The organism is Myxococcales bacterium, from assembly GCA_016720545.1.
Taxonomy (GTDB): domain Bacteria; phylum Myxococcota_A; class Polyangia; order Polyangiales; family Polyangiaceae; genus JAAFHV01.
The window spans coordinates 287,218-402,560 of sequence record JADKKK010000004.1; the positions used below are offsets into that span (position 1 = coordinate 287,218).

Annotated in this window: 91 protein-coding genes and 2 pseudogenes (2 of these 93 only partly in view); 34 read left to right on the forward strand and 59 right to left on the reverse strand. The window is 71.9% G+C overall.

Translation table 11 applies throughout. From position 1 onward, the window contains the following. The 4 genes and pseudogenes from IPQ09_10945 to IPQ09_10960 all read left to right on the forward strand — a co-directional run. A protein-coding gene (locus IPQ09_10945) for a hypothetical protein (GenBank protein ID MBL0194720.1) crosses the window boundary here: on the forward strand, positions 1–841 show its 3' portion. The gene continues 257 nt to the left of window position 1, outside the view; 841 of the gene's 1,098 nt are visible here — the last part of the coding sequence; the start codon falls outside the window, past its left edge; the stop codon is at positions 839–841. Positions 842–930: 89 nt separating this feature from the next. Further along, complete coding sequence (locus tag IPQ09_10950; protein MBL0194721.1) at positions 931–2,046, forward strand: hypothetical protein; 1,116 nt, start codon at positions 931–933, stop codon at positions 2,044–2,046. A gap of 158 nt (positions 2,047–2,204) precedes the next feature. After that, positions 2,205–5,597, forward strand: a pseudogene (locus IPQ09_10955) (SNF2 helicase associated domain-containing protein). Between the two features lie 75 nt (positions 5,598–5,672). Beyond that, the gene (locus IPQ09_10960; GenBank protein MBL0194722.1) at positions 5,673–8,381 is read left to right on the forward strand and encodes a serine/threonine protein kinase; all 2,709 of its coding nucleotides are present in this window, start codon (positions 5,673–5,675) and stop codon (positions 8,379–8,381) included. A gap of 2 nt (positions 8,382–8,383) precedes the next feature. On the opposite strand, the gene IPQ09_10965 is transcribed toward IPQ09_10960, so the two are convergent. Then, on the reverse strand, positions 8,384–9,208 hold the full coding sequence (locus IPQ09_10965) for an SGNH/GDSL hydrolase family protein (protein ID MBL0194723.1): 825 nt from the start codon (positions 9,206–9,208) through the stop codon (positions 8,384–8,386). A gap of 64 nt (positions 9,209–9,272) precedes the next feature. Next, positions 9,273–10,262: an SUMF1/EgtB/PvdO family nonheme iron enzyme gene (locus IPQ09_10970; protein MBL0194724.1), complete on the reverse strand. Its 990-nt coding sequence runs from the start codon at positions 10,260–10,262 to the stop codon at positions 9,273–9,275. Between the two features lie 330 nt (positions 10,263–10,592). Here IPQ09_10970 and IPQ09_10975 point away from each other — a divergent pair, with 330 nt between their 5' ends. From IPQ09_10975 to IPQ09_10990, 4 genes are all read left to right on the forward strand, one after another. Beyond that, complete coding sequence (locus tag IPQ09_10975) at positions 10,593–11,744, forward strand: hypothetical protein (protein ID MBL0194725.1); 1,152 nt, start codon at positions 10,593–10,595, stop codon at positions 11,742–11,744. A gap of 98 nt (positions 11,745–11,842) precedes the next feature. Next, positions 11,843–12,631 (forward strand): hypothetical protein, encoded by a 789-nt coding sequence (locus IPQ09_10980; GenBank protein ID MBL0194726.1) that lies wholly within the window; start codon positions 11,843–11,845, stop codon positions 12,629–12,631. Positions 12,632–12,728: 97 nt separating this feature from the next. Beyond that, positions 12,729–13,853, forward strand: a complete 1,125-nt coding sequence (locus tag IPQ09_10985) for a hypothetical protein (GenBank protein ID MBL0194727.1) — start codon at positions 12,729–12,731, stop codon at positions 13,851–13,853. 415 nt (positions 13,854–14,268) lie between these two features. Continuing rightward, positions 14,269–16,056, forward strand: a complete 1,788-nt coding sequence (locus IPQ09_10990) for a GAF domain-containing protein (GenBank protein MBL0194728.1) — start codon at positions 14,269–14,271, stop codon at positions 16,054–16,056. Between the two features lie 313 nt (positions 16,057–16,369). Here IPQ09_10990 and IPQ09_10995 read toward each other — a convergent pair whose 3' ends face one another. Next, positions 16,370–18,472 (reverse strand): sulfatase-like hydrolase/transferase, encoded by a 2,103-nt coding sequence (locus IPQ09_10995; protein ID MBL0194729.1) that lies wholly within the window; start codon positions 18,470–18,472, stop codon positions 16,370–16,372. 108 nt (positions 18,473–18,580) lie between these two features. On the opposite strand from IPQ09_10995, the gene IPQ09_11000 reads away from it, so the two are divergent. The 3 genes from IPQ09_11000 (at position 18,581) to IPQ09_11010 (ending at position 21,934) form a co-directional block, all read left to right on the forward strand. Then, positions 18,581–19,696 (forward strand): metalloregulator ArsR/SmtB family transcription factor, encoded by a 1,116-nt coding sequence (locus tag IPQ09_11000; GenBank protein MBL0194730.1) that lies wholly within the window; start codon positions 18,581–18,583, stop codon positions 19,694–19,696. Positions 19,697–19,749: 53 nt separating this feature from the next. Further along, positions 19,750–21,069: an adenosylhomocysteinase gene (locus tag IPQ09_11005; protein ID MBL0194731.1), complete on the forward strand. Its 1,320-nt coding sequence runs from the start codon at positions 19,750–19,752 to the stop codon at positions 21,067–21,069. Positions 21,070–21,256: 187 nt separating this feature from the next. Next, a complete protein-coding gene (locus IPQ09_11010; GenBank protein MBL0194732.1) occupies positions 21,257–21,934 on the forward strand; it encodes a dienelactone hydrolase family protein in 678 nt (225 codons plus the stop codon). A gap of 11 nt (positions 21,935–21,945) precedes the next feature. Here the strand turns inward: IPQ09_11010 and IPQ09_11015 are convergent. The 8 genes and pseudogenes from IPQ09_11015 to IPQ09_11050 all read right to left on the reverse strand — a co-directional run bounded on the left by IPQ09_11015 (position 21,946) and on the right by IPQ09_11050 (position 29,388). Next, positions 21,946–23,372: pseudogene (locus tag IPQ09_11015) on the reverse strand (phosphoglucosamine mutase). A 140-nt stretch (positions 23,373–23,512) separates the two neighbouring features. Beyond that, positions 23,513–23,998, reverse strand: a complete 486-nt coding sequence (locus IPQ09_11020; protein MBL0194733.1) for a YajQ family cyclic di-GMP-binding protein — start codon at positions 23,996–23,998, stop codon at positions 23,513–23,515. 102 nt (positions 23,999–24,100) lie between these two features. Further along, positions 24,101–25,309 (reverse strand): bifunctional folylpolyglutamate synthase/dihydrofolate synthase, encoded by a 1,209-nt coding sequence (locus IPQ09_11025; GenBank protein ID MBL0194734.1) that lies wholly within the window; start codon positions 25,307–25,309, stop codon positions 24,101–24,103. A gap of 68 nt (positions 25,310–25,377) precedes the next feature. Continuing rightward, entirely contained in the window at positions 25,378–26,274 is an 897-nt protein-coding gene (gene accD, locus IPQ09_11030) for an acetyl-CoA carboxylase, carboxyltransferase subunit beta (protein ID MBL0194735.1), read from the reverse strand. Positions 26,275–26,342: 68 nt separating this feature from the next. Beyond that, positions 26,343–26,867 (reverse strand): GNAT family N-acetyltransferase, encoded by a 525-nt coding sequence (locus tag IPQ09_11035; protein ID MBL0194736.1) that lies wholly within the window; start codon positions 26,865–26,867, stop codon positions 26,343–26,345. 22 nt (positions 26,868–26,889) lie between these two features. Then, positions 26,890–27,792: a hypothetical protein gene (locus IPQ09_11040; GenBank protein ID MBL0194737.1), complete on the reverse strand. Its 903-nt coding sequence runs from the start codon at positions 27,790–27,792 to the stop codon at positions 26,890–26,892. A gap of 187 nt (positions 27,793–27,979) precedes the next feature. Further along, a complete protein-coding gene (locus tag IPQ09_11045; protein MBL0194738.1) occupies positions 27,980–28,645 on the reverse strand; it encodes a CoA transferase subunit B in 666 nt (221 codons plus the stop codon). Further along, positions 28,642–29,388: a CoA transferase subunit A gene (locus tag IPQ09_11050; GenBank protein MBL0194739.1), complete on the reverse strand. Its 747-nt coding sequence runs from the start codon at positions 29,386–29,388 to the stop codon at positions 28,642–28,644. The genes IPQ09_11045 and IPQ09_11050 overlap by 4 nt, the downstream gene beginning before the upstream one ends. 159 nt (positions 29,389–29,547) lie before the next feature. Here IPQ09_11050 and IPQ09_11055 point away from each other — a divergent pair, with 159 nt between their 5' ends. Continuing rightward, positions 29,548–30,771, forward strand: coding sequence for a penicillin-insensitive murein endopeptidase (locus IPQ09_11055; GenBank protein ID MBL0194740.1), 1,224 nt, complete (start codon positions 29,548–29,550; stop codon positions 30,769–30,771). 104 nt (positions 30,772–30,875) lie between these two features. Here IPQ09_11055 and IPQ09_11060 read toward each other — a convergent pair whose 3' ends face one another. Further along, entirely contained in the window at positions 30,876–31,535 is a 660-nt protein-coding gene (locus tag IPQ09_11060; protein MBL0194741.1) for a hypothetical protein, read from the reverse strand. An 83-nt stretch (positions 31,536–31,618) separates the two neighbouring features. Here IPQ09_11060 and IPQ09_11065 point away from each other — a divergent pair, with 83 nt between their 5' ends. Next, complete coding sequence (locus IPQ09_11065) at positions 31,619–34,276, forward strand: tetratricopeptide repeat protein (protein ID MBL0194742.1); 2,658 nt, start codon at positions 31,619–31,621, stop codon at positions 34,274–34,276. A gap of 284 nt (positions 34,277–34,560) precedes the next feature. Here the strand turns inward: IPQ09_11065 and IPQ09_11070 are convergent, their stop codons facing one another. The 5 genes from IPQ09_11070 to obgE all read right to left on the reverse strand — a co-directional run bounded on the left by IPQ09_11070 (position 34,561) and on the right by obgE (position 41,916). Then, positions 34,561–38,463: a protein kinase gene (locus IPQ09_11070; protein ID MBL0194743.1), complete on the reverse strand. Its 3,903-nt coding sequence runs from the start codon at positions 38,461–38,463 to the stop codon at positions 34,561–34,563. 96 nt (positions 38,464–38,559) lie between these two features. Continuing rightward, positions 38,560–39,258: a DUF2490 domain-containing protein gene (locus tag IPQ09_11075; GenBank protein ID MBL0194744.1), complete on the reverse strand. Its 699-nt coding sequence runs from the start codon at positions 39,256–39,258 to the stop codon at positions 38,560–38,562. 2 nt (positions 39,259–39,260) lie between these two features. After that, a complete protein-coding gene (locus IPQ09_11080; protein ID MBL0194745.1) occupies positions 39,261–39,794 on the reverse strand; it encodes a hypothetical protein in 534 nt (177 codons plus the stop codon). A gap of 47 nt (positions 39,795–39,841) precedes the next feature. Beyond that, on the reverse strand, positions 39,842–40,843 hold the full coding sequence (locus tag IPQ09_11085; protein MBL0194746.1) for an EscU/YscU/HrcU family type III secretion system export apparatus switch protein: 1,002 nt from the start codon (positions 40,841–40,843) through the stop codon (positions 39,842–39,844). Then, positions 40,840–41,916 (reverse strand): GTPase ObgE, encoded by a 1,077-nt coding sequence (obgE, locus tag IPQ09_11090; GenBank protein MBL0194747.1) that lies wholly within the window; start codon positions 41,914–41,916, stop codon positions 40,840–40,842. The genes IPQ09_11085 and obgE overlap by 4 nt, the downstream gene beginning before the upstream one ends. 66 nt (positions 41,917–41,982) lie before the next feature. On the opposite strand from obgE, the gene nikR reads away from it, so the two are divergent. Continuing rightward, positions 41,983–42,510: a nickel-responsive transcriptional regulator NikR gene (gene nikR, locus IPQ09_11095; protein MBL0194748.1), complete on the forward strand. Its 528-nt coding sequence runs from the start codon at positions 41,983–41,985 to the stop codon at positions 42,508–42,510. 18 nt (positions 42,511–42,528) lie between these two features. On the opposite strand, the gene IPQ09_11100 is transcribed toward nikR, so the two are convergent. The 6 genes from IPQ09_11100 to IPQ09_11125 all read right to left on the reverse strand — a co-directional run bounded on the left by IPQ09_11100 (position 42,529) and on the right by IPQ09_11125 (position 51,684). Then, positions 42,529–42,891 carry a hypothetical protein gene (locus IPQ09_11100; protein MBL0194749.1) on the reverse strand — a complete coding sequence of 121 codons (363 nt, stop codon included), beginning with the start codon at positions 42,889–42,891 and terminating at the stop codon, positions 42,529–42,531. Positions 42,892–42,937: 46 nt separating this feature from the next. Beyond that, positions 42,938–43,816 carry a ribose-phosphate diphosphokinase gene (gene prs / locus IPQ09_11105; GenBank protein ID MBL0194750.1) on the reverse strand — a complete coding sequence of 293 codons (879 nt, stop codon included), beginning with the start codon at positions 43,814–43,816 and terminating at the stop codon, positions 42,938–42,940. A gap of 38 nt (positions 43,817–43,854) precedes the next feature. Then, positions 43,855–45,408 (reverse strand): protoporphyrinogen oxidase, encoded by a 1,554-nt coding sequence (gene hemG, locus IPQ09_11110; protein ID MBL0194751.1) that lies wholly within the window; start codon positions 45,406–45,408, stop codon positions 43,855–43,857. Further along, positions 45,405–46,355: a ferrochelatase gene (hemH, locus tag IPQ09_11115; protein ID MBL0194752.1), complete on the reverse strand. Its 951-nt coding sequence runs from the start codon at positions 46,353–46,355 to the stop codon at positions 45,405–45,407. The genes hemG and hemH overlap by 4 nt, the downstream gene beginning before the upstream one ends. Before the next feature lie 86 nt (positions 46,356–46,441). Next, positions 46,442–47,470, reverse strand: coding sequence for a uroporphyrinogen decarboxylase (gene hemE / locus IPQ09_11120; GenBank protein ID MBL0194753.1), 1,029 nt, complete (start codon positions 47,468–47,470; stop codon positions 46,442–46,444). A gap of 302 nt (positions 47,471–47,772) precedes the next feature. Then, positions 47,773–51,684 carry a M36 family metallopeptidase gene (locus IPQ09_11125; protein ID MBL0194754.1) on the reverse strand — a complete coding sequence of 1,304 codons (3,912 nt, stop codon included), beginning with the start codon at positions 51,682–51,684 and terminating at the stop codon, positions 47,773–47,775. Positions 51,685–51,770: 86 nt separating this feature from the next. Between IPQ09_11125 and IPQ09_11130 the strand changes: the two genes are divergently transcribed. The 4 genes from IPQ09_11130 (at position 51,771) to IPQ09_11145 (ending at position 55,435) form a co-directional block, all read left to right on the forward strand. Further along, positions 51,771–52,277 carry a thrombospondin type 3 repeat-containing protein gene (locus tag IPQ09_11130; GenBank protein MBL0194755.1) on the forward strand — a complete coding sequence of 169 codons (507 nt, stop codon included), beginning with the start codon at positions 51,771–51,773 and terminating at the stop codon, positions 52,275–52,277. Between the two features lie 91 nt (positions 52,278–52,368). After that, complete coding sequence (locus IPQ09_11135) at positions 52,369–53,637, forward strand: CapA family protein (protein ID MBL0194756.1); 1,269 nt, start codon at positions 52,369–52,371, stop codon at positions 53,635–53,637. A gap of 86 nt (positions 53,638–53,723) precedes the next feature. Further along, positions 53,724–54,740 carry an aminopeptidase gene (locus IPQ09_11140; protein ID MBL0194757.1) on the forward strand — a complete coding sequence of 339 codons (1,017 nt, stop codon included), beginning with the start codon at positions 53,724–53,726 and terminating at the stop codon, positions 54,738–54,740. A gap of 47 nt (positions 54,741–54,787) precedes the next feature. After that, entirely contained in the window at positions 54,788–55,435 is a 648-nt protein-coding gene (locus tag IPQ09_11145) for a hypothetical protein (protein ID MBL0194758.1), read from the forward strand. A 39-nt stretch (positions 55,436–55,474) separates the two neighbouring features. Here IPQ09_11145 and IPQ09_11150 read toward each other — a convergent pair whose 3' ends face one another. The 4 genes from IPQ09_11150 to IPQ09_11165 all read right to left on the reverse strand — a co-directional run bounded on the left by IPQ09_11150 (position 55,475) and on the right by IPQ09_11165 (position 60,027). Next, on the reverse strand, positions 55,475–55,816 hold the full coding sequence (locus IPQ09_11150; protein ID MBL0194759.1) for a hypothetical protein: 342 nt from the start codon (positions 55,814–55,816) through the stop codon (positions 55,475–55,477). A gap of 299 nt (positions 55,817–56,115) precedes the next feature. Next, positions 56,116–57,609 carry an MFS transporter gene (locus tag IPQ09_11155; protein MBL0194760.1) on the reverse strand — a complete coding sequence of 498 codons (1,494 nt, stop codon included), beginning with the start codon at positions 57,607–57,609 and terminating at the stop codon, positions 56,116–56,118. Then, positions 57,576–58,535, reverse strand: a complete 960-nt coding sequence (locus IPQ09_11160) for a prolyl oligopeptidase family serine peptidase (protein ID MBL0194761.1) — start codon at positions 58,533–58,535, stop codon at positions 57,576–57,578. Before IPQ09_11160 ends, IPQ09_11155 begins: the two co-directional genes overlap by 34 nt. Positions 58,536–58,548: 13 nt before the next feature. Beyond that, positions 58,549–60,027 carry a peptide MFS transporter gene (locus tag IPQ09_11165; protein MBL0194762.1) on the reverse strand — a complete coding sequence of 493 codons (1,479 nt, stop codon included), beginning with the start codon at positions 60,025–60,027 and terminating at the stop codon, positions 58,549–58,551. Between the two features lie 110 nt (positions 60,028–60,137). Between IPQ09_11165 and IPQ09_11170 the strand changes: the two genes are divergently transcribed. Continuing rightward, positions 60,138–61,238, forward strand: coding sequence for a radical SAM protein (locus IPQ09_11170; protein ID MBL0194763.1), 1,101 nt, complete (start codon positions 60,138–60,140; stop codon positions 61,236–61,238). Further along, positions 61,235–63,466 carry a radical SAM protein gene (locus tag IPQ09_11175; GenBank protein ID MBL0194764.1) on the forward strand — a complete coding sequence of 744 codons (2,232 nt, stop codon included), beginning with the start codon at positions 61,235–61,237 and terminating at the stop codon, positions 63,464–63,466. The genes IPQ09_11170 and IPQ09_11175 overlap by 4 nt, the downstream gene beginning before the upstream one ends. Positions 63,467–63,544: 78 nt before the next feature. On the opposite strand, the gene IPQ09_11180 is transcribed toward IPQ09_11175, so the two are convergent. The 4 genes from IPQ09_11180 to IPQ09_11195 all read right to left on the reverse strand — a co-directional run bounded on the left by IPQ09_11180 (position 63,545) and on the right by IPQ09_11195 (position 66,309). Next, entirely contained in the window at positions 63,545–63,724 is a 180-nt protein-coding gene (locus IPQ09_11180) for a hypothetical protein (protein ID MBL0194765.1), read from the reverse strand. Between the two features lie 180 nt (positions 63,725–63,904). Next, positions 63,905–64,726 carry a hypothetical protein gene (locus IPQ09_11185; GenBank protein MBL0194766.1) on the reverse strand — a complete coding sequence of 274 codons (822 nt, stop codon included), beginning with the start codon at positions 64,724–64,726 and terminating at the stop codon, positions 63,905–63,907. A 70-nt stretch (positions 64,727–64,796) separates the two neighbouring features. Further along, entirely contained in the window at positions 64,797–65,189 is a 393-nt protein-coding gene (locus tag IPQ09_11190; GenBank protein MBL0194767.1) for a hypothetical protein, read from the reverse strand. Positions 65,190–65,313: 124 nt separating this feature from the next. Beyond that, entirely contained in the window at positions 65,314–66,309 is a 996-nt protein-coding gene (locus IPQ09_11195; protein MBL0194768.1) for an extensin family protein, read from the reverse strand. Positions 66,310–66,402: 93 nt separating this feature from the next. Between IPQ09_11195 and hrcA the strand changes: the two genes are divergently transcribed. The 3 genes from hrcA to IPQ09_11210 all read left to right on the forward strand — a co-directional run bounded on the left by hrcA (position 66,403) and on the right by IPQ09_11210 (position 70,613). Beyond that, a complete protein-coding gene (hrcA, locus tag IPQ09_11200; GenBank protein MBL0194769.1) occupies positions 66,403–67,461 on the forward strand; it encodes a heat-inducible transcription repressor HrcA in 1,059 nt (352 codons plus the stop codon). A gap of 562 nt (positions 67,462–68,023) precedes the next feature. After that, positions 68,024–69,391: a cyclic nucleotide-binding domain-containing protein gene (locus IPQ09_11205; GenBank protein ID MBL0194770.1), complete on the forward strand. Its 1,368-nt coding sequence runs from the start codon at positions 68,024–68,026 to the stop codon at positions 69,389–69,391. A gap of 76 nt (positions 69,392–69,467) precedes the next feature. Beyond that, on the forward strand, positions 69,468–70,613 hold the full coding sequence (locus tag IPQ09_11210) for a cation transporter (GenBank protein MBL0194771.1): 1,146 nt from the start codon (positions 69,468–69,470) through the stop codon (positions 70,611–70,613). 75 nt (positions 70,614–70,688) lie between these two features. On the opposite strand, the gene IPQ09_11215 is transcribed toward IPQ09_11210, so the two are convergent. Then, positions 70,689–71,690 (reverse strand): hypothetical protein, encoded by a 1,002-nt coding sequence (locus tag IPQ09_11215; GenBank protein MBL0194772.1) that lies wholly within the window; start codon positions 71,688–71,690, stop codon positions 70,689–70,691. A 353-nt stretch (positions 71,691–72,043) separates the two neighbouring features. Between IPQ09_11215 and IPQ09_11220 the strand changes: the two genes are divergently transcribed. Genes IPQ09_11220 through lpxA form a run of 4 tightly spaced genes read left to right on the forward strand, consistent with a single transcriptional unit; the run spans position 72,044 to position 74,854 of the window. Next, positions 72,044–72,619: an OmpH family outer membrane protein gene (locus IPQ09_11220; GenBank protein MBL0194773.1), complete on the forward strand. Its 576-nt coding sequence runs from the start codon at positions 72,044–72,046 to the stop codon at positions 72,617–72,619. An 11-nt stretch (positions 72,620–72,630) separates the two neighbouring features. Beyond that, positions 72,631–73,548, forward strand: coding sequence for a hypothetical protein (locus tag IPQ09_11225; protein MBL0194774.1), 918 nt, complete (start codon positions 72,631–72,633; stop codon positions 73,546–73,548). A 20-nt stretch (positions 73,549–73,568) separates the two neighbouring features. Then, entirely contained in the window at positions 73,569–74,006 is a 438-nt protein-coding gene (gene fabZ, locus IPQ09_11230; protein ID MBL0194775.1) for a 3-hydroxyacyl-ACP dehydratase FabZ, read from the forward strand. Next, positions 74,003–74,854 carry an acyl-ACP--UDP-N-acetylglucosamine O-acyltransferase gene (gene lpxA, locus IPQ09_11235; GenBank protein ID MBL0194776.1) on the forward strand — a complete coding sequence of 284 codons (852 nt, stop codon included), beginning with the start codon at positions 74,003–74,005 and terminating at the stop codon, positions 74,852–74,854. Before fabZ ends, lpxA begins: the two co-directional genes overlap by 4 nt. Before the next feature lie 13 nt (positions 74,855–74,867). Here the strand turns inward: lpxA and murE are convergent, their stop codons facing one another. The 4 genes from murE to IPQ09_11255 form a co-directional block, all read right to left on the reverse strand. Next, positions 74,868–76,118 carry a UDP-N-acetylmuramyl-tripeptide synthetase gene (murE, locus tag IPQ09_11240; protein ID MBL0194777.1) on the reverse strand — a complete coding sequence of 417 codons (1,251 nt, stop codon included), beginning with the start codon at positions 76,116–76,118 and terminating at the stop codon, positions 74,868–74,870. A 3-nt stretch (positions 76,119–76,121) separates the two neighbouring features. After that, on the reverse strand, positions 76,122–76,796 hold the full coding sequence (locus IPQ09_11245) for a hypothetical protein (protein MBL0194778.1): 675 nt from the start codon (positions 76,794–76,796) through the stop codon (positions 76,122–76,124). A gap of 96 nt (positions 76,797–76,892) precedes the next feature. Further along, on the reverse strand, positions 76,893–77,762 hold the full coding sequence (locus tag IPQ09_11250; protein ID MBL0194779.1) for an SUMF1/EgtB/PvdO family nonheme iron enzyme: 870 nt from the start codon (positions 77,760–77,762) through the stop codon (positions 76,893–76,895). 41 nt (positions 77,763–77,803) lie between these two features. After that, positions 77,804–78,385: a hypothetical protein gene (locus IPQ09_11255; GenBank protein ID MBL0194780.1), complete on the reverse strand. Its 582-nt coding sequence runs from the start codon at positions 78,383–78,385 to the stop codon at positions 77,804–77,806. A gap of 136 nt (positions 78,386–78,521) precedes the next feature. On the opposite strand from IPQ09_11255, the gene IPQ09_11260 reads away from it, so the two are divergent. Next, the gene (locus IPQ09_11260) at positions 78,522–79,208 is read left to right on the forward strand and encodes a hypothetical protein (protein ID MBL0194781.1); all 687 of its coding nucleotides are present in this window, start codon (positions 78,522–78,524) and stop codon (positions 79,206–79,208) included. 1 nt (position 79,209) lies between these two features. On the opposite strand, the gene IPQ09_11265 is transcribed toward IPQ09_11260, so the two are convergent. The 3 genes from IPQ09_11265 to IPQ09_11275 all read right to left on the reverse strand — a co-directional run bounded on the left by IPQ09_11265 (position 79,210) and on the right by IPQ09_11275 (position 82,665). Beyond that, a complete protein-coding gene (locus tag IPQ09_11265; GenBank protein ID MBL0194782.1) occupies positions 79,210–81,243 on the reverse strand; it encodes a hypothetical protein in 2,034 nt (677 codons plus the stop codon). Positions 81,244–81,313: 70 nt separating this feature from the next. Next, positions 81,314–82,072, reverse strand: a complete 759-nt coding sequence (locus IPQ09_11270; GenBank protein MBL0194783.1) for a murein L,D-transpeptidase catalytic domain family protein — start codon at positions 82,070–82,072, stop codon at positions 81,314–81,316. Between the two features lie 203 nt (positions 82,073–82,275). Next, entirely contained in the window at positions 82,276–82,665 is a 390-nt protein-coding gene (locus IPQ09_11275) for a hypothetical protein (GenBank protein ID MBL0194784.1), read from the reverse strand. Between the two features lie 172 nt (positions 82,666–82,837). On the opposite strand from IPQ09_11275, the gene IPQ09_11280 reads away from it, so the two are divergent. From IPQ09_11280 to IPQ09_11290, 3 genes are read left to right on the forward strand one after another with little or no spacing between them, the layout of a single operon-like run. Next, the gene (locus IPQ09_11280) at positions 82,838–84,154 is read left to right on the forward strand and encodes a hypothetical protein (protein ID MBL0194785.1); all 1,317 of its coding nucleotides are present in this window, start codon (positions 82,838–82,840) and stop codon (positions 84,152–84,154) included. Between the two features lie 48 nt (positions 84,155–84,202). Then, positions 84,203–86,014, forward strand: coding sequence for a hypothetical protein (locus tag IPQ09_11285; protein ID MBL0194786.1), 1,812 nt, complete (start codon positions 84,203–84,205; stop codon positions 86,012–86,014). 55 nt (positions 86,015–86,069) lie between these two features. Next, positions 86,070–87,017 carry a hypothetical protein gene (locus tag IPQ09_11290; GenBank protein ID MBL0194787.1) on the forward strand — a complete coding sequence of 316 codons (948 nt, stop codon included), beginning with the start codon at positions 86,070–86,072 and terminating at the stop codon, positions 87,015–87,017. 39 nt (positions 87,018–87,056) lie between these two features. Here the strand turns inward: IPQ09_11290 and IPQ09_11295 are convergent, their stop codons facing one another. From IPQ09_11295 to IPQ09_11310, 4 genes are all read right to left on the reverse strand, one after another. Further along, positions 87,057–87,620, reverse strand: a complete 564-nt coding sequence (locus tag IPQ09_11295) for a hypothetical protein (protein MBL0194788.1) — start codon at positions 87,618–87,620, stop codon at positions 87,057–87,059. Positions 87,621–87,964: 344 nt separating this feature from the next. Then, entirely contained in the window at positions 87,965–89,281 is a 1,317-nt protein-coding gene (locus IPQ09_11300) for a DUF1552 domain-containing protein (GenBank protein ID MBL0194789.1), read from the reverse strand. Between the two features lie 17 nt (positions 89,282–89,298). Further along, entirely contained in the window at positions 89,299–90,996 is a 1,698-nt protein-coding gene (locus IPQ09_11305) for a DUF1592 domain-containing protein (protein MBL0194790.1), read from the reverse strand. Continuing rightward, entirely contained in the window at positions 90,993–92,222 is a 1,230-nt protein-coding gene (locus IPQ09_11310) for a hypothetical protein (GenBank protein MBL0194791.1), read from the reverse strand. The genes IPQ09_11305 and IPQ09_11310 overlap by 4 nt, the downstream gene beginning before the upstream one ends. Before the next feature lie 226 nt (positions 92,223–92,448). Here IPQ09_11310 and IPQ09_11315 point away from each other — a divergent pair, with 226 nt between their 5' ends. Next, entirely contained in the window at positions 92,449–93,105 is a 657-nt protein-coding gene (locus IPQ09_11315; GenBank protein ID MBL0194792.1) for a VTT domain-containing protein, read from the forward strand. A 24-nt stretch (positions 93,106–93,129) separates the two neighbouring features. Here IPQ09_11315 and IPQ09_11320 read toward each other — a convergent pair whose 3' ends face one another. After that, complete coding sequence (locus IPQ09_11320; protein ID MBL0194793.1) at positions 93,130–93,378, reverse strand: hypothetical protein; 249 nt, start codon at positions 93,376–93,378, stop codon at positions 93,130–93,132. A gap of 140 nt (positions 93,379–93,518) precedes the next feature. Between IPQ09_11320 and IPQ09_11325 the strand changes: the two genes are divergently transcribed. Then, on the forward strand, positions 93,519–94,292 hold the full coding sequence (locus IPQ09_11325) for a hypothetical protein (GenBank protein ID MBL0194794.1): 774 nt from the start codon (positions 93,519–93,521) through the stop codon (positions 94,290–94,292). A 681-nt stretch (positions 94,293–94,973) separates the two neighbouring features. On the opposite strand, the gene IPQ09_11330 is transcribed toward IPQ09_11325, so the two are convergent. Next, positions 94,974–96,575 carry a hypothetical protein gene (locus tag IPQ09_11330; GenBank protein ID MBL0194795.1) on the reverse strand — a complete coding sequence of 534 codons (1,602 nt, stop codon included), beginning with the start codon at positions 96,573–96,575 and terminating at the stop codon, positions 94,974–94,976. A gap of 165 nt (positions 96,576–96,740) precedes the next feature. Here IPQ09_11330 and IPQ09_11335 point away from each other — a divergent pair, with 165 nt between their 5' ends. Next, positions 96,741–97,535: a hypothetical protein gene (locus tag IPQ09_11335; protein ID MBL0194796.1), complete on the forward strand. Its 795-nt coding sequence runs from the start codon at positions 96,741–96,743 to the stop codon at positions 97,533–97,535. A 235-nt stretch (positions 97,536–97,770) separates the two neighbouring features. Here the strand turns inward: IPQ09_11335 and IPQ09_11340 are convergent, their stop codons facing one another. From IPQ09_11340 to mnmA, 14 genes are all read right to left on the reverse strand, one after another. Further along, positions 97,771–98,208 (reverse strand): hypothetical protein, encoded by a 438-nt coding sequence (locus tag IPQ09_11340; GenBank protein MBL0194797.1) that lies wholly within the window; start codon positions 98,206–98,208, stop codon positions 97,771–97,773. A gap of 109 nt (positions 98,209–98,317) precedes the next feature. After that, positions 98,318–99,667 carry a hypothetical protein gene (locus IPQ09_11345; protein ID MBL0194798.1) on the reverse strand — a complete coding sequence of 450 codons (1,350 nt, stop codon included), beginning with the start codon at positions 99,665–99,667 and terminating at the stop codon, positions 98,318–98,320. 56 nt (positions 99,668–99,723) lie between these two features. Further along, a complete protein-coding gene (gene secG / locus IPQ09_11350; GenBank protein ID MBL0194799.1) occupies positions 99,724–100,092 on the reverse strand; it encodes a preprotein translocase subunit SecG in 369 nt (122 codons plus the stop codon). A 60-nt stretch (positions 100,093–100,152) separates the two neighbouring features. Then, positions 100,153–100,935 carry a triose-phosphate isomerase gene (locus IPQ09_11355; protein MBL0194800.1) on the reverse strand — a complete coding sequence of 261 codons (783 nt, stop codon included), beginning with the start codon at positions 100,933–100,935 and terminating at the stop codon, positions 100,153–100,155. A 155-nt stretch (positions 100,936–101,090) separates the two neighbouring features. Beyond that, the gene (locus IPQ09_11360; protein MBL0194801.1) at positions 101,091–102,302 is read right to left on the reverse strand and encodes a phosphoglycerate kinase; all 1,212 of its coding nucleotides are present in this window, start codon (positions 102,300–102,302) and stop codon (positions 101,091–101,093) included. A gap of 106 nt (positions 102,303–102,408) precedes the next feature. Further along, entirely contained in the window at positions 102,409–103,425 is a 1,017-nt protein-coding gene (gap, locus tag IPQ09_11365; protein MBL0194802.1) for a type I glyceraldehyde-3-phosphate dehydrogenase, read from the reverse strand. Positions 103,426–103,618: 193 nt separating this feature from the next. Continuing rightward, positions 103,619–105,508, reverse strand: a complete 1,890-nt coding sequence (gene ftsH, locus IPQ09_11370; GenBank protein ID MBL0194803.1) for an ATP-dependent zinc metalloprotease FtsH — start codon at positions 105,506–105,508, stop codon at positions 103,619–103,621. 189 nt (positions 105,509–105,697) lie between these two features. Next, complete coding sequence (gene tilS / locus IPQ09_11375) at positions 105,698–106,669, reverse strand: tRNA lysidine(34) synthetase TilS (protein ID MBL0194804.1); 972 nt, start codon at positions 106,667–106,669, stop codon at positions 105,698–105,700. Beyond that, positions 106,666–108,057, reverse strand: a complete 1,392-nt coding sequence (locus IPQ09_11380; protein MBL0194805.1) for a class I SAM-dependent RNA methyltransferase — start codon at positions 108,055–108,057, stop codon at positions 106,666–106,668. The genes tilS and IPQ09_11380 overlap by 4 nt, the downstream gene beginning before the upstream one ends. Beyond that, positions 108,045–109,799, reverse strand: coding sequence for a hypothetical protein (locus IPQ09_11385; protein MBL0194806.1), 1,755 nt, complete (start codon positions 109,797–109,799; stop codon positions 108,045–108,047). The genes IPQ09_11380 and IPQ09_11385 overlap by 13 nt, the downstream gene beginning before the upstream one ends. A gap of 10 nt (positions 109,800–109,809) precedes the next feature. Continuing rightward, positions 109,810–112,764, reverse strand: a complete 2,955-nt coding sequence (locus IPQ09_11390) for a protein kinase (protein ID MBL0194807.1) — start codon at positions 112,762–112,764, stop codon at positions 109,810–109,812. Between the two features lie 96 nt (positions 112,765–112,860). Then, the gene (locus IPQ09_11395; protein ID MBL0194808.1) at positions 112,861–113,751 is read right to left on the reverse strand and encodes a hypothetical protein; all 891 of its coding nucleotides are present in this window, start codon (positions 113,749–113,751) and stop codon (positions 112,861–112,863) included. 136 nt (positions 113,752–113,887) lie between these two features. Next, a complete protein-coding gene (locus IPQ09_11400; GenBank protein MBL0194809.1) occupies positions 113,888–114,664 on the reverse strand; it encodes a hypothetical protein in 777 nt (258 codons plus the stop codon). Further along, a protein-coding gene (gene mnmA / locus IPQ09_11405; protein MBL0194810.1) for a tRNA 2-thiouridine(34) synthase MnmA crosses the window boundary here: on the reverse strand, positions 114,661–115,343 show its 3' portion. The gene runs 397 nt beyond the window's last position; only the last 683 of its 1,080 coding nucleotides appear in the window; its start codon lies off the right edge, out of view; the stop codon is at positions 114,661–114,663. The genes IPQ09_11400 and mnmA overlap by 4 nt, the downstream gene beginning before the upstream one ends.

The window sequence follows — 115,343 nt, forward strand, 5'->3', positions numbered from 1 at the left end:
GGCGCTCCGGAGCGCGTCGGTCGCGGCGGGCCGGGAAGATCGCGTCAAGCTCTGCGACGAGCACATCGTGAAGCTCGAGCTGCGGCTCGCGCGCCTCCGCGTCCGCGTGTCGCCGCAGAACCGCCTGCCGGGGATGAAGGTCCTCGTCGACGGCGAGGAGCCGGACGAGCCCACGCGCACCGCCGGCGTGCTCGTGGATCCAGGCGTCCACGTGGTGCGCATCAGCGCGCCGGGCAGGGCCGCCGTCGAGGTGCAGCGCGTGGTCCCACGCGAAGGCGCCATCGAGAGCGTGGACGTACCCCTCTTGCGCGTCGACGCGGACGCGCCACCCGAAGGTCCGCCGGTCGACCGCAAGGACGATCGCCTCGCGGCCCGCGAGGCGACCCGAACGGTAGGCTTCGCCGTCGGCGGTGCCGGGCTCGCGGTGCTCGTCGCGGGCGGAGTGTTCGGCGTCCTCACGGTGACCACCAACAACGCGGCCAAGCGCGCTTGCCGCGACAACACCGAGGGCCTCACGCTCAGCAACACGACGGGCAGCGATCCTTCGCGGTACTTCGACGCGGCGGGCCGCTGCTACGCGTCCACACCCGAGCGCCCGAACCCGTTCCTGGAGTCGGCGAACGACCTCCACTCGGAGGCGCGTGGCTACGGCACGATCGCGACGCTGCTCATCCCGGTCGGTCTCCTCGCCGCGGGGGCTGGGGCATACCTCGTCCTCACCTCCAGCGACGAGCCGCCGCGGCGCGCCGGGGCGCGCACCTTGCCCCCGAAGCCCTCGCCCGTCACCGCGCGCGTCGTCCCTGGGCTCGGTGGCCTCTTCGTGGCCGGGGAGTTCCAGTGAAGCGCCATCCGTTGATCGGGAGGCTGTCCGGCGATGGTGGGGGTGGAGCCTCGCTGAGTACGACCGCGGGCCGCGTCCGCCTCCTCGCCGTGGGCGCCGCGCTCGGCGCCACGCTCATGGCCTGCCAGCTCCTCGTCGGGGCCGGCGACGAGGAGGGATCTCCGCCCCCTTCGCAAGTGCCCGCTCCGGGCCCTGAGGCCGGCGACGCGGCCCCCGTCGACCTCTGCCAGCACGTGGTACCGCCCCCTCCCTCGCTTGCCCCAGACGGCGCCGACGGTCCGCCCATCTGGTTCGCGGTGTCGTCGCTCGAGGGGCTCCCGCGCGTCGACGCCCGGCCGTTCGGGCTCGACCAAGACGGCCTGTGCACGGGCTTCCTTGGGGCGACCGATCAAGACGGAGGCGCGCCTTGCCTCCGCGCGGTCGTCGACGATCGTGGGGGCATCGACAACGCCGCCGCGCGCATGTTCGTGGCGCTACCGGACGGTGGGGGAATCCAATTGTTTCGAGGGTTTACTCGATCTCTGCGGCTCGGCGAGCGCACCCTCCTCATCGGGCTCTCGAGGTACAACGGCGCCGCCGACGACCCCGCCGTCGAGGTGCGGTTCGCCACGTCGGGCGCGCTCGAGACGAACGCTTGCGACCTCGGTGACGCGGGTGACGCGGGTGACGGCGGCGGGGGCCCCCGCTCCGAGGGGTGCGACACGTGGTCGCGCGCGCGCGCCGCTGCGGGCGGCGATCCGGACGCCGGCGGCCCGGAGACGCTCCTCGAGGGGTACGTCGTCGGCGGGAGGCTCGTGGCGGGGACGCGCCGCCCGAGCACCCTAACGCTCGACGTGCTGGACGTGTCGCTCTCGGTGCTTCACGCGCGCTTCGTCGCGACGCTCACCGAGAGGTCCGTGGCCGGGCGGCGCGTTCGCTCGCTCGACGGCGTCGTCGCTGGTCGCCTCTCGCCCTCCGCGCTGCTCGAGGAGCTCGGCCGCGAGCCCGGGCTCTGCACCACCGCGACCATGCGCAGCCTACGGGCCGCCGTCTGCGACTACCGCGACATCCCCTCCGCGCCGGAGGACGACCGCGCCCCCGGAAAAGCCTGCTCGAGCGTATCGATTGGGCTCGCGCTCGTGGCGTCCGAGGCCCTCCTCGGGGCCGAGGTCGCGGCGAGGCCCGTGGGCGTCGCGTGCGACGCCGGGGAGACCACCTGCGACTGAGGCCGGTCGCGCTTGCCGCTTGCGCAAACCACCCGAATCGGCTATAGCCGCGCTCCAACCCAGGTCTTGAGCCGCTGTGGCCATGCCTGGAGTCCGGTTCGGCCCCCGCAGGGCCGCTTCGAGAAAGGGCGCGCCTTTTCGAGGCGCGCGACCCCCGCGTGTCCACTCCCTTCACGGAAGCGCTTGCGACTCTCAACGACCGCGCGCTGCGGCGCCTCCTCGGCGCGCGCGCCTTCCTCCGCGGCTACGACTACGTGCGTCGCGGCGCCGTCGCCGACACCGGCGTCGACCTCGCGTCCGCGCATGGCACGGTGCGGGGCTCGGAGCCCGAGCCCTACGCTGTGCGCCTGCGGCTCCTGCCCGAGGGCTTCGATTCGGAGTGCTCGTGCCCGGCCTTCTCGAAAATACATGGACATTGCAAACACGTGGCCGCCCTGCTCATCGCCCTCCGTGACGAGGCGCGCCCCCGCCGACACCGCGACGAGCCCGAGAGCTCCCCAGGTTTCACCACGGACGCTCCCTACGTCCCGCACGCCGTCGCTTCCATCGCGGGCGTACAGCCCGGCTCAGCGGTCGCCCCCGTGAGCCACACGAGCCAGGGGGAAGAGCCCGCGCCCGGGCAGGGCCAGAGCCGCCGCGCCAAGCGCCGGGCGGCCCGCGCGATGAAGGCCCAGGCGGTCCGCACGGTCCCTTCACGCCCCGGGTTCTCGGTCTCGGAGCGGCAGACCGGCGTCGACGCTTGGCTCCCGGAGCCGATGCCGCCCGCGCCGAAGCGGATCGAGTACCGCATGCAGGTGCGCCCCACCTCGCTCACCGTCAGCGTCCTGGATCCGGACACGCGCACGCCCCTGCTGCCGAGTCAGCTCCTGGCGTTTCAGGCGCAGACCCCCACGGGTGATCGCGACGCGCTCCGGGCCCTCGCGCGACACGAGGGCGACGGCCCGCGGCGCGTGGCAATCGAGGTGCGCGGCGAAGACGCCGCAGAGCTCTTGCCCTTCCTGAAGGGGCGCCGGGTCATCCTCGAGCCTCAAATGATGGAGCTGCGGTTTGGCGACGAGCCGCTGCGCCCGCGCTTCGACCTCGAGCTGTCGCAAGACGGCTCGCAGGTGGTGGTCAAGTCGAGCTTCCAGCGCCCCGGCGATCCGCGCCGATTCTCGACCGCGCAGGGCGCGTGGCTCGAGGGTAGCCCCGGCTGGCACGTGGACCCCCAGGAGGGGTTCGCGCGCCCCATCGATCGCCGGGTGTCACCTGCGGCGCTCCGCCGGCTCGCGCGAGCGCCGTCGATCCTGGAGCCCATGGACGACCTGCCTCGCCTCATCGCTCAAGGCCTGCCGCGCGTGGCGCTGGAGCTGGGCGCCGAGCTCCCGGAGCTCTCCCAGGTCGCCGACGTGGTCGATCTCGTCCCGACCTTCCGGATGCGCGCTGGCGGCTCGCTCACAGAGGCGCACGTCTCGCTGCGCGCGGCGTACGACGACCTCGAGATCGACGTCCGCGCCGACGGCATGACCGCGCCGGTTCTGGTCAAGGCCAACCCCGGCTCGAAGCGCGCCAAGTGCATCCGCTGCGACATCGCGGCTCAGCAGCAGGCCGCCGGCCAGCTCCGCGAGCTCGGCCTGTCGCCCGACGAGGAGGGCGCGAGCTTCGTCGCCCGTGGCGACGACGCCATCCAGTTCTGGACCGAGGGCATCGGCGCGCTCCCGGAGGACTGGGACCTCTTCGTGCCGGACGACCTCGTGGACGTTCAGGTCCGCTCCCAGACCCTCTCGGCGAGCGCGCGGGTCTCGAGCGGGGTCGACTGGCTCTCGCTCCGCCTCTCCTTCGAGGCAGGCGGCGTGGCCGTCACCCAGGAGGAGCTCGGCCGATGCTTGGCCGAGGGGCGCCGGTACGTGCGGCTCGCCGACGGCTCGTTCGCGCGCCTCGACGCGGAGAAGGTGCGCGCGGTCCTGCTACGGCAGGCCGAGATCTTGGCGACCGGGGGTGGGCAAGGGGGCAAGCTGCCGCTCTCTCAGGCCGGCCGCATCCAAGAGCTCCTCGACCAGGTGGGGCGCGCGCAGGTCGCCGACAGCGCCAAGACGCTGTTCGGAAAGTTGCGTGATATCGAGGAGATAAAGGGCGCGAAGAAACCGCGTAATCTGAAGGCGCAGCTTCGCCCCTACCAGGAGGCCGGCTTCCAGTGGTTGTCGTTCCTCCACGAGATCGGCTCCGGCGGCGTGCTGGCTGACGACATGGGCCTCGGAAAGACCGTGCAGACCATCGCGCTCCTCCTCGCCGTGAAGTCGGCGGACGAGAAGACCGAGGGCAAGGGCAAGTTCAAGGCGCTCATCGTGGCGCCCACCAGCGTGGTCACCAACTGGATGCGCGAGCTCGACAAGTTCGCGCCCTCCCTCAAGCATGTCGTGTGGCACGGTGGCGATCGGCGCGAGCGCGCCGAAGAGCTCGACGACGCCGAGGTGGTCATCACGAGCTACGCCCTCCTCCGCCGTGACGAGGAGCTGCTCTCCAAGCTCACCCTGCGCTACGCGATCCTCGACGAGGCGCAGAACATCAAGAACCCGCTCTCCGCGACGGCGCGCGCCGCCAAGCGCCTGCGGGCCGATCGGCGCCTCGCGCTGTCCGGGACGCCCATCGAGAATCGCCTCTCGGAGATCTGGTCGATCTTCGACTTCGTGAGCCCCGGTCTCCTCGGCCCGCTCGACAAGTTCGAGGAGCGCTACTCGAGGCCCATCGACGCGGGTGACCAGAAGGCCGCCACTCGGCTGCGGGCGACGATCCACCCCTTCATCCTCCGGCGGACGAAGGGCGAGGTCGCGAAAGATCTGCCCGAGAAGATCGAGACGGACCAGGTCTGCGAGCTGACCGGCGAGCAAGGCTCCCTCTACTCGGCGGTGCTCAAGGAGGTCCGCGCGCAGGTCATGGGCGAGGTCGAGCGACAGGGCGTCGCGAAGAGCCAGATCCAGATCCTCGCGGGCCTCACCCGGCTGCGTCAGGCCGCCTGCGATCCACGGCTGCTCGGCCTGCCTCGCGAGTTCACCAACGACGACTCCGGCAAGCTCCAGGCGCTCCGCGATCTCGTCCAGACCTCGGTCGCCGGCGGGCACCGCGTGCTCGTGTTCAGCCAGTTCGTCTCGATGCTCACGCTCATTCGCCGCACGCTCGAGGAGGACGGGGTGGGGTACGCCTACCTCGACGGCTCCACGAAGGACCGACAGGCGTGCGTCGAGTCGTTCCAGCGCGACGACGGTCCGCCGGTGTTCCTCATCTCGCTCAAGGCCGGGGGCTCCGGGCTCAACCTCACCGCGGCGGACACGGTGATCCACTTCGACCCGTGGTGGAACCCCGCGGTCGAGGATCAGGCGACCGACCGCGCGCACCGCATCGGTCAGACCCGGGTCGTCACGATGTACCGCCTCATCGCGAAGGGCACGATCGAGGAGAAGATCCTCGAGCTCGGCGGGAAGAAGCGCGAGCTCGTCGGCGCGGTGCTCTCGGAAGACGCGGGCGGCACGAAGCGGCTCACGAAGGGCGACCTCGAGGACCTCTTCCGCGACTGAGCGCACGAAAGTTTGTGGTCGGGCGCCGCCGTGGCCGGCTAGGCTGAGCGCGCTCGCTCTCCGGCGGGCGCTCCCATGGACGGCACCCAGGCACCCTTCGATCGGCTCGGCAGCTACCGCATCGTCCGGCGAATCGCTACGGGAGGAACGAGCGACGTCCTCCTCGCGAAGGCGGAGGGCCCGTTCGGCTTCGAGCGCCAGGTGGTGCTCAAGATCCTGCTGTCGCAGTACCGGGCCGACGACCAGTTCGCGCGAATGTTCGCCCGCGAGGCGGCCGCCTACGCGCGCCTGTCGCACGCCTCGGTCGTGCGCCTCTTCGACTTCTTCTCGCACGGCGACCAGCTCGTCATGGTGCTCGAGTTCGTGGACGGCCTCCCGCTGAACCGCCTGCGCGCGACCCTGAAGGACATGGGCAAGACCCTGCCCGATACGGCGGCGCTCTACGTCGCCAGCCACGTGTTCGAGGCGCTCGCCTCCGCGCACGACTACATCGACCCCTCCGGGAAGGCCGCGCCGGTCATCCACCGCGACGTCAACCCGTCCAATGTGCTGGTCGGGTGGAATGGCGACGTCAAGCTCGCCGATTTCGGCATCGCGCGCGTCACCGGAGTGCGCGCGGACACCCAGAACGGCCTCATCCAGGGCACCTTCGGCTACATGGCGCCCGAGCAGGTGACTGGCGCCGACATTGGCACCCACACCGACGTGTACGCCGCCGGTCTGCTCCTGTGGGAGATGCTGGCCCACAGGAAGGCGATCCAGAGGGGGGTCCTGCCCGAGATCGAGATCCTGCGCGCCATGGCGGATCCGCACCTCGTGTCGCTCGACGTCCTGCGGCCTGATCTCCACGGGCGCGTGCGCGAGGTCGTGGCGCGCACTCTCGAGCCCGACCCCCGGAAGCGGACGATCACCGCGGAGGAGGCCTGGTCACTTCTGCGAGACGTGATCGGGCCCCGCGGCGGCCGCGCCGAGCTCTTCGAGATGGCGAAGCTCATCCACGAGCGAGCGACCGTGAAGGTGCGCTCGGCGGAGCCCGTCGAGCCGCCGCTCTCGGTAGGGGAGCAGGAGGCCTCTCCGCGGCCGCCCACGATCCGCGCGCCCGCGCTCACGGGCGTGACGACCTCCGGCCCGGTGAGCCCCGTCCGTCCGGTCGTCGGCCCGTCCTCCGTCGGCCGGCTCGAGGCGCGCGAAGGACCGCGCCTCGACGAGCTCGACCCGATCGACATCGATAAGCTCTTCGATGGCATCTCGCTCCCCGACGACGAGCCCGAGCCGCCCAGCGGCGGCGACGACGTCACGATCGCGTCTACCGCCCCCCCCACCTTCGACGTGGAGGCGCTCCTCACCGAGTCCCGCAGGGCGGGGGTGGGCTCGCCGGGTGGCGTCCCCGCGGTGCGGGTGGCGACCCCTACGCAGATGAGCGCCGTGCCCGCGCGCCCGCAGATCCGCCCGTCGCGCAAGATGACCGCCATCTCCACGACGGTCGCGGTCGAGCGCCGCGCGTCGCAGGAGCTGACCGCGGTGGCGCGGGTCGAGGTTGAGGCGGGGGCCCAGCGGCACCCCTCGGGAGACACGACCCTCGTCTCACGGGGGCAGTTCCCGCCGCCGGCCGGGCTTCCCCAGGGTCTCACACCGCGGCCGCCCGAGGTCGGCCCCATCAGCGTCTCCATCCCGTCGGTGAAGAGCACGCTCATCATGCCGGTCGCCGACATGAGGACGAGCGCGCCGCCGCCGGAGCCGTCGCCGTCGCCCCTGCCCCCACCCGTGGGCGCCGCGAAAGGGCTGGGCGCGACACCGGCGGGTCCTGCGGTGGCGCCGCGCCCGCCGGTCGGGGCCGCGCCCCCAACCGCGCGAGGCCTGCCCCCTCCGCTCTCGGCCGAGGCCCCGCCGCCCCCGGCGCCACTCGCGTCCGCGAGCGGGTCGGGGCCCGCTGGCGGTACCCCGCCGCCGCCCGCGGCGACGCCCGCACCGCCCCCGGTGGTCAAGACGGCCCCGCTCGCGGCGCTGCCGATGGCCGACACGGCCCCGCTCGCGGCGCTGCCGGTGGCCAACGTGGCCCCGCTCGCGGCGCTGCCGGTGGCCAACGTGGCCCCGCTCGCGGCGCTGCCGATGGCCGACACGGCCCCGCTCGCGGCGCTCCCGGTCGTCGAGGTGCCCGTCGCGCCCCCGCCCGACGTGGCGCCGCGCCCGGCCGAACCGGCCCCCGTCGGGCCCGCGGACGAGCCGCCCGAGGAGGCGCCCATCGCCCCTCCGCCCCCCTTCTTCACGCCGGCGCGCGTGCTCGCGGTCATCCTCGTGACCGCGCTTTCGGCGGCGGGGGGCGTCGCGTACGTCCGGAGCGGCAGCGCGAGGTCGCGCGCCGTCGCCTCGGCGTCAGCGATCCCGTCCACCACCGCCCCGCCGTCGGCGATCCCTTCCGCGAGCGCCCCAGCCTCCGCAGAGCCGTCCGCGAGCAGCTCCAGCGCTGCCCCGGAGGCCTCCGCCTCTGCGCCGCTCGCCCCGTCCGTCGCTCCCTCGGCCTCGACGGCTCCGTCGAGCGTGGCCTCCGCAGCCGTGCCCGCCGCGTCCGCCGAGGCCCCGAAGGCCGCGGTGCCTGCGAACATGTGCCTGCTCAAGACGACCGGCGCGTCCCCGGGCCACCGCGTGTACGTCGACGGGCGGGTCGTGGTGGAGACCCCCGGCGAGGCCCGGGTACCCTGCGGCTCGCGCACCGTTCAGCTCGGCAGCGCGGGAAAGCCACGCACGCTCGACCTGCCCTGCGGCGCGGAGCACTTGGTAAAGTAGGTTTAGTTCCCAGAGTCGAGCAAGCCCGCGTCGCCCACGAGCCCAGGGGCGGGCGAGCCGGTGCCCTGGAAATAGGCCCAGAAGAGGTCCGCCCAGTCGGCGCCGCCCTTCTCGGTGGGGTGGATGCGATCGCCGCCCCGCTTGAGCGGAAGGTTGCTCGAGTCGAAGAACTTGCAGGGCGCCACGTGCTCGCGGATGACCGCGACGATCCCCGTGTCTCCCTTCCACGTGGGCGGCCCGATCCAGTAACACTCACGCGCGCCGATCTTGCGCGCGATCGTCTCCACGAAGGGCGCGAAGACCTGCGGAGAGGGGAGGAACACGTCATTCGCCCCGAGCGTGAGGATCACGATGTCGGGCTTGTGGCGCGCGAGCAGGTTCGGCAGCTTCACGCTGCGGGCGAAGGTCTGGATCGAGAGGCTGACCTCCGTGTGACGCACGAACTTGGCGCCCTCCGCGCGGAACTTCGCCCCGAGCGCGCGGCTCAGGCCCCCGTCGCCGCCCACCATCGAGTCGCCTGCGTGGAGCACGACCTTGCCCGCGAGCCGCGCGAGGCCCGCCTCCGCGGTGCCGGCGTCGCCGGCGTCGGAGCGCGCCACCGAGGCGTCATCGGGGGAGGGGGCTGCGGTCGCCGCTGCCGCCGCGGAGGGCGGCGGGGCGCTGGCCGCGGCTTCGGGCGTCGCGGAGCGCGGCTCGGTCGGTCGCGCTCCGGGCTCGTGGCTCTTCGAGCACGCGCCGAGCGTGCTCGTGGCGAGCACGATCGCGCACAGGCACGCGGCCCGCGCCAGGCGCGTCTGCGCGTCACCGATGTCACCGACCTCCCGCATGAGTCGGGCTTATCTCAGAATGGGCGCGCGTCGTCGAGCGCGTCGTCAAGCGTTCGCGGGCGCCTCAAGGGGACGGATCGGCGCAGCAGCGGAACCCGGTGGAGTAGTCGTGGTAGACGAAGTTGTGGGCCGTGGTCCGGTACCCGCACCCGTCGCCGTTGATGTGCGTGTCTTGGTAGTAGCCGCCCTGGAAGGTGCCGGCCGGGTCGTCCACCCACTCGTGCAGGTTGCCCACCATGTCGAACACGCCGTAGCCGTTCGTGCACCCAGGGTGGGCGCCGGTCTCGGCGAGCGTGCCTTCCACCTGGTTCAGCTTCTCGTCGTTCAGCTGGTTCCAGCCCCAGTTGGGGCTCCCCGCGTGCGGGAACACCACTCCGATGGGGCTGCGCCCATGATCGTTGCAGCGGTGATCTTCCTTCTGGGCGCCGTAGCCCCAGGTCGACTTGTCGGGGCCCATGCAGGCGGTCCGCCACTCTTGAGGCTTGCAGAGGCGCTTGCCGGAGGCCTTGCACGCGTCGCTGGCCTGGCGCGCGCTGATGTGGCCCTGAGGCTTGACGCCAGGGACGCTGAGCGCGCGGGTCTGGAGGCCCTCGACGCCGAGATAGTAGGGGTGCGGGCGGGTCTCGCCGGTGGCCGTCACCTCGACGATGGAGCCCTCGTACCGGTCGACGCAGAAGCGGCCGTTCACGCTCGCCATCCCAGCCGGGCAGCCGCCGCTCTCTCTCTCCCCGCCTTGCGGAGCACCCGCGCCGAGGAGGCCCGCCGGAAACAGCTCGCGGGTGGGCGCCACCCCCAACTTGATGGCCTCCGTCGGCGAGCCGATGCGCGCGTTCAGTGAGGACTGCGAGCGGCCGACCGAGCGATGGATCGCGGTCTGAGTAAACGCGGACGGGTGCTCACCCGCCGACCCCGGAGCCGACTTCGCGCAACCTGCGACGAGCGCGAGCGCCGCCGCGGCGACGACCACGGGCACCGCGACTCGGGCGGAGCGGCGCTGGCGAGGCTGCCAGCGGGACTCGGAGGGCCCTCGCAGGGCGTTCAGGGTTGGGTTCAACGGCGACCTCCTGGACGGCTGGGGTTGGCGCCCGGTATGACCCGGGAGCCCTGCACCGCGAAACAATTTTCGCGACCGGCTAGGGTGTACAGGGCGAGCGCGCCTCGCGGAACCCAAAAACGACCGCGTTCCCTATATATGTGGGAGAGTACGGCACATGGACTTCCAGTGTGCCTGGAACACTCTTTTCTGTAGGTATTTGAAAAGAATAGAAAATTGGGCTGTCACAGGAAGTGACGCGGTGCGACGCACCCACCGGGGCCAGGGGTCACCTTCTCATGGACGGGCACCCTAGCTCTCGGCCCACGCCGATTTGATACGCTCGAGCCGATGCTTCACCGCTTGTACCTCTCGCCTGGCATGTTCGGCTTCGGCCAGCTCGGCGGCTTCGGGTACTTCGCGCACCTGCGCGAGGCGCTCCGCGCCCGCTTCGTCGAGCTCGGCCACGAGGCGGTCGTGCACGTCGTCGACGTCCCGCCGACCGCGTCCATCCGCCGACGCGCCGCGCGGCTCACGGAGGCGGTCGCCGAGAGCGCTCAGGAAGGCGACGCGGTCCACCTGGTCGGCCACTCCACGGGCGGGCTCGACGCCCGGCTGGCCGCGTCGCCCTCGGCGCGCCTGCTCGTCGACGCGCGCGCGCGCGGCTGGTTGCACTCGCTCCGCTCCGTGACGACGCTGAACACCCCGCACTACGGCACCCCGCTCGCCAGCTTCTTCGCCACCAAGAGCGGCCAGCAGATGCTCTACGCGGTGAGCGCGTTCACTTTCGTGGCGCTCACGCTCTCGGCGCCCCCGCTCACCCTCGCCAGCGCGCTGGTGCTCGCCGTCGGCCGCGTCGATCAGGCCGTCGGGGTCGAGCTGCGAGTGCTCGAGCGCCTCACCGAGCGGCTGCTCGGCGTGCTCGAGCCGGCGAGGAGCCGCGAGGTGCGGGCCTACCTCGACGCCATTCAGGCGGACCAGGGCGCGGTGATCCAGCTCACCCCCGAGGCGATGGACCTCTTCCAGGCGGGCGTCGAGGACCGCCCCGGCGTGCGCTACCAGTGCGCCGTCGCCGCCGCGCCGGCCCCCGAGGCGTTCGGCGTCGCGAGGCACCTCCTGTCGCCCTGGCGCCTCGTCTCCCACGGGCTCTTCACGACGCTCTACGGTCTCACCGCGCGCTTCGACGATCGCTACCCGTGCGCCGCGCCAGCGCTCACCCTCGAGGCGGAGCGGCAGCTCGTGAGCGCGCTCGGTCGGTTGCCCGGCGCGCGCAGCAACGACGGCGTCGTCCCGGTGCTCTCGCAAATCTGGGGCGAGCTGGTCTGGGCGGGCGCCGCCGACCACCTCGACGTCCTCGGGCACTTCCGGGGGCCGACCCGCGGCGAGCGCGGGCAGGGAGGGCACTCCGACTGGCTCGCGTGCGGCGCGGAGTTTGACGAGCGCGCCTTTCGGGGCCTCGTCGCCGCGGTGGTCGCCGGGATGCTCCGTCCTGCCGACGGCTGAGCGCGGCGCCACTTGGTAAGGGATCTTGACTGAGCGGCTCTCGACACGCTGTGGCGCCTGCGTGCGCGTCGAAGCCATGTCGTGTATAGATAAGACCTATGAGTCCAAGGTCTTTGCTCCTCGCCGTGGTGGTCGTGGGCTGTTCGCCGGCAGCGTCGCCTCTCGCGGGGGAGCCCCGCGCCCCGTCTCTGCCCGAGCCCACCGCGGTGCAGATCCCGCCGCCGAGCGCGACGTCCCCGCCTCCGGCCTCTCCCCCGCCTCTCCCCCGCCTCTCCGTCGCTCCCGACGACGCCGGCGTGGCGACTCTCCCCGCCCGCAGGGTCGTCGTCCCCGACGGGAAGTGCTCGGGTCGCGCGCTCGGGCTCGGCGACGTGCTGAAGGAGTGCGCCTGTCGCACCGACGGGGCGCTGGAGGGCGCGGGCTCGCCGGCTTGCCCGGGGACGCCGCAGGGACAGGGCGCTCGGGTCGAGGGGCTCGTCGTGACGCTCGAGCTCGACGAGCCGAAGGTCAAGGCCGGGGGGCTCGTGCGAGGCACGGTCCACTTCCGGAACGCGAGCGCCGACGCGCTGCCGCTCCACTTCATGCGCGACAGCGCCATCGAGTTGGTCGTTCTCAGGGAGACGGGCGCCGAGATCCCCGTCGAAGGAAAGGGCGACTGCGTGGCCACTCTGAGCATGGCCCACCTCGCGGGAGTCACGCTCGCGCCGGGGGGCGAGGTGGTCGTGAAGGCCGTGACCCCGGCCACGCGGAGGAGGTATCGCCCCGGGTCGTGCGACACGGTCGCGGGGAGTCGCCTCACCCCTGGGCGGTACTCCGTGGGTATCTCGAACAGTCCCCTCTACGCCCGGGCGCAGCCCAAGCCGGTGGCCGTGGAGGTCGTGAAGTAGCCAAACTGGGCACGAGCAGACAGATGGAGTCGCCGCGGATGGGTGTGCTACATAGCCTGAAGCGAGCGATGAGACGCGTCGCGGAGGGGTGATCGACATGAAATCATTGGGTGTCGTTGGAACGTTGGGCGTGGGGTTCCTCGGGCTGGCCATGGCCGTGGGCGTCGGAGGGCTCGGGGGTGCGGGGTGCTCCGGGGCGCCGGCCTACGACGACTTCGCCTCGACCCTCGCGTCGACGTACTGCGACGCGCTCGAGGGGTGCTGCGAGGCGGCCAAGTTCGAATACGACGAGCAGTCGTGTGTGCCGCAAGTGACGGCGGAGGTTCAGCGCACCGCGGACGTCGTCAAGCGCGGCAAGGTGATCTACGACAAGACCGCGGCGGACGCCTGCGTGGAGGCCTACAAGGCGCGGGCTCTGCTCTGCGTCGAGGACGCAGGCGCGACCCCCGCGAGCGGCTTCGAGCCTTACGTCGAGGCCTGCGCGAAGGTCTTCAAGGGGACTGTGAGCCCGGGCGGCGAGTGCACCGAGAGCGCCGAGTGTCAGGCCGACTTCCCGCGCGAGATCGGCGCGTGCTCGACCGACAACCGACCCAGCGCCGACCGCACCAAGAAGGTCTGCTACAAGCAGGTCCGCGTCGGGCCCGGTGAGGTCTGCGCGACCTCCCAGACCGCGCCGTCGCCGGACCAATTCGAGATCAAGAGTTGCGATCCTGCCACGGGGTATTGCGACGGCGCTGGCGGCGCCGACACGACGCGGAAGTGTCGCGCGTACGCGAAGGCGGGCGAGGACTGCTTCACCCCGCCGTCCACGATCGTCCAGTGCGACGTCCGCGGCGGGCTGTCGTGCGATCCGACGTCGCGTAAGTGCATCGCGCTTCCGCCGGTTGGCCAGCCGTGCACTGCGGGCCAGCAGTGCGCCAAGGGCGCCTATTGCCTCCGCGCGACGACCCCAGGTGGGGCGAGCACCTGCACCGCGCAGAAGGGGGACGGCTCCGACTGTGACTCCTCGGCGGAGTGCCTCTCTTCTTCGTGCGAGAGCCCGCCGACCACGGGCGGCGACGGCGGGCGCCCCAAGGGCAAGTGTGGTGTCGCGACGGACAACACGGCCAACCCGTTCGAGGTAAGCCCTCGCTCGTGTGGGTTCGGACCCGCTGCCCGAGGTCCGGTCGACGGTGGAGTCCAGCCCATCCAGACGCAGTCGATCCTTCGACCGCTGAGGTAGGCGCGCCTCGGGCCTGAATACGAGGCAGCGAGAGACGCTGGGCCTCGCGCGCTCGCGGGAGCCACACTGCCCTGAACCCCTGAGCCCCGAGAGCGACGCCACCACCGCCAACTGGCGGATTCCCGCAGGGCGCCGCGCCTTCGAGCCGAGACCGGCGGCCCTCCCGAGCTCGAGATGAATCCTCGGATTCGAAACCTCGAATTCGTGCGTTCCTCGCATCCATTGCGAGCGCGCGAGGGAGCGTGTACGCTGCCTCAGCGGAAGGAGGGGAGCCGCCACGGAGCTGCCCGCCCACCGAGCAACGGAGGCGAGTCATGGCGAGTGGGCGTGGACACGTGAGCTCCACGATGGGGTCGTGGGCGCTCCGAGCGCAGAGTCGCGTTATGCCGCTTTCGACCCTCCGAGACTGGCGCGGATGAGCCACGCGCCCGCTTCCACGCGCCTCCCGAGCCGAGGCCTCGGCTACGAGCACCTCTGCGCCTTCGTGTTCCAGTCATTCAAGGGCCTCCTGCCGTATGACCGCGTCGCGCTCGGCCTCTTCGAAGATGGTGGCGAGACCCTCTGGCTCGCGGGCGCCTCCGGGGACGACACCGACCCGCCGTGGCTCCGGTCGCGCCGAGGCAGCATCGCCGGCGGCACCCTGCGGGCCGTGGTCGCCATGGGTCAGCCCCGGATCATCAACGACCTCGCCGACTACTGCCGCAGTCGCCCGAACGGGTCGGCGACTCCCGTGCTGGTCAAGCACGGATACGCCGCCTCGCTCACCGCGCCGCTCCGCCACCACGACCAGGACCTCGGGCTGCTCTTCTTCAACAGCCGAGCTCCCCACGTCTACCAGAGCGAGCACGCCGAGACCATCCGTCGAATCGCCCGCGCGGTCGCCGCGATCGTCGCGGAAATCGGGAGAAACGGGGACACCGACGAGACCTGGGCGAGCGTGCTTGGTTCGTCGCTGAGGTCGCTCGCGCTCGCGGCGCACCAGGTGCACGAGGAGGAGCTCCTCATCGCGCGAGTCGCCGATCTCGTGCACCGCGGTACCACGCTCGGCGAGGTGCTCGACGCGGTGTACTCGTCGTTCTCCGCCCTGCTCCCGTTCGACCGCATCGGGTTCGCTCACATCGATTTGCCCACCGGCGACGTGGCCGCGAAGTGGGCGCGCTCCAACGGTCACATTCGGCTCGGACACGGTTTCGCCCAGTCCATTCATGCCACGTCGCTCGGCGGGGTGCTGAAGAGCGCGGCGCCGCGGATCATGAACGACCTCGTGGCCTACGTCGCGCAGAACCCCGACTCGGTGGCGACGCGACTCGTCGTCGCCGAAGGGATGCGCTCCAGCCTGACCTACCTCGTGGGCGACGCGAAGCAGCCGATCGGCTTTCTGTTCTTCAATAGCCGCGCGGTGGGCGCTTACGAGCTCGACCACGTCAGTCGACTACGCAAGATCACCGGTCGTCTCACGCGAGCGTTCGAGCGCGCCATCCTGTTCGACCGCATTCGCCGGGCGCACGGTCGCACTCAGGAATTGCTCGACCTGCTCGTGCCGCCGCCCGTCGCCCGACGCCTGGAGGCCGGCGAGACCCAGGTCATCGAGGAGCTGCAGGCGACTGTGCTGCTGTTCGACCTCGTCGACTTCTCGACGTGGTCTGTGAAGCTGCCACCGCTCGAGCTGTTCCGGAAGATGTCCACCCTCTTCGCGTCTTTCGATGCACAAGCGAAGACGGAAGGGGTCTATCGCATCCGCACCATGGGGGACGGCTACTTCGCCGTAGCCGGCGTCCACCCGCGCCGCCCCGACCACGCGGACGCCGCGGCGCGCCTCGCGTTCGCGCTCATGCGAGCCGTGGAGGCGGAGTCGAGGCCGGATGGGCGCGCAATGACCGCGAGGATTGGCCTGCACAGCGGCCCCGTCGTCGCGGGCGTGCGGGGGGGGGACGATCTCCAATACGAGGTGTGGGGGCCGACGGTGACGATCGCCGCGCGAATGGAAACGTCCTCCGAGCCCGGACGGATCCAGATCTCCGAGGCCACCGCCGCGCTCCTCGGCGGCCGGCTGCCCGTCGAGCTCCGTGGCTCGCTAGAGCTCAAGGGCATAGGCACCTACCAGACCTACTGGCTGGAGGAGCCAGTCGCGACCGCGCCCGCCCCCTCCGTGAACGAGTCCGTGGGGAGTGACGGGCCGCCAGGTGACGGCGATCGAGTGTAGGCCTTGACCGCCCATTGGTTCTGGGGCTGACCGCGGCCCATGAATCGCCCGACCGGTGTCTCCTCGCTCGCTGCGCTCGTCCTCACCGTCACCACGGCCCTCGTCGGCTGCACGGCCGACACCGAGGCGCCGACGAGAGGTCGGACGCCGGCGCGGCCGAGTCGCTCGAGTCGGCGCTGGTCGGCTCCATGAAGGACCTCGGCGAGGTCCCGGGCGCGGGCGAGGCTCGCACCACCCGCTACAGCGCGCCTCCGCGGTACGCCGCCTACACGTTCTACGCGAACGGGGCTGACGAACGTCATGGGCTCTCCGGCTAGAACGGGCGGCCCTTGCCGTTCGCCTCGGCCAGCGGCACGAGGTCGCGGCAGGCCTCGACGCCCAGGTCACGGCTCTCGCTCGGATCGGTGGCGACGTCGAAGCACAGCCACGCGTGGTCGGCCTGGTTCGCGATGAGCTTGCGCGTGCCCTTCATGGCGCCCCAGTTCTTGAACGCGCAGGCCCACAGCTCGGTGCAGTTGGTGAGCACCGTGGGCGTGTTCGTCGGCGTGCCGCCTCGGAGGAGGCTCGCGCCGGGCATGCGCGCGCGGAAGGGCGAGAGGCCCTTCGCGTCCCATAGACCCATGAGGTCGAGCAACGTGGGAAGGATGTCGATCGACAGGAGGGGCGCGGTGCGCAGACGGACGAGGTTCGCGCGTTCCGCGGGAGTGAGTGTTCCCTCTGGCGCATCGATCCAGAAGGGGATGCGGATCTCCGGATCGTAGAGCGTGCCGGTGTGTCCGACGGCGCCCTTTTCGCGCATCTGCTCGCCGTGGTCGGACACGTAGATGATGACGGTGTGCGCCGCCTCGGGGCGCTTCTTGAAGGCCTTGAGGAAGCGCCCTACGGCCATGTCTTGGAGGTAGATCGAGTCCTGGTACCGGTTCAGGATCTCCTTCTCGTAGCCGGGCCCCGTGGCCTCCTCCTGCGGCAGGAACGGCGAGTAGCGAGGATCGACCTTGTACGGGAAGTGGGTGTTCGAGAGGTGCACGACGTCGACGCGCGGCTCCGGCAGGCCGTCGAGGTGAGTCGCCACGTAGTCGGCCAGGATGCCGTCGTCGGCGCCGGTCTCGTAGGTGGCGTTCGGGTCGATCTCCGTCGCGCTCACGCGGCGCGCGATGGGCACGCCCTCGAGCCACGTGCCCGAGTTGCCGAAGAGCAGGTTCTGCGAGGTGAAGTACGTGCCCGCGAGCTTCGCCGCGCTGAGGTACTCCCAGAGGAGCGGCGCGGCGTGGAGATCGGCGCGCGACTCCGCGGGGGAGAGGCCCGTCCACATGATGCCGAGCGAGATGGCCGTGGTGGAGTCGAGCGCGCGCATCTGCAGGAACGGCAGGCGCTCGGGCACCGCCTCGTTCGAGAACGGCGTGAACTTGCAGTCTGTCGTGTATTCTACACACGTACTGTGCGAGCGCACGGACTCGGTGACGATGAACAGCACGTTGCGTCGCGCGCTCGGGGTGGCGACGAGGGGCGGCACGGGCAGGGGAGTGCGCGGCCCGGGGTGCACGCGGTCGACCGTCTCGTTGTGGTCCCAGCGGGCGCGCGCGAGCTGGCCCATCGCGGACACGTAGAGCGTGTCGGGCGTGGCACCCTGCTCGCCCCCGCGCTCCGGGTCGACGAAGAGGACGAGGAGCAGCGCCACGCAGGCGAAGTCGAGCGACGCGCGGCCGTTCCCCTTGGAGGTGGGCGCGAGCCTTCGCGCCAGCAGGGGCAGGGCCAGCGCGAGGAGCACCGGCGGCAGCAGCGCCTTCGCGAACGTGACCCGGTCGAACCACAGCTGCTGCCCGATGCTGGGCATCATCTGGGTGCCCACCAGCACGGCCCGGTGGTTCATGTAGGCCATGTAGCGGTCGAACGTGTAGAGCTGCGCGCCGAACGCGAGCACGCCGGCGGCGAACACGAGCACGCGTGCGGGGTAGCGCGAGAACCCTCGGTGGCGCGCCGCGGCCGCGAGCAGGCCGCCCCAGATCCAAAAGCTCGCGAGCACGCTGAGCAGGTAGAACACCTTCTCGCGCGAGTCGAAGTGGGTGATCCGCTCGTGTCTCCGCGCGAGGTCGGTCGCTACGATGAGGACCGTTGGAACGACGAGCAACGCCCGCGCCGTCCACCGGCGGACGACGACGCTGCGCTTCAGCGTGAGCCAACGGCCGCGCGCGCGGGCGTGCCGCGTGGCGGCGTCCGCGGGAGGGTCTCCCGGGGCGTCCGCCGTGTCTGCCGGCGGTTCTGCGGTGTCCGCCGCGTCTGCCGGCGGGGCTGCGGGGGCGTCCGCGTGCGCGCCTGCCGCGTGCGCGACGGCCGTGCCCTGGAGGGCAGCCTCCGGGGCCAGGCGATCATCGGCCCCCGCGACGGGGCCCGTCTCGGCGCTCGCGGGGCGGGACATTGGCGGCGCTTATAGCGTTTTGTGGGCAACTCTCAAGGCGCACGGGCCCGGAGAAAGTGCCTACGGCTCAACTTGCATTCATGTGCATTGTGGAATATAGTCTCCTCCATGGCAGCCGAGCTCACCCCCGCGACCCTCGGGGGCTCCCAACGGTGGGAGCTCTATCGGGTGCTGTCGGAGCCCGCCCGGCTGCGCCTGCTCGCGCTCGCGGCCGAGGAAGAGCTCGGGATCGGCGAGCTCGCGGAGCTACTGGGGGAGAGCCAGCCGAACGTCTCCCGGCACGCCGCCACGCTGAAGGGGCTCGGCCTGCTCGCGGTGCGTCGCGAGGGGACCCGCGCGTTCGTGCGCGTCTCGGGGACAGCCCTGGCCGACGCGGTGGTCGGCGACGCGCTGGAGAGCGGGCGCGCCCTCGTGCGGGCCGACGGGAGCCTGGCGAGGGTGGCCGGGGTCGTGCGGGAGCGCGAGGCGTCGGCCCGCGAGTTCTTCTCCCGCCCGCGGGAGCGCGAACGCGTGGACGCGGTCGACGAGACGGTGCTCGCGTACGTGGCCACCCTCTCTACGCTGCTCCCCGCGCGCGCTCTCGCGGTGGACGCCGGCACCGGCGACGGCGGGCTCCTCGACGTGCTCGCGCCGTCGTTCGAACGGGTGGTGGCGATCGATCGCTCGCCCGCGCAGCTCGAGGCAGCGCGCGCCCGCGTGGCCCAGCGCGGCTTCCGAAACGTCGAGCTGCTCGCCGGCGAGCTCGGCGATGCGGCCGTGAGCGAGCGCCTCGCGGGCCGGGCCGACGTGGTCTTCGCCGCCCGTATCCTGCACCACGCGCCGCGCCCCGGCGACCTCGTGCGGCGGCTCGCGGAGCTGTGCCGCCCCGCGGGCGACGCTCCCGGCGGAGCGCTCCTCGTCCTCGACTACGCCTCGCACGACGACGAGTCGATGCGCGACGAGGCCGACGTGTGGCTCGGCTTCGAGGCGCACGAGCTGCTCTCGTTCGCGCGTTCGGCCGGCCTCGAGGACGCGCGGGTCTCGCCGGTGCCCGCCGCGCTGCGTGGCCACGGGAAGGACGCGCACCTCGCCTGGCAGATCCTCGTCGCGCGCCGCGGCCCGGCGACGGCGACCGAGCGCGGCCCGCGCCGAAGCTCCCCCGAGGAGCGGGGCCCAGCCCCCGCCCCCGCGCTCACCGACACGAAGAAGAAGAAGGGCGCGCGCGCCGCGGCGCCCAAGCACTGACGCGAGAACCGTACGGACCGCAGAGAAGAGCGGCCGCCAGAGGAGAAACGAACATGAGCAACGAGAAGAATTTCAAGGTCAAGGACATCTCACTCGCCGAGTGGGGCCGCAAAGAGATCGAGATCGCCGAGAGCGAGATGCCGGGCCTCATGGCCATCCGCAAGGAGTACGGCCCCTCGCAGCCGCTGAAGGGCGCGCGCGTCGCTGGCTGCCTCCACATGACCACCCAGACGGCGGTGCTCATCGAGACCCTCACCGCGCTCGGCGCGGAGGTCACCTGGACCTCGTGCAACATCTTCTCGACGGTCGATCAGGCCGCCGCCGCGATCGCCGCGACCGGCGTGCCCGTGTTCGCCTGGAAGGGCATGACCGAGAAGGAGTACGAGGAGTGCCTCGAGGCGCAGATCTACGCCTTCAAGGGCGGCAAGGGTCCGAACCTCATCCTCGACGACGGCGGCGACCTCACCGTGTGGATCCACCAGCGCCACGCGGGGCTCTTCTCGGGGAGCGATCCCATCCGTGGCCTCTCCGAGGAGACCACCACGGGCGTGCACCGGCTCTACGAGATGAGCAAGGCCGGGACGCTCAAGGTGCCCGCCATCAACGTGAACGACTCGGTCACCAAGTCGAAGTTCGACAACCTGTACGGTTGCCGAGAGTCGCTCGGGGACGGCCTGAAGCGCGCGACCGGCGTCATGTTCGCCGGCAAGACCGCCTGCGTCGCGGGCTACGGCGACGTCGGCAAGGGCTCGGCCCAGGCGCTCCGCGCGCTCGGCGCTCGCGTCATGGTCACCGAGGTCGACCCCATCTGCGCGCTTCAGGCGGCGATGGAAGGTTACCAGGTCGTCACGATGGAAGACGCGGCGCCTCAGGCCGACATCTTCGTGACCGCGACGGGCTGCAACGGCGTCATCCGCGCCGAGCACCTCCGCGCCATGAAGGACCAGGCGATCGTGTGCAACATCGGCCACTTCGACACCGAGATCGAGGTCGCCTGGCTCGAGAACAACCCCGAGATCAAGGAGGTCAACATCAAGCCGCAGGTGGACCAGTTCGTGTTCCCCGACGGCAAGCGCATCACGCTGCTCGCGCGTGGACGCCTCGTGAACCTCGGCTGCGCGACGGGGCACCCCTCGTTCGTCATGTCGTCCTCGTTCTCCAACCAGACCCTCGCGCAGATCGAGCTCTGGCAGAACGGCGCGCAGTACAAGACCGGCCAGGTCTACACCCTCCCGAAGAAGCTCGACGAGAAGGTCGCCGCGCTCCACCTCGGCAAGCTCGGCGTCCGCCTGACCAAGCTCAGCGCGGAGCAGAGCAGTTACCTCGGCGTGAGCGTCGAGGGCCCCTTCAAGCCCGAGAACTACCGCTACTGAGCGCGTCGCTCGGACATCGCGTCCGAGGCTGAGACGTGTTCTTCATGGGCACGTCCGGGTCGCAAGGAGTCGAAGGCCGTCGCGCGGGGGACCGCGCGGCGGCCTCTCCGCGTGGGGCGACGACCTCGTCGCGCTCGCGCGGCAGCCCGCTCTTCCATTGCCTCTCCGCGGCGTCGATAATCCGCGGATGACGAACGCAATCTCTTTCACGAGCCCCAAGGGCCGCGCGACCTCGGGCCACCTCGCGATCCCCGAGGGCACCGCCGCCGTGGGCGCCGTGGTGCTCATCCACGAGTGGTGGGGGCTGAACGACCACGGGCGCGATCTGACGGCCCGCCTCGCCAAGGCTGGCTTCTTGGGGCTCGCGGTCGATCTCTACGACGGACGCGCGACGTCGGACCCCGCAGAGGCGGCCAAGCTCATGACGGCGCTCGACACCTACGACGCGGTCGATCGGGTGGCGGGCGCGGTCGCGTGGTTACGCACGCACCCCCGCTCCAATGGGAAGGTCGGGGTCACCGGCTTCTGCATGGGCGGCGCCATGTCGTTCGCGGCCGCGTGCCACGTGCCCGGCCTCGCGGCCGTCGTGCCGTTCTACGGCGTCCCGGCCCGCGACAAGGTCGACTACACGAAGGTGACCGCGCCCATCCAGGCGCACTTCGCGAAGACCGACGAGTGGGCCAGCGTGGCGAAGGCGGCCGCGATCCGCGACGAGCTGCGTGAGCGCGGGCGAGACATCGACCTCTGTGAATACGACGCGGGGCACGCGTTCGTGAACGACACGCGCCCGGAGGCTTATCACGCGCCGAGCGCGACCCTCGCGTGGGAGCGCATGGTCGCGTTCTTCTACCAGCACCTCGGGTGAGGACGGCGCTCTTAGCCCACGTCGCGGTGGGCTTCGGCGGCGAGGTCCTTGGCCCACGCGCGAAGCTTCGACTCGTTGGGCCCCTCGAGCATGATGCGGAGCTTCGGCTCGGTGCCGCTCCAGCGCACGAGGACCCGCCCGTCGGCGCCGAGCGCGTCCTTCACCTTGGCCGTGGCGCGCGCGAGGTTCGACATGTCCTCGAGCCGCATGCGTGAAGAAAGTGTCACGTTTTCGAGTACTTGAGGGACTCGGTCCATCGCCTCTTTCGCGAGCTCGGAGAGCGGCTTCCCCGTGCGGACGGCGATCGCGAGCACCTGCAGCGCGGCGACGACGCCGTCGCCCGTCGAGGCGTGGTCGAGGAAGATGAGGTGGCCCGACTGCTCGCCACCGACGTTGTAGCCGCCGCTGCGCATCGCCTCGACGACGTAGCGATCGCCCACGTTGGTGCGCACGAGCCGCCCGCCGCGCCGAGCCATCGCGCGCTCGAGCCCGAGGTTCGACATCACCGTCGCCACGAGGGTGTTCTTCTTCAGAGATCCCTCGTCCAGCATCTTGTGCGCGCACATGGCCATGACCACGTCGCCGTCGACGATCTGCCCCTCTCGTCGACCACGATGAGACGATCGGCGTCCCCGTCGAGGCCGATGCCGATGTGGGCGCCGCGCTTGACCACCTCGGAGCGGAGCTTATCGGGGTGGAGCGCGCCGGCGTTTAGGTTGATGTTGACGCCGTTCGGCTTCACGCCGATGGCCGTGACGTTCGCGCCGAGCTCGGAGAACACCAGGGGTGCCACGCGGTAGGCGGCGCCGTGCGCCGCGTCGACCACCACCCGGACACCGTCGAGCGAAAGATCGTTGGGGAAGGTGGCCTTCGCGAAGACCACATATCGCCCACGCGAGTCCTCGAGCTTCTCGGCGCGCCCGATGCCGGGGCCGGTCGGGCGTCGCCCGAGCAAGGAGTCGTCGTCGATGAGGCGCTCGAGCTCGAGCTCGACCTCGTCGGGGAGCTTGAAGCCGTCGTCGCCGAAGATCTTGATGCCGTTGTCGGCGTAGGGGTTGTGGCTCGCGCTGATGACGATGCCCGCGTCTGCGCGCATGCTGCGCGTGAGCTGCGCGATGCAGGGCGTCGGCACGGGGCCGCAGAGGATCACGCGTCCTCCCATGCTGCAGATGCCGGCGGAGATGGCCTGCTCAATCATGTACCCGGAGAGGCGGGTGTCCTTGCCGATGAGGATGCGCGGCGCGTGCGGCTTACCACGGCCGGCCACGAACGTGATCGCGCGTCCGAGCTGGAGCGCGAGCTCCGGGGTGATGAGGCCCTCGTTCGCGAGCCCGCGGATACCGTCGGTGCCGAAGTAGCGACGCTCGCCCGGCTTCTCCGCCTTCTTGCGGGGCCGCGAGGAGGGCGAGGCTTCTTTCGATGTGTTCGTTCGTGCCATGTCACACCTCCAAGCGCCGCGACACCGCGCGGACTTCATGCGGCCCGCCGGTGCGGGCAAAGTGCGAGCGGCGTCCAGCTTGGACGCCAGTCGCGGTTCGGTCGCGCGCAAGGTCTCGAGCGCGCGCCAGTCGTGGCCAGTCAGTCGCGGAAGTTCGTGAACTGGAGCTCGAGCCCCACGTCGGTCTCGCGGAGCAGGGCCATCGCCTTCTGGAGGTCGTCCTTGTTCTTCCCGGTGACGCGGAGCTGCGCGTCGAGGATGGCTGTCTGGACCTTGAGCTTGCTCTCCTTGACGGCCGCTACGAGCTTCTTCGCGGGTTCGGTCTCGATGCCCTCCTTCACCTTCACGAGGATGCGCGCGCCGCCCTTGCCCGTGGACTCGGGCTTGCCGACATCGAAGTACTTCAGGCTCACCTTGCGCTTGATGAGCTTCTCCTCGAGGACGACGACGGCCGCCTTCACGCGGTCTTCGCTCGAGGACTTCACCAGGAGCCCCTCGTTGGTCTTCTCCACCGTGGCGTCCGTGCCTTTGAAGTCGAAGCGCTGAGACAGCTCCTTCTGGGCCTGGTTCAGGGCGTTGTCGACCTCGTGCCAGGCGACCTTCGAGACCACATCGAAACTCGGCATCGTCTTCTCCTCCGACCGCGCCGAGCTTACGCGCTCAGGGGCCGGCCTCGCAGCGTGAAAATGCCCGTCGTGGCCGAACGATGGAGACCCCGTGCGGAGACGCTACATCCCGACCGGCGGATCCATCGCCTCGCCCAGGAGGAGCGCGCGGGCCTCGCCCACGAGGGACACCGAGCCACACACGAGCACGACGCCGCGGAGCCCCACGGCCGCGCGCGCCGCGCAAAGCGCGTCCGCCGGTGTGCCCATCGCTTGCCCACCGGCCAGCGCCGCGAGCGCGGCGGGGGGCGCGGCGGCGCGGCTCCGAGGCTCCGCGTAGAAGCGCCGCGGCGTGAGCGGCGCGAGGATCGCGAGTGTGGCGGCGAAGTCCTTGTCGGCGAGGGCGCCGAAGACCAACGCCAGGGGCCGCTCGCGGAGCGTGGCTCCAGGGGGCCACCCTCGAGGCGCGACCGAAGGCTCACTCCCGTTGCCCGCGAGGTCTCGCGCGATGGACGCTGTCAGCGCCTGCGCGCCGTCGGGGTTGTGCGCGGCGTCGAAGAGCCAGGGCCCGTCGGGGGTCTCGAGCCACTCGAAGCGGCCCGGCCAGCGCGCGCGGTCGAAGCCGAGCTGCACCGAGCCCGCGTCGAGCCCGAGCGCGCGACACACGCGCCGCGCGAGCCGCTCGTTGCGCGCCGGGTAGGTCTCGTCGGGCGCATCGCGCGCGCCCGCCGGCTCATCGTCGGCCGGCTCGTCCTCCGTCCAGACGGGGAGGGCGCCGCGCGCGAGCGCGACCTCCGCGATGGCGGCGCGGACCTCGGGCGGGACGGGGCCGACGACGAGCGGTACGCCGGCCTTCGCGATGCCCGCCTTCTCGCGGGCGATGGAGGGGAGATCGGCGCCGAGGCGGTCCGTGTGATCGAGCGCGATGCGGGTGATCGCGGTGAGCCGCAGGCTCGGCGGGCCCACGACGTTGGTCGCGTCGTGCCGGCCACCGAGGCCCACCTCGAGCACCGCGAGCTCGACGCCCGCCCGCCGGAAGGCGAGGAACGAGGCCAGCGTCGCGACCTCGAAGAACGTGAGATCCGGGCCGAAGCGCAGCGCCGCCGTCAACGCCTCCGCGAGGGCGTCGTCATCGATGACCTCGCCCGAGATCCTCACGCGCTCGGCGAACCGTGCGAGGTGGGGCGAGGTGTAGAGCCCCGTGCGCAGGCCGCTCGCGCGGGCGGCCGCCTCGGTCAGCGCCGAGACCGAGCCCTTGCCGTTGGTGCCTGCAATATGCACGGAAGCGAACGCGCGCTCGGGGTTGCCGGCGCGCGCGCACGCCGCGGCCATGGCGTCGGTGCCCAGCCGCACGCCGAAGGGGACGCGCGTGTAGAGTTCGCGGAGGGCGGCAGAGAGCACTAGCGCGCGCGGCCGTCCAGGCGTCGCCGGCTCTTCGCGGGCGCGGGCGCGAGCCGCGGGGGGCCGAGGTGCTCCAGGATCGAGGAGATCTCCGCGCGCATGTCGAGGCGCGAGGTGATGCGGTCGACCATCCCGTGAGCGAGCAGGAACTCCGCGGTCTGGAAGCCCTCGGGGAGCTTCTGGCGGATCGTGTTCTCGATCACGCGCGGCCCGGCGAACCCGATGAGCGCGCCCGGCTCGGCGATGTTCACGTCGCCGAGGAACGCGAAGCTCGCGGCGACGCCGCCGGTGGTGGGGTGGAGGAGCACGGACACGAACGGGAGGTTCTTGTCGCGCAGCCGCTCGCGCGCGGCGACGGTCTTCGCCATCTGCATGAGGCTGAGGATGCCCTCCTGCATGCGCGCGCCGCCGGAAGCCTGGAGCAGCACGACCGGGAGCCCTTCGTCAGTCGCTCGCTCGAACAGGCGCGCGATCTTCTCGCCCACGACCGAGCCCATGCTCCCGCCCATGAACGCGAACACGAACGCGCCGTACGCGATCGGGCGGCCGCGCAGGTAGCCGTGCCCGGTCTCGATGGCCTCGCGCGCGTGGGTGGACTTCTGCGTGGACGCCACCCGCTCGGGGTACGCCCTGCCGTCGGAGAAGCTCAGGGGGTCGCCTGGCGCGAGGGCGTGATCCCACCCCTCGAGCTTGCCGCCGTCGAGGAGGAGGTCGCGGAAGCCCCGCACGCTGAGCTTGTGGTGCTTCTGGCAGAGGGGGCAGACCTCGGAGTTTTCGGTGAAGCGCTCGACGGCGAGGGTCTCGCCGCAGCCGTCGCACTTGCGAAAGACACCCTTGCCGAAGCTATGCTTCTCGCTCGCGTCGAGGCCTGCGGTGGGCTTCTTTGGCCAGGTCATCGAGCTCCCCACTAGCACGCGAGGCGAGGGGCTTGCACGCGTTGCACGCGCCAGGCGACCGACTCGCGTTACCGCCGCGTCAACGCCGCGTCACCGCTAAGTGCGAGCGCCGCGAGGGCCTTCAGCGCCGCCCCCTCGACGCGGACGGGCAGCCACTCGCGCTGCACGACCGCGCCCCGCCGCTCGTAGAACTCGATGGCCCCCACGTTCCAGTCGAGCACGTGCCAGTCGAAGCGGGCGCACCCGGTGTCCAGCGCCTCGCGAGCGAGCGCCGCCATGAGCGCGGTCGCGACCCCCGCCTTGCGGTAGCGCGCGCGCACGAGGATGTCCTCGAGGTGCAGCGTGGGTCTGCCGGTCCACGTGGAGTACTTGCGGAAGTAGAACGCGAACCCGGCGATGCACCCCTCGAGCTCGACGATCAGGACGTGGAAGAGCGGGTGCTCACCGAAGCCGTCGCGGAGGTAGTCGTCGCGGGTAGCGGTGACCGCCTCGGGAGCGCGCTCGAACTCGGCGAGCTCGTGGACGAGCGCGAGGATCTCGTCCACGTCGGCCGGGGTCGCCCGGCGCAGCGTGAGAGTGGGAGGCGGCGCCACCGTGGGCGGGGGAGCCACGACGCTACTTGGTCGCGGGCGGGAAGTTGCGGCAGGCCGCGTCGAACGTGGCGAGCGCCTGCGAGAGGCCCTTCGTGAGGTCGCCCTCGCAGATCGACGAGAAGGTGCCGTTCTTGCCAGCCTTCGCGATGAAGTCCTTCAGGCGGACCGCCTCGGCGGCGCTGCCGAAGCCAGCGGAATTGCACTGCTTTTCCCCGGCGATGACGGCCGCCGCCCAGCGCGCGCGCTGGTCCTTCAAGATGTCGAGGTACCCGAGGTAGCTGTCGACCGTGCCGCGGGTGCTGTTCTCGACTCCGCCCTCGTCCTCGTCGGTGATGATGACGAAGGCGTAGAGCGCGTCCTTCCGGATGAAGCCCGCGTTCGTGGGGTGGTTCGCGCTTAGCTTGATGGCCTCGAGGCCGCGCTCGAGCGAGCTTCCATTCGTCCCGAGCGAGGCGCGCGTGGTGAAGACGCTCGCGAGGCCAGGATCGCTCCGCTCGAGCCACGCGCGGCCGACGCCGCCGCCGGCGGCGAACGCGCCCTTCAGGCCGCTGTCGGTGTCCGTGCTGGTGACCGCGAGGCGGTAGTCGAGCGAAGCGCCGCTCTTGGTCTTGTAGGCGTTGAGGACGTCGACGAACTTGGGGAAGTTGGTCTTCAGGTTCGCCTGCTCCTGAGCCATCGAGCCGGAGTTGTCGACCACGAAGACGATGTCCATTTGCCGGCACTCGTTCGCCTCGGCGGACGCGTCCGCCGTCGCGGCGTCCCCGAAGCCGAAGCCGCCGCCGCCGCCGCCGCCGCCGCCGCCGCCGCCTCCTGCACCCCCGTCGTCCTCGCCGAACTCGGTGCGGCTGTCCGAGCTGCTGCACGCGGCCGAGCCGATACCGAGGATTGCGCCGACGGTGAGAAGAAGAGCAAGCGTCTTTCGCATTCCGTAGGGGTAGCACTCGGAGCGCGAGTTGCTGCCAAAAAATGCGGGTGCTTCGGCGCGATCCTGAGGCATTTTCGATCCGGTCTTTCTGCGATCCACGGGAACGCTCTGCGCGCTCCGGGCCGAGTCTTACGCTCCGGTCTGCGAGTCCTTCCCTTCGGGGAACTCGCCGTCCGGCGCGGGACCCTCAGGCGACGGTCATCGTGGCCAGATCGGAGGGCACGAGCAGCGTCGGTTCGGTGCGGGACTGGACCTCCTTCGCCGACACCCCCGGGGCGACCTCGCGGAGCACGAGCCCCTCCGGCGTGACGTCGATCGTGGCGAGCTCGGTGATGATGCGGTTCACGACGCGCCGGCCGGTGAGGGGGAGGTCGCATTCCCGCAGGATCTTGGGCGAGCCGTCCTTCGCTGCGTGCTCCATGATGACGACGACGCGACGCGCCGCCGCGACGAGATCCATCGCGCCGCCCATGCCCTTCACCATCTTGCCGGGGATCATCCAGTTGGCGAGATCGCCCTTCTCGGAGACCTGCATCGCGCCGAGGATGGCGAGGTCGATGTGCCCCCCTCGGATCATCTCGAAGCTCTCGGCGCTCGAGAAGATGGCCGAGCCCTTCTGCATGGTGACGGTCTCCTTGCCGGCGTTGATGAGATCGGCGTCGACCTCCGCCTCGCGCGGGTAGGGCCCGATCCCGAGGAGACCGTTCTCGCTCTGGAGGATCACCTCGACGCCGGCGGGGATGTAGTTGGCTACGAGCGTGGGCATCCCGATGCCCAGGTTCACGTAGTACCCGTCGCGCAGCTCCTGCGCAGCCCGCTGCGCCACCTGGACGCGTGAGAGTCCTGAAGTCATGCCGTCACCGTCCTTCGCTCGATCCGCTTCTCGTAGCCTTCCCCTTGGTAGATCCGCTGGACGTAGATTCCAGGGGTGTGCACGTGGTTGGGGTCGAGGTCGCCCACCTCGACGATCTGCTCGACCTCGGCGATGGTGATGCGCGCCGCCATCGCCATCATCGGGTTGAAGTTCATCGCCGTGTGCCTGAACACCAGGTTGCCGTAGCGGTCGCCCTTCCACGCCTTCACGATGGCGACGTCGCCGCGGATCGCGGGCTCGAGCACGTGCAGCTTCCCGTCGAGCTCGCGGGTCTCCTTCTTCGGGCTGTACTTGATGACCTTGCCGGCGCCGTCGTACTTGAGCGGGAGGCCGCCGTCGCTGACGGCGGTGCCGGCGCCGGTGGGCGTGAAGAACGCTGGGATCCCCGCGCCGCCCGCGCGAATGCGCTCGGCGAGCGTGCCCTGCGGCACGAGCTCGACCTCCAGCTCGCCCGACAGGTACTGGCGCTCGAACTCCTTGTTCTCGCCGACGTAGCTCGAGACCATCTTCACGATTTGCTTGTTGCGGAGGAGGATCCCGAGCCCGAAGTCGTCCACTCCGCAGTTGTTCGACACGACGGTCAGGCCCGTGGGGCCGAGCTCGCGGAGCGCGCGGATCGAGCTCTCGGGGATTCCGCAGAGGCCGAAGCCGCCTGCGAGCAAGGTGGCCCCGCTCTGCACGATCTTGCAGGCCTCGAGGGCCGAGTTCATCACCTTGTCCAACGCTGACTCCTTCGTGTTGCGGCGAGGGTCGACTCCTCGACTCGACGCGGGAGGGTATTTCCATCCACGCCGTGCGTCCACCCCGATCCGCACGCGGCCGCGCGCGTGGACGCAGCGATCTTGGCCCACCGGGCCGGCCCGTGATGCGGTGGTGGCGCCTTGAACACTCCCGCCGCTCCCGCCCCCACCGCCCCGATCAACCCCGCGATCGCGAGGGCCACCCCTGCCGCCGAGTTGGCCACGATCCCGCGGCCCCCGCGGCTCCGCCGCGGCCTCGCGCTCGGCGCGGCGGTTGGGGCGCTCGTGATTCCGCTGCTCCTCGCGGCGCCCGCCGCGGGGAAAGGGCCGAGCCCGCATGTGCCTGCGACGAAGGCGAGCCCGGCGGCGCCTGCGCATGGCAAGGGCGCAGCGAGAGTCGGGAAGGTCGCGAAGGTGCGAGAGCCCGAAGGCCGAAGCGTGGGGTCGCCGACGCAGGGGCACCTCGTGGGCGGCGTCCGCCTCAACGAGAGCGTCGCGCTGCGCATCTCGCCCGCGTACGCCGGAAACGACGTGCGCTACGGCACCCGCGCCCTGGTGCACCTGGTCGATCGCGCGTCGAAGCGCGTGAAGCAGCGGTTCCCGGACGCCGTGCTCACGGTCGGTCACCTGTCGAAGCACGGCGGGGGCGAGATCGACCACCACGCGTCGCACGAGAGCGGGCGGGACGCCGACCTCGCGTTTTACGTGAAGTCGACGGCAGGCAAGCCCCTCTACGCGCCGGCGTTCGTCGCCTTCGCGGGGGACGGGAAGGCGCGGGCGTGGCCGGGCGCGCACTTCGACGACGCGCGCAACTGGGCCCTCGTGGAGGCGCTCGTCCACGACCCGGAGGCCCGCGTGACCCACATCTTCGTGGCCCAGCCGCTGCACGATCGCCTGATGGCCTATTCGCAGAGCGCCGGCGTTTCCCACGCGACGCGGATCCGGGTCGCCGAGGTGCTCGCGCAGCCGCACGGCGCCCTGCCGCACGACGACCACTTCCATGTGCGCATCGCGTGTCCCCACGGGAATCGGGAGTGCATCGAGAACCCCGAGCACCCCACGGCGGCGCGGAACAAGCACCCCGGCCGGAGGGCCGACAGCTCGCACGCGAAGCCCGCCCGAGGGCGCGCCCCCGCTCGGCAGGGTCACGTCGCCAAGGCTCCGCCGCCGCGCGAGCCCGCCGCGGCGGCCCGCAAGCCACCGGCGCCGTCCACGCGGGCTGACGAAGACGCGCGGGACTCCGAGCCGCAGCCGGCGCCCACCGCGGGCTCCGAGGCGTCGGTCCCCAAGCTCGGGCCGGTCGTGCCGGGGCTCGACTCCGTGGTGATCCCCGCGCCGATCGACGACGTGGACGGAAAGCCCTAGGACGCCGTAAATATCCGATTGTGTTGGGTTGTTAGTGGCGTCACCCGCGGGTGATACCGGCGAGCACCGGTTCCTCTTCGGCTACGAGGATCCGTCGCGCGCGCTCAGCGGCACCGCCACGCGAGGCGGATTGGCCGCGGGACGCCCGCATCCGCGGGCGGCGGGCTGGCGTCGACGGTCGGCGCCGCGTCGGGGAGGGGGCTGGCGTCGGCCACGGGGCCCGCGTCGGAGCCCCCGTCGTCGCTGGCGTCGACCGGCGGGCTGGCGTCGACCGGCGGGCTGGCGTCGACGGGTGGGCTGGCGTCGACGGGTGGGCTGGCGTCGACGGGTGGGCTGGCGTCGAGGGTGTCGTCGACGCGAACGCAGTCGCAGACCGCCTCGAGACCGCAGACCTCCTCGACGCGGATGTCCCGCTTGACGAAGTTGGCGACGCAGCCTTCGCCGAACGCCTTGTCGGCCGGGAGGCGCTGGAGAAAGCCGTCGGGCGAGTCGGGGAAGCCCACGCACCCTGGCGTGCCGGACGGGAGCGGGTTGCAGAAGAGGATCGGCTCGGGCTTGCAGTCGAACTGTGGCTTCGCGTCGGGGGCGTCGTTCACCTTCGCCGTGCTGCAGCCCGCGCCGGACGCGAGGGCGACCGCGCAGGCCAGCGCGGCGCCGAGCGCGGCGCCGAGGTGCCGCCGCGCCGAGCGCGGAGCGGTCGCAGAGGGGCAAGCGTCGTGGGCCGCGCGGGGGGCCGGGTCGGTGTCGCGTCGCAAAGGAGCCATGGCGGAATCTTACCCCAGATCAGCGCTCCTGCGGGCATCGGACCGCAGCCAGCGCGAGCCAGGTGGGCTATGCTCGTCGGTCGATGAGCCTCTCCCCTGAAGCCGCCTCCCTGGAACGTCGCACGCCGCTGGTGGGTCGCTCCGTCGAGCTGCGTGAGCTCGACACGGCGCTCTCCCAGACGCGGGAACGCCAAGAGCGCCGCGTCGTCACGCTGATCGGCGCCCCCGGGGTCGGCAAGACGCGGCTCGTCCGCGATTTCCTGGCGAAGCCGCAGCGCGACGGTGGGCTCCCGCGGGTCTTTCGAGGCTCCGCCTCCGAGGGCGGGCCGGCGTTCGGGGTGCTCGCGCGAGCGCTCCGTTCGCGGTTCGGCGTCGTCGAAGGCATGGGCGAGGAGGAGGCAAAGGCGCTCGTGCGCGAGCAGGTCGCGGCCGTGCTCGACGACCGGAAGGTGAACGACATCTGCGTGTTCATCGGCGAGCTGCTCGAGCTCCGCTTCAAGGACTCGCCCCTCCTCGACGCGTTCGCGGGGGACGCTCTGCAGACGCGGCTCTTGCGCCGCGCCGTGCTCCGCCACTTCCTGGAGATGGACGCGCGCCGAGGCGTCAAGGCAGGCGAGGGGCCGCTCGTCCTCGTCTTCGACGACCTCCACCACGCCGATCCCGACTCCCTCGAGCTCTTGTCGTTCCTGCTCGGCGCGGTCGAGGCGCCCGTGTTGTTCGTGTGCGTCGCGCGCCCCGAGCTCTTCGTACGTCGCGACGACCTCCGGACCGCAGGCGGCCCGAAGCACGTGTTGGTCGAGCTCGGGCCGCTCTCCGATGGGCACTCGACCGCGATGATGGAGGCGCTCCTCGCGCCCTGCGGAGGCGCCGAAGGGGTCGAGGATCTCGTGGATGCGGCCTCGACGCTTGCCGGCGGCAACCCCGCGCTGCTCGAGCAAATGGTCCGTATTTTCAAGGACATGGGCGTGCTCGAGGCGCCCGACGCGTTCTCGGAAGACGAGCACTGGCTGGTCCATCCCGAGAGGCTCGCCGACGTGCGCGTGCCGCTCACCGTCGAGGACGCCATCTCGGCGCGCATCGCGTCGCTGTCACCTCGGGAGCGCGCGCTGCTCGAGCACGCGGCGGTCATGGGCGGCGTGTTCTGGCTGGGCGGGCTCGTCGCGATCACGCGCGTGGACGCCCCGTCGCCGGACGTGTGGGAGGCCGTGGGGGCGGACGACCTGCTCCAGATTCAGCTCGCGCTCGCCGCGCTCCGCGACCGCGACTACGTCTTGAAGCTCCCCGACAGCACGTTCCCGGGCGACCAAGAGTACGTCTTCAAGCACAACCTCGAGAGGGAGGCGCTCCTTCGGCTCGTGCCGCACGCGAGCGCGCGGCGCGCCCACCGCGCCATCGCAGACTGGCTCTCGTTCAAGGAGTCCGTGCGCTCCCACGAGGAGTACATGGCGATGCTCGCGCGTCACCGCGAGCTCGGCGGGCTGACGGCCCAGGCGGCGCTCACCTACGCGCAGGCCGCGGACATCGCCCGCCAGCGCTACGCCAACGCGAAGTCGGCGGAGCTCTACAAGAAGGGCCTCGAGCTGCTGTCGCCCGACGTCGAAATCGACATCGACGCGCACGTGACCGCGCTTCACCACTACGGCGACGTGCTGCAGGTGCTCGGGCGCAACGACGAGGCGATGGCCGCCTTCCGGGGCATGCTCGAGCGCGCCTATCGTCTCGGGCTCGACGGCAAAGGCGGCGCCGCGCACGGGCGCATTGGGCGCCTGTTCCGCGACACGGGCCGCCTGGACGACGCCGGCCGGCACTTCGCCGCGGCCCTCGCGCTCTTCGAGGCCGCCGACGACGAGCGGGGCGTCGCGAGCACGGTCGACGACATGGGCAAGCTCGCGTGGCTCCGGGGTGACTACGCGGCCGCGCTGGAGGCCACCCAGCGAGCCCTCGCGGCGCGCCGCCGGATCGGCGATCGCCGCAGCATCGCCCTCAGCCTGAACAACCTCGGGCTCGTATACCAAGACTCTGGCAAGTTCGCGCTCGCGCTCGACTCGTTCGAGCAGGCGCTGCGGATTCGGCGCGAGATCGGGGACCTCGTGGGCGTGACGATCTCGCTCAACAACCTCGGCACCGTCGCCCAGGACCAGCGCGATGACGCGCGGGCGCGCGCGCTCTTCGCGGAGGCGTACGAGGTCGCCAAGGAGACGGGGGACAGGAACCGCATCGCGCTGGTGCTCACGAACCTCGGCGAGACCGAGACGCGGCTCGGCTCCCCGGAGAAGGCCATCCCTTACCTCAAGGAGGCCGAGGAGATCGCCGACGAGCTGGGCGACAAGCTCGGCCTCGCCGAGGCCGTGCGCGGGCTCGGGAAGGCCTACCTTGCCCAGCGCGAGTACACCCGCGCGCGCGAGGCGATCGCCAAGGCCGTCGATCTCTTCCGGGAGATCCAGAGCCGGGTGCAGCTCGGCGTGGCGCTTCGCTCACTCGGTGAGGTCTTGGCGGCGGCCTCGGCCGGCGGCGTCGACGTGGTGGCCGCTCGCGGGCACCTGCTGCAGTCGATCTGGATCTTCGAGGAGATCGGGAACGACGTCGAGGTGGCCCGGAGCTGCCGCGTCTACGCGGACCTGCTCCGCGTGTCGCCCGAGTTCGCCGTCGACCCCGCCGCACAGGAAGAAGAGCGAGAGGTGCGAGCGCGGGCCGACGGGCTGTTCGCCAAGCTCTACGCGGCCTCGGGGCTCAGGCCCTGAATCCGCGGTCGTGATCTAGTCCCCTGGAGTCGTGGTTCGTATCGAGTCGGTCTTGGGTGTCTGCCGAGGAGGAGGGGGAGCGGGGTGCCCCGTTTTCGGCGGCGGCGGGCGTCCTCAACTCGGGTCGTTCCGCGCGGTGGGGGGCTTTGGTAGGTGGGTTTCGGGGCGACCGCGGGCCGACCTCGACTGAGTATCCTCCCGCCGCCAAAGGGACCCCTCGCTCCCTTGTGGCGAAAGGCCGAGCCGCGCGACTTCTGGAAGGGATCACGCTTCCAGGGGACTAGCTACGCGACGCCCCAAGCGTCGGCGAGCGCGAGGGTGCGCGCGTTCTCCTCCACCGCCTCGAGGAAGCTCGCGCGCCACCGTGGGGAGCTCATGAGGTCGGCGCGAGCCAGCACGCGGGCGCGGGCGGCGGTGATCGCCCGGCGCGCGCGGGCGTGGTCGGCGCTGGCGTAGAGCACCTCGGCGTAGGCGAGGCGCACGTAGCTCTCTCCGGCCTCAACACCGCCGAGCCCGTCCAGAACCAACATGGCCTCGTCGATCGGCTCGCGGGCCTCGTCGGCGTCGCCGCGGGCCAGGAGCACCCGCGCGAGCACGGCCAGGCCGTACACGGTCACGTGGGGCGCGAGCTCCTGCCCCGTGAGCGCCCGACGCACTTCCTGCTCGGCCTCGGAGAGGTGCCCGGCGGCGAGCCAGATGCGGGCGGCGATCACCCTCGAGGCCGCCTCCATGCGGCGATCGCCCTGCGCCGCGAAGGCGCGTACGGCGAGCGTTTCGGCGGCGATCGCGTCGTCGAGTCGGCCTGCGCGCGCGTGCACGAGGGCGCGGACTTGGTGAGCCGGCGCAGTCACGACGCCGAGGCCGAGGCGCTCTCCGGTCGCGAGGGCTTCCGCGAGGAGGCGTCCCGCGTCGTCCCACTCGCCCATCTCGACGCAGACCGCCCCTGAGTCGACGAGCGCGCGGGCCGCGCCACGCACATTGCCCGCCTCCTGAAACCGCTCGATGGCGGCGTCGTAGAGTGAGAGCGCGAGGGCGGTGTCGCCGTGCACGAGGGCTCGGTACGCGCGGGCGGAGTGCACGGTCGCGGACGCGTTGGGATCGCTCACGGTCGGCGGGCCGCTCGCGTCGTCCACGTACGCGAGCAGACCGTCCGCCGAGCGGTAGTCGCCCCCCTGCAGGAGCGCGACGGCTGCGCGCGACAGCGCGACCACGTGGGCGGCCGTGCGCACGCCGTTCTGGCTGCGCTGCGAGAGGAGGCTGACGAGCTCGCGGAGGCGAGGCTCGTCGCCGAGCGCGGCGGCCGCCTCGACGGCCTCGGCGAGGGCCCGGAAGTGCCTGACCGACTTTCGGCCCAGCAGGGTCATGGCCTCGCGCGCGTGCCGCTCGGCCTCCGCGTACTCGCCGCGCCATCGACGCGCTTCCGCCTTGCGGAGCAGGAGGCGGCCGCGAACCTCGCCGTCGCTGCCGCACGCGATCCCGCGGTCTGCGTAGTGGAGCACGGCCTCGAGATCGCTGCCTTCGAGCGCCTGCGCCGCCGCACGCCGCCAGAACACCACGGCGCGCTTCGGCTCGTCGCCCGCCTCGAAGTGGGTGGCCAGCGTGACCGGATCGCCCTCTCCGACGCTCTCCAGCCACTCGCCCGCGCGCTGGTGGGCGCTGCGCTTGTCGCGTTCGGTGAGCATGGCGTAGGCGGCCTCGGCGAGCAGCCCGTGGCGGAAGGTCCACTCCTGCTCCCCCCGGAAGCGCCCGCTGTCCTGGCGTGTCAGGATCTCTCGGTCGCCGAGCTCGGTCAGCCAGGGGGCGATCTCCGCCACCGGCGTGCGATCGTCGAAGAGGGCGACCACGCCGCCCGTCCAGAAGGTCTTGCCGAACACGCTGGCCGCCCGGAGCACGCGGCGTGCCTCCGGCTCGAGCGCCTCGATGCGCCCCTGCGCCATCGCGATCACCGAGCCGGGGAGCCGATCGCCGTGGCCCTCGGCCACGCTCCGAATGAGCTCCTCGAGGTAGAACGCGTTGCCGCCCGCCGTGGCCACGATGCGCGCCACCGTGGCGTCGTCCGCGAGGTGCTCGAGGACCTGCCGCACGAGCCGCTCGCTCGCCTTGCGAGAGAGCTCCCCAAGTCGCACCTCGCGCGGGCCGTGCTCGGACCATAAGTTGTTGTAAATGTTGTCAATTTCAGGTCTCGCGAGCGCGAGCACGAGGATGGGCCGGTCCTTCATGCGGAGGCTCGCCCCGACGAGGTTGACCGAGGGGAGATCGCCCCAGTGGAGGTCCTCGAGCACGAGGACCACGGGGTGGACCTCGGCCTCCGCGGCGAGGAACTCCTCCCACGCGCGGGCGATCTGGTCGCCCATGAGCTGGGCGTCGCTGCGCGCGGCGCGCAGCTGCACGTCCTCGCGTTCGCCGCCGGCGGCGCCGATGAGCTCGGCGAGGAACTGCGCGACGCGCGCCACCGCGGCGCGAGGCACGTGCCGCGCGACCCGGGCGCGGAGCTTCTCGCGCTGGACGGCGATCGGCTCGCCGTCGAGGACGCCGGCGGCGCCGCGGACCATCTGCGCGAGCATGCCGAACGGTGACCGCGCGCGCATCGGATCGCCGGACGCGAGCCACACCTCCACCGCCTCGGTGCGGCTCTTGATCGCCCGGAGCGTCTCGTAGCGGACCCGCGACTTGCCCACGCCTGCCGCGCCCTTCACGATCACCGCGCGCGCCACCTCGTCGGCGACGCACTCGGCGAACACGCCCTCGACCTCGAGGAGCTCGCGCTCGCGGCTGACACATGTCGTGGGCTTACCGAGCAGGAGGCGGGCCGCGTCCTGCGGCGCGCGCTCGCGCAGCAGGTGGAGGCTCGACGTCTCTCGCGTCACCACGAAGCGCGCGTCGAGGAGCCCAGCGCTGATCTCGTCCACGAGGATCGCGCGCGTCCCGGGCCCGCCGGACGAGGTCTCGGGCTCGCCACGGAGGAGCTCGAGTGCGCGGTCCACCGCGTCGCCCATGGGGACGCGGTCGGCGAGCACCGCCCGGCCCGTCACCAGCACCAGCGGGACGCGGGGGGCTGCCAGGCGAATCGCGAACGCGCACCGCGCCGCGCGCACGGCTTGGTCGGTGGCGCTGGCGCGGCCGGCCAACGTCGCGAGGAGCTCACCGCTCGGCAGCGCCTCGAGCTGTGCCCCGAACGGGGCCACGGCGAGCCGGAGCCGGCGGGCGAGCGAGGGGCTCGCGGTTGGCGTGCCGTCGACCAGAGTAGGCTCCTCTCCGCCGTCGGCGGCGATGGCGATCACGCTCACGAGGCGCTGCTCGCCATGCATGATCGCCTCGCCCTTCGTCGGGTGGGCGAGGACGGTGCGGTCGCCCTCGACATCGCGGAGCGCGGCGAGCTCGGCCGCCACCACGCCGGCGTCTGCGGGGCGGTCGTCCGGCGACTGCGAGAGCATTCGCGCGATGAGATCGTCGAGCTCTCGTGGGACGTTGGCGCGCGCGTCGCGCACGCGCGGCGCCGAGTGGTAAAGAAGCTTTCCTAGTATCGCGATGGGGTCGTCGGCGTCGAACGGAGGCACGCCCGTGAGGCACTTGTAGAGCAGCGCGCCGAGGGCGAAGACGTCGGTGCGTGCGTCGACCTTTCCGACCCCGCGCGCCTGCTCCGGCGCCATGTAGCCCAGGGTGCCAAGCACGGCGCCCACCTGCGTGATCGAAGAGGGCTGGCCGCCGCCGCCACCCTTGGCGATCCCCAGATCGATGATGACCACCCGCTCCAGGTCCTTGTCGCGGAGGAGGAGGTTCGCGGGCTTGATGTCGCGGTGCACGACGCCGAGCCCGTGGGCATAGGCTAGGATCTCGGCGGTGCGCCGTACGAGGTCGACGCTCTCGCGCATGGTGAGGCCGGTCCGCGCGAGTCGCTGCCCGAGGGTCTCGCCCTCGACCCACTCGAGCGCGAGGTAGGCGGTGCCACCTTCGAGCTCGCCGTGGGCTACGAGGCGCACGATGCCAGGGTGCGACAGCTGCGCGAGCAGCTCGGCTTCGCGCTCGAGCCGCTCGGTCTGCTCCTCGGCGCCCTCGCCGTAGAGGACCTTCAGGGCGACCACAGAGCCCGTCTCGAGATCGGTCGCTCGGTACACCTTGGCCGTGCCGCCCACGCTCGCGCGGTGCTCGATGCGAAAGCGCTCGGAGACGACGAAGCCTTGGTCCACGCGAGGCCGAGGCTACCCTCTATCGCGGCGCGTGGGGAGCGCCCGTGCACGTCGGCTCGCGGCCACGCGCCCGGGGCCGAGCGCGGCCAGCGGCCGCTAGAACGCGAGGAAGGCCATGAGGGCCGCGTTCTGCTGGTGGAGGAGCGAGCCGTCGGCGCGGCGCACGGTGACCGCCAAGGCCCCGGCCTCGAGCCGCAGGGCTCCCTGGGTGAACCCAAGGCCGAGGAACAAGCGGTTCTGGTCGAAGCCCCCAGGCGCCTTCCACGACGTGGTGTGAAGCTGGACGAAGACCTCGTCCCACGTGGCGATCGCGAGCGGGCCTCGGGGCCAGAGCGCGACGTTGGCGCGCCCGAAGAGCCTCGCGCGGAGCGCCGGATCTTCGCCGTCGCGGAAGCGCTGCTCGAGGCGGGGGCGCAGCTGGAGGGTGAGCTGTCCGACGCTGCCACTGACGAGCGCCTGCTGCCAGGCGCGGTGCTCGTAGACGTTCGCCGGACCGTCGGCGTAGGTGCCGGCGTAGGCGTACCCGGCCCAGAGGCTCACGAGGTCGGAGAGCCGATAGCCAACGCCGGGGCGCGCGAGCACGATCGTGGCGGAGGCGCCCCGACGGGCCTGGAGATCGAGCCACGCGCTCGGTCCTCGCGCGCCGGAAGCCGGAGCCTCGGACGGCGCCTTGACGGTCGCGAACAGCGCGGTCCACGCCTGGGTCTCGCGCTGCTGCGCGCGCGCGGACGTGCTCGTCGCCACGACCGCGGCGAGGCTCGCCGCCGCGCCGAGCCGCCCGAGGCGACGGGCCATGATCAACGAACGCGGGCGCGCGCGCGGGCGCTCTCCCGCAGCTCGCGGGACCAGGGGACCTTGGCGGCCTCGTCTTCGTCGTCGGAGAACCCGTAGAGTCGCTTCGGGCCGCGTGGCGCGCCCTCCAGGGTGAGGCACAGGTCGAAGGGCGGCTTGTCGTCGCACGCCGCGACCTTGTACGTGACCGTCCCCCGCTTCTTGTCGTGCAAGAACACCAGGTCGAGGTCGGCGGACCGGCGCTCGAACTCGAACATTTCGTACGACGCGCGGTACGCCGAGCCCGTGTCGAAGAGGCCGACGCCGCCGCCCAGGAAGATGCCGATGGTGACGTCGTCGGTGCGGCGCTCGGGCAGGCGATCGAACCAGACGCGGTTGAGCAGGTCGCGGGGAGTGGCGTGCGGAGTCGTGACCTCGCTCGGGACGGGCGAGGTCGCGGGTCGCGGCCCACGCGCGGCCAGGCCGAGGCCCACGCCGAGCGCGAGCGCCGAGACCACGAGGAGCTTGGCGCGGGTGCTCGGCTTCTGCCCGTCCGTCATGGGCCGAGCCTACCAGGCGTCGCGTGTCGCCGATCCAGAAACCCGCCTCAGCTGTCTCCCGGTCGCAGCAGATCCGCGACCGCCTCGTAGTCGTGTTCGGCGATCGGGTCTCCCACCTCGCGACCACGCGCGAGCGACGCGGCCAGGGCCGCGTCGTAGTGGACCGGGATGTCCGCGGCCGCCGAGTCACGCGCGAGCGCGAGCGCGCCGACGCCGCGTCGAATGCTCGTGAGACGCGGCGCGTCGCCGGTCGCAGGGCGCCACGCGAGGAGCACGGCGAGCCCGTCGCCCTCCACGCAGGCCACGTGGTCGGCGCGGAGCGAGCTCGGCGAGACCTCCAGTCGACCGACGTCGCTCGCGCGCTTGCGGGCCGCGCGCGCCTGGGAATCGCCCTCGGAGGCCCGCCGCTCGTCGTCGATCGCGCGCGGGGTCATGCGGAGCCGCCCGCGTCGGGCGAGGGTGGCCGCTGCCACGTCGGCCGCGCCCAAGGCGAGCGACAGCGCGGCGCCGACGTGGAGCGCGCGCCGGCCCAAGGTGGCCGAGGCGCGCAGCGTCGCCGAGGGCGAGCGGCCCGCCACGCGGAGAGCCGAGGGGGTGAGCTGGACGAGCGCCGCGCCGACCAGGGAGAGGCCGAGCGCCGCGTAGAGGGCGCCCCGCGCAGCGTCGCTGGCGCTCCCGCCACGCCCCGTGGCGCCGCTCCACAGTCGCTTCGGTGCGAATCCGAAGCGCGTCTCCATCAGGGTGGCCGCGAGGGCGACCGCGCCTACGAGCGCGAGGAGCGGCCCAGCCAGCATGAGCAGGTCGAGCGCGAGCGCGCGGGGCGCGAACGCGATCGCCACGTCGGCTTCCCCCGCGTGCCCGATGGCCTCCTTCACCGACGCGCCGCTCCTGGCGAGCAGCGCCTCGGCGGCGGTGGGGCTCGCGAGGACGAGCGCGAGCAGCGCCAGGGCGCCGCCCGCGCCGGAGGCGCCAAAGTCGCCGTCGCGTCGGGCGCGCCGGAGCCGCTCGGGCGTCGGCTCGAGCGTGCCCTCCTCGGCGCCGTCGGTCATGGGTTGCGCTTGGCGCGGCGCTTCGGCGGCGGGGCCTCGGCTGCGCGCGCCTCGACCTCGGCGGCGTCGGCGGCGCGCCCCTTGGCCACGAGCTCGTAGAGCAGGCGCTCCATCTCGCGCATTCCTTCACCGGTCGCCGCGGAGAGGGCGTGGAGCTTGAGCTTCTTCTTCGCGAAACGCGCCTTCAGCGCCGGGTAGGCCTCGCGCACCTCCGTCACATCCATCTTGGAGAGCGCCACCAGCGTGGGGCGCTTCGCGAGCGCGGGGTCGAAGAGGCGGAGCTCCTTGCGTAGCGCGTCGTAGTCGTCGACGGGATCGCGCCCCTCGCCGGGATCGAGCGACACGAGGTGGAGCAGGGCCCGCGTGCGCTCGACGTGCTTGAGGAAACGTAGGCCGAGCCCCGCGCCCGTGGAGGCGCCCGGGATGAGGCCTGGGATGTCGGCCACCACGAACGACGCGTCGTCGACGCGCACCACGCCGAGCTGCGGGACGAGCGTGGTGAAGGGGTAGTCGGCGACCTTCGCGCGGGCCCGTGAGCACGCGCTCACGAAGGTCGACTTCCCCACGTTCGGGAAGCCGAGGAGCCCCACGTCGGCCATGACCTTGAGCTCGAGCCGCAGGCGCCGCTCGGCGCCGGGCTCACCGGGCTCTGCGCGCCGCGGCGCACGATCGAGCGGCGTCGCAAAGTGGATGTTCCCGCGGCCTCCGCGCCCGCCCTTTGCGACGACTGTGTCCTGCCCGCCGACGGTCAGGTCGTGGAGGAGATCGTTCGATTCGGCGTCGAACACCTGCGTGCCGACGGGGACGCGGCAAATGAGGTCCTGCGCGCCGCGCCCGTAGCAGTCGGCGCCCAGCCCGTTCTCTCCGTCGTCGGCTCGGAGCGTGTGGGCGTACGTGAGGTCGAGGAGCGTGGAGAGACCAGGATCCGTGCGGAAAACGACGTCGCCGCCGCGCCCGCCGTCCCCTCCAGACGGACCACCGAACGGTACGTACTTCTCGCGGCGGAAGGCCACCGCGCCATTCCCGCCGTCGCCGGCTCGGGCCTTCACTTCGCATGAATCTACGAACTTCACGCCTCCCCCTTACCACCGTGTCCCCGCGCTGTCCCCGCGAACGCCGTCGGCTGCTAGGCTCGGCGTATGAAGGACGTGCTCGTGCGCTTCGGCCTCGCCATGGAGAGCTCCCTGCTGAGCGAGCTCGACGAGATCGTCGCCGCGCGCGGGACCACGCGCTCGGAGCTGCTCCGGGACCTGGTCCGCGCCGAGGTGTCGAAGCAGCGCGTCCGCTCCGGCGAGCCCGCGGTGGGCGCTCTCACGCTCGTGTACGACCACCACGTCCGCGACCTCACGGAGCGGCTCACCGCGGTGCAGCACGGCCTCGGCGACGCGATCCGCTCCACCATGCACGTCCACCTCGATCACGATCACTGCCTCGAGGTGATCGTCATGCGGGGGGACACCGACGTGCTGCGCGACGCGGCGCAGAGAATGCTAGCGACGCGCGGCGTGAAGCACGGGGGGCTCGAGCTCGTCACCGACCGCGCGCGCGTCCAAGCCTCCGACGAGCCCGGCCCGGTGCATGAGCACGACGGCCACACCCACGTGCACGCACCCGACGGCCACGCTCACGCGCACACCCACGGCCACGCGCGCCCGCGCCGCAAGTGAAGAGGGTCGCGTCGATCGCTACCCCGCGAGGCGGGCGAACATGCCGACGACGAAGAGCAGAACATCGATGATGCCGATCACGAGCGCGGCCGTGGCCTTGCCGTCGCCGGTCATCCCCGGGCGCAGGGCGATGAGCTTCTTCGCGTCGAGCGCGTTCTTGATGGCGAGCGGGCCAAGAATGACGCCGAAGCAGAAGAGGCCCACGATGGCGTACTTGAGCGCCGTGTTGGCCTGAGGGCACTCCATCGGGAGCGCCTCGTCGAACGACGCCTGGGGCGGGGCGTAGGGGTTCGCGCCGAGGCCGTAGCCGCCCGCTGGCGGCGGCGCGCCGTACCCGGCCGCGGGCGACATGGGCGGACCATTCGGGGGCTCGAGGGACATGCAGAGAGGCTAGGGGGAACGCCCGCGCCTCGCCAGCGCGTTCTTCTCAGCGCGAGCGCAGCAGCGCCTTCGCGAAAAGCGGGGCGACGGCGGTGACGCGCTCCGCGCCGAGCTGCTGGCTGCCCGGGTGCGAGTCGGTACCGCACACCGTCGCGAAGACGCCCGAGGCGCGGATCTTCTCCAGGGAGTCGCCCGGCAGCACGAGGTGGCTCGCGATCGCGTGCACGCGGGAGGCGCCGGCGGCGAGGTACGCGCGGCCGGCCTGGACGAGCGACGACCCCGTGCGGATCATGTCGTCGTAGACCACGACGTCCTTGTCCACCACGTCGGCGTTGATGCCCGTCACCGAGAGCGCTCCGCTCGACGAGTCTCGCTTCTTGTAGACGAACGCAGGCTCCACGCCGAGGGTTCGCGCCAGGCTCTGCACCCACTTCGCGCGCCCAGCGTCGGTGGCGCCGAGGACATACGGCGTGTCGCCCATGGTGCGCTTGACGAGCTCGGTGATGAGGGGCGCTCCGTAGAGGTGGTGCGTGACGTGCCGGTCCTCGAAGTAGAACTCGATGCCGTCGGTGTGGAGGTCGAACAAGAACACCCGCGAGCCGCCCTCACAGCCGGGGATCGACGAGATGAGGCGGGCGCGGGTCTTCGCGGTCACCACCTCCCCGGGGTGGACGGCGCGTTCCATCGTCGCGTAGCCGAAATAGGGCATCACGATGCTGAGCGAGCGCGCTCCGGCCCGCGAGATCGCGCAGCCGAGGTCATAGACTTCGAGCCAGTCGAGGTCGGTCGGGGTGCCGCCAAGCAGCACGACGTCCCGGCCCCAGGCGTCGTCGAGGAGCCGCAGATAGCGCTCGCCGTCGGGGAACATCTTGCGCTCGACGTGTCCCTCGTCGAGCTCGCCCTCGGCGAGGAAGCTCGGCGCCATGTAGCTGTAGGATGCAATCGTATAGAGCAGACCGTTTCTCACGTGCGCGCCTCTCTCTCTCTCGTTGCGCGCCCCGCGGACGCGTCTGCGATCGCGCGGGCGACCTCCCGGGCCTGTCGGATGCACTCGGGGATGCCGATGCCGTCGTACCCGTTCCCCGCGAGGTACACGCCAGGGTGTGCGGAGAGCGCGCGCTCGACCCGCGCGAGGCGGGCCAAGTGTCCCAGGCGCGGCTGGGGGCTCGCCATCCCGTACCTGTGGATCCGCGCGAACTGGGCCATTCCGCGCAGCGGCACGAAGGCCGCGAGCTCGCGCCGCGCGAGGTCGGCGAGGGCCTCGTCCGTCACCTCGCGTCCCGCGTGCTGGCCCGAGAAGAAGAGCCGCACGAGAGCCTGCCCGCCGGGCACGCGGTGATCCCACTTCGAGCCGACCCAGGTGCACGCCAGCGCCGCGCGCCCCGCGGAGCGCGGGACGATGTACCCTGACGCGTCGAGCGGGTGGTCGACATCGGAGCGCTTGAACGCCAGGAAGACCGTCGCGGTCGAGGCGTAGTCGAACTCGCCGAGCAGGGCGGGCAGCGTGTCGTCGAGGGGCGCGAGCGCCCGGCGGGCCGCGTGGGCCGGGCCCGTGAACACCACGTGGTCGGCCTCGAGGACCTCGTCGCGGAGGGCCACCCGGTAGCGTCGCCCAGGGCCGCCTCGGTCCACGGGGGCGGCCGAGACGCTCTCCACGCGCGCCCCGAGCCGGACCTCGCCCTTCACGCGGTGCGCGAGGTTGACCACCAGATCGCCCATGCCGCGTTTGAGCGACAGGAAGGCCGATGGGCCCGCCGGCCGTCGCGATGGCGGCGCCGCGTCCCGCGCGTCGCGTTTCTCGCGCGAGCTGCGCGGGCGTCGTCGATCATGCTCGGGATCTTCGTCGCGGGGCGCGGGGCGCTCGGGGCTCTTGGCGGTCCGCGCCGCCTTCTGCGCGCGCATCGCGCGGATCAGCGAACCGTGAGTCTTCTCGGCCGCCACGAGCTGCGGGAACGCGGCCCGCACGGAAATTTGATAGGCGTCCCCCGCGAAGATGCCGCCCAGCAGCGGACCGGCGAGGCGCTCGGTGAGCTGCTCGCCGAACCGGCGCTCGAGGAACGCGCCGACGGTCTCGTCCTCGCCGTCGTGCCACGCGCGCGGCGGCACGACGAGCTCGAGCCCCATGCGCAGCTTCGCGTCCCACGTGAACAGCTCGGAGACCGCGATGGGGTACGCCTCCGTGGGGACGCCGAGCAGCACGCCCTCGGGCATGGAGTGGAGCGCCCCGTTGTGTGCAATGTACACCTTACGGTTCGCAGGGATGGTCTCGATGAGCTCGTCGCCGAGCCCGAGCTCCCTGGCCAGATCCGTGGCGTGGGGCTTCGCGGCCACCCACGAGTCGGGGCCATAGTCGATGAGGAAGCCGTTGTGCACGTCGGTGACGATGTTGCCGCCGAGGCGCGGCGAGGCCTCGACGAGGACGACCTCGGCCTCCGGCGCGAGGTGCTCGAGGGCGTACGCGGTCGTGAGCCCGGTGATCCCGCCCCCAATGACGACGACCCGCGTGCGGCGGCTCATTGCGGGCTCGGCGGGGCGTCGCCCGCGCTCCCATCGATGACCTGCCGGGCGAGGTCGGCGAGCACGTCGACGAGCGCATCGTCGGCGTTGAGCGACGCGGTTCGCGAGAACTGGAGGGAGAGCTCGGAGGCCCAGGCGCGCGCTTCGATGTCGAGATCGTAGAGGATCTCCACGTGGTCCGCCAAGAACCCCACGGGCGCCACGACCACGCGCGTGTGACCTGCGGCGCGCGCGGCCTCGAACGCCGCCCTGAGGTCGGGGCCCATCCACTCGATGGGGCGCCCGCCCGGGCCGGCGCTCATGCCCTGGCTCTGGAAGCAGACCGCCACGCGCCCCGGCGCGCGAGAGAGCCTCGCGGTGATGTCGCTCGCGGACGCGCGAAACTCCGCTTCGTAGGGATCGCCCGCGCGCCCCACGGCGACGGGGAGGCTGTGCGCAGAGAAGATGACCGTGGTCGCCGCGAGCTCGGCGTCGGACAGCCCGCGGAGCGCGTCGTCGACCCGTGCGGCGAAGGCGTCGGAGAGCCCCTCGTGGCGCCCCCAGTTGCCCGGGCCGATCACGCGGACCGTCTCCCCGACCTCGGCCCGCGCCGCCTCTCGTACCGCGTCGAGGTAGATGGCCGCGGAGTGCTGCGCGAGGGGGAGCACCACGATTTCGGTCAGCGCGCTGACGTCGGCGGCAAGCCCGCGGATGGCCTCGCTTGGGGTCGGGGCGAAGAGCCGCCCGCACGCGCGCGCGGGCAGCCGGAGGGCCGCGCCCAGCTTGACCGTGAGCGCGCGGGTGATGTCGTTGAGCGGCGAGCGGCCTCCGATGGCCTCGTACCGGCGCGTGACCTCGGCGACCAGCTCCGGCGACGGCGGGTGCCCGCGGCGGATGTTGGTGAGGAACTGGGGCAGCTCAGCAACCGAGTCGACCGTGCCGTGGACGATGACGATGAGACCTCTCACGTGGAGCTCGCTCTCGCTATGGAAGTGTGCGTTTGGCGTTGGGATCGGGGCGTCACCATGTGGCGCGCCGGGTGTGTGGCCCGGCGCTACACCGCGCGCGAGCTCACCTCGTGCACGAGCTCGACGACCGCTTGGACGTTGTCGACCGGCGTCCCGGGGAGGATGCCGTGGCCCAGGTTGAAGATGTGCCCGGGCCGCCCCGCGGCGGCGTCGAGGATGCGCCGCACGTGCCGCGCCGCGACCTCGCGTGGGGCGAAGAGCACCGTTGGGTCGAGGTTGCCCTGCACGCCGCGATCGTGGCCGATGCGCTCCCAGCCCTCGGCGAACGGCGTGCGCCAGTCGAGGCCGAGCACCGTGCCGCCGGCCTTGCGCTGCAGGTCGAGCAGCGCGTGGGTGCCCGTGCCGAAGTGGATGACCGGCACGCCCAGGGTCTCCACGTCGGCCAGGATGTGCCGCACGTGTGGGAAAATGTGCTCCTCGTAGTCTTCACGCGAGAGCTGCCCGACCCACGAGTCGAAGAGCTGGATGGCGTCGGCCCCGGCCGCGACCTGCGCGCGGAGGTACCGCCTCACCACCTCCGCGAGCTTGCTCATGAGCAGCGCGAACGTGTCGGGTTCGGAGTACATGAGCGCCTTGGTCTTGGCGAAGTGGGCGCTCTTGCCGCCCTCGATGAGGTAGCTCGCGAGGGTGAACGGCGCGCCCGCGAAGCCGATCAGCGGGATGGAGATCTCCTTCTTGATCATGCGGAGCGAGCTCATCACGTAGCCGAGGCCGTCCTCGGGCTCGATCACCCGCAGGCGCTCGATGTCGGCCCGGCACGACACGGGCGAGTGGACGACCGGCCCCTCGCCCTTGGCGAACTCGAACGGCGCGCCCATCGGCTCGAGCGGCAGGAGGATGTCGGCGAACAGGATGGCGGCGTCCATCCCGAGGCGCAGAGGCTGGAGCGTGACCTCGGTGGCGAGCTCGGCGTTCTTGCAGATCTCGAGGAGGCTGTGCTTCTCGCGGAGGGCGCGGTACTCGGCCATGTAGCGGCCGGCCTGGCGCATCATCCACACCGGGGTGCGCTCGGTCTTCTCGAGGCGGCACGCGCGAAGGAACAGATCGTTCTTCATGGGGCCCGGGAGCCTAGTCGACTTTCGGCGCGAGCGGCGCATCTTCGGGCGGCCCAGGAGCCTGGCGCTCGCCCGGCCGGGAGGTGCGAGCGGCGACCGACCGGCCACGACGGGAGGCCGCCGACCGGCGCGGACGAGGGAGCTCAGCGGCTCGTGCCCTGTTGCTCGTGCCGCTCGTGCCGTGCACACCTGCACGCTCGTGGAGCTGCTCGTGCCGCTCGTGCCTTCGGCTCGCGGGCGGACCGGCGCGGGAGGTAGCAGCCGGGCCCGCGGAGACGGGCTCGCCGTGCGCGGGCCTTCATTCAGACCACGGCGCCGCGCCGCCTCCGCACGAGCGCGAGCGCCAGCGAGAGCGCGAGGCTACCGGCGACTCCCCCTCCACCTTGTCCCGCTGGACCCGCGCTGCATCCGCCCGAGAGCGACACGGCGACGGGCGGCTCGGCCCGCACCGTGACGTCGACGCGCGACGCGCTGCTGAGGAGCGCCCCGTCGTCGGCCCGCAGGGCGAACGCGAGCTTCGTCTCGCCGAGCGTGTCGGGCGCCGTGAACGCGAGGGTGGGGGTGGTGTCGCCCGAGAGCGCCACGGTGGGCCCCTCGATCTGCGCCCATCGGTAGGTCAGCGGCAGACCCTTCGGGTGCGTGGCGCTGCCCTCGAGCTTCACGGCCTCCTTCGCGCCCACGGTCTTGCCGGGGCCGGCGTTGGCCTTCGGGCCCTCGGCGTCGCACGCGTCGCGGTGGGCCGTGAACGACCAGAACGGCTTGGTGGCCACGCCCGTGAGCGCGATGTCGTCGATGTCCCACCCGGCCTCGGCGGTGTTGTCGTCCGCGCCGGCGCGGAAGCGGACGCGCACGTCGTCCACGGCGCCGGTGCGCACCTTGAGCACCTCCTCGCGCCACGCCGGGTAGCCCTCGCTGATGCGGCCGAACCCCTTTCGACCCTTGAGCGGGTTCGTGCCGCGTGGGTCGTCGACGAACGTCACGTTGTAGTTGATCACCGCATACGCCGAAATGTCTTCCCACTTGACGCCGCCGTTCAGGCTTATCTCCACGACGCCCCCGTCGAAGTCCGACCTGCGCTCGGTCGAGAACTCGAACGCCCAGCGGTGCCGGAAGGTGAGCCCGAAGGAGTCCTCCTTCACCGCGAACGGCGCGGAGGTGAGCAGGTGGTCCGAGGGCTCGCCCGCGTTCGGAATCGACCAGAACTGGCTGGCGCCTTCCTTCACGCGGCGCCACTTCACCGACGTGCCCGTCGTGTCCTTCCCGCTGACGACCCAGGAGGTGTTCGACGTCTGCACGTCGTCCGTCGTGGCGGAGTCCTCGACCTCGTCGGCGTCGCGCACCCCGGTCACGGTCGTGGTGATGGTGCGCGGCACGGCGAGAGCCGGATCGGTGAGGGCTACGTCGAGCGCCACCTTTTCGATCGGCCGACTCCCGCGGGCCACGACGCGAACGCGCGCCTTCGCGACGGCGAAGGGCTTGAGCGCCGGGAAGGCGAGCGCGCCACCGTCGGCGAGCTCGAGACCCGGGCTCTTGGTGGTCACCTTCGCGTCGACCTTGTCGAGCGTGGTCGCACCCGAGTTGCGGAGGGTCACCTCGATCGAGCCGGTCTCGTCCGCGTCAAGGATGCCGTCACGGTCGCAGCTGACCACGTCGTCGGTGAGGACCGCAGAGACAATCTGCAGATCGCCGCCCACGAGGAAGCTCTCCTTGGCGCCCTTGTTGTCAACGCTCGACTTGTCGGGCCCGGTCGCCCCGACGCCCGCGCCGCGTTTCGCGAACGCGCGCCAGAACGCCTGGAAATCGCCCTCGTCGCTCGCGTACGCGACCGCGATGAGCGCGTCGCGCGCCTCGAGGAGCGTGGGGTCGACCGGCGTCGCCTTGAGGCTCTGGACGAGGTAGCGCTTCATCCGGTCTTGGGCCGCCTGGAACGTGTATCGCGGATCCCGCAGGAGGTTCGAATACGCCTCCCACAGCATCACGGCCCACACCTCACCGGTGGCGTGCACCTCCGAGTTGTTGCCGCCGTCCTCGCCGAACGAGGTGGGCACGTTTCGCGGCAGCGGTACCCCATCGGAGATGTGCTTGAAGGTGAGCGCGTTCTTCGTCATGTCCGACGAATACGGCTGTCGACGAATACCGAAGTAGGAGTCGTCGCCGCTCCCGCTCGTCGCGTGGGTGCCGGTGGGGTACACCCCGTTCCAATTGGCTCCCTGCGGTGTCGTCACGTCGTCGGCTCGCACCATCACGAGCTGCGCCGTGAAGTCACCCCAGCCCTCGCCGAGGCCGCCCGCCTGGTTCGTGGTCAGGCCGTCGGCGTTGCCGACGAGGCGGTTCGAGAGCACGTGGCCCCACTCGTGCGCCACGATCGCCGTGTCGAGCCCGCCGTCGAGGTCCGAGGTGCCCTCCCGGCGCATCGTCACCGCCACTCCTTGGGGGATCGCCGCCTCGAGCGCCTGCCCGTCGACGACCGCGAGGGAGAGCGCCGGGATGTCGATGTCGGAGGCTTGCCCCCCCATGTACGGCGCCGAGGTCGGCGAGACCGACGACGCCACGTTCGCGACCAGAATGCCAATCCCGCCGGCCGCCTGCACACGCGTGGCCTTCTCGACGAACGAGCAGGTGCCGCGGTGGACGAGCACGATCTTGCCAGTCACCGCCGCCGTGTTGCCGAGCGCCTCGCAGGCGTCGTTGGGATCGGCGCCGGCCCCGTCGACCGCGAGGGCCACGTCGCCGCGCGTGACGAACTTGTCCTTCCCGAAGGCGCCGGCCGAGCCCACGGTGCGCGAGCCCGCGAGGGTCGCCGGCGTCTCCACGTCGAGGCTCGACGTGGTCTTCCCCGCGAAGACGTACATCTGGATGCGGGGCGACACGCCGTCCGCCGGGGTCGCTGCGTTCGCGTTGTTGCGACCGCTGTAGTCCTGTCCCTCGATGAGCAGGCGATCGCTGCCCTTGCCTCCGCGCCCGAAGTTGTCCTGCTGGTGATTGCCCGACTTCTCGTCGAAGCCCGAGTCGTAGAACCAGTCGTGCAGGAAGTTCGTGACGTAGAAGAGGTGATTGACCGAGCCCTTGATCGACTCCGCGGTCGCCCCGGGCGACGCCGACGTGTCATACGTCCAGTCGAACACCGGGCCGAGGGCGCCCACGCCGGACGCGTTCGCGCGCGCGTCCCGGGTCGCGGTCGTGAAGCCGTTCGGGGTGGTGAGGTCGGCGTACGCGTCGACGTTGTTCCCTCGCGTCTCGGTGGCGCCGTTCGGCAGCCACGGATCGCCCTTGGAGAACGGGAAGTTCTGGAGCCGCACGAGCTGCGGAGCGACGGCGCCGGGCTTGGTCGCGTCGGGGCGGCCCGTGGGGTGGGGTACGAAGGCGTTGCCCTGCGGGCCGTCCATCGGCACCAGGGTCTCGGCGCTCGCCCAGGTGCGGATCTCGAGCTGCTCGTTCCGCACGAGGTCGTTCGTGAAGAGCACGGCCCCGTCGATCGCGGATACGACCACGGAGCGCGCGCGGCCGGACACGAGCAAGAGCTCCACACGGTACGCGGGCACCACGCCGTCGCGGCTCGGATAGTAAACCTCCTTGACCCTCACCGGCCCGGAGAACGGGTGGCCCACGAACGCGCGCGTGTCTGCCTCTCCCGCGGAGCTCGCGAGCGTGGCTGCGCTGGCCGCGTCCTGCGGGAGCTCGGCGCCCGTCGCCGCCCGGTACGCGAAGGCGAGGGCCTTCTCCGGAGTGACCACGAACGGCGCGTCGCTCCCGTCGAGCGAGGGCGCGAGGCTGCCCGTGAGGGCGACGGGCTCGAGCGCGCGCGTGAGCACGAGGCTCGCCTCGCCGCGGAACACCTCCCGACCTCGAACCCGCTGCGCCACCTTCGCGAGGATCGCGCCCCGCCCAAGATCGTGGACCACAGGCTCGGTGACCGCGCCCAACGCAGCCCTCGACAGGTGCAGCGGCCGCTGGAGCGCGCGCAGAGTGGTGCGCGCGGCGTCGGCCGCGTCTGCGAACGGAGCGGCTTCGGGTGCGCGCGTGAGCCAGAGGAACGAGGGGGCGCCGAGCCGCGCGTCGGTGTGCGCGACGGCGGCGGTGACGGCGGCGACCTCGCCCTGGGAGATCCCCGGCGCGCGGGCCGCGCGCGAGGGAGCGGGCTCGCCCGAGACGCCGCAGCCGACGGCGGCGAGGAGGGTGAGGAGAGCGGCGGAGCGGCGGACGCGCGGCATCATGGGCGCGCACCCTAGCACTCCTATGAGCGCTTGCTCTTCGTCACCGCCGCCCTCGACACGAGGGCGTTCAAGCTGGACCATGCCGCATGCGCTCCTCGCTCGTCGCGCCCGTCGTGCTCGTCGCGGGCCTCCTCAGCCTCGCCGTCGCGTGCGCGGTGACCCCCGCCCGGGTCCCGTCGCTCACCGCGCCCGACCCCCGCGCGGCGCCCGTCGGCGCGCCGCTCGAGCTCGCGTCGAGCGGGCCGCCCAGCACGGCGTTCGTCCCGGCGCGCGGCGCGAGCGGCCGCGACGCGGACGAGGACGGCACTCCCGACTCCGCAGACCGCTGCCCCGACGCGCCCGAGGATCGCGACGGCTTCCAGGACGAAGACGGGTGCCCGGACCCCGACAACGACCAGGACGGCATCCCCGACGTCGACGACATGTGCCCCAACGAGCCCGAGGATCGCGACGGGTGGCTGGACGCCGATGGGTGCCCCGACCCCGACAACGACAAGGATGGCGTCCCCGACATCGAAGACCACTGCCCGATCGAACCCGGACCGCGCGGCAACCGTGGCTGCCCGAGCCAGAGCCGGCCCGCCGCGCCCTGAGCCCGCGGTTGCCCGGCGCACCTCGCCGCGGTACATCTGACCTCCTGTGAGAGACCCCCACGCCGCTGCGCGCCCGCTGCTCGTCCTTGCCATGGCTGCCCTCGCGCTCTCGTGCTCTGCCGAGAAGACCGTGGAGCCCGATCCCGAGCTCGACGGGGCCGCCGAGACCGCCGAGATCCCCGAGGCGTTGCGCGATCCGCAGGCCCCGCTCCTCGCCGCGCCGCTCGCCTTCGACGAGGCGTGCCTCCCCGGCGATCGCGTCACGATCGCCGCCGTGGGCGACGTGCTCTTGCACGGACCGCTCCAGGATCAGGCGCGCACGCGCGACGGCAGCGACGGCAACGAGGACTACGAGTCTCTTTGGGCGCCGGTCGTGCCGCTCCTCAAGAAGGCCGACGTCACCTACGCCAACTTCGAGGGCGCCGCCGACGGCTCGCGTGCCTACACGAGCTATCCCCAGTTCAACTACAACCCGCTGGTCATTCCGGCGCTCCAGCGGGCGGGCGTCGACGTGGTCTCTACCGCCAACAACCACTCGCTCGACGCGGGCGGCAACGGCGTCCGAGCGACGCGCACGGCCATGTCGCGCTACGCGATGCCCTTTACGGGCACGGGCGACGGCGGCGAAGTGGCGACCACGGAGTGGCACGCCACCACCGAGGCGCGCGGGGCGGGGGGCACGACCTTCAAGCTCGCGTGGCTCGCCTGCTCCTTCGCCTCGAACACCGAGGCGGGCGCCACGAACGGCATCCCCGATCCCAAGAAGCAGGTCCTCAACTGCGGTCGCGATCGAGCGTTCGTGCTCGACACGATAGGCAAGCTCTCGAAGACCCACGACGCGGTGATCATCACGCCGCACTGGGGGGTCGAGTACGAGGTCACGGCGAGCCGCACCCAGCGCGAGCTCGCGCAGAGCTTCGTCGACGCGGGCGCCAAGATCGTGTTCGGCAACCACCCCCACGTCCCGCAGCCCTACGAGAGAATGGTCTCGCGCAACGACGCGCACGAGGCCTTCGTCGTGCACTCGATTGGCAACTTCGTCTCGAACCAGGTCCAGGGCATCTCGAGCTCTACCGCCACCTGGAAGACCGCCGTGATGTACGTCGGGCTCACCAAGCAGACCGGCGGCAAGGTCGTGGTGAACGGCGCCCGGTACGTGCCGCTCACCATGAAGCGCACGTCGAAGCGCACCCTCGTGCCCGCGGAGTCGAGCGAGGCCGGCACGCAGGGCGCCTCGACCATCACGTTTACCGAGCGTATGTATCATGCAAGCAACCGCCTCGTGGGCGACGCGCCCCTGGTGACCGCGCAGAAGGTCGTCGAAACCGAGGGCCGCAAGGCGCTCGAGCCCTGCCGCTGAGCGGGCCGCCCCGACCCCGCGCGCTTGGCGCCGGGCCACGCGCGCTCGCCGCCGAGTGGACCGCGCGCGTCGCGTCGCTCGCGCTCGTGGCGTCGCTCGCGCTCGGGCTCGGCGGGTGCGCGCAGCTCCGCTACGTGACGCAGGCCTCGGCCGGCCAGGCCGAGCTGCTCGACCGCCAGCTCCCGATCGACGAGCTCGTGCGCGGCGGGCACCTCGCTCCGCGCACCCGCGCCCTCCTCGCGCGGGTGGGCGCCATCAAGGCCTTTGGAGAGCGGCGCGGCCTCCGCGCGACGTCGAGCTACACCCACTACGTGAACCTCGAGCGCCCCGCTGTCGTCTGGGTGGTGAGCGCCTGCGATCCCCTGGCGTTTCGCTCCAAGGTGTGGAGCTTCCCCGTCACGGGGAGCATCCCGTACCTCGGTTGGTTCCGCGAGGGCGAGGCGCAGACCTTCGCGGCCGAGCTCCGAGGCGAGGGCTGGGACGTCGATCTCCGCGGCGCCTCGGCGTACTCAACGTTGGGGTGGTTCAACGATCCGGTCCTATCGACGATGCTGGTGCCGGGCGAGGCGGGCCTGGGGGAGCTCGCCGACGTCATCCTCCACGAGTCGCTGCACGCGACGTATTTCATCAAGAGCCAGAGCGCGCTGAACGAGAGCCTCGCGTCCTTCGTGGGCAATCGCCTGGCGGGCGTTTATCTGGACGAAGCCCTCGGCCACGACTCCCCGGAGAAGCGCGCCTATGTCGCGCTCGAGCAGCGCGCCGCCGCGCGAGGCGCGGAGATGCGCGCCGCCTACGAGCGCCTCGAGGCCGTGTACGCGAGCCCGGTGGCGCCCGCGGTGAAGCTCCGGGAGAAGGCCCGCGTCCTGTCGGCCCTGCGCGACCGCAGCCGCGAGGGCGGGGTGAACAACGCCACGCTCATCCAGTACGAGACCTACGGCGCCGGCGAGCCGGAGCTCGCGCGGCTGTTCGCGTCGTGCGCCGGCGATTGGGCCCGGTTCCTTCGCGTGCTCGATCGCGCCCGTCCCGCGTTCGGTGCAGCGCCCCCTCACGCCGAGCCCGCGGAGCTGCTCGCCCCGCTGGTCCGCGCGGGCTGCCCGCGTTAGCCGCGCGCCCCGCTTGTCCCTGGCCGCGAAACGCGCGATGACGTGGCATGCGCTCGTCCTCGCTCTCGGTCTCGTTCTCGCTCGCCCTCGGTTCGCTCACGGTCCTCTCGGCGTGCGGTGGCGCGCCGCCACCCCCTGCGGAAGCCCCGAAGCCCGCGGCCTCCGCGGCGCCGGCCGCCAAGGCGGACGCGGACGGGAAGGACGCGAAGGCCACCAAGGCCGCGTCGCTCGACGCCCTCGTGGCGGGGGAGGCGGCGAAGGGCGCCTGCGAGCCCGCGCACCAGGCGGCCCTCGAGAAGCTCCTCGGCGAGGTCGAGGCGGGCATGAAGGGAATGTTGGCCGACGGCAAGCCCATCGGCTTCACGCTGGTCGCCAAGCGCGTGATGGCGCTCGGCTCGTCGGCGCGCTCGATCGAGCTGGCGGGCTCGGCGCGCGGCACCGAGGTGCACGTGCTCGCGTACGGCGTCCACGGCGTCTCGCTCGACGTGCTCGTCGGGAAGGCGGCGGCGACCACACTCCGCTCCCCGCACCAGCGCAGCGCGGCCTCCCCGATCGCCATCCAGCTGCCCACGATTGGCGCGGTCGACGAGCTCGAGAGCGACAGCCGTCAGGTCACGCTCGAGCCGAACCAGCCCATCGTCGTGAAGCTCACGGGCGAAGGTTGCGTGGCGATGGCCGCGTTCCTCAAGCCCTGACAGCGGGCTCCTTCGCCGGGCGCCGGCGACCGCGCGGCCTCAGCGGACCTCTTCGAACACGTCGGCGTCGGGCAGCGCGAGCACAGCGCGACCGGCCTCGCCGAGCCGCTCCCGCGGGACATTGGCGAAGCGCGAAGCGAAGGCGGCCGTGGGGCGCAGCACGACGCGCTCGCCGGTGCTCTTCTTTTGATAAATGGTCTTTACCTGTTCGCGTGTCGCCGGGGTGACGCGCAGGTTCAGCTTGCCGAGGCTCGCGCCCGTGGCCGCCGCCGCGCCGTCGGCGACGCAGCTGTACTGCACCTCGCTCGGGCTCTCGTGCGTGACGTCGAGATCGAAGCTGCCTCGCGGCAGACCGAGCTTCGCGAGCGCGTAAGTGCCCATCCGGAAGCCCGACACGGCCCACGGCCCGGCGCCTCCGTGCGCGCGCCGCACGGCCTCGAGCGCGTCGTCTTCGGGGGCGCTCGCGCCCTGGCCGGCGTGGCCGCCGTGACCGGCGTGACCGCCGTGGCCCCCGTGGCCCCCGTGCCCCGCGTGCGCTGGCGTCGCGGTCGTCGGGGCCGGAGCCGCGGCCGGAGGGGCGCAAGCGCCGAGCACGAGCGCGAAGGCGAGGGAGGCACGCAGCAGGGGACTCGGCGCGAGAGACATGCCGCGTTCCTATCACGGGCGACGCCCGCCTCGGTCTAGACCTCGCCGGCCCCGCCGCCCTCGACGGGGCGCGTGGGCGGCGGCATTCGGGGGAACGCGAGCCCAACGAGCGCGCCCACCACCGCGAGGCCGACCAGGACGGCGAACGCCTGGCCCGCGCCGGCCGCGAGATCGTCGCCGAGCGTGGCGATGACTTCGGGCGCGAGGTCCTTGCCGCGCTCCGGCCCGAGCAGCTGGTTGAGCAGCTTGGGCGAGGCGTGGGCGCCCACGGCGCCCGCGATGATCGCGCCCATTCCGCCGACCGCGAGGGCTCCGCCGATCGTCCGGGAGAACATGTTGCTCGCCGTCGCGACACCTCGCTCGCTCCAGGCGGCGCTCTCTTGCACGGCGATCATGGCGGCCACGCTCGTGACGCCGAGCCCGACGCCGAGGAGCGCCACGCACGCCCCGAGCGCGGCGAGGCCCGCGCGCGCGTGGAGCGCCGCAAGCAAGAGGGCCGACGACGCGGCGCTCACGAGCGAGCCCGCGCGCACGAGCGGTCGATACCCCACTTTGGGGAGCGCCCTGCCCGCAAGGGTCGAGGCGAGAGGCCACGACACCAGCATCGGCGCGAGCGCCATCCCGGCCTGGGTCGGCGAGGCGCCGAGCACGGCTTGCTCGTGGAGGGGCAGGTAGCTCACCGTGCCGCTCACGAGCGCGCCGAGCACCGCGCTGCTGGCGTTGGACGCGCGGATGACCGGGAGCCCGAGGAGCTTCGGCGGCAACACGGGATCGATGGCGCGCCGCTCGACCGCGAAGAAGAGCCCCGCGAGCACCGCGCCGAGCGGCAGCGTGACGAGCGGCATCACTCGGCTCGTGCCCGCGAGCACGAGCACCACCGCGCACGCCAGCAGCGCGCTGCCCAGCAAGTCGAACGCGACCTTCTTCGGCGTGACGCGCTCACGGAATACGCGTGAGAGCAGGGCCGCCGCGAGCAGGGCGAAGGGCACGTTGACGAAGAACACCCAACGCCACGACAGGGCCCGCACGAGCAGCCCCCCGAGGAGTGGACCCGACGTGCCCGCGACCGCCCACACCGCGCCGAAGAGGCCCTGCACGCGCCCGCGCTCCTCCGGCCGGTAGAGGTCGCCCACGATGGTGAGCGCGATGGGCTGGATGCCGCCGGCGCCCACGCCCTGGACGGCGCGAAACGCGACGAGCGTCGCCATGGTGGGGGCGAGCCCGCTCGCGACCGATCCGAGAACGAAGATCCCGAGCGCGGAGAGGAGCACCGGCTTGCGGCCGTACAGATCGGCGAGCTTGCCGTAGAGCGGCATCGTGAGGGTCGATGAGAGCATGTAGACTGCACCCACCCAGCCGTAGAGCGAAAGCCCGTGCAGGTCGGCGACCACGCTCGGCATGGCCGTGGCCACCACCGTCGCCTCCATCGCCGCGAGGAACGTGGACAGAAGAATGGCCACGAGCGTGAGGCGCCGCGTGGGATCTTCGGGGCCGCTCATCGGGGCGGTGCGCGCAGGAAGAACGTCCACGTCGCCTCCGCCGCGCGGTCCCACACCCAGTGGCCAAGACCGTCGACCTTGCAGAACAGCGTGGGGCGCTCCTTGGGGCACTTGTACGCGTGGCACTCCGGATACCCGGTGGTCTCCATCACGCCCAGATCGCACCCGTTCACGTAGCCCCAGTACTGGGCAGAGAAGGCGCCGCTGTCCAAGCTGACGCCGAAGTCGTGTGTGCCGTGCAGGGCCATCATCGGGATCGGGCGCTGGCCCTTGCACTTCGTGAAGCCGTTGGGCCACGACTCGGCGCGCTGGTAGGGCGCGCCGGCCGCGTTCGTCGCGATCGCGCGGAACAGATCGGGGCGCTCGCACGCGGTGAGGTTCACGAGGAACCCACCGCTCGAGTATCCCGTGCCGAAGACGCGGGTCTTGTCGACCGGCGCGCTCAGGGCCACCTTGTCGACGAGCGCCTCGAGGAACGCGATGTCGGGGTTGCCTTCGTCGGGTGCCGCCCCCGCGCGCGTGTCGAGGTCCCAGGTGGCACGGAGCCCGTCGGGATAGACCACGATCGCCTCGTCGCCCGTCGCCCGCTCGAAGAAGAAGCCGTTGTGGAAGCCGTCGGCCGAGCCGCCGTCGCCGTGGAGGACGAGCACGAGCGGGAGCGGCGCGTCGCGCTTCGCTCCGACGGGGGTGAGCTGTACGTAGGTGCGGTCACGCCCCGCGACCCGCAGGGAGCCGCCGGTCTCACGCACGCCGCCCGGCGCGTGCGAGTGCCGCTCGACGGGCAGCACCGACGCGCCCTCGTGGGGCACTATCTTCGGCTCGACGTGCCGGAAACGGTACAAGATCCCTCGACCGAAGCGGCGGCCGGCGAGGGCGAGGAGCACGGCGAGCACCACGAGCAGCAGGGCCGTGCGCGCGCGCGACGGGCGCTCCTCGATCGAGGCCGCGGGGCTCATCGCGGGGCCCGCCTCACGCCGCCGGCTCCGCGTCGTCTTCGTCGGTGGCGTTCTCGTCGCCGATGGCGCGCTTCAGCGGAACCATGAGGAGGAGCATGACGACGCCGGTGGCGATGGACAGCCCCGAGAGCATGAGGAAGAACGACCCCTTCGACATCTTCTCCCACAGAGTGCCCAGCAGCCCGGACATGTAGTTGCCGAAGAAGCTCGACACGAACCACATGCCCATCATGAGCGACACGATGCGAGGCGGGCTAATCTTGGTCACGAGCGACAGCCCCACGGGGGAGAGGTAGAGCTCCCCGAGCGTGAGGATCGCCGTGCACCCCACGAACCACCCCATGCTCGCCTGGCGGCCCGAGTCGACCACGCGCGCGCCGCCGATCATCACGAGGAACGAGATGCCGAGGAGGAAGCAGCCAATGGCCATCTTCGTCACGCTGGTCGGCTCCTTCTTGCGCCTGGCTTGGCGCCGCCAGAGCGCGTTGATGAACGGCGTAAAGAGGAAGATCATCGCCGGGTTCACGGCCTGGAACCACGACGCCGGCACCTCCCACGAGCCGATGAAGCGGTTCGTGTTGTTGTCGGCCCACAGGGCGAGGGTGTTGCCTTGCTGCTCGTACACGCCCCAGAACACGACGTTCAGCGCGCAGAGCACGAGCAGGGCGCCGATGCGGGAGCCGTCGGAGGCCTTCTTCTGCGTGGGATCGACTGGCGCCTTGGAGCGCTCGGCGGCCTCCCGATAGAGCGACTCTTTTGGCTCCTTCGAGGCCTCCTCGAGCGCGGCCTTCTTCTTCATCACGCTGTCGGGCGCCAGCATCCCCTGTCCGGCGAGGTAGATAGCCAGGCCGAGCAGGAGCCCGACGCCCGCCGACCCGAAGCCCCAGGCCCAGCCGTAGTCCTTGCTCTCTCCTAGGGTGCCGCACACGAACGGCGACATGAACGCGCCGAGGTTGATGCCCACGTAGAAGATCATGAAGGCGCGGTCGCGGCGAGGATCGCCCTTCGTGTAGAGGTTTCCCACCTGCGTGGAGATGTTGGGCTTGAAGAAGCCATTGCCCACGATGAGGAACAGGAGCGCCACGTAGAACCAGCGCGGCGACATCATCAGGAACTCGCCGAGCGCCATGAGCACGCCCCCGATGACCACGGTCTTGCGCTGCCCCAGGAGACGGTCGGCGAAATAGCCACCCGCGATGGGTGTAAGATACACAAGGCCTGTGTAGAGCCCGTAGATCTGGGACGCGAGCGCCTGCGACGACATCTCGCCGAACACGCGAGAGAGCGCCGCGACCATGACGGAGTGCCCGGCGATCCTCCCCACGTTCTCCGGTAGGAAGAGCATCTTCGTCATGTAGTAGACGAGGAGCGCGCGCATTCCGTAGTAACAGAAGCGCTCCCACATCTCGGTGAAGAACAGGACATAGAGCCCGAGAGGGTGCTCGCCGAGGGTTCGCTCGGGCCGCTTCGTGTCCACCGAGGGGCGCGTCATGGCCGGGCTTTACCACCTTTTCTTCTCGGTGGCGCCTGGGACTCGACCAACGCCGGGACTCGACGAAGGCCGCGCTTGACCCGAGCGGCGCGCGGCGTGAGGCTCTCTCGATGAGGCCGAAGCGCTACTCGCTCGCGATCGAGCTCACCGGCTACTGCAACCAGAAGTGTGGCTACTGCTACAACGACTGGCGCGGCGACAAGAAGGAGGCGCAGGCCCTCCCGACCGAGACGCTCCTCTCGCTCATCGACCGCGCGGCGACCGAGGTCGAGTGGGACCACGTCACGCTGACCGGCGGTGAGCCGCTCGCGCGGGCCGACCTCTACACGGTGCTCGAGCGCCTCGCGACGCACGGGCTCCGCGCCATCATCATCTCCAACGGCGGCCTCGTGACCGAGGCGCACGCGGCGCGCCTCGCGCCCCATCGGCCTCACTTCGTGCAGATCACGCTGAACGGGCCGGAGGCCGCGCTCCACGAGGAGCACGTCGGCCCGGGTCACTTCGAGCCCACGCTCGCGGGCATCCGCGCGCTCGTGAAGGCCGGCGTCCGCGTCTCGGGCTGCGTCGTCGTGACCCGGAAGAACGCCGCGAAGGTCGGCGCGATCCTCGAGCTCTTCGAGTCGCTCGGCGTGAGCCAGGTAGCCCTCTCGCGTTACTCGCCCGCGGGCTACGCCGCCGAGCAGGTGGCCGAGCTGCTGCCCTCGCGGAGCGAGCTGCTCGTGGCGCTCGAGGCGGCCGAGCCCTTCGCCAAGGCCGGTCGCGCGACCGTGCAGGTGACGATGCCGGTGCCCCCGTGCGTGGTCGACACCGCTCAGTTCCCCTCCGTTCGGTTCTCGTCGTGCCCCATCGGCACCGAGGCGCAGGAGTTCGCCCTCGGCACCGACGGCAAGCTCCGTAACTGCACGCTCCACACCGACGTCGTCGCCCACACCGACCAGGGCGAGCGCTTCGACGCGGCCGTCACCTCCGCGGAGGTGTCGCGGTACCGCGACGTCACCCCCGAGTTCTGCGCGCCGTGCCCGATGCGTGCATCCTGCATTGGTGGCTGCGGCGCGGCGTCGGCGACCGTCGCGGAGCGTCGCGGCCTCGATCCGTTCGTCGCCCAGCACACCGATCCCGACTTCTCCGCGAGCCTTCGGGCCGCGCGCGGCGGCGGCCCCGCGTTCGTGCCGGCGGGGCGCCTCGCGCGGCGGAAGGGCCTCACCGCGTGAGGCCGCGCGTCCTCCTGCTCTTCCCGGGCTCGGAGGGCGCCGCGGCGGGCAACTTCGGCGTGCCCCAGCTCGTGGGCCTCGCGAGCTATCTCCGCGCGCGCGCCGGCGCCGACGTCACGGTGGTCGATCTCGCGTGCGAGCGCGCCCTCGGCCGCGTCGACTTCACGCGGCTGTTCGAGGGCCCCGGCGGGGCCGGGTACGACGTGGTCGGCCTCTCGTGCTACTCGTCCTTCGACTACCTGCCGCTCGTCGCCCTCGCGGAGATCGCGCGGCGGATCTCCCCTCGGACGGTGATCGTGGCGGGCGGCTACCACGTGAGCGCGCGGCCCGGCGACTTCGTCTACGACGGCTCGCCGTTCGACGTCGCCGTGGTGGGGGAGGGCGAGCGGCCGCTCGCCGAGGTGGTGGCGTCGGTCGTCGGGGGCGAGCCCATGCGCGGGCGCGTGCTCGGCCCCGACCCCATCGAGGTGCTCGACGACCTGCCGGAGACCGACTGGTCGGTGCTCGAGCGCTACCGCAGCGTCGCCCGGCGCGTGGCGAGCCAGGTCGAGATCTACCTGTCCCGCGGTTGTCCCTTTGACTGTGCATTCTGCATGGAAAAAGCGAAGCGAGAGGTGAGCTGGCGCGGCTATTCGGTCGACCGCGCGCTCGCCGAGCTCCAGGCGCTCCACGCGTTCCTGGGGCTGGAGACGTGGACCGTCTACTTCGCCGACGCGCTCTTCGGCATGCCCAAGGCCTGGCGGCGCGGGTTCCTCTCGAAGCTTGCAGAGCGCGACTTCCCGTCGCTGAAGAACTGGCTCCTCATCCGCGTCGACATGGTCGACGACGAGGATCTACGCCTCTTCAAGGCGGCGAACTGCGCCCCGGGCTTCGGCCTCGAGTCGGGCGATCCGGGCATGCTCTCCATCATCCGCAAGGCGGGTCGCCTGCACGACTACCTCGACCGCATGGTCGCGGTGTCCGAGCGCGCCGCCGAGCTCGAGGTGCCGTGGGGCGCGAACGTCATCGTGGGTCACCCGGGGGAGACCGAGGAGTCGCTGCGGAGCTCGGCCGCGTACATGCGGCGCCTGTTCCTCGGCCCCGCCCGAACGACCGGCTTTCTGTCGGTCGACCCGTTCCGCTACTACCCGGGCTCGCCGATCGACGACGAGCGTGGCCAATACGAGGCGAGGTTCGGCACCGTCGTCCATCGCCCCGAGTGGTGGCGCGACGGAGACCAGGCGTTCCTGTCCGAGTGGGTCGACCCGTCGCGCGAGCTCACGTACCTGCGGCGCGACGCGCTCATGGAGTCCGAGTTCGCGCCCATCCTGCGAGAGATGCCGGAGCGCTTCGACTACCGCGGGCCCTCGCGGCCGTACTTCCTCCGCGCGGTCGAAGGCCAGATCGAGCAGTTCTCGGCGGACACGCGCCTCGCGTACCTGGATCGGTACTACGCGTGGCGAAAGTACACGGGCCAAGGCGCCGCGGCGCTCGTCGAGCGCGCGGGCGACGAGCGCCTCGCCACGCTCTGCGCCGAGCTGCGCGGCGCGGAGGTGCGCCGCTCGGAGGCGCGCCATGGTCCGTTCGAGCCCGCCATCCGCGACGCGCTCCTCTGCGTCCGGCGCGAGCTCCACGCGCCGCTCGACGCCGCGCGCGCCAGCGTCGTAGATCGCCCGCTGGCCCTCGACCGCACCGGCGCGGCGACCGTGAGCGCCATGCACGCGTACGCGCGCACGTTCGCGCTCGCGGGGGTGCGGCCTGGGGCTCGCGTCCTCGACCTAGGCGCGGGCACAGGATACGGCACCGCGCTGCTCGCGAGGCTCGTGGGGCCTACGGGCTTCGTGCGCGGCGTCGAGCTCGACCCGAAGCTCGTCGCCGCCGGGCGACCCGCGCTCTGCGATCTCCCGAACGCCGAGCTCGTGGCGGGCAGCGCCTTCTCCGCCTCCGCGTGGGAGGGCGGTCCGTGGGACGCGGTCGTGGTGGGCTTCTGCGCCGAGGAGCTGCCGGCGCTCTGGTGCGCCGAGGCCACGCTGGGGCAGGGGACGCTGGTCGCCCCTCTGGCCGACGGCGAAGGGCAGCGCCTCTTCCGGGTGCGGCGCGGGGCCGACGGCCGGGTCCACAGCGAGCCCTTCGACGAGGTCATTTACGTGTCGGCCCGGTTCGAAGCCCCAAGCCCGCCCGAACGACCCGCGGAGTCTCGAGGTGCGCCGCAGGTAGCGAAACCTCGCACACGACTCCCGCTGGCCTGACTCTCGGCGGCCGTCCGGTGCGCGCCTCGTCGCCAGGGGCAGGGAGGCTCGCGCCCAGCGCTGGCCTCGCGGCGCGCGCTACTCCAAGATCGGCTGCGGGCCCGGGACAATCCCCGCGATGTCGGGGTCTTCGCCGGCGGGCGCGTCGCCCCGCTCCGCCTTCTCGCGCTTTCGTACTTCACGGTCGGCGGCCTTGTCGCGCGCGCGCTGCTGGCGCTGCCGCTCCTTGTCACGCTTGTCTGCTCCAGGTCGGCTCACGGACGCTCCTTTCGTCGCTCGAAAAAGGGCGAGCCCGACGCCCAGGCGTCCTCGACCGGCTTGACGAGACAGGTTTCGCGCTCCCGCCATGCGACCGTCGCATGCTCACCGAGCGCCGCCGCAGGATAGCAGCTGTGGCGCTCGCCTGCGAGCCCTTCGGCGGCGGCGCGCCAGGAGACGTCACCTCCCGAGGCGCGCCACCAGGGCCGAGGTGATCTGGCGCACCTCGCGGGACGAGGGCAGCTCGCGGAGGTTGAGCCCCTCGAGGCGAGCGCTCTGCGCGGCCGCGAACGGCGATCCTCGGACCAGCTCCGTCGCGGCGTCCAGCGCGGCGCGCTCGGCTGGGCCATGGGCCGCCGCGGCGCGCACGACGAGCAGCTCGTGCAGCGCGAGCAGGGCCGCGCGATCGGCGGGGAGCTCGCCGCCGACGTAAATGTCGAGCGCGTCCGACGAGGCGCCATCGCGGTAGGCGCGCCCCGAGGCGCCGAGCGCGCGCGTGAGCACGATGGTCCCCGCGGAGCGCAGGCCGGGCGCCCACGTCGCGAGGGCGGAGAGCGCGCTCTGTAGCGCGTCGAGGTCGGCCTCGGCGCGGTCCCGGTCGGCGAGCGCGGTGGCCACGAGCGGCGCGGCGAGCTGCATGCCACAGAAGAGCAGCTCGGCGAGCCGCGCGTCCCTCGCCCGGAGCGCGCGCAAGACCTCCGGGCGCGCCACGTCGCCGGCGGCGAGGTCGGCGAGCCCTCGCGCCCCGGTCGCGCGGAGCTGCGCGAGGTCGCGAAAGAGGCGCGGCAAGGCCTGGCACGCGAGCACCCCGCTCGCGGCGAGCGCCCCCAGCGCGGCGCGGTCCTCGCGGAACACGTGCCCCGCGGCGACCAGCGAAGCGCGCGCCGTCGGCAGGAGCTGGGCCGCGCGCGCGATCGGGTCGGCGCTCCGCGGGACGGGCACGTGGGAGAGCGCCAAGAACGCGAGCTCTTCGTAGGTCGTCGCGGGGCGCGCGCGCGTCATCTGTCCGACGAGGGGCGACGCGACATGCGGCGAGAATCGTGAAAGTCGAAGGGATTCAAGATGTTAGACGCTAGCGTCCGGAGTCGAGTGGCGGCGCCAGGCAGGGGAGCGGCGCGGCGTCGGAGGCGTCGGGCGCGACCTTCAGGCAGGGGAGCGGGGCGGCGTCGTTGGCGTCGGCGTCGCTCCGGCTGTCGGAGGCGTCGGGCGTGGTCGCGTCGCGGGCGTCGACCGGCGGCGTGCCGCTGTCGAACTGGGGGCTCAGGCAGGGCTGCGGCGCGGTGTCCGGCGAGGGCGGCGACTCGGTGCTGCACGCGAGGGCCACGGCGCTGCCCGCCAGACCCGCGAGCGCAGCGGCCACGAACCGCGCGCGGCGTGAGAGGATGGCGTCCCGGTCGTCGTCGGCCGCGTCCGGCGGTGGCCGAGCACCGGAAGGCGAGAGGGGGTCGCGGCCGCCGTTGCTCATGAGGTCAGCTTTGCATTGCCCCTGGGCCAGCGCAACGCCTTCGCGGCCCCTACGAGACAAGGCTAGCACGACTTCCGTTCGCGCAGCGAACTGCGTAGCGAGGAGGGAACCTCTCGCCGTAATGCTAGTGAACGATGAACCACCGCACGCCCGAGGTCACCTCGACGTGGAAGTGGTTTCGATGGGGCCAGTTGTAGTTGGGAGTGAGCATCACGTTGAAGAGGTGGGCCGCCGCGGCGTCGCACACGAGCGACCGCAGCGCGAGCGCCTCGGGGGTCGCCGGCGCGGGGCCGCTGCCGCCGCAGGTGCGCGACCCGATGCGCCCGTGAAAGTGCTTCTCGACGTCGAGGGAGGTGCCGTCGCGCTTCACGAGCCGCCCGATGTCGAGCGCGAGCGCCCCGCTATGGCGCGAGCCGACGCGGCCCGGCACCCACCCCCGTCGCGGCGGCGGACGATACGCGGAATAGTGAATGACTTCGGATACATCCATCTTCTGGAGGAGCTTCGAGAGGTCGTCGAGGGCGAGCACCAACCGGCAGTCGAAGATCTCGTAAGGGGAGGTCGCGCGGTTCCGCTCGGCGACCTGCGAGCGGTACACCACGCCGCCCACCGGGCCTCGAAGGCGAACGGGCGCGAGGACCCCGCGCGCAGAGTCGACCCGCGAGAACGGGATCCTCCGGCGGTGCAGCTCGGCCTCGCACGAGGCCTGACCAAGCCCGGCGTAACGCACGGCCGGGGTCTTCGCGGCGTCCACGGGCACCTCCGGCGGCGCGCTCACCCGAGGCAGCCAGCCCGAGCCCTCGCTCGCGGGGGGCTCGGCATGGGTCTCGTCTTCCGACGGCTCAGGCTCGGGCTCGCGCGGGGCCCCGGCCTCCACGGGGGCGGATGGCGCGTGGGCGGGCGGCGCGGGCGGCGCGGCTGGCCCGGCTGGTGCGGCTGGTGCGGGCGCGACGCCTCGCGGCGGTGCCGCGTTCGGTGGCGGCGGCGACGTCGACCCTGGCGAGGCGTCCCCGCGGGGCGCCTCGCCCTGCACCTGCGGGTGCGGCCCGGTCCGCGGCGAGCACGCCGCGGCCGTCACGACGAGCGACGCGACCGCGCCGATGGACCGCCAGTTCGCCACCCGCGGAGCCTATCACCCCGCCGGCGCGCAGCAAAAACCCGCGTCGGAGCGGGGCGCGCCCGCGGCCGAGCTGGTATGCTGATTTGTGCCCACATGAGCGAGCTCAGCTTCCGCGCCCGGCAGATCCTCTACGCGGCCGTCACCGAGTTTGTCGCGACGGGGGAGCCCGTCGGTTCGCGCACGCTCTCCAAGCGCGGCATCGAGCTGTCGCCTGCCAGTATCCGCAACGTGCTGGCCGACCTCGAGGAGGCCGGGTTCCTGCACCAGCCCCACACGAGCGCGGGGCGCGTGCCCACCGACAAGGCGTTCCGCCTGTTCATCGACGCCCTCATGGAGGTGCAGAAGGTGTCCAAGGTCGACGACGAGCGGATCCGCAGCCGACTCCGCGACGTGTCGCCGAACCAGAGCCTGATGCGAGAGACGGGCCGGCTCCTCTCCGAGCTGACGGGCTCAGCCGCCGTCGTCGTCGCGCCCCGGCCCGACACCCTCACGCTGAAGCACCTCCGCTTCATCCGCACGCTCCCCGGCGAGGTCCTCGCGGTGCTCGTCATGTCGAACGGCGAGGTCCAGAACCGCTTCCTCCGCGCCCAGGTCGACGAAGACACCCTCGGCAAGATCCACACGCTGCTCGACGACGTGAGCGAGGGGCGGTCGCTCGGCGAGCTGCAGGAGCTGTTCGCGCGGCGCCTCGCCACCGAGCGCGTGCAGCACGACGCGCTCCGAAAGCAGGCGTTCGAGCTCGGTGAGGCGGCCGTGGCGAGCGTCGGCGCGGACCGCGCGGTCGAGGTGGTGATCGAGGGGCGGGGCAAGCTGCTGGAGCAAATTGGCTTCGGCGATCCGAGCGAAATGAAGGGGGCCGTGTCCGCGCTCGACGAGACCGAGCGACTGGTAAATCTCCTTGATCAAACGCTCGCGGCCGATGGCGCCACGGCGGTCGTGGGCCGCGAGGCTGGCGAGCTCGGCGGCGGGCAGCTCGCGATCGTTCGAGCGGCCTTCACGAGCGGCGTTCGGAGCTCCGGCTCGGTGGCGGTCATCGGCCCCACCCGCATGGACTATCCCAAGGTGCTGCCGCTCGTGGAGGCCACGGCGAGCGCCGTGAGCGCGGTGATCGGGCGGTCATCGCACGCGAGCCACGGGAACGACGACGATTGACCGAGGCGTGATGGCTCGAGTGAGACCCGCGCAGCCGGCCGACGCGTCGCTGTACTAGTCCCCTGGAGTCGAGGTTCGTATCAGAAGTCCGGTCTTCGGTGTCATTCCGAGGAGCGAGGGGGTGTCCCGTTTTCGGCGGCGGCGGGCCCGTCCTCACTGGACGTCGTTCCGCGCGGTGGAGGCGGCGCTTTGCGCTCAGGGGACAGTGGTTTCGTGTGACCGCGCGAGAACGCCGACCTGAACAGAGTATCCTCCCGCCCCAAAAGGCACCCCTCGTCCCTTGTGGCGAAAGGCCGAGCCGCGCGACTTCTGGAAGGGATCACGCTTCCAGGAGACTAGAGCTCGGCCACCGAACCGTCTGATTCGGTCGGCGCGAGCCATCCGAATCCTCTTGCCGCAGGGCTCGTACCGCGCGCCACGGACCCGCGGAGCACGGACAATACGCCACGGACCTGCGGTGCGGGCTCTCCGCTGCGGTCTCGTCGCCTCGTGGCACGAGCCTCGTGAATTGTCCGGCTAGTTGGCGTGCCCCTCGGGCCTTCGTGTAGTCTGTCCCCCGACCATGCGAACGGCTCCCCCCGACCTGCCCGGCAGCGCGAACAGCGACACGCCCCTCGATCGCGCCCTCGGGCTCCTGCTCGCGGGCGAGCGCGAGGCCGCGCTCCGGTGGGCGGCGGCGGTCGTGAAGCAGGACGCGTCTGTGCCGAGCGCACTCATCCTCACGTGCCGCCTCCTGGCGGACGCGGGCCGCACCGAGGCCGCCATCGAGGGGTTCGAGCTTGGCATCAAGCGCGCGATCGACGCCGGCAACCTGCCGCTCGCCGTCGCCGCCGTGGGCGACCTACGCACTCTTGGCACCGACGTCTCGGCCATGCTCGACGAGATCGCCGGGGCGTTCTGCCTCGGCTCGCCGCGGCTCAGCGACTCGGCGGCGCCGCCCCCTCCGCTCCCAGGCACCGACGAGTTCCAGCCGCTGAGCTCCTTCCTCACGGGGCCTGCGCTGCTCTCCAAGGTCACCGAGATCGTCCACGACGCCACGACCGCCTACGAGGCGCTTGCCGACTCCGAGCCGCCCCTCGTGTCGCCGCTCCCGCTGTTCAGCTACCTCGAGCGCGAGGGCCTCCGCGCGCTCATTGGGTGCTTCGAAATGTTCACCGTCCCCGCCGGCCAGGAGGTCATCCGCGAGGGCGAGGAGGGCGCCGAGGCGTACATCGTCGCACGCGGTGAGCTGGAGGTTCGTCGCGGGGCCTCCACGAAGGACGAGACCGCCGACGACGTCACCCTCGCGCGCCTGACGAACGGCGCGCTCTTCGGGGAAATGGCGCTCCTGTCCCGCGCGCCGCGCGCCGCGAGCGTGGTGGCGTGCCGCCCCTCGATTCTGTTGATGGCGCGTCGCGATGCCCTCGAGGCCGTCGCCGAGACACGTCCCGAGGTGGGCGTAGAGCTCGCCGCCCACTGCCGGCGCCGCATGGTCGCGAACCTCGTGCGCACCTCCAAGGTCTTGCTCTCGGTCGATCCGCTCGAGCGCCCCGCCCTCGTGGAGCGCTTCGAGACGCGGGTCTTCGAGAAGGGCGACAAGCTCATCGAGGAGGGGGCGACCGCGACCGGGCTGCACCTGATCGCCTCGGGCGAGGTCGCCGTCATCGGCCACGAGGAAGGGGGCGAGCCCTTCGTCATCAAGACCCTCGGCCCCGGCGACGTGTGCGGCGAGGTCGCCGTCGTGCTCCGGCGCGAGGCCAACGCCGACGTGGTGGCGGTTCACCCTGCGGTCACCCTCCACCTCCCCGAGTCCGAGTTCGTGAACCTCATCCAGGCGCACCCGGCGATCCTCCACGGATTGTACATCCTGGCCATCGAGCGCGACGACGAGACCTCCAGTGTGCTCGCCACGTCCACGTGGAGCGTCTCCGACGAGGACTTCCTCCTGTAGAACACCGAGGGCCCCGGGCCTTGGCGCCTGGATACCCATTGCGTCACCGCCGACGAGCGGATAGTGCAGCCCCACGTTGAGCGACCGCGCCTCCCCCCACGCCCCTGGTGCGTCGCCGCCCGCAGACCACGAGCACGACGCGCACGCGGACCCCGCGGGCCACGACCCCGCGGGCCACGAGCACGACGCGCACGCGGACCACGACCACGCGGGCCACGACCCCGCGGGCCACGACCCCGCAGGCCACGACCACGCGGGCCACGACCACGCGGGCCACGACCACGCCCCCGCCTCGTTCTCGGGCCCGGAGGAAAAGCAGGCGAAGCGACTGCGCTGGGTGCTCGCGACCGTCTCGGTGTTCTTCGTCGTGGAGTTCGCGGGGGCCCGCGTCGCGCAGAGCGCCGTGCTCGAAGCGGACGCGCTCCACCTGCTCATGGACGTCTTCGCGTTGGGCATGAGCCTCTACGCGATGCGCCTCGCGGTGCGGCGGCCGCGCGGGCGCTTCACGTTCGGCCTGCGCCGGGCCGAGCCTCTCGCCGCGCTCCTGAACGCCACCCTCATCCTCTTCGCCTCCGCGGAGATCGTGCACGAGGGAGTGGAGCACCTGCGCGGGCACGAGGAGCCCCGCGGGAACATCATGCTCGTCGTCGCCATCCTCGCGCTCGTCGTGAACGGCATCAGCGCGTGGCTGCTGCACGGCGCGATGCACCACGGCGACCATGGGCACTCGCACGGGCACGCGCACGATCACGCTCACGAGCACGGGTCGCATGCCAAGGGTCACGGGCATCACCTGAACCTGCGCGGCGCCTGGCTTCACCTCATGGGCGACACGCTGGGCTCCCTCGCGGCGCTCGCGGCGGCGCTCATCGTGAAGCTCGGGGGGCCGGCCGCGGCCGACCCCATCGCGAGCTTCCTCGTGGTGGTCATCCTCGTGTTTGGTGCGCTGCGCCTCGTCCGCGATGCGGCCGTGGTGCTCCTCGAGGCCGCCCCTGCGCACCTCCCCGTCGGGCTCGTGCGCGCCACGCTGCTCGAGGTCGAGAACGTCGCGACGATCGAGGCGCTCCACGTGTGGACGTTGGGCGCCGGGCAGGACGTGGTCGTGGCGCGCGTCACGACCCGCGCGCCGGATCCGGGCGCCGGGGCTCGCGCCGCGGAGCACGTCCGCAAGACGCTCGAGGTCGACTGGGTCACCGTGCAGGCCGACGCACCCACGCCCTAGCTAGCTAGGCGCGCGTCCGAACCACTCGCGTCGGTTGGAGTCTCGCGGACCCGAGTCGCCGCGCGGAGGGCGCCGCTAGCGGCACTGGTTGTCGATGCAGAGCTTGCCGGACTGGCACTGCGACGACTCCCGGCACTCGGGGCGGGCCTCTTGCGCCGAGCGGCACACGAGGTCGTCTGCGCAATACCCGATGCGCGAGTCGATCGTGCGGCACCCCTGGTCGGTCGTGCAGCGGTACTTGCAGAAGCCGCCGAGGCACAGGCGCGGCGGGCCGCTGCCGTCCCCCGCACATTGGGCGTCGCCCGTGCAGTTCGGCTGAGGCCGCGTGTCGACCACACAGGCGCCCTGGTTGCAGTACCTCCCTGCGCCACACTGGGGATCGGACGTGCACTGCGGCGCGCAGGTGCCCGCCACGCAGAGGTTCCCGCTCGGGCATGGGGCGCTGGCGGAGCAGCCGCCGCCCGGCGTGGGCTTGCAGACGCCGCGCTCGCATTGCGTGCCGGACCCGCAGGGCTTCGTGGCGTCGCAGCCGGCGAGGCACTGGCCGTCGGCGCAGACGAGGCCGCCCCCGCACTCGCTCGAGAACGTACAGGTCGACGCCTTTGGGGTGCAGCTCCCCGCGACGCACACGTCGGTGCCCGTGCAGTCGGTCTTGGTCGCGCACGCGCAGGGGCCGAGCGCCCCGCCGCAAGCCTGGCACTGCCCCGCGACGCAGGTGGCGTTCCCCGCGCAGTCGCTGCGCTGGCTACACTCGCGCGGCTTCGGCGGGACCGTGGTGGTCGGCGCGACGCACACGTTCGCCTGGCAGACCTCACCGCGCGGGCAGGCCGTGTCGGTCGCGCACTTCTTTGCGCACCCGTCGGTCGTGCACACCGAGTCGGCGCCGCAGACCGCGTTGCTCTGGCAGGGCGCCTTGGTGGGTGGAGGCACGCTCGCGCAGCCGAGGCCGTCGCAAGTGTAGCAGCCCTTGTCGTCGCAATAGTACGAGTCTCCACCGGCGGGGCCGCACCCGCTCGCGAACGCGAGCGCCGAACCGAGGCCGATGAACGAGAAAATCGCAATCTTGCCGAGTGACATCGCAGCCTCCGCCCCGGCGCCCAGCCCGGGATTCGACACATCCTAGCAACGCTCGCCTATCAACTCTCGTGCCATCGCCTGCGGGCGGGGGCCGCGCCGCGATCCCGCCGGCATTCACCCGGCGTCGCGGCGCTCGTTCCAGGCGACGTGAGCGCCAAGGTACGGCGCGCCGTGAACCGGCGTTTACGACCGCGGAGGCCCTTCGATCGCGGGGCGTGCATTTCTGCCGGCCCCTTGACCTGGCCGCCTTGACCTGACCGCCCGTGGCGGGCTACTTGCCCTGAGCCCATCACGCAAGCCCGAGATCGCCGACCCGGGCAGCCTTCTGCTTGCGCTTTGAAAAGGACCCTCCGATGTCCCACCGTTCGTTCCGCTCGGCCGTCGCCGGCCTCGCCTCTGCGCTCGTCGTGTCTCTGGCGCTCACTACCGCCACCCCTGCGCAGGCCGAGACCGCGCCCGTCCGCGTCGGCGTGATCGACGTGCAGCGCGCCGTCGCGCAGACCGAGGACGGCCTCCGCGCCCAGGCCACGCTGAAGAAGCTCTTCGAGAGCCGTCAGCAGCAGCTCGACGCGAAGCAGAAGGACCTCCAGCGGCAGAAGGAAGAGATCGATCGCCAGTCGCGCGTGCTCTCGAAGGAGGCGCTGCAGAAGCGCGTCGACGAGTGGCAAAAGCAGATGATCGACCTTCAGACGGTCTTCATGGAATACAACAAGGAGCTTGAGAAGAAGCAGAAGGAGCTCACCGAGCCGGTCATCGAGAAGGTGATGGCGATCATCAAGCGCATCGCGACGACCGAGAACATCGACGTCGTGATCGACAAGAACACGACCGCGTACGTGCGCACCGACCTCGACCTGACGGACCGCGCCATCCAGGCGTACAACAGCGGCGGCGGTGGGGCGGCCCCGGCGGCGCCTCCGAAGAAGTAGCCCTCGAGCGGATGCTCCCCGCATCCACCCGAATCCGCATCGCGCCCTCGTCGCTCGCGACGCTCGCGCACCGCTTTGGCGGCCGCCTCGTGCGCTGTCCCACCCCGCCGACCGTCACCGTCACGGTGACCGGGGTCGCGGCGGTCTCGCGCGCCTGGGCCGGCGCTCTCGTGCCGCTCACGCGCGCGGCCTTCGTCCCGCACGCGCTGGCGGTCGGCGAGGCAGGCGCGTCGCTGCTGGTCTCCGAGTCCGTGTTCCAAGAGCAGGGGAGCGCACGGCTCGGGGACCTGCCCGCGTGGGTGCACCCGCGCCCGATGGAGGTCGTCGCGGAGCTGCTCCGCGAGGCGGAGGTGGACGACCTCACGACGCCACCCGGGGAGGGCACCGTCGTGGCGCCCACCGCGGTCGTCTACCCGGGCGTGACGCTGGGGGCGCGCGTGCGCGTGGGGCCGGGGACGGTGCTGGGCGCGCCGGGGTTTGGCTTCCTCGGCCGCGCCGACGGCGGGTACGACCACGTCCCCCAGCTCGGCGGGGTGGTCATCGAGGACGACGTGTGGATCGGCGCGTGCTGCACGATCGACGCGGGAACGCTCGGGCCGACGTGGGTTCGGCGCGGGGCCAAGCTCGACTCCCACGTCCACGTCGGCCACAACTCCGAGGTGGGTGAGGACGCGCTCCTGTGCGCGCAGGTCGGGCTCGCGGGCTCGGTCGTGATCGGGCGCTCGTGTGTGCTCGGCGGCCAAGCCGGCGTGGCCGATCACGTGCACATCGGCCCAGGGGCGCGCGTGGCCGCGAAGAGCGGAGTCATTGGAGATATCGCCGCGGGCGCCGTCGTGGGAGGGTACCCTGCGGTGGAGCGAACCAAGTGGCTGCGCGGCCTCGCCGTCAGCTACCGCCGCGCGCGGCTCAAGAACAGGAGCGAAGAGTGACCCAAGCTGTGCCCACGGTCATCGACATCGAGCGAATCCTGCAGATCCTCCCGCACAAGTGGCCTTTTCTGCTCGTCGACCGCGTCACGGAGGTGCTCCCCGGCCAGGTGGTCCGCGGGCACAAATGCGTCACGATCAACGAGCCGTGGTTCTTGGGGCATTTCCCCCAGCACCCCGTGATGCCCGGCGTCCTCATTCTCGAGTCGCTCGCGCAGATCGGCGGCATCCTCGCCTATGCGACCGACCCCTTCGATCTGAGCCAGTCGTTCATGTATTTCCTCGGCATCGATCGCGCGAAATTCCGGCGCCCCGTGATCCCCGGCGATCGGCTCGATCTCGAGGTGCGCGTCGTCCACCACCGCGAGAACGTGTGGAAGCTGAAGGGGGTGGCGTCGGTCGATGGCACGCTCTGCGCCGAGGGTGAGCTCCTCGCGAGCGTGGTGGATCGCGGCTCATGACGCGCGAGCCGACTCTCGAGCCTTCGTGGGCATCGACGCCCGTGGTGGCGGAGGGGCCGTCCCAGGCCCAGGCCGAGGCCCGCGCGCGGGGCGTGCGCGTGCACCCCACGGCGGTGCTCGATCCCCGCGCGACGCTCGAGCCCGGCGTGGCGATCGGCCCCTATTGCGTGATTGGGCCCGACGTGACGGTCGGGCGAGACACCCTGCTGCTCGCGCACGTGGCCTTGTCGGGGCCGGCGCGCCTCGGGCGGCGTTGTGTGTTGCACCCGTTCTCCGTCGTGGGAGGCCCGGCGCAGATGCGGAGTGACGCCGACGGCAGCGCGGGAAGCCTCGTCGTCGGCGACGACGTCGTGGTGCGCGAGCACGTCACGATCCATCGGGGCACCGCGGGACGCGAGACCCGCGTCGGCTCGCGCGTCCTGCTCATGGTGGGCTCCCACATTGGCCACGATGTGTGCGTGGGCGACGACGTCGTGATCGCCAACTCGGTGCAGCTCGCGGGGCACGCCGTGGTGGAGGACTTCGTCACGTTCGGCGGGCTCGCGGGCGTCGCCCAGCGTGTTCGCGTGGGAGAGAGCTCGTTCGTGGCGGCCGGCGCGATGTGCGAGGCCGACGTCCCGCCGTTCGTCATCGTCCAGGGAGATCGCGCCAGGGTGCGCGCGCTGAACAAAATCGGCCTCGCCCGCCGCGGCGTGGCGCCGGACAGCGTGCGGGCCCTCGAGCGCGCGTTCCGTGACGTGTTCGTGCGCCGCGGGACGACCCGCCTCGCCGCCGTCGGGTCGCTGGAGCCCGCCGGCGACGTGTTCGTCGCGCGCTTCCGCGCGGCCCTGCTTCGAGCGCGCGGGTGACGTCGTCTCGAGGTTAGTCTTCGCGGGGCTCGCGCGTGCCGCGGTCTAGGCGCTCCGCGAGCGCGGCGAGCGCGACCTCGCGGTCAGAGAACGCCCGACGGACTCCGCCGATGGTCTGCGTGCCTTCGTGCCCCATGCCGCACAGAAGCACCGCGTCGTTCGGCGCCGCGCATTGCACGGCGTGGCGGATCGCGAGGTGTCGTTCGAGCTCGACGCGCGCGCTCGGGTGGTCGCCGAGCCCCTCGAGGATCTGGGCGACGATCGACTCGGGGCGCTCGTCGCGCGGGTTGTCGTTCGTGAGCACGACGTGATCGGCGACCCGCGCGGCCGCGCCCATGGGCCCTCGCTTCTCCCGATCTCGCGCGCCGCCCGCCCCGAAGACGACCCACAGCGCGCCGCCGCGCCCGTCTGCGTCGAGCAGCGCGCGCGCCGCCTCGAGCGTGCGCGCGAGGGCGTCGGGTGAGTGCGCGTAGTCGACGACCACGTGAGGGCGCTCGCTCACGACCTCGAAGCGTCCGCGGGGCGGCGGAGCGGCCGCGAGCGCCTCGATCGCGGCCTCACGGGGAACCCCCATTGCCTCGGCGCCGAGCAGCGCGGCGAGGGCGTTCTCCGCGTAAATCGCGCCCAGCCCCGCCGTCGTGAGATCGAGCGGCGCGCCGTCGATCGTGCCCGTGACCCGAGTGCCCGCCCAGGTCGCCGCGATCTCCGTCGCGCATGCGTCGAGCGGCAGCACGGGATGGCCGCGCGACGCGACGCCGTAGGTTCGCGCCCGCGCGCCCTTAGGCACGATCTCCGCGAGCAGCTCCGACGAGGGATCGCAGCCGTTCAGCACCGCTGTGCCGCCCGGCGGCAGCGAGACGAAGAGCTGGGCCTTGCTCGCGAGGTAGTGCTCTGGCGTGCCGTGCGCGTCCAGGTGATCGTGGGTGAGGTTCGTGAACACGCCGACCCGGCACGGCCAGGCGCGGGCGAAGCCCCGCCCGAGCGCCTCGCTGGTGAGCTCGATCGCGGCGTGGCGCGCCCCGCGCTCGAGGCCCACGCGCATCGCCTCGACGAAGCCGTCGTAGTCCTTCGGGAGCGCGAGCTCGTCGTCGTCCACGTAGAAGCCGAGCGTCGTGATGCGGACCACAGGCCCGCCGAGGCGCCGGAGCGCGGCGGCGAGCCAGGTGGTGGTCGTGCTCTTCCCGTTCGTGCCGGTCACTCCGACCGTCGCGATGCGATCCGCCCACGTCGGCGGGGTCGGGATGGTGAGGCGCGGGAAGCGCAAGGCTCAGAAGAGCGGCAGGAAGCAGGTGTCGTCGACGAGCCCGCAGCCCTCCGCGGTGCAGTCCGCGAACGCCGTGCGCCCCGCCGCGCTGAGGCCGGCGTAGAGCTGCTCGCAGCGCGCTTGGGTCACCGTGGCGGCCGTCCCGCAGGCGGCGATGGCCGTCCGGCAAGGCGTCACCGCGGCGGGGTCTGGGCACGCCTTCGCGAGCGCCGCGATCGCGCAGGTCTCGACCGGATCGGGGATCGCCTCGCAGGTCGGCGCGAGGGCCAGGCACTTGGCGGTGTCGGCGGCGACGCCGTTCTTGAAGCCGGCGCGGAACTTCGCGCAGACATCCTGACCTTCGATCGACGTGAGGCAGTTCGTGCCCGTGCCCGTACAGGAGGCCGCGGGCCCGGTGTCACTCAGGCAGGTGGGGGCCGCGTCGGCCGCGTCGGGCTTGCTCGCGTCGCCGGTGCTGCTGTCGGTGGGCGTGCTGCCGTCCGTGGGCGTGCTGCCGTCCGTGGGCGTGCTGCCGTCCGTGGGCGTGCTGCCGTCGGGACCCGGGGTGACGCTCGAGTCGGCGCCGCCGTCGGCGCCGCCGTTCGTCGTGGTGATCGTGCAGGCGGTGAACGCGCTCATCCCGCTCGCGGCGGCGATCACGGTCGTGATCGCAAGGAACTTCGATTTTTCGATCTTCAAGGCAGCCTCCCAAAAAAGCGCGTCGCGCGCGCCCCCACGGTACAGGACGGAACGCCCCGTCACAGCAGAGGTAGACGTGTCAAACGTCGAAAGCAATCAAGGCAGCGTCGGGGCGCAGCAGCGGTAGCCTACCTGTTTGCCCTGATACTGGGGGCCGTGCTCCGCCGTCGTCGCCCGGCAACGGTTGCGCGCCGGCAGCCACCAGCCTCCGTGGAGCACCGAGCGCTGCGGGCCTTCGGTGCGCTCCACCCACTCGTCGGCGTTACCGGTCATGTGGCGCACCCCAAAGGGGCTCTCGCAGCGCGGGAGCTCCGAGACCTTCGAGCGGTGGTCCTTCAGCTTGCCGTTGGCCCCGCCGAGGTCGGTCTTGTCGATGTTGCAGGCCGCGCTGTCGCGCGCGAAGCCGTACGGGTAGGGGAGCATCTCCTCGCCCTCGCACGCGAAGACCCACTCGTCTTCCAGGCAGAGGTGCGCGGCCCGCGCGGCGCACTGCTCCTTCGCTTGCACGAACGACACGTCCACGACGGGCAGCTCCGTGGCCGGCTCGTGGACCTCGTGCTCGTCGATGCAGAAGTCCATGTCCTTGCGCGTGCCCGCGCACCGGGACGGCGCTTGGAACTGGGCGCAGCGGAGGTGCTGGTAGGGCGGCGGGTCCAGCCACTCGAGGCACACCTGCTCGGCGTCGTCGCACGCGCGCCCCTTCACTCGGAGCATGCCCTCGGGGCAGCGGGCGGCGGGCACGGGCGTCGCGGCGCCGGGGCGCGGCGCGGCGGCGGGGGCCGCGCGCGCGACGCTGGCGTCCATGGGCCGAGTGGCCACGGCGGGCCCGGGCGGCGGGGGAGCTCGGCCGCTCTCTCGCGAGCTCAGGCAGCCGCTCGCGAAGGTGACGAGCGCGACCACGCCCCACGCGCGGGCGGGGAGGGCCGCGCGCGGCGGGAACGACCGGCGAGGAGCATGGCAGGCCACGGGCGCTCCTTTCAGGTGCAGGCGCTCGGGGCGAGCCGGCACTACGAGCAACCTGTGTCCGCCGCGGTGCCTTCGCCAGTGGGCCCGCCGAACTCGCGCTCGACGCGCGCCATGCTCTCGGCGAACCAGCGCTCGAGGCTCCGCGTGAACGGCCACATGAACCCGTAGTCCGGCCCTCGAAAGCGGGCGAAGAGCCACCCCTTCAGGGCGTACGCCTCGGCGAGCCCGTACACCTCGGCCGTCGCGAGCAGGGTCTCCTCGTAGGCCTCCCACTCGATGCGCGCGCGCCCGTAGGCGAGCCCGAGCGGGAAGAAGGGCACGAGGTACACGAACCCCATGAGCAGGTCGCCCATGCGCCGGCGCTGGCGCAGGTGCACGCGCTCGTGACGAAGCAGCACGTAGCGGTCGAGGTCGCCCATCTCGCTCCACGTATCGGGGACCCAGAGGACGCCGAAGAGCACCGTGTGGTAGCGCGTGATGTAGGTGCTCATGCCGCCGAGCGTGACCACGCGGAGCGCCACGTCGATCGCCCGCTGGAGCTCGTCGCCTCGCTTTGGGGCGATACGGAACGACGGGAATTCGTTCACGATTTCGGCGATGAGCGCGTCGCTGCGGGCGAGCATGGCGTGGGCCGTGGGGCTGCGTGGGGACGACGGAGCGACGGGCCTCGGCCCTCCGCTGCCTGGGACGCCAGCATGGCGGATCCACCGGCGACCTGCTAGCGCTCGCGTGGTGGGACGAGCGCATTCTCCGTTGGTCGTGGGGGTCTTGGTCTGTCTCGGCGCGATCGGGTGCAGCGGGACGCCCACGCTCACCGACGCGGCGCCTCCGCGCGACCCGGCTCCGGACGCGGCAGGGCTCGCGGACGCGGGCGCGGACGCCGCCGACGCGGCCGACGCGGCTCCGGTCGACAAGGCCGCTCGCTGCGCGTCGACCTTCGGCACCGCCCTCACGGCCGGCTTCGGGCGAGTGGACGGCACCGTCGAGGCCGTCGTTCAGCCGAAGGACACGCAGTGCCCTCTGCCGAACAACGACCACGTCATCGTGCAGGTGAAGATGCTCGGCGCCGTCTACCGCATGGTCGTGAACGTCCAGTCCGATCGTGCCGGCGCGGACCCGCGGGTGAGCCTGCTCGAGGTGCCCGCGAAGGTCCCCGCGCCCGCGTGGGCCGAGGGCTGGCACACGGGGCTGACGTTCGACTACGTGGGGACGCTCGGCGTGAAGAGCGCCGACTTCACGCCCTTCGCCATGACCGAGCTCTCGGCGAAGATCTCCGACGCGCTGCCGCTCGACGCGAAGGTGAGCGTCTACTCGAGCACCTCCGGGGGCGCGTCGACGCACCTCATTCACCGGAACGACGGCGTGAAAGACGGCGCGATCGTGATCGATCCGGACGGTCCGCGGACACGCGCGATGCTGTTTCGATTCGCGACGCAGACGTTCTGAGTCAGCGCCCGTCGTCGGCGAGCCACACGTGGTAGACGCGCGACTCGCGCCCTCGCGCGGTGAGCGAGACGGCGTCGCCGTCGCCGACCCGAAGGCCGTCGCACGAGGCGTGGGTGAACGCGCCCGGTCGGCGCTCGGCGCGCAGATCGCACGCGCCCCCGGGAGCGCTCACATGGAGGTCGAGGCCGTCGTCGTCGCCGCGCACGAGGAGCCTCCGGGCGGCCCTCGCGCCGAGCCCCCGCGCGACGAACGACAACGCGCGATCTTCGGCGATCGCCCGTCCCGCGTCGAAGCGTCGGGCCTCTGGGGGCAGGCCGGGGCCCTCGAGCCGCGCCACGCGGGCGCCCACGTAGCCGCTGTTCGGCGTCGGGGCGACGAGCGCGTGCGCCTCTTCGCTCTGCACGTCCGCCACGTCGAGGCAGTCGACCGGTGCTCCCAGCGCTGCCGGTGGAGAGCCGAGATCGCGGTCGTCGCCCCCGCCGAAGGGCGCGTAGTCAGCCACGTACAGGACCTTGGTCGGGCTGCCACAAATGACGTTGTTCTCGATGGTTACGTGCGCGAGCTCGCGCCCGAAGAGCCCCGTGGCGAGCGGGAACCAGGTCGGGTAGAGGGCGAAATGGGTGGGCCGCTCCGCGGGCGCGAGGCGCTCGAGCTGCTCGAGCATCGCCCCCTCGCCGAGGACAGCGGCGCGGACGAAGGGGAGGCGCCGGTAGCCGCCGAGGCCGAGGGCGTCGACGCTCCGGCGCCCCGAGAAGAACGGGATGGCGCCGGCGTCACCTACCAGCACGATCGCGTCGCCGGGGAGCTCGCGCGAGAGCTTCTTGCCCATCGCCACTTGCTGGAGGTGGACGTTCTCCGAGGCCTGCGTGAAGAAGCGCCGCGCGGCGCCCGCGCGCGCGCCGGTGAGGAGGGCGAGCGCGACGAGGCTCGCGACGCCGAGCGCCCGGCTCCGCGCGAGGCGCCCGAGCTCAGACGCACCGAGCGCGCCGGCCGTGAGCGCGAGCCCGAGCGCCGGCGCGTAATAGCGGAAGCCCTGGTAGCGCGCGGCGCCGTTTAGCGACACGAGCATGGAGAACCCGAGCGCGCCGATGAGGCAGGCGAGCGTCGCGTGCCGCGTGCGCCGCCCCAGCGCTCCGAGCAGCCCGAGCGCGCCTAGCGCCGCGAGCGCGGCAGGTCCGAGGTCGGTGTCGAGCACCTTCCACTTGAACGACAGGAGGTTCATCACCACCTCTTTCGTTCGCGCGACGTCGTCGAGGTACGGGTTCGACGCGAGGAGCTTCAGGCGCGCCCCGGCCGACGCGAGGTCTCCAGTGAGCGCCCGGTTCGCGGCCATGACCGTGGCCTGCACCAGGGCGGCGGGCAGCGCCACGCGGAGGAGCGGCGGCCACGGGGAGCGCGACCTCGCGCCACGCGCCGCGAGGAGCGCGAACAGCCCCACGAGCAAGAGCCCCTCGGGCCGGAGCGCGACCATCGCCGCGCCCCACCGGCCTGCGCTGCGCGCGGCCCGCGCCCGCCCACGGAGGCCGGAGCGCGCGCTCTCGGCCGAGGCGAGCGCCGCGAGCGTGACCGCGAAGAACGCCGCCGCTTCCATACCGGAGAACCACGTGAACGCGAGGGCGCCCACGGAGACCCAGGTGAGCCCGCCCGCGAGCGCCAGGGCGCCGCCTTGCCCCTGCAGGTCGCGGAGCTTGGCGCAGGCCGTCGCGAGCGCCAGGGCGGCGAGCCCAAAGGCGAACGCGACCACCGCCTCGCCCCGCAGGCCGAGCCAGAACGCGGGCGCGAGCAGGAGGGGGTAGAGAGGCGCGGTCTCGCCGGACGAGTAGCCCTGACCCGCGATCCACTCGAAGGGGTGTCCGCTCGCGGTCGCGCGGGCGAAGTTGGCGTGGATGTACACGTCGTCGAGCGGCGCGGGCCAGGCGCCGCCGCACGCGACCCGCGCGGGCCACACGAACGCGAGCCCGGCGGCCAGCGCTCCCGCGGCGGCGACCGCCAGGAACGCGGCGCGCGCGCGCGTGCTGCTGCGCCCCAAGGTCATCCGGCGAGGTATACCCGCGAACGCCGGCCGCTCGCAGGCAAACCGGGCGGAGCGAGCTCAGCGGCCGAGCTCAGCGGCGGGGCAGGTCGGCGTAGAGCAGGCTGCCGCCCTTCACCTTGTTGATCACGGCGTCCTTCTCGTCCATCGGCAGCGCCGGGCAGCCCCAGGAGCGCCCCTGCAGCGAGCGGCCGTCGTCGACGTAGGAGGCGCCGTGCATCACCACCGCGCGGGCCCGCACGTTCGAGTTCGTGGCGGAGAGCCCGTCGAGTCGCAGCGAGTAGCCCCACTTGCCCGAGTAGGTCTCGGCGGTCACGTAGTAGCCGAGCGAAGACGCGTTTGAGCCCTCGCGGTTGCTGAAGCCCGAGGGGATGCCGGCGTTCGCCGGATCGCTGCCGCTGCCGTGCGCCACCACGTGGGGCTCCACCCGACCGCTCTGCATGTCGATGATGAAGAGGCGCCGCTTGCTCGAGTGCAGCGAGAAGTCGATGATCGTGAGGTACCGCGGGTTGCGGATGCGCTGCAGGTTGAAGTGGTAGTACTGGAGCGCGTTGTCGAGCAGCACGCCCGAGACCACGTTGCTGCGGTCGATGTGCGAGTACCGGGCGAGCACCGCCTCCTTCTCGCTGGTCGAGTAGACCGGCTCCTTGAAGCCCTGGCGGTTCGCGTTCCCGAGCCGGAGCGCCTCCTCCGAGACGGTCTCGGACCCTTCCTGATCGGCGTCGTCGTCGAGGTCGCTCTGCGCCTCCGCGCTACAGCCGATGGAGCCGAGCGCGAGCGCGCAGGCGGTGGCGAAGGTGAGGAAGCCGGTGCGGAGGTGGGCGGCGAGCATGTCTGCCACACTGCATCGAGCGTGCCGGGCTCACGATGCGGCTCAAAGGGCGCTCTTTGCGACAAAATTGCGTGTGGTTAGGTGTCGCACCGGCGGGGGGACGGGCTGGTCTCGATCCAGTGACACCGGATCCACCCATGACGACGCCCCGCCTCGGAGGTCCGGGGCGGGGCGGCGGTGAGGCCTGCGAGCGGCGCGGGGTCTCAGCCGCAGTAAGAAGCCACCTGCGCGTCGGTGAGCACTCGGAACGACTTGAAGTTCATTCGCAGCGAGACGAGGGCGAACGCGATGTGGAACAGCAGCCCGAACGACCAGGTCTGGAAGAAGGCGGCGCCGGTCCGGTAGGTCCAGAAGACGCCGACGAGCATCGACAGCACCGAGACGACGAGCAGGAACGTGCGGGTGAGCGACGAGCGCGCGAGGAGGCGCTTGCCGATGAAGTAGGTGAGCGCCAGCGAGAAGACCAGCGAGATGGCGCCGCCGACGACCGAGAAGACCCCGATCCCGTTCTGGAACAGCGACCATGCGGCCGACAGAAGGGCGAATCCGTACCAGCTGTTCGTAAGCTTCTCGATCTTGTCGCGTGCGGTCATCGTGGCTCCTCCGGGGTGTCCGCTACTACGCTTGGTGGGCTCGAAAGTTCCCTCGGACGCAAAAAATGCCGTCAGCAAGCTCAAGCGCGTGCCCGTCATGGACGGTCCGGCCGCCCGGGTATTCTCACGATTCGCTTTACTCGAGCCCGGACGACCCCGAGACTTGCGCACCGTGAAGGCCACCGACCCGTCCCCGACCGCGCCGCGCGAGGTCGGCACCGACGCCCCATCGCCAGCGCCCCGCGTGACGCTCGCGGCCGGCGCGCCGTTCCTCGTCGAGTTGGTCGATCGGCAGTTCGCGCTCCTCTCCAGCCGCGACGCCGACCGCCTGCTCATGACGCTCGCGCGCGTCCTCGCGCTCCTCGACGCGGAGCCTACGCTCGCCGCGCTCACGCGCGAGTTCGACGACGAGGTCGCCGCCGCGGTGCGGCGCTACGCCGAGCACGAGCGCGAGAACATGGCGGAGCTCGCGCGCCTCTGGGAGCTCCATCGCGCGCGCTTCTACGAGCGCGCAGGCACCGATGGGTTCGACCGTGAAGCGCTGGACGCGTTCCCGCGTTCCCTCGTTCCGCTCGAGCACCTCGAGTTTCCCCAGAACGAAGAGCCCCGGTGGGACCGCGCGTCGTCGCGTCACCGGCTGTCCAAGCTGCGCTTCTGGGTGACTGCGAGCCGAGAGCGCACCCTGGATGCGGCCGAACGGGCCGCGCTCCTCAACCTCGAGGAGCACCTCACGACCCTCCGAGAGCGGCACGAGGAGGCCTTCCGCACCTACCGCACGTTCGGCGTCACGCTGCCCGGCGCCGCGCTCGCCCGGCTGCGCTGGGCGACGGGCTGCCTGAACCCTCGGGCGGCTCGCTCCGAGCGTGACACGCCCGCGATGGCGATGGCGCGCGCCCGCGAGGAGGTCGCCGAAGCGCTCCACGAGCCGACCAAGCGGAGGATGCTCACCGGCGGGCCCGGCAGCGAGGTGCTGATCCAGGCGAGGCGCGACGCGGAGCTCTTACGGGAGGAGCTCGTGCTCGCCCTCGGGCGCGCGCGCGCGGGCCGAGGCCGGCTGCTCCACTTCGCCGAGAAGGTGGCGCGCTTTCACGCGGGGCGTCTGGCGAAACAGCTCGGGGCGGCGCGTGGTCGGGCCGGCGTGCGTGCGGTCGAGCGTGAGCTCGCGGAGCGCCTGGCGGAGCATTTCTTCGACGGAGGGATCTTGGCGGGGCTCACACCAGAGGGGCCCTCGGTCCTCCTCGTGGAGGTGCGCCACCTCGCCCGGCCCACCGAGGCGAAGGCCCGCGCGGTGCTCGTGGACGCGTGCGACACGCTCGCGCGGGCGGCTCAGGCTGCGGGCACCCGCCGCGGCGCGCTGCTGGTCGTGCAGCGCGACGGTCCGCGCCTCGTCCTGCCCCCGGAGCTCGGCGCGTCGCTCGGGGCGACGCTGCTCGTCGCGACGCTGCACGTCGGAGCGGAGCCCCCGCGCCGAGATCTCCACGTCGTCTAGGGGTGGCCCACTAGTTGCAGCCTCGCCGGGAATGCTTGGTGGACTGCCGTGTTGACGAGAGCGCCGGCGCGTACGAGCGCGTCGAGCCCGCACGGGCTGCGTGAGCGTGCACGTCGTGCGCGTGGGGTCCTCGGGCCGGTCCTGGCGGTCCTCTGCGCGGTCGTCGCGGCCTCGTGCTCCTCTGTGGACACGCCTGCGCCAGCGACCCCGCCGGACGCGAGCGCCGCGCCCGCGGACGGTCCACCGACTTGGGCGTCGGTGCAGGGCGAGCGTCGCGCCCCGCTGCCCAGGGCGACGCCCGCGATCACCGACAGCTTCCACACGAGCGACGCCTGCGCGGGGTGCCACACGGTGGGCGAGGGAACGGGCGTGCTGCGCGACGCGAAGGGGCGCGACGTATCGCCGGTCGCCACGTGGAGGCCGTCAATGATGGCCATGGCGGCGCGCGATCCGTTCTACCTCGCCGTCGTCGACGAGGAGCGGAGCTCGCGGCCGGGCGCCGAGGCGCTCATCGACGGCGCCTGCACTCGGTGTCACGCGCCGGCGGCGGCGGTGGAGCTCGGGTTGGGCGGGGAGACCGTGACCTTGCCCGGGCTCTTCTCAGGGATGAGCAAGGAGCTTCACGCGGGCCGTGACGGCGTCACGTGTTCGCTTTGTCACCAGATGAAGAGTGAGCCCCGGGGCCCCGACGCGACCTTCGGCGGCGCGTTCACGGTCGGCGAGGCGCGCGAGATCTACGGTCCGCACCGCGATCCGGTCACGACGCCGATGCGCACGTTCGTGAGCTACACGCCCACGTACTCGGGGCACCTCTCCTCGTCCGACGCGTGCGCGTCGTGCCACACGGTCTTCACGCGGGCCTACGACGCGGCGGGCAAGGCGGTGGGGCCAAAGCTGCCGGAGCAGGTCACGTACCTCGAGTGGCGAAACTCGATCTACTCCGCGCCCGGCGACCGCGGCGCCAGCTGCCAGGCGTGCCACATACCCACCGGCGACGACGACGGCGCTCCGCTCGCGACGGTGCTCTCGAAGCTCCCCCCGTCGGGGCTCGAGCCGCGCAAGCCCCTCGGTCGGCACCTGTTCCTCGGCGGCAACGTGACGATGCTGCGCGCGTTCGCGAGCGACGGCGGCTGGTCGGGCGCGTCCGCGGACCCGCCCGCCTTCGAGGCCCAGGCCGAGCGCACACGCAAGAACCTCGCGTCGGCGGCCACGGTCACCCTCGCCGACGTTCGCGCCGGCGCCGGCGCGAGCGCGCGCCTCGAGGTCGACGTCCGCGTCGAGAACAAGACCGGTCACAAGTTCCCGACGGGCTACCCGTCCCGCCGCGCGTGGCTCCACCTCAAAGTGACCGGCCCGGGCGGCGTGGTGTGGGAGTCGGGGCGCAGCGACGCTTTTGGTCGTTTGGTCGATCGTGGGGGGCGCGTGCTCGACACCAAGAGCGCCATTTTTCCGCACCGAGACGTGATCACGACCGAGGGCGAGGTGATGGTGTACGAGGCCGTCTTGGGCGACGAGTCGGGAAAGGTGGTGCATAGGCCGCTCGAGGCCACGCGCTACCTGAAAGACAACCGGCTCCCGCCGCTGGGGGCGTCGGCGACTCACCCTGACGGGCCCATCACGGTCTCGTACGGTGCCGAGCGAGACCGTGATTTCGGCAGCTCGGACACGGTCCATTTCGTGCTGGCGGGCGTCTCGGGCGAGGTGACCATCGAGGTCGAGCTGCTGTTCCAGAGCGTGCGACCCGCAGATCTCGACATGCTCGCCGAGCACCCCACCCCGACCGCGCGCGTCCTCTTCGATCTCGTCGCGGGGAAGCTCGAGCCGACGGTCGTCGGGCGCGCCACGCGCGCGCTGCGCTGACCTCGCCTCCGCGGGCCGCGTAGTCCCGCCGCGTCGACGGTGCTAGAGATGCGCGATGTCCCGCGTCGCCTGGCCCTCCGCGCTCGCGTCTGCAGCGGCGTCCGTGTCCTCCGTCGCGTTCGCGTTCGCGTTCGCGTTCGCACCGCTGGGCTGCTCGTCGACGGCGCCGCCTTCGAGTGACCCGGTGGACGCCGGGCTCGACGCGGCGCCTCTCGAGGGCGTCGCAGACGCGGGGCGCGAAGCCGGACTCGACGCCGGCGCCGACGCGGCCACGCCGTCCTCTGGCGGCACGGGCGGCCTCGCGTGCACACGCCGCGACGCGCTCGACCCGGGCCACACGGTGTGCGTGCTCAAGATCGGCGGGACGGAGCTCAAGGTGGTGGAGCCCGCAGCCGGCGCGGGCCCGCTCGTCCTCGCGCTCTACCTCCACGGCGACGGCGCGGGCGCCCACAAGAGCGGCAGCGCGCTGCGGACGATGGCCCCCTGGCTCGACGCCGCGCGTGGGCTGGGCGTGTCCGTGCTGGCGCCGAACGGGTGCTCGTGGTGGCAGAGCCCGTCGCACGACTGCGCGAGCGCGGGCTCGACGTCGGACCGCGCCGCCGACAACACGAAGGCGCTCGCAGGCGCCTTCGAAGCGCTCGGGCGCGCCTACGATCTCCGCACCGACAGGACCTATTACTACGGGTCGTCCGGCGGCTCGATCTTCCTCACCGAGCAGTGGCTACCCCTCGAGGGCGGGCGCCACCCGGGCGTCTTCGCGCTGATGTGCGGCGGCGAAGCGACCACGCGCGCGTTCGCTTGGGACCCGGCCAGCGCGACCCGGCGGAGCCGCTTCGGCTTCACCTACGGCGACCAGGACTTCCTGAAGAAGGACATCGAGGGGGCCGCGCGCGCGCTCCGCGACAAGGGCCTCGATGTCAACGAGAGGGTTCTCCCTGGCGCCGCGCACTGCGCCTTCGACGCGCACGGAGAGGCCGTGTCGGTGTGGTCGGCCGCTCCGTAGACCGCGGGTCACCTGACGCCGCTGCGATCGAAGGAATCGCTATGGTCGGAAGAACGCGGGGCGCGCCTTGAAGGCGAGCGCAGCCGAGACGAGCGTGCACTTCTCGGTCGCGGGATCGCGGCCTAGATCGGCGGAGACCGACCCCACGAGCTTGATCTGCGGGATGAGGCGCGCCACGCCCGCGCCGTCTTTCACGCCGTCGGCCACCTCGTCGATCGAGATGCCGCCGCCGAGCAGCCCCTCGACGTTGCCGTCTTCGTCGATCTTGAAGCGCACGAGCGCGTCTCGAACGTAGATGGTGAAGCTCACGTCGAAGATGGCGATGGGGATGCGCAGCGGAAACGGCCCGATCGAGAACACGCCGTTCTCGATGCGCCCGCCCGTCGCGGGGCTCAGCAGCTGGCCCTGCTTGCGCAAGTCGAAGGTCTGGTACGCCTCGACGACCCCGTCGGTGCCTAGCGTGGGCTTGCCCTCGCCGAGCTTCACCTCGAGGTCGACGCAGCGGTCGGTCGCCGTGGAGTTGACGCCCTTGAGGTCGAAGGCGATGAGCAAGCGCCCGTCGTTGATGGCGCCCTGGATGATGCCGTCGATCGCGTTCCCCACCGCCTTCTCGATGTCGGGGATGAGCAGCGCGAGCTGGTTTGTCGATGCCCGGGGTGCCGTCCGGGCCGAGCAGGTCGACCTTGCCGCAGCTCTGTTGCTCCGGACTCGCGGACACGTGCTTGTCGAGATCGAAGCCCGGCGCCACGCCCTTCGGGGTCTCGCGGGTGAACTGGAGCGAGGTGAGCACGTACACGTTCGACTCGCCGCCCGTGCAGGTCGGGTCCTCTTCGGGGCTCGTGGAGGAGCAGCCCGGGGCGCAGCCGAGGGCGATCGCCGCGGCGCCGATCGCGAGGACCGCGCGGGCGGAGGCGTGGAGGCGCCGTGCGAGAGGGGCGCGCGCCACGCTAGACCTCGATCTCGCGCAGGCTCGAGGTGGTCTTCCCCTCCTCTGCGCCGAACGCCTCGAGGGTGAGGCCCATCGCGCGCGCGAGGGAGAGCGACACCTTGCTCGTGTTGTCGGCGCTTGGCGCCCGATGATGGAGCCCTGTCTTGAGCGCGCCGTTGCACGAGCCCGCGATCACGATCGGGTAGTCGTCGAGGGTGTGCTGTCGGCCGTAGTTGCAGTCGCTCGTCGCGAGGATGGCGCAGTGGTCGAGCAGCGTGCCGTCGCCCTCGGTCACGGCGTCGAACGCCTTCAGTAAGTATGCGAGCTCATTCATGATTTGGACGAGAATTTTAGCCACTTCGGGCTGCCCGCCGGGCTCGTCGTGTGTGAGCTGGTGGTGGCCGGCCGGGGCGTCCCCGATGAGGGCGTTGCTGACCGGCTGGCTGAACCACAGGCTGAACACGCGGGTCTGATCGCACGCGAGCGCCATCGCGAGGATGTCCACCATGGCGCGCGAGATCTCCGACAGCGGCGCGCGCCCCGCGACGGCGGGGAAGGCACCCTTGGGGGCCGGCGGCACGTTGCACGCGGCGAGGTTCGGAGGCGACTGCTGGAGCTTCTGGATGCGCTGTTCGAGCGACCGTACCCCGTCGAGGTGGCGCTCGAGGCGCGCCTTGTCGGAGGCGCCAAGAACGCCCTGGAGGCCCTTCGCGTCCTGGGTGACCGCGTCGAGGACGCTCTTGCGGAGCGCGAGCGTGGGCGCCGGCGCGGCCGTGCTCCCGGGCTTCACGAACTCGGGGCCGAAGATGCGCTGGAAGAGCGCCGCGGGGTCGCTCTCGGCCGGGTTGGGGCTGTTGGGGCCGTTGAACGAGAGGCCGGTCGTGCCGGGCTGGACCGCCGCCTCGATCGAGCGAAAGCGAGAGTCGGCGCCCACCACGTCGGCGATCACCTGGTCGAGGGTGGGCGCGGCGAAGGCCCCGGGATCGCTCTTCAGGCCTGGTTTGCCCGTGAAGAACCCGACCGGTCCCGAGAGGTGGGGCACGGCGTTGACGAACGGCACCTTCATGCCGCTCACCACCGAGAGCTTCGCCTTGTGGGGCGCGAGCGGCGCGAGGGTGGGCGAGAGCGTGTAGGTTGCACCCGTGCCCGTGGGGACCCAGAGCTCCGGCAAGACGCCGTTGCCCCAGTAGAACATCCCGAAGCGCTTCGGTAAGCCGTCGGGCGCGGCGCTGGCGGACCGCTCCGAGAAGATCTCCAGGAAGGGGAGGCCGAGGGTCACGACCCCTCCGGCGAGGAGGCCGCGGAGCACGGTGCGTCGATCGATCTTGCGTCGCATTCGAGGTCCTTCGTCCTTCAGTGGGGCGCGCCGAACGAGCGGAACGCGGGGCTCGACGCGATCGCGGCGAGCAGCGGCTTCATGCGGTACCCGGTCGCGATGAAGCGCCCGAGCAGCGCGTCGAGGGTGTCGACCTCGGAGCCGTCGGTCGGGACGCCGGTGGCGTACTGGAAGGCCTTGCGCACGATGCACGGCGCGAAGCCGCGCTGGTCGCGGATGACCTGCCCGAGCGCCTCGGGTCCGGCGAACGCGGCCCCATCGAGGGCGCCGCTCGGGTCGATGACCACGCCGTTTTCTTTCGTGCGTGAGCGCCCGATGCCGTCGAACTGCTCGAGGCCGAGCCCGATGGGGTCCGTCTGCAGGTGGCACGCCGCGCAGCTCGGCGCCGTGAAGTGGATCTGCACGCGGTCGCGCAGGGTCTTCGCGGCCTCGGTCGGCTCGGGGAGCGCGGTGTTGAGGTTCGCCGGGGGCGGCGGGATCGTCACGCAGAGGAGCTTCTCGCGGACGAACTTCCCGCGGAGCGTGGCCGACGTCGACGTGGGGTGCGCGTAGAGCGCGAGGATCGAGATGTGGCCGAGCAGGCCGCGTCGCCTGCCGGCGGCCGGCAGCTCCACCGGCGCGAAGCCGGTCGCGGAGGGCGCGGGCACCTCGTACATCGAGGCGAGCTTGGGGGTGACGAACGTGCGGCGGGTGGTCATCACGTCGCGCACGTCGGCGTCGCGGTCGAAGACGAGGTCCTCGAACACGCGCAGGGTCTCCTCGCGAGCCATCGCGCCGAGCTCGGTGGAGAACGTCGTGAAGATCTTGGAGTCCTTCTGGAGCAGATCGAGGTCCCCGAGGCGGAGCCACTCGGCCACGAAGTTGCGCAGGCCGGCGCGCGCCTTCGGGGACGCCAGCATGCGGTCGACCTCCGTCGAGACACCGTCGAAGCTTCCGAGCTTTCCGGCCTTCGCGGCCTCGAGGAGCGCGTCGTCCGGGGTGGTGTTCCAGAGAAAATACGAGAGGCGCGCCGCGAGCTCGTACGCCGTGTAGCGGCGTTGGCCCGGCCGCTCGGGATCCGCCTCACCCACGGCGCCCCGGTAGAGGAAGTTCGGCGACTGGAGCAGCGCCGCGATCCCGAACGCGAGGCCCTTCTCGAAGGAGCCGAGCGCGGCGCCAGACGCGGTGATCTTCGAGCTGACGGCGGCGATCTCGGGCTCCGAGAGGGGGCGGCGATACACCCGCGGCCCGTAGGTGGAGACGAAGGCGCGCGCGCACGCGGCGTCCGCCGGCCCCTCGGGCTTGCAGGTCAGCACGCGGGCGAGCAGCTTCGGATCGGTGGTGAGCTGCTTGCCGATCGCGTAGGCGGCCGCTTCGTACTGCTCGATGCCTCGCGCCGACACGGTGCTCTTCGACGCGCCGAGCGCTTCGAAGCCGTCGAGGGGCAGATCGGGCTCCAACGCCGAAGGGACCACCACCTCGGAGCCGAAGATGTCCCGGATGGACGCCGCGTACTGCGACCGGGTGAGTCGCTGTGCGGCGCTGAGGGTCGGGATCGCGGGGCCGACGGGGCCGGTGACGACCGGGGGCTCGGTGGCGGTGGTGCCGTCGCCCTTGCACGAGCCCGCGCCGGCTGCGAGAGCGAGCACGGCGAGGGCCGCGCCGAAGCGTTGGAGGGCGCCGCGGAGGCTCCGAGGTCGGAGGCGATGGGACGAGGGAGGCGTGCGCGGGCTCATGGCGGGGTGTCCGTGGGGGGCGCCAGCGTGCCCTTGTGGGTGTAGCGGATTCGGCCCGACAGGGGAGCGGAGCCGGTGATGATTTCGGTGGTCCGCGCGCTGGCGTCGCCGAGGATCGTGCGCCGCCCGAACGCGAACGCCCACACGTTCACGAGCTTCCATCCCTCGGTCTCCTCGAAGGTGGAGCAGCCGCCGAGCGCGAACAGTTGATGGCAGCCGCCCTCGAACTCGAGCCACGTGACGTCGAGGGCTTGGGTCCTCGCGAAAATCGGGCCGCCGCTCACGTCGGCGCTCCCGCTCATGAGCAGCGTCGGGCGCCTGGGGGCGTCGTAGTCGGCGACCGAGTCGCTGACTCCGCCGGCCATCGGCACGAGGGCGGCGAAGCGCGGGTCGTTCAGGCCCTTCGCGAAGACCGCGAGGTCCTCTGGGGAGCAGGGCACGCTGAACTCGTCGCTGGCGCAGCGCCGCTCGAGCTCCTTGGCGTTGAAGGTGACGCCGCCGGAGGCCCAGGTGGAGAAGGCGCCGAAGCTGTGCCCGCTGAGCAGCACGCGCTTCGTGAGCAGCTTGCCCGCGAGCGGATCGGGTGGCGCCAGGCGCTCCGCGGCGTTCAAGGCCGCCGTGAGGTCGGTCGAGCGCAGGTACGAGATCGCGAGCGGCCGCTTTTTGTCGCCGTCGCGGAGCAGGTTGCCTACGTGATTGGGTGCAATATACACCCACCCGTGCGACGCGAACCAGCGCGCCATCTTGGCGCTGGTGCCCGCGAACCCCGCCGAGCCGTGGGAGTACACGTGCACGGGGTAGCCGCGAGGCTCGTGGGGCGGGGCCACCCGCGCGCCCTCGATCACGTCGGGATCGCGGATGAGGCCCCCGTAGAGAGGGCGGTCGCCTTCCGTGTCCAGCGTCGGGTACCAGAGCTCGACGGGGACGGTGCGCGCCGGGCCGGCCGGCGGCGAGTACGTCACGTCGAAGCTGCGGTGCCCGACGTTGTAGGGGCCGAGCGCGTCGACCGCCCACGAGAGCGGCGCCCCCGTGGGGACGGGCAGCTGGGGGCCTGTCGTGGCGGCGTCGGGCGCGGGGGCCGCGTCGGCCGCGCCATAGCCCGGCGAGGTGCTGCAGCCGACCGCGGCGAGCGAGACCAGCGAGACCCGCGAGACCCGCGAGATCAGCGAGGCGAGCGACGCGGCCACCACGGGGCGCGCTCGAGGAGCGCGTGGAGCGAAGCGCATGCTCCTACGGTAGCAGACGGCGCACCGCGCGCGCCTCGGGCGGGCGCTCCTGGCGCGTCGCGCGACGTTGACAGCGCGGGGTTCGGTCGCATGCTACGACTTCGCCGCCTTGACCGTCCCCGACTCCCCTCAGGCCCTCGCGCCCGATCCCGAAAATCCGGAAGCGCTCGCCCCCGCCGCCCGTCGCCGGGGCGCGAAGCTCGCCGTCGTCGCGGTCGTGATCGGAATGCTAGTCGTCGCGCAGCGGCTCGGCGTGTTCGAGCGGGTCTCGGATCCCGCGGCGCTCACGCGCACCTTGCTCGAGCTCGGACCCTGGGGCTACGTGGCGTTCGTGGTGGCCTACGCCACGCTCCAGCCGTGGGGGATCCCGGGCACGGTGTTCGTGTTCGCGGCGGCCATCGTGTGGCCCTGGCAGATCGCGTTCGGTCTCTCCATGACCGGCACGATGGCGGCGAGCGTCGTCGGCTTCCTCTTCGCGCGCTTCGTCGCCCGCGACTGGGTGGCGTCGAAGATCCCGGAGCGCTTCAAGAAGTACGAGGTCGCGCTCGCGAAGCGCGGGTTCGCGACCGTGTTTCTCCTTCGCCTGATCTTCTGGATGCCGCCGCTCCTTCACGCCTTCTTCGGCGTGTCGCGTGTGCGGTTCTCGACGCACTTCTGGGGCTCGATGGCGGGGTATGCCCTGCCGCTCCTCGCGATGAGCTTCTTCGGGCAGCGCCTGTTCGAAGCGCTGCGCGCGGCGCCGCCCACGGTGTGGATGGCCGTGGGCGGGGCGGTCGCCTCTGCCGTCGCGCTCGGGCTAGCCGCGCGGTTGTTCGCGCGGGCTCGGGCTCGCGCGCGCACGCGGGCCGCCATGCTCGCGACCGCCAGCGCCGCCGACGAGTAGCCGACTCCGACTCCGGCGCGGGCGCTAGCCGTGCCCGGCCTCTCCGCGCGCCTCGTGTCGGCGCGGGCCCACGCGGAGCCCACCGAGCTGCACGCCGAGGAGGCTCTCGCCGGTGAACAGCTGCGCCCCGTCGAGATCGCAGATCACGAGCGAGGACGGCCGACGGGGGGTGAGCGCGGGCTTGCAGCCCCGCGGGGTGAGCGCGGGCTGGGGCTGCGCGAGCGCGGGCGTTTGGGGATGTGGGCTGAGCGCGGGCGGGCGGGGCTGGGACATGCCGTGTCGTTGTGCAGGCGGCGTGCCGTGTGGAACGTGCCAAAAAGCGCTGCACATCCGGGTGACTCGGGCCGTCCCGGACATCCGCCCGCCCGTCCCGGTCGGTTGCGCCTCGCCCGTCCCTATGGGAGTGCTCCGCCATGCCCTGCAAGCTCGCCCATGCCGTCGCTTCACTCTCCGTCCTGTCGCTCGTCGTCGCCGCGCTCCCGTCGGCCTGCGGGGGCAAGACCAGCGCTCTCGAGCCCGACGCCGCGCCTTCCCCCAGCGTGGTCCCGAGCGACGCGGCGCCCGCGTCGCCGCTCGACGCGGGCGACGCGATCGTGGGCGACGCGAGCGCGGGCGACTGCGCGGCGCGCGGCGGCGTGTGTCTCCCGAAGGGTGCCGCGGCGCCACCTGATCGCCGCCCCGCGGGTCCGGGGGAGGGCGCGTGCGGCGGCGGAGACGTATGCTGGGTCAAGGCGACCCCCGCCAGCGGACGGTGCGCGACCCATCCCGAGTGCAACCCGGATCCGACCATCTCTGCGCTCCATGGTGAGTGCTTCTTCGGTGTGTGCGTGTGCAAGGCCGGCTTTCACGTGCAGCCGAACGGGAAATGCGACAAGCCGCCGCCGCCCGAGTGCGCGAAGCAGGGCGGCAGGTGTTTCCAGCAGCCGGCGACCTGCCCGGCGGGAAACCTGTCCGGCACCGACGACCTGAACCGCACCTGCGGCGACTTCGTGGAGGCTGTGTGCTGCTCGCCCGAGGCGGCCTGCAAGGGGCCGCGCAAGGTCGACGGGGGGGGAGGTGGCGTGGAGGTGCCGGTGGGGTTCGTGTGCTGCGCACCCAACGACGCCCTGCGGCCCCCGGCCTGCGTGAACGGGTGGCAGACCTGCCCGGCGGGCCTCACGCCCGTCGCGCTCCCCGGCGGCTGCTAGTCCCCTGGAGTCGTGGTTCGTGTCAGAAGTCCGGTCTTCGGTGTCATTCCGAGGAGCGAGGGGGGGAGCGAGGGGGTGCCCCGCTTTCGGCGGCGGCGGGCCCGTCCTCAACTCGGACGTCGTTCCGCGCGGTGGAGGCGGCGCTTTGCGCTCAGGGGACAGTGGTTTCGGGTGTGACCGCGCGAGAACGCCGACCCTCGAACATGAGTATCCTCCCACCGCCGCCGAAAACGGGACACCCCCTCGCTCCCTTGTGGCGAAAGGCCGAGCCGCGCGACTTCTGGAAGGGATCACGCTTCCAGGGGACTAGTCTCCTGGAGTCGTGGTTCGTATCAGAAGTCCGGTCTTCGGTGTCATGCCGAGGAGCGAGGGGGCGAGGGGTGCCCCGTTTTCGGCGGCGGCGGGCGTCCTCAACTCGGACGTCGTTCCGCGCGGTGGAGGCGGCGCTTTGCGCTCAGGGACGGTGGTTTCGGGTGTGACCGCGCGAGAACGCCGACCCTCGAACATGAGTATCCTCCCCGCCGCCGAAAACGGGACACCCCCTCGCTCCCTTGTGGCGAAAGGCCGAGCCGCGCGACTTCTGGAAGGGATCACGCTTCCAGGAGACTAGGGCTCGAGGCCACAAAACGCCGAAGGGCGCCCGAAGTGGGCGCCCTCCAGGGGACCGCGGCGCTGCCGGCGCTACGAGCGCGCGTCGTCGCGGCGGCGGCGACGCGCCACGGCTCCGACGAACAGCCCGAGCACCATGCTCAGCACGGCGCTGCTACCGAGCGTCGACGCGGGGGTGGCCGCGCAGCCACCGGGGTCTTCTGCCGCGGGCGGCGTCACGCCGGGGTCCACCGGGACACCCGAGTCGGTGCCCGGATCGGGCGGCGGCGGGGGCGCCGAGTCCGGGACGCTCGCGTCGACGGGCGGGGCCGCGTCGGGCTTGCCCGAGTCGGCGCCCGCGTCGGGCACGGGGATCGGCGTGCAGGTGCCGGGCTTCAGGTCCACCGACGAGCACTTCTCGCCGGTCGGGCAGCCATTCCCCACCGTGGTGTCGCCGCGGCAACCCGCCTTGCACTTGAGCGTGCCCGCGTCGCAGATCTTGCCGCTGGTCTTGGTGCCGCAGTCGGCGTCGGTGTCGCAGTCGTCCGTGCAGCGGCCGGTGCCCACGTCGCAGCGCGGGGTCGTGCCCCCGCAGTCGGCGGCGGCGGTGCAGCGGCCGCAGCTGCCCGACTTGGCGCCGGCGGTGAAGCAGGTGGGGTTCGCCGGGGGGCAGGCGGGCATCATGCCGGAGCCGTCGTTGCCCGCGCACGCCTTGCAGGTCTTGAACGCGGAGCCCGCGACGTCGACGCAGAACGGCGAGTTGGCGGTGCACGGGGACGCCCCCGCGCTGCCGAAGTCGCCGGAGCACGCGCTCGCGCACGAGCCCTTGTTCGCGCCGGCGGTCTCGCAGATCGGCGCGGCCGCGGTGGGGCACGGTCGCGTCGCGCCCGCCTGACCGTTGTTCCCGTTGCAATCCATGCACTTGGCGTTGCTCGCCGCGTCGCCCCCTGCGCAGACCGGCGTGTTCCCCGCGCACGCCGCGTGCGACGCGGTGTCGGCCGGCGGCGTGGCGCCGCACGCCCCCATGGTGAGCTGGACGTCGTCGAAGTCCACGGGCGGCAAGCTGCCGTCGGAGACGCTGCAGCCGCCTGAGCCGCAGAAGTTCACGAACTTGATCTGCGCGTGGGTGCGCCCCGCGGGGATCGTGAAGGTCTTCCCGGTCCACCGCCACTGCGTGTCGTTCGTGATCGGGTTCGACGCGACCCCGTTGCACGCCGAGCCGCCGCCGTTCGTGAAGCCGCCGGAGCTCAGCAGCCAGCACTCGGTGTCGGTCGAGGAGGTCGGGCTCACGAGGCCCGCGGCGCCCGTGTACACCACGCCCATGAACGGCTGCCCACCGGCGGCGGCGCGCGTCCACGCGCTGAGGCAGTACTCCTGCCCGGCGGTTACGGCCATCACGTTGGCGCCGATGCCGAACACGCGGCCGCCGGAGACCCCGTTGGTCTCGCGGACGTACTTGCCGGCGCACGCGGCGCCCGGGCCGTCGTCCGCGACGGAGCTGCGCACCACGATGGGCTGACCCGGCGTCGAGTAGGTGTTCGAGGCCGTCGACGAGGAGCTTCGCCACTTCGCCGCGTCGGCGCCGAGCTCCCAGCTCTCCTTCACTTGCGCGTGCGCGACGGCGGGGAGCGAGGCCACGGCACTGAGCGCGAGCCCGACGAGGAGCGGGGTGAGCGTCGAGGGACGGTTCTTCAACGTGAGGTTTTTCATGGCTCTCCGGCGGGGTGTGCGGTCGTAAGGAAGCGCGCCTGCGCGCGTGACACCGCAGAATAGCGCAACCCATCCGCGGGGGCAGGGAGAAATCGGGGTGTGCGTTGGAGCGCGCAGACGTCGACGAAGCACGGTACAATGCCGCCCACGATGCGCACCCTCCTCGCTGCCGATCCGAAGCCGGCGACCCCTCGCCGCAGCTCGCGGTCTCTTGCCATGGGGCTCTTCTCCGCGTGGGTATTCGCCGCCGGCTGCGCCGGGCAGAAGGCTCGCCCGGTCGAGATGGTGCCGATCGGCACGAACGCGCCGGCCCTCGACGGGGAGGCCTACCCGACCAACAAGCCGCCGCCGGTGGCCGACAACGGGCAGCCGAAGGGCTGCGCCGTGAACGACGTCGAGGAGATCGCCGAGTGGCTGAAGAACGACAAGTGCAAGATCCCCGCTTCGGAGGTCGAGCGCACGTCGGGGCTCAGCGAGAAGCTCGAGTGGAAGCTCACGGCCTCCACCAACGAGATCGTCGCCGGCGGGCGCGTCGATTTGATGCTCACGCTGAAGAACAAGTCGAGCGAGAGCGTGGCGCTCGTCTTCAACGTCGACGGTCCGAGCTTCACGACCCAGTCGTTCGACCCGAAGGGCAAGCGCATCGGCGAGCCCTCCGGCAAGCCCAAGCCGCCGACGGGCGTCACCCTGGAGGAGACGACCCGCACCGTGCGCCTCAACGTCAGCTCCGGCGCCACGCTGAAGACGAAGCTCTTCTGGGACGCGGTGAAGCTGAAGTGGGCGCCCGAGAAGATCGAGGGGTCGTTCGTGACTCCGGGCACCTTCCCCGCGGTCCCGGCCGGCAACTTGAAGCCCGGCACCTACACCGTGCGGCTCGCGACCTCGCTGAACGGCGTCTCCGACGACTCGCTGCCCAAGCTCAGCATGGTCGTCACGAAGGACTAGAGCGCCGAACCGCTTGATTCGGTCGGCTTCTCGCCGATTTACGTCGCCGTACTTCGTTGCTCCTCCTCGCCTAGCAGCCGCCCGCGGCTCGGGCGGAGATCGGCGAAAACGGGAATTGTAGCGAGCGGTTGAGCGTGCCCTGGACGCTCCGTTCTACACGCGGCGAGGCCCGCCCCGGGGAGGGACGGGCCTCGGGCGACCTGCGTCTGTCGCGTGAGCGCGCGGGTGCTTGGGCTCAGCGCCGGTGGCCGCCGGCTTGACCATGACGGTTCGCGCCTGCGGGCCGCAGCGCGCGCGCCGTCTCGCGCACCTTCTTGGCCTCTTCCTTGGTGACGACGTTGTCCGCCACGGCCTTGGCGACCTCCGCGTTCACCGTGGCGACCGCCGCGTTGAAGCGGTCGCGGGCCGCGCGCTGCTTGTCGGCCGGGAGGCTCGCGATGCGCTCCTCGAGGCGCTGCCTCGCCTTCACCATTCGCTGGTCGACCCTCGCCTTGAACTGCGCGCCCGGCATCGGGAACTTCTTCTCGTGGTTGCCGTCCTTGCGGGCCTCGCGGGCCGCCGCGTTCGCGTGAGGAGCGCCTTCTTGCGTCGGGCGCGCGCTCTCGGCCGAGGCCGCGGTGGCGAAGGTGAGGGCGAGCGAGAGGGCGGCGGCGAACGTCGTGAGAAATCGCATGGTGGGCTCCTTCGGGCGACCGGCAGGCGGGGTTTGGTGCAGGGTGCCTTGCTCGGTCTTGGCGAGTAGACGACCGGCGATCGCGGAAGCTTCGGAGATTCAGCCTTCTTTACAGAGGCGGCGGGCCGTCGGCGGGCGCCACCTCGGGGCACCGCGCGGCGCCGGGCCGACGCGGGAGGATGAGCGCGCGCTCGGGCGCGGCGTGGGCCGCGACGAGCGCGAAATGCTCGTACGCACACGGCACCACGCGGATGGCGGGGGCGCCCGCCGCGCGCAAGCGCTCGCCCTCGGACACCTGCTGGGCCCGGCTCGTTTCGCCCCCACCCGGGGGATGGGCGAGCCGCGACAGGGCGAGCAACCCCGCGGCTCCCGCGAGCAGGGCGGCGCCGCGACGGAGCCGCTGGGAGCCGGAGGCGAAGAGCTCGGCGACGCCCACGGGCACGAGCAGGAACGCGACGGGCAGGAGCGCGCGCTCGGCGTGGTGCGTCGGCGCGCCGTCGCGGAGGTTGCCGTACACCAGGAACGCGACCACGGCGGTCGCCGCGAGCGCGCACGCGACCGACGCGGTCGCAAACGGCGCCGGCGTCGAAAGCGTCACCGACGAGCGCCGCCCGCGCCAGCGCGCCGCGGACGCGAACGCGACGAGCGCCCCGAGCGCGGAGGTCTCCGGCAGATGAACGAGCAGGAGCCCGGGGTACGCCCACACGCGCTCGAGCACCCCGAGCTGCGGGCCGCCGAGCGCGCGCTTGTAGCCCGCCACACGCGCTACGAAGTGCGTGGCCGAGCCGTGCGAGGCCTGGTTCCACGCCATCCACCCGAACGGTCCCGCCAGCGCGAGGAGAGCGCCCGCGGCGACGGCTGCGCGCTGGCCCCCCGCGGCGGACCTCGCCGAACGCGCGAGCAGCGCCGCGACCACGACGGCCGCGGGCCACGCCTCGTAGCGGGAGAGCGTCGCGGCGCACGTGAGGGCGCCCGCGGCGATCGCCGTGGCCCCCGAGGCGCGTGGCGCCGGCAGCGCCGCGAGGAGCACACCCGCGGCCAGGAACGCCGCTGTGGGGGCCTCGGGGACCGTCGCCGCGGTGGTCCATAAGGTCCACGGGAGGAGAAAGAGCGTCGCGAGCCCCACGACGCGGCTCCGGCGCGGCACCTCCGAGGCGACGAGCGCGCCATGCAGCGCGACGCCCGCGACGATCGAGAGCGCGATCGACGCGAGCCTCGCGGTCGCGAGGGAGCGCCCGAGCAAGGTCATGGTGGCGCCCATGACCCAGAAGGGGAACGGGAGCCAGCTCGTCCCGCTGGGGTCGAGCCGCGGCGCCGCGACCCACTGCTCAGCGATGACCACGCGCGCGTAGTCGTCGTCGGAGATGGCGCGGAAGCCGGTCGCGAGCACGCCCAGGGTCGCGACCGTTCGGACGCCCGCGACCCCAACGAGCTCGAGCCACAGCTCGGGTCGGCTCACGTCCCGATGGCCTCCGCGCACCAGGCTCACGCGAGGCGTGTCGTTGGCGGAGGGGATCAGTTGGAGGGCGCGGGGGCCGGCGCCGAGGGGGCCGCCGAGGCCGGCGTCGGCGCCGAGTCCTTCCCGCGGGCGAAGCCACGATCATCGCGCTTCTTGTTCTCCGCGGCCTGGCGGTCCTTCAGCGCGTGGTCTCCCGAGGACGACAGGTACGCGAGCGACACGCTCGTCGTGAAGAAGATGACCGCGCAGATGCCGGTGCCGCGCGTGAGGAAGTTGCCGGCGCCACGCCCGCCGAAGACCTGAGCCGCGCCGCCGCCGCCGCCGAGGGCCGCGCCCATGCCGCCGCCCTTGCCCTGCTGAACGAGGATGAACAGCACGAGGAAGACACAAACCAACACGTGGATAATGCTGAGGAAAGTGTTCACTAAAAGAGTTCTCGAGGACTGTCGCGGGGGGTGGGGCGGGGTACCGGAGGCGAGGGAGGTCTAGCCCTGGCCCCGAGCGGCGATGCCTTCTGCCGCTCGGGCGATAGCACCGAACGACGCCACGTCCAAGCTCGCACCGCCGATGAGGCCGCCGTCGATGTTGGGGCACGTGAGCAGCGCCTCGGCGTTGTCGGGCTTGAGCGACCCACCGTAGAGGATGCGCGTGCGATCGGAGAGCTCGGCGCTCACGCCCGCCAGCTGCGCGCGGATCGCCGCGTGCACCTCCTCCGCCTCGGCGGGGCCCGCGACCTTGCCCGTGCCGATCGCCCACACCGGCTCGTAGGCGATGGCGACGGGCAGGCTCGCGCCCTGGAGCGCCGACAGCACGGCGGCGACCTGCCGGCTCACGACCGCGAGGGTCTCGTGGGTCTCACGCTCGGCGAGGGTCTCGCCCACGCACACGATCGGCGAGAGGCCCGCCGCGAGGGCCGCGGCGGTCTTGCTGGCCACTCCCTCGTCGGTCTCGCCGAACAGCTGGCGACGCTCCGAGTGCCCGAGGATGACCCACCCGCAGCCCGCGTCCGCGAGCATCGCCGGGGAGATCTCCCCCGTGTAGGCGCCCTTGTCCTTCTCGTGGACGTTCTGGGCGGCCAGGAGCACGCCCGTGCCCTCGCACTCGTGGGCGATCGCCGCGAGCACCGTGAACGGCGGCGCGACGAGCAGCTCCACGTGGGGCACCGCCTTCGCGAGGAGCCCGCACTCTGCGGCGAGGGTGATACCGCTCGCGCCTCCGTGGTGCATCTTCCAGTTGCCTGCAATGAGGGCGGTGCGCTTCGGGTTCATCGGTGCCTTGGTCTGTGCGTCGGGTGCGAGCGGGCGCGGGGCGGTGCGCGAGTGCGCCCCCCTGCGTGAATGCGTGAATGCGTGAATGCGTGAATGCGTGAATGCGTGAATGCGTGAATGCTAGATGTCTAGAGCTGCAGATGCCTGTCGAGGGGCTAGCTCGCGCTCTCGGCGACGCGGAGCGCCTCGATGCCGGGGAGCCGCTTTCCTTCGATGAGCTCGAGGGAGGCGCCGCCGCCCGTCGAGATGTGCGACATCTTCTCGGCGATGCCGTCGCCAGCTGCGTAGACGGCCGCGGCGCTGTCGCCGCCGCCGACCACCGTGAACGCCCCGCACTCGGCCATCGCGCGCGCGAGGCCGAAGGTGCCGCCGGAGAACGGCGCCTTCTCGAACAGGCCCATGGGGCCGTTCCAGAAGACCGACTTCGCGCCAGAGAGCGCCGCGGCGAACCGCGCGAGGCTGCTCGGGCCGATGTCGAGCGCCATGTGGTGCTCGGGCACGGCGTCGGCCGAGACGACGTCGCCGCGCGACGCCTCCACGCTCTGCGCGACCACGAGGTCGTCGGGCAGGAGCAGCGTGACCTGCTTGCTCTTCGCGCGGTCGATGAGCGAGCGCGCGAGGGAGAGCTTGTCGGCCTCGATCTTCGAGGCCTGGAGGTTCTTCCCCTGCGCCGCGAGGAAAGTGTTCGCCATCGCGCCGCCGATGACGAGCGTGGACACCTTGTCGAGCAGCGCCTCGACCACGGCGATCTTGTCGGACACCTTCGCGCCGCCGAGGACGGCCACGTACGGCCTGTCCGGGGCGGTGGTGAGCTTGCCCAGCGCTGCGATTTCGCGCTCGAGCAGGAAGCCGCAGCCGCGGTCGCGGAAGTGTTTCGCGATGCCAGCGACGCTCGCGTGCGCGCGGTGGACCGCGCCGAACGCGTCGTCGACGTACACGTCCGCGAGCTCCGCGAGCTTCTGCGCGAACACCTCGTCGTTCTTCTCCTCCTCCGGGTGGAAGCGGAGGTTCTCGAGCAGGCAGACTTGGCCGGCGCGGAGGTCGTGCACGACCTTCTTTGGGGCGTCGCCGACGCAGTCGTCCGGCAGGTGCACCTCCACGCCGAGCAGCTCCGCGAGGCGCACGCCGCAGGGCTCGAGCGAGAGGCCCGCGGTCTTGCCGGGCTTCGGGCGCCCGAGGTGGCTCGCGAGCACGACCCGGGCCCCGCGCTCGAGCGCGTGCTTGATGCTGGGCAGCGCCTCGCGGATGCGAGAGTCGTCGGTGATGACGCCGTCCTCGAGCGGGACGTTGAAGTCCACGCGCATGAACACGGTCTTGTTCTCGAGGGGGAGATCCTTGATGGACTTGATGCCTGCGAGCGGGCTCATGGCGCGACCTCAGTGGGCGCCGAGGCGCCGTAATTCGTTGAAACTATTCATCTAGACGGCACCACGGGCGAGGCCGCAGCCTCGCCCGGTGAGCCACGCGCCGCGCTCAGAGCTTCTTCGCGACGAGCTGCGAGAGATCGATCATGCGGTTCGAGAAGCCCCACTCGTTGTCGTACCAGGCCATGACCTTGCCGAAGGTCTCGCCGATCACCTGCGTGGTCGTGGCGTCGAAGATGCTCGAGCGCGGATCGCCGATGTAGTCGCTCGAGACGAGCGGCTCCTCGGTGTAGCCGAGGATCCCGGCGAGCGGGCCCTCCGCCGCCGCCTTCATCGCCGCGTGGATCGCGTCCTTGGTCATCGGCCGCTCCGTGATGAAGCTGAGGTCGACGACGGACACGTCCATGGTGGGGACGCGCATCGCCTGGCCGTCGAACTTACCCTTCAGCTCTGGGAGCACCTCGGCGAGCGCCTTCGCGGCGCCCGTCGACGAAGGGATCATGTTCTGCGCGGCGGCGCGCGCGCGGCGCAGATCGCCCTTGCGATGGGGGATGTCGAGCACCGCCTGGTCGTTCGTGTACGAGTGGATGGTGGTCATGAGGCCGTGCTTGATGCCGAACTCCGCGTGGAGGATCTTCGCCACCGGGGCGAGGCAGTTCGTGGTGCAGGAGCCGTTCGAGAGCAGGTGGTGCTTCGCGCTGTCGTAGAGCTCCTCGTTCACTCCCATGACGATCGTGAGGTCGTGGCCCTTCGCGGGCGAAGAGATGAGCACCTTCTTGGCGCCGGCGTCGAAGTGGGCCTGCGCCTTCTCCTTGTCGGCGAAGAGGCCGGTGCACTCGAGCACGATGTCGACGCCGAGGTCCTTCCACGGGAGCTTGCTCGGGTCCTTCTCCGCGAGGATGCGCACGTCCTTGCCGGCCAGGGTGAGCTTCGCCTCGCCGGGGGTCGCCCGCGGCTCCGCGCGTCCGTGCACCGTGTCGTAGTTGTAGAGGTGCGCGAGCGTGGCTGGGTTCGTGAGATCGTTGATGGCGACGAGCTCGAGGTCCTCGATCTTGCGCTCGGTCAGCGCGCGAACGATGCAGCGACCGATGCGGCCGAACCCGTTGATGGCGATCTTCTTGGACATGACGATGAGCTCCTTCTGAGGGCCGGAAGGTAGCCAGTCCGCGCACGCACGGCAACCCTCACGAGGCCGTCCCCCGCACGTCCACCGGCGGTCTCGTGGGCGAAAAAACTGCGCGAGGCCGAGGGCCGCGGGGGCGGCGCTCGGCCTCGGGGAGGTCGACGTAACCGGAGGGCCTCCGGTCAGAGGCTTGGGACTAGGTGCTGGTCGCGGGCTTCGGGGGACCGCCGAAGATGCTCGCCGCCTTCCGCTTCTCTTTCGCCGCGCGGTCCTTGTCGGCGTAGGAGGGGATGATGACGCGCTCGCGCTGGGGCAGCTCGCGTCCTTCGTAGACCGCCTGGATTTCTTCGGCGTCGAGGGTCTCGCGCTCGACGAGGGCCTTGGCCAGCGCCTCGAGCTTCTCGCGCTGCTCGGTGAGGAGCGTGCGGACGCGGTCGTACTGCGCTTGGATGATGCGACGCACCTCCTGGTCGATCGAGACCGCGGTCTCCTCGGAGTAGTCCTGCTGGCGGCTGCCGTAGTCGCGACCGAGGAACACCTGCTCCTCCTTCTTCCCGTAGGCCAGCGGCCCGAGGCGCTCGCTCATGCCCCACTCGCACACCATGCGGCGGGCGAGCTCGGTGAGCTGCTCGATGTCGTTGCCGGCGCCCGCGGTGAGCTGGCCGAACACGACCTCCTCCGCGATGCGGCCGCCGAGCGCCGAGGCGATCTTCGCTTCGGCCTGGTCCTTCGAGAATGACAGCCGGTCGGCCTTCGGGAGGTACCAGGTGACGCCGAGCGCCGGCCCGCGCGGGATGATCGTGACCTTGTGGACCGGGTCGTGGTGGTTGATGCCGAGGGCCACGAGGGCGTGACCCGCCTCGTGCACGGCCGTCGCCCACTTCTCCTCGTCGCTGATGACCAAGGAGCGGCGCTCGGTGCCCATGAACACCTTGTCCTTCGCCATCTCGAAGTCGATCATCGAGAGGGCGTCCTTGTCTTGACGGGCCGCGAGCAGGGCGGCCTCGTTGACGAGGTTCTCGAGATCCGCGCCGGAGAAGCCCGGCGTGCCGCGCGCGATGACGTCGAGCTCCACGTCGGGGGCGAGGGGCGTCTTCTTCGCGTGGACGCGGAGGATGGCCTCGCGGCCGCGCACGTCGGGGCGGCTCACGGTGATGCGCCGGTCGAAGCGACCCGGGCGAAGGATGGCGGGGTCGAGCACGTCGGGCCGGTTGGTGGCCGCGATGATGATGACGCCCTCGTTCGCCTCGAAACCGTCCATCTCGACGAGCAGCTGGTTCAGCGTCTGCTCGCGCTCGTCGTGCCCGCCGCCGAGGCCCGCGCCGCGGTGCCGGCCGACGGCGTCGATCTCGTCGATGAAGATGATGCAGGGCGCGTGCTTCTTCCCTTGCTCGAAGAGGTCGCGCACGCGGCTCGCGCCGACGCCGACGAACATCTCGACGAAGTCGGAGCCGGAGATGCTGAAGAAGGGCACACCCGCTTCGCCGGCGATGGCCCGCGCGAGCAGGGTCTTGCCGGTGCCCGGCGGGCCGATCATGAGGACACCCTTCGGGATGCGGCCGCCCAAGCGCTGGAACTTCTTGGGATCCTTCAGGAAGGCGATGATCTCCTCGACCTCGTCTTTGGCCTCTTCGGCGCCCGCCACGTCGGCGAAGGTCACCTTGTTCTGTGAGTCGGAGAGCATGCGCGCCTTGCTCTTGCCGAAGCTCATCGCCTTCCCGCCGCCCGCCTGGAGCTGGCGCATGAACAGGAAGAACATGAACACGATGAGGACCATCGGGATCAGCGTGACGATGGTGCTCGACCAGAACGGCGAGCTGTCGTCCTTCTCGAAGTAGATCTTCGGGGCCGCGGCGTCTTTCGCGTCGGGCTTGAGCGTGGCGAGGAGCGCCTCGTCGGCGAGGGGGCCGGTTGTCGCCTTCTGGGCGACCCGCGGATCACCCTCGGTGAGCGTGTAGATGAACTCGCGGTCCTTGATGTGGATGTCCTTCACCTTGCCGGCGTGGACCTCGGACACGAACTCGCTGAAGGCGACGGCCTGCTTGCGCTCGGCGTTCCCGAGGAACTGCCAAATCGCGAGGAACATGAAGATGAGTACGACCCAGAGAAGAAGCGTCTTGTGCGATTGCTTCACGATGACCTCGGCCCTCGTCTGCGAGAGGAACGGTGAGAGTAGCGGCCCTTCGAGGCGGGGCGGGCCCCCCTCCGCGGCTGGCGAGGGGGAAGACTTCTTAGTATGGCGTGTGGCGGCGGACGGTACCCCAGATTCGGGGCTTTACAGTAGTTTACGCGACGAGCCGGAGACTTCGGGTTCGGGGTGGGGCGCCGGGGCGCTGCTGGCCGAGTGGATCGCCACGCGACCCGCCGAAGAATCATAGGTCGCCGAGCGCAAGTTGGGGAGCCGGAGGGCCATTTTTGTAGCGTCAGCCCCCGCGGCGGCACGCTTTTCCATGTGTGCGAGGGCCTCCCGATGGCGTCGCCCCAGGCCCTCGCGGCCTTCGGGAGGTGCCGCGAGCGAGGTGCGCAGAGGCGCGAGCTCATCGCATACGTCGCACACGTGCTCCACGAACCGAGGGTCCAGCGCCAGGAGGGCAGGCAGCACGTCGTGGCGGACGCGCGCGCGGGCGAACCTGCGATCGAGGTTGGACGGGTCCTCCGCCGAGGGGAGCCCGTGCCGGCTGAGGTGGGTGAGGACGTCGGCGCGCCTCGCCCGAATCAAGGGCCGAACGAGGCGGCCGTCTCGCGGCGGGAGCACCGCGAGGCCGCGGAGCCCGGCGCCACGCGCGAGGCGAAGGAGGAACGTCTCGGCGCGGTCGTCGGCGTGGTGGGCCGTGGCGACCAGCGCGTTCGGCCCGCCTCGCGCGTCGGCCTCGGCGAGCAGCGCCTCGTGCCGCGCGGCGCGCGCCCGCGCCTGGAGGTTCGCGCCAGTGGCGACGCTCACCTCGCGGACCGTGAAAGGCACCCCCAGCCCCTCGGCCACTCCCTGGGCGAGCGCGAGCTCTGCGGCGGCCGCGTGGCGCAGGCCGTGGTCTACGCCGCACGCCGTGAGTTGGAAGGGCGCGACGCGGCTGCCGCGCGCCTTGGCAAGGAGCGACAGGACGTGGAGCAGAGCGATCGAGTCGGGGCCGCCGCTCACCGCGCACACGATCACTGGCGCCCTGTCGGAGCCAGGCGTGTCCTCGAAGACCTCGGCGAGGGCACGCCGGGCGAGCGTCGTGAGGCTCGGCGCGTGCGATCCTCGGCTCATCGAGGGCCGGTGTCGCCTCGAGGGGGCTCTCTCCCCGGCCGGCGTCGGCGCAAGACAGCGAGGGTCTCCACGTGGCTCGTCTCGGGGAACATCTCGAAGGTCGTGAGCTCCGTGAGCTCGAACCGCGGCGCGAGGAGCGCGAGGTCGCGACCCAGGGTCGGCGGGTCGCACGAGACCATCACGATCCCCGTGACGGCCGATTTCGCCAAGGACGCGGCGGCCGCCCTCGCGCCGGTGCGCGGCGGATCGAGCACGGCGACGCGGGTCGCGGGGGACCACTTGTGGGCGTCGGCGTCGCCCTGCACCACGCGCGCCCTGAGCCCGCGCCGGGCGAGGTTCGCGCGCAGGGCGTCGCAGGCCGGGCCGTGCGCCTCGAGCGCGAGCAGGCCGGGGGCGAGGCGGGCTAGGAGCACGGTGAGGTTGCCCGAGCCCGCGTAGAGCTCGGTGAGGGCGCGTCCGTCGCCGGGGCACGAGGCCTGCGCGAGGAGGGCCTCGACGGCCCTCGTGACGGCGGTGGCGAGCGCGAGGTTGGTGTCCTCGTGCGCCTGGGCGAAGCCGCCGAGCGCGAGGTCGAGGGGCTCGCCGTCTGCGCCCCGCGCGACGGGGGTCGCCTGCCCCAGCTTCGCCGCCGCGCGCGCTCCGGGCGAGGCGATGGCGGCGCCCGCGAGGCTGCCGCGCGCGATGGCCGCGTCGAGCCGCGCGAACACGGCGGCCGGCAGCGGCTCACCGCGCCAGTCGAGGGTGAGCACCGGAGCGCGCTCGCCGCTCTGCGCGCGTCCGAGCGCGATGTGGGCCTCGCCGTCGCCGCTCGCTCCCTCGAGGAGGGCGGGGAGGGCGGCGCGGGCCGCGTCGAGCCTGGGGTCGAGCACGACGCACGCGTCGACCAGCACGGGCTCCCGAGTGCCCAGCGCGTGCATACCGCACGCCACACGGCCCCGCTTGGCCACGACGTGAAGCCGCGCGCGCGTTCGGTAGCCCGTGGAGCTCGGGGCGGCCACGGTCGAGGGCGAGTGGTGGGCGAGGGGCGCCGGGAGGCTCCCTCGGACGAACGCCCGGTGCGCCTCTTCCTGTGCGGCGCGCGTGAGGTGCATGAAGTCGCACGCCCCGCACGCCGCGAGGTGGCGGCACGGGATGTCGGCTGCGTCGCGGCGGTCGGGCGAGGCCGAGAGCACCCGCAGCACGCGCCCGCGCGCGGGACGGGGGGAGAAATCGACGACCGCCGAGAGCACGTCGCCGGTCGCGGCGCCAGGGACGAACACGGTCCGTCGCCGCCCCTCGCGCTCCACGTGGGCGACCCCGGCGCCGCCCGGAGCGAGCGCCTCGATGGTGAGCTCACACGGGACCGCGCCCGCGCCGCCTCGAGCGCGCGGTGGTCTCAGGGGGCGCACGCGAAGATGGCGTAGCCGCCGACCGGCTTGTTGATGTCGATGCGCCCGGCGGTGCTCCACGCGACCGCGACGCGGTTGCCCGAGGTCGCGACCGCCACCTTCCCGCCGTCGACCTTCGCGATCGACGGGATCCGGCTGTCGCGGAGGAACGACACCGCGTGGGGAGGCTCGAACGCGACCGGCGAGGTGGTGACGCGGTCGTAGGCGACCAGGGACACCTCCCCGCGCCGGAGCACGGCGATGAGCGCGCGATCGCCGCTGATCGCGATGTCGCCGGACGTGGCGTCGCCGATGCCTTCTACCGTGACGGACGCGTCCGCGACGCGCTCCGCGCCGTCGTAGGCGTAGAGATCGACGGGCGAGCCCTCGGACGTGGACGGGGCGATGACGAGCGTGCGCTTGCCCACCACGGCGAGCGACGCCCAGCTGACGCCCTCCGTCACGGTGACGGCCGCCGCGGTCGTGAGCTTCGTGAGGTCGTTCGTGGGGTCGATCGACTTGAGCCGCAGCACGCCGCCGCCCTTCGGCGTCGTCGGCACGCCCGTGTCGCGGCCTGCGTCGGAGGAGGCGTCGGCGCCGGCGTCGCCCGTCGGCGGAGGCGGCGTGGTCCCGCCGGCGCCGAGCGACAAGAACGACAGGGTCTTGTCGCCTGCGATCCATGCGCCGGTGGCGTTGCCGCCGCCGAACTTGCCGTGCCTTTCCGCGCCCTCGAGATCGACGCCCACGACCGACGCTACCCCGGCCTGTCCGTTCTGGACGTAGGCGAGCACCGGTGTGGGCCCATTCTGGTAGATCGCGTGCCCCTGCGACAGCGAGGTCGTGACACCTAGCGCACCGTAGCGGCCGAAACCTGTAATGATTCCCGTTGGATCCGTTGAGAATACGTCGACGCCGCCGAGGCTCCCGCAGGGCGGATGCGAGAGCACCACGGTGCCGCCTGCGGGGCCGAGGAGGAGCGCTGCGCTGTCCGTCTGCGACGGGGCAGACTCGGCGCAGTAGTCGCGCACGAGGCCGCCGTTGAGGCGCGGGCTGACGAGGGGCGCGAGGGCGCCGCCGCCCGCGTCGAGCGGGAGCAGCGTGAGCCGCGCGTTGCCCTCGTTGTCGACCTCGCGGTAGGCGACCAGGAAGCCGTCCGCCGTAGGGGCGATGGCCGGCCCGGAGACGCTCTCGCCGGTCGCGGCCAGGGCGTTGCCGAGCGGGCCGGCGCCGAGCAGCGCGAGCGAGCAGCCGGCGCCGAGCTTCGTGCTGTCGCGGGAGGGGACGCAACGGGCCGCGGAGCACTGCGCCTCCGCGCCGCACGCGCCCGTGCGGGTCGACACGACGTCGAGAGGCACGCGGATCTCGCGCTCGACCCCGAGGTCGACCTCGACACAGCCGGAGGCCACGACGCCGCAATCCTCACCGCGGGCGACCGCCGCGAAGGCGTACACGCCCTTCTTGAGATCGCCCACGGGGGGCGGCGTGGCGTTGCCCTTGCGGAAGGCCATTCGGAACACCGTGCCGTCGAGCGGCATCCCGGCCGCCATCACCGGCTTGATGGCTTGGCAGTAACCCTCGGAGAAGGCGCCGATCTCGAACCAAGCGGTCTGACCGGCGACGCTCTGGGGTACCTCGAGATCGAAGGTCACCTCGGGGTTTCCCCTGCACGAGAGCCCGACGGTCAGCGCGACGCCGAGCGCACCCCACCGCGCGGCCGCGCGCACGCGGGACGCGCCCGAGGTCCAGAGAGGCGCGGCGCTCATCGGGGGTCCCTCACAGGCTCTCGCGGATGGCTTTCAGCTCTCCAGGCTTGACGGTGATCGTCATCGACCGCTTCTTGCCGCCGGCGGTGAGGGAGAGCGCGTGGTTCCCCGACGGGACAGCGCGGTTGTAGACGTTGCCCGTCGCGATGACGGCGCCGTCGAGGCGCACCTCTTCGCACTTCGGGAAGCAGACGACGGTGAGCTGCCCTGGGCCGCCGGCCGTGGGCGCCGTGGTGGGCTTGGCGGTCGGGGTGGGCGCAGGTCCGGGCCCGGGACCAGGCGTGGGTGTGGGTCCCTTCGGCGTGGTGGGAGCGGCGGTGGGCGCAGCCGTCGGGGCGGCGGTGGGCGCAGCCGTCGGGGCGGCGGTGGGAGGGCTGGGAGGGGCGGTGGGAGCGGCCGTCTCGGTTGGGGTGGGGACGGCGGTTGCCGCGACGGTGGCGGCCACAGTGGGCGCGACGGTGGCCGTCTCCGCGGGGAGCGTACCGACCGGCTCGGTCGTCGCCACGGTGGCGCTCGGGGACGTGGTCGGCTTCACCGGAGCGGCGGTGCGTGAGAGGATTCCGAGGACGATCGCCACGACAAGCAGCACGGCGGCGCAAGAGATGGCGGCGATCACCCACATGGGGGCGCCCTTCTTCGCCGGGGCGGTCGGGTTGCTCATCGAGACGCTGGACTGGCCAACGGCTCCGCCCATGTTCATGCGCCCGCCGTTCATCGCGGGGACCGTGGGGGCCATGCGAGACGGCTGGCCCGGGGCCGGCTGCGGGAACTCGCCGCCCTGCATGCCCGGCTGCATCATGCCCGGCTGCATCATGCCCGGCTGCATCATGCCCGGCTGCATCATGCCCGGCTGCATCATGCCCGGCTGCATCATGCCTGGCTGCATCATGCCCGGCTGCATCATGCCCGGCTGCTGCATCATGCCCGGCTGCTGCATCATGCCCGGCTGCTGCATCATGCCCGGCTGCATCCCTCCCTGCATGAGGTTGGGCTGTTGGGCGAGCCCCACCGTCTGCATCATGCCTAGGGCCTGCGCGGAGGGCTGCTGCATTCCGAGGCTTTGGAGCGCCGCGTTCTGAGCGGGCCCCATCCCCTGCATGGTCGGCGCCATGCCGGCGGCCGGCATCGGCTTCTGGAAGTCGGGAGGACCGATCGGGGAGCTCGCGCCCGACAGGCCGAGCATGAACGCGGGGTTGTTGGATGCGCCGAGCGCCATCGTCGCCTGCTCGCCCGCCTCAGGGTCGGGCGCTGGCGGCGCCGTCGCGCGCGCGTCGGCCACCTGGTTCAGGGGGAGGGTGCCCTTGGCCGTGCGAGGGGGCGCGCCCGCCGCGGGGGGCGGAGGCGCGCTGCCGAGCGGGCTCCCGAGCGCGCTGGGGAACGCGGGAGAAGCGCCCGAGACCCCGGGCATCTGCACCATGGTCGCGTCGTCTTGGTCGTGCTCACCGCTCTCGTCGAGGGGGCTGTCGAGCGTTGGGATCGACTCGGGCGGCGCCGGCGGCACGATCGCCTCCTCCGCGCCCGCCCGGCCCATCGGGCGCGGGGGCGCTCCGCCGGCGAACGCCCGCGCGGGGCCTTGAGGCCCGCCCATTGGTGCGGTGGGCGAGGTGGGGTGCACCGGTGGCGCGAGCGCCATCATGGTGGCCGGGTCGTCGCCGGGGTGCGGCTCCTCGCTCACGTCGGCCTGGATGGTTGGCCCGTCCGCGTCGGCCGGGTGCACGTCATGCGTGATCTGCGCGCGAGGAGGCGCGGGCGCCTGGGCGGCTGGGCGCGGCGGGCCCGCGATGGAAGGACCTGGGCCTGCGGCGGAAGGGCCTGGGCCGCCGCTCGCGTGGCTGCTTCGGCCGGAGCCAATGTCGACGGTGCGCGGCGCGGCCATCGGGGCGGCGGGGGCGGGCTTGGGGTTGCGGTTTTGCACGTCGGAGCTCTCGCGGTCTGTGGCTTTCGGAGCGGTGCCCGGGGGCGAGCCGTCCTTGTTGATGGTCTGTGTGACCTCGGACGCCCACTTGAGGTGCTCGTCCCGCTTCTTCATCCGCTCTTGAAAGAGCGTCGTCATGTACTGAGACACCTCGTCGCTAGCGATGAAGAGTCCGCGGCGCATGAGGAGCTGTTGGAGCGAGCGTGAGAGCTCCTTCGCGGTCTTGAAGCGCTCGTTGCGATCCTTCGAGAGCGTCTTCATGACGATCTTCTCGAGGTCGATCGGGTATCCCCGGATGAGCGCGCTCGGGCGGGGGACGTCGCACTCCTGCACCTTCGCGAGGGTGTCGAGATCGCTGTCCATCCGGAACAGCCGGCGGCCCGTGGTGAGCTCCCACAGCACGACGCCGAGCGCGAACACGTCGGTTCGTCGGTCGAGTTGCTCGCCGTGCACCTGCTCGGGCGACATGTACGCGAGCTTGCCCTTGAGCGTTCCGGCCTTCGTGTGCGCCGCGCGGGAGCTGAACTTGGCGATGCCGAAATCGAGCACCTTCGTGATGCCGTCGTAGGTCACGAAGAGGTTGTGTGGCGTCACATCGCGGTGGACGAGGTTGAGCTGCTCACCGTTCTTCCCAGTGAGATCGTGCGCGGCGTGCAGCCCTTCGGCGGCGTCGGCGATCACGCGGCAGGCGATCTCGGGGGGCATCGCCGTGCCGATCTCCTCCGTGCGCCGGATCACCTCGCGGAGCGGCTCGCCGTGGAGGTATTCCATGGCGATCCAGTACGTGTCCTCGGTCTTGCCGAGGTCGAACACCTGCGCGACGTTGGGGTGCGAGATGCGGGCGACGACCTGCGCCTCGTCCAGGAACATCTGGATGAAGGAGTCGTCCTCGATGAGGTGCGAGTGGATCTTCTTGATCGCCGCCCAGCGCTGAAACCCGCCCGGCCCGTCCATGCGCGCGAGGTGCACGCTGGCCATGCCGCCGATGCCGATCTCGTCGACGACGCGGTAGCGCCCAAGGAAGTACGTGCCGCCGGACGAATCGGTCACAGCCGCTTCTTCCCGCACGACCGCCGCGCCGGCCTGGGCATATCCACTGCGTCTCTGTGCGTCCTGAGCCAAAAGAGCCTCACGTTTTCGTTCATCTTAGCGCGCTCGCACGGACACTGCGCCAATCGTCACGTCGTCGGTGGGGCGAGTCAGCAGAAAAACGCTGGCGCCGGCCCCCGCGAGGACGGCGCCTCCCACAATGTAGGTCCAGGGAGAGCGAAAGAATCCCACGGGCTCTTTCTTCGGGGGTGGCTTGGCCTTGGCCACGACCGGTGGTGGCGGGACCGGCTTGGTGCCGCTGACCTCGACGCGGCTCGCGGCCGACGCGAGGCGGTTGTCGTGGCTGTCGAGCGCGTCGACGCGCACCACGAGCGTGCTCCCGGGGAGCACCGCCTTCGCGGGGATCTCGAACTCGACGGCCTGCGCGGACTTCGCGGAAAAGTACAGCTCGCGCCCGGTGGAGCCGTCTTTCGCCGAGAGGCCCACGCGGGTGAGCACGCGGGCGTGGTTGTCGTCGACCTTCGCGCGAACCGTGAAGGCTTCCCCGGGCTTGGCGCGCGACGGGCAGCTCAGGCCGAGCACGAGCGAGCCGACCGAGGCCATGTCCTTCTTGGCCGTGTCGGCGAGCGTGACCGCGCGCGGGCCGCCCTCCGCGGGGACGTCGAAGGCGTCGTCAATCACCGCCGCGGCGCGGTAGGCCGTGAGCGCTTGGTCCTTGCGGCCGAGGAGGAGCCGCGCGGTGCCGAGCCGAACGTACGACTCGAGCACCTCGTCGGGGGCGAGCCCTCCCTTCGCGATGCCCTCTCGGTAAAACACCTCAGCCGTGGCCATGTCACCCGAAGCCCACGCGGCTTTGGCCTTCTTGTAGGAGGGCGCCCCGTGGGTCTTGGGCGGCTCGGTCTCGGTGGGGCGCTCACCCGTGGGCGCGGGCGCGGGCTCGTCCTCGGCCGCCCAGCACGGGGCCGCGGCCGTGAGCCCAAGCGCCACGGCGCACGCTATCCAGCGACTCTGCACCCGAGGCGACACTGGACACACGGTATCGGCCTGGCCATCGCCGCGCAAGCGCTCGTGGCCGTGCGCGCGCTGCTGGTCCTCGCTCCTGGCGTCATCGGGGGCGGGGCGACTAAGGGAACTGCTGCGACGGACGCGAGCGCCGGTACAGAAAGTCGAACGTGCCGCGGAGGTGCCCACGGCAGCGCGGAGGCGCCAGCGTCACCGGGTCGATCTCGCGCGGATTGGCCAGGTACACGTCGAAGCAACCACGGGTCCGCCGGGCCTCGGCGTCGAGGGTGGTGGTGTCGCCGCGGAAGATCGAGTGGAAGACGATGCGGCTCTTCCCGTCGCCCCGGGCGCCGGGCACCGGATTGGCGCACGCGGGGTCCTGCCCCTCGTCGGCCGCGTCGCAGCCGCCGGCGGCGGTGTCCGGGGCGAAGCTCACCTCGCGCACCGCGTGGAGCGTGGTGGTCTGTGTCTTGCAGCTCTTCTGGAGGTACAGCGAGAGATGCACGATGCCCGGATCGGCCTCCGGCTTGACGGGGACGCCGGGGGCGGTCACCTCCGGTGGGAGCGTCACGAGGAGCTTCGCGCCGAGCGCCTTCTGGACCCGCGTGAGGTCCTCGACGACGAGCGAAATGCCGTCGCTGAACGTCTGGTTGTCGCTGCTCCGCTGGATCCGAAACATCGCGCTGTCCCGGTAGGGGGCCGTGCCGAAGAAGTCGGGGGCGAGATCGAACGGGCCCTGCCAGCACGGCGGAGAGTCGAGCCCGCCGCGCGCCGTGCCCTCGCCTTCGGGGCTCGTGCAGCCCTGCGTCGGCGTCGCGAGCGCCACCGCGAGCGCGCCGAGCGCCGCCGCGCTCCAGCGGCGGCGAGCGCCCACAAGGCGGGACGAGGGGCCGGTCATGCCGTGGCCCGCGCCGCGGCGACGTCGACGATCACGCCGCCCCCGACGACGGCGTCGCCCTCGTAGAGCACCGCCACCTGCCCGCGCACCGCCGCCCTCACGGGGAAGGAGAAGACCACACGGGCGCCCCCTCGGGAAGGCTCAACCCACGCCTCGGCGCCCTCGTGCCGGTAGCGCACGCGCGCGCGGCAGGCGAGGGGCAGCGAGGCCCCCTCGGCGAGGTGGAGGTCCTGCAGCGCGACCTCGCTCGTGAGGAGCCCCGCTTCGCCGCCGACCACGACCTGGCCGGTGTCGGGCTCGATGCGCGTCACGAACGCGGGGTGCCCGAGCGCCACCCCGAGGCCCCGCCGCTGGCCGATCGTGAAGCGGTGGATCCCCGCGTGCGAGCCGACGACGCGGCCGAGCTCGTCCACGATCGGGCCCGGGCGCACCCGCCCAGGCGCCGCCCGGCGCTCCACGAAATCGCCGTAGGCACCCGCGCCCTGGCCCACGAAGCAGAGCTCTTGGCTCTCCCCCTTTTCGGCCCCGGGCAGATCGCGCGCCACAGCCTCGGCGCGGACGTCGGGCTTCAGGCTCTCGCCGAGCGGAAAGAGCAGCTGCCCGACCAGTGCGGGCGGCGTGGCGTACAAAAAATAACTCTGATCTTTTTGCTTATCGCGCGCCTCACGGATGCGCGGCG

Coding starts and splice junctions, on each gene's coding strand:
- IPQ09_11085 (MBL0194746.1), bottom strand. CDS start 40,843: ATGACCGACGGCGCCGAGGAGGGCACGCTCGAGCCGACGCCCGAGCGG.
- hemE (MBL0194753.1), bottom strand. CDS start 47,470: ATGAAGAACGATCTGTTCCTTCGCGCGTGCCGCCTCGAGAAGACCGAG.
- IPQ09_11005 (MBL0194731.1), top strand. CDS start 19,750: ATGAGCAACGAGAAGAATTTCAAGGTCAAGGACATCTCACTCGCCGAG.
- IPQ09_10975 (MBL0194725.1), top strand. CDS start 10,593: ATGCTTCACCGCTTGTACCTCTCGCCTGGCATGTTCGGCTTCGGCCAG.
- IPQ09_11205 (MBL0194770.1), top strand. CDS start 68,024: ATGCGAACGGCTCCCCCCGACCTGCCCGGCAGCGCGAACAGCGACACG.
- IPQ09_11290 (MBL0194787.1), top strand. CDS start 86,070: ATGTCCCGCGTCGCCTGGCCCTCCGCGCTCGCGTCTGCAGCGGCGTCC.
- IPQ09_10985 (MBL0194727.1), top strand. CDS start 12,729: ATGAAATCATTGGGTGTCGTTGGAACGTTGGGCGTGGGGTTCCTCGGG.
- ftsH (MBL0194803.1), bottom strand. CDS start 105,508: ATGTTCCTCGCGATTTGGCAGTTCCTCGGGAACGCCGAGCGCAAGCAG.
- IPQ09_11165 (MBL0194762.1), bottom strand. CDS start 60,027: ATGACGCGCCCCTCGGTGGACACGAAGCGGCCCGAGCGAACCCTCGGC.
- IPQ09_10965 (MBL0194723.1), bottom strand. CDS start 9,208: ATGCGGGAGGTCGGTGACATCGGTGACGCGCAGACGCGCCTGGCGCGG.
- IPQ09_11320 (MBL0194793.1), bottom strand. CDS start 93,378: ATGTCCCAGCCCCGCCCGCCCGCGCTCAGCCCACATCCCCAAACGCCC.
- IPQ09_11335 (MBL0194796.1), top strand. CDS start 96,741: ATGCGCACCCTCCTCGCTGCCGATCCGAAGCCGGCGACCCCTCGCCGC.
- IPQ09_11075 (MBL0194744.1), bottom strand. CDS start 39,258: ATGGCCCGTCGCCTCGGGCGGCTCGGCGCGGCGGCGAGCCTCGCCGCG.
- lpxA (MBL0194776.1), top strand. CDS start 74,003: ATGACGCGCGAGCCGACTCTCGAGCCTTCGTGGGCATCGACGCCCGTG.
- IPQ09_11000 (MBL0194730.1), top strand. CDS start 18,581: ATGGCAGCCGAGCTCACCCCCGCGACCCTCGGGGGCTCCCAACGGTGG.
- IPQ09_11310 (MBL0194791.1), bottom strand. CDS start 92,222: ATGCGCTTCGCTCCACGCGCTCCTCGAGCGCGCCCCGTGGTGGCCGCG.
- IPQ09_11315 (MBL0194792.1), top strand. CDS start 92,449: ATGCTAGTCGTCGCGCAGCGGCTCGGCGTGTTCGAGCGGGTCTCGGAT.
- IPQ09_11340 (MBL0194797.1), bottom strand. CDS start 98,208: ATGCGATTTCTCACGACGTTCGCCGCCGCCCTCTCGCTCGCCCTCACC.
- IPQ09_11385 (MBL0194806.1), bottom strand. CDS start 109,799: ATGAGCGCCGCGCCTCTCTGGACCTCGGGCGCGTCCCGCGTGCGCGCG.
- IPQ09_11145 (MBL0194758.1), top strand. CDS start 54,788: ATGCGCTCGTCCTCGCTCTCGGTCTCGTTCTCGCTCGCCCTCGGTTCG.
- IPQ09_11255 (MBL0194780.1), bottom strand. CDS start 78,385: ATGCTCGCCCGCAGCGACGCGCTCATCGCCGAAATCGTGAACGAATTC.
- IPQ09_11360 (MBL0194801.1), bottom strand. CDS start 102,302: ATGAGCCCGCTCGCAGGCATCAAGTCCATCAAGGATCTCCCCCTCGAG.
- IPQ09_11275 (MBL0194784.1), bottom strand. CDS start 82,665: ATGACCGCACGCGACAAGATCGAGAAGCTTACGAACAGCTGGTACGGA.
- IPQ09_11040 (MBL0194737.1), bottom strand. CDS start 27,792: ATGCGAAAGACGCTTGCTCTTCTTCTCACCGTCGGCGCAATCCTCGGT.
- IPQ09_11305 (MBL0194790.1), bottom strand. CDS start 90,996: ATGAGCCCGCGCACGCCTCCCTCGTCCCATCGCCTCCGACCTCGGAGC.
- IPQ09_11135 (MBL0194756.1), top strand. CDS start 52,369: ATGGCTGCCCTCGCGCTCTCGTGCTCTGCCGAGAAGACCGTGGAGCCC.
- IPQ09_11125 (MBL0194754.1), bottom strand. CDS start 51,684: ATGATGCCGCGCGTCCGCCGCTCCGCCGCTCTCCTCACCCTCCTCGCC.
- hemG (MBL0194751.1), bottom strand. CDS start 45,408: ATGAGCCGCCGCACGCGGGTCGTCGTCATTGGGGGCGGGATCACCGGG.
- IPQ09_11025 (MBL0194734.1), bottom strand. CDS start 25,309: ATGGCCGCGGCGTGCGCGCGCGCCGGCAACCCCGAGCGCGCGTTCGCT.
- IPQ09_11045 (MBL0194738.1), bottom strand. CDS start 28,645: ATGACTTCAGGACTCTCACGCGTCCAGGTGGCGCAGCGGGCTGCGCAG.
- IPQ09_10990 (MBL0194728.1), top strand. CDS start 14,269: ATGAGCCACGCGCCCGCTTCCACGCGCCTCCCGAGCCGAGGCCTCGGC.
- IPQ09_11300 (MBL0194789.1), bottom strand. CDS start 89,281: ATGCGACGCAAGATCGATCGACGCACCGTGCTCCGCGGCCTCCTCGCC.
- IPQ09_11270 (MBL0194783.1), bottom strand. CDS start 82,072: ATGCTCGCCGCCCACCTCCGCACCGGCTTCCTCACCTTCGCCACCGCC.
- IPQ09_11065 (MBL0194742.1), top strand. CDS start 31,619: ATGAGCCTCTCCCCTGAAGCCGCCTCCCTGGAACGTCGCACGCCGCTG.
- IPQ09_10960 (MBL0194722.1), top strand. CDS start 5,673: ATGGACGGCACCCAGGCACCCTTCGATCGGCTCGGCAGCTACCGCATC.
- IPQ09_11220 (MBL0194773.1), top strand. CDS start 72,044: ATGTCCCACCGTTCGTTCCGCTCGGCCGTCGCCGGCCTCGCCTCTGCG.
- IPQ09_11400 (MBL0194809.1), bottom strand. CDS start 114,664: ATGACCGGCCCCTCGTCCCGCCTTGTGGGCGCTCGCCGCCGCTGGAGC.
- IPQ09_11060 (MBL0194741.1), bottom strand. CDS start 31,535: ATGGCTCCTTTGCGACGCGACACCGACCCGGCCCCCCGCGCGGCCCAC.
- IPQ09_11160 (MBL0194761.1), bottom strand. CDS start 58,535: ATGAGCCCCGCGGCCTCGATCGAGGAGCGCCCGTCGCGCGCGCGCACG.
- accD (MBL0194735.1), bottom strand. CDS start 26,274: ATGACCTGGCCAAAGAAGCCCACCGCAGGCCTCGACGCGAGCGAGAAG.
- IPQ09_11355 (MBL0194800.1), bottom strand. CDS start 100,935: ATGAACCCGAAGCGCACCGCCCTCATTGCAGGCAACTGGAAGATGCAC.
- IPQ09_11215 (MBL0194772.1), bottom strand. CDS start 71,690: ATGTCACTCGGCAAGATTGCGATTTTCTCGTTCATCGGCCTCGGTTCG.
- IPQ09_11130 (MBL0194755.1), top strand. CDS start 51,771: ATGCGCTCCTCGCTCGTCGCGCCCGTCGTGCTCGTCGCGGGCCTCCTC.
- IPQ09_11190 (MBL0194767.1), bottom strand. CDS start 65,189: ATGAGCAACGGCGGCCGCGACCCCCTCTCGCCTTCCGGTGCTCGGCCA.
- IPQ09_11325 (MBL0194794.1), top strand. CDS start 93,519: ATGCCCTGCAAGCTCGCCCATGCCGTCGCTTCACTCTCCGTCCTGTCG.
- IPQ09_11225 (MBL0194774.1), top strand. CDS start 72,631: ATGCTCCCCGCATCCACCCGAATCCGCATCGCGCCCTCGTCGCTCGCG.
- IPQ09_11170 (MBL0194763.1), top strand. CDS start 60,138: ATGAGGCCGAAGCGCTACTCGCTCGCGATCGAGCTCACCGGCTACTGC.
- IPQ09_11010 (MBL0194732.1), top strand. CDS start 21,257: ATGACGAACGCAATCTCTTTCACGAGCCCCAAGGGCCGCGCGACCTCG.
- tilS (MBL0194804.1), bottom strand. CDS start 106,669: ATGAGCCGAGGATCGCACGCGCCGAGCCTCACGACGCTCGCCCGGCGT.
- nikR (MBL0194748.1), top strand. CDS start 41,983: ATGAAGGACGTGCTCGTGCGCTTCGGCCTCGCCATGGAGAGCTCCCTG.
- IPQ09_10980 (MBL0194726.1), top strand. CDS start 11,843: ATGAGTCCAAGGTCTTTGCTCCTCGCCGTGGTGGTCGTGGGCTGTTCG.
- IPQ09_11080 (MBL0194745.1), bottom strand. CDS start 39,794: ATGACGGACGGGCAGAAGCCGAGCACCCGCGCCAAGCTCCTCGTGGTC.
- IPQ09_11150 (MBL0194759.1), bottom strand. CDS start 55,816: ATGGGCACTTACGCGCTCGCGAAGCTCGGTCTGCCGCGAGGCAGCTTC.
- hrcA (MBL0194769.1), top strand. CDS start 66,403: ATGAGCGAGCTCAGCTTCCGCGCCCGGCAGATCCTCTACGCGGCCGTC.
- IPQ09_11020 (MBL0194733.1), bottom strand. CDS start 23,998: ATGCCGAGTTTCGATGTGGTCTCGAAGGTCGCCTGGCACGAGGTCGAC.
- gap (MBL0194802.1), bottom strand. CDS start 103,425: ATGTCCAAGAAGATCGCCATCAACGGGTTCGGCCGCATCGGTCGCTGC.
- IPQ09_10995 (MBL0194729.1), bottom strand. CDS start 18,472: ATGTCCCGCCCCGCGAGCGCCGAGACGGGCCCCGTCGCGGGGGCCGAT.
- IPQ09_11100 (MBL0194749.1), bottom strand. CDS start 42,891: ATGTCCCTCGAGCCCCCGAATGGTCCGCCCATGTCGCCCGCGGCCGGG.
- IPQ09_11185 (MBL0194766.1), bottom strand. CDS start 64,726: ATGACGCGCGCGCGCCCCGCGACGACCTACGAAGAGCTCGCGTTCTTG.
- prs (MBL0194750.1), bottom strand. CDS start 43,816: ATGGCGCCGAGCTTCCTCGCCGAGGGCGAGCTCGACGAGGGACACGTC.
- IPQ09_11265 (MBL0194782.1), bottom strand. CDS start 81,243: ATGACCTTGGGGCGCAGCAGCACGCGCGCGCGCGCCGCGTTCCTGGCG.